The sequence below is a fragment of the Gilliamella sp. ESL0405 genome, from assembly GCF_019469205.1.
In the GTDB taxonomy this organism is placed as follows: domain Bacteria; phylum Pseudomonadota; class Gammaproteobacteria; order Enterobacterales; family Orbaceae; genus Gilliamella.
In genome coordinates this window covers 2,306,858-2,422,200 of the sequence record NZ_CP048265.1, presented here as the reverse complement: position 1 = coordinate 2,422,200, position 115,343 = coordinate 2,306,858, and the positions used below count along the sequence as shown (strand labels likewise).

General features: G+C 36.6%; 95 protein-coding genes, 1 tRNA gene and 1 pseudogene (2 of these 97 running past the window's edge). 71 read left to right on the top strand and 26 right to left on the bottom strand.

Annotation, left to right across the window (positions count from 1 at the left end):
* Window positions 1-843 carry the 5' portion of an AbgT family transporter gene (locus tag GYM74_RS10515; protein ID WP_220218168.1) on the bottom strand. Its footprint begins 717 nt before the window's first position, so only the first 843 of its 1,560 coding nucleotides appear in the window; it begins with the start codon at window positions 841-843; its stop codon lies off the left edge, out of view.
* Between the two features lie 410 nt (window positions 844-1,253).
* On the opposite strand from GYM74_RS10515, the gene GYM74_RS10510 reads away from it, so the two are divergent.
* The 5 genes from GYM74_RS10510 (at window position 1,254) to GYM74_RS10490 (ending at window position 10,091) form a co-directional block, all read left to right on the top strand.
* Window positions 1,254-3,524, top strand: coding sequence for an aconitate hydratase (locus tag GYM74_RS10510; RefSeq protein ID WP_220218167.1), 2,271 nt, complete (start codon window positions 1,254-1,256; stop codon window positions 3,522-3,524).
* A gap of 20 nt (window positions 3,525-3,544) precedes the next feature.
* Window positions 3,545-4,807, top strand: coding sequence for an NADP-dependent isocitrate dehydrogenase (icd, locus tag GYM74_RS10505; protein WP_220218166.1), 1,263 nt, complete (start codon window positions 3,545-3,547; stop codon window positions 4,805-4,807).
* Between the two features lie 19 nt (window positions 4,808-4,826).
* A complete protein-coding gene (locus tag GYM74_RS10500; protein ID WP_220218165.1) occupies window positions 4,827-6,182 on the top strand; it encodes a citrate/2-methylcitrate synthase in 1,356 nt (451 codons plus the stop codon).
* Between the two features lie 139 nt (window positions 6,183-6,321).
* Window positions 6,322-7,860: a murein biosynthesis integral membrane protein MurJ gene (gene murJ / locus GYM74_RS10495; RefSeq protein ID WP_220218164.1), complete on the top strand. Its 1,539-nt coding sequence runs from the start codon at window positions 6,322-6,324 to the stop codon at window positions 7,858-7,860.
* A 2,093-nt stretch (window positions 7,861-9,953) separates the two neighbouring features.
* Window positions 9,954-10,091, top strand: a complete 138-nt coding sequence (locus GYM74_RS10490) for a hypothetical protein (RefSeq protein ID WP_220218163.1) — start codon at window positions 9,954-9,956, stop codon at window positions 10,089-10,091.
* Between the two features lie 1,316 nt (window positions 10,092-11,407).
* Here the strand turns inward: GYM74_RS10490 and ulaG are convergent.
* Both ulaG and ulaR read right to left on the bottom strand, forming a co-directional pair.
* The gene (ulaG, locus tag GYM74_RS10485) at window positions 11,408-12,475 is read right to left on the bottom strand and encodes an L-ascorbate 6-phosphate lactonase (RefSeq protein ID WP_220218162.1); all 1,068 of its coding nucleotides are present in this window, start codon (window positions 12,473-12,475) and stop codon (window positions 11,408-11,410) included.
* A 25-nt stretch (window positions 12,476-12,500) separates the two neighbouring features.
* The gene (gene ulaR, locus GYM74_RS10480) at window positions 12,501-13,262 is read right to left on the bottom strand and encodes an HTH-type transcriptional regulator UlaR (protein WP_220218161.1); all 762 of its coding nucleotides are present in this window, start codon (window positions 13,260-13,262) and stop codon (window positions 12,501-12,503) included.
* A 448-nt stretch (window positions 13,263-13,710) separates the two neighbouring features.
* Here ulaR and GYM74_RS10475 point away from each other — a divergent pair, with 448 nt between their 5' ends.
* The 6 genes from GYM74_RS10475 (at window position 13,711) to GYM74_RS10450 (ending at window position 19,607) form a co-directional block, all read left to right on the top strand.
* Window positions 13,711-15,477 carry a PTS ascorbate-specific subunit IIBC gene (locus GYM74_RS10475; RefSeq protein ID WP_220218160.1) on the top strand — a complete coding sequence of 589 codons (1,767 nt, stop codon included), beginning with the start codon at window positions 13,711-13,713 and terminating at the stop codon, window positions 15,475-15,477.
* A 21-nt stretch (window positions 15,478-15,498) separates the two neighbouring features.
* The gene (locus tag GYM74_RS10470) at window positions 15,499-15,972 is read left to right on the top strand and encodes a PTS sugar transporter subunit IIA (protein ID WP_220218159.1); all 474 of its coding nucleotides are present in this window, start codon (window positions 15,499-15,501) and stop codon (window positions 15,970-15,972) included.
* Between the two features lie 3 nt (window positions 15,973-15,975).
* Window positions 15,976-16,668: an L-ribulose-5-phosphate 4-epimerase gene (locus tag GYM74_RS10465; RefSeq protein WP_220218158.1), complete on the top strand. Its 693-nt coding sequence runs from the start codon at window positions 15,976-15,978 to the stop codon at window positions 16,666-16,668.
* Window positions 16,669-16,687: 19 nt separating this feature from the next.
* Window positions 16,688-17,332 (top strand): 3-keto-L-gulonate-6-phosphate decarboxylase UlaD, encoded by a 645-nt coding sequence (locus GYM74_RS10460; protein WP_220218157.1) that lies wholly within the window; start codon window positions 16,688-16,690, stop codon window positions 17,330-17,332.
* Between the two features lie 68 nt (window positions 17,333-17,400).
* Window positions 17,401-18,291 carry an L-ribulose-5-phosphate 3-epimerase gene (locus GYM74_RS10455; protein WP_220218156.1) on the top strand — a complete coding sequence of 297 codons (891 nt, stop codon included), beginning with the start codon at window positions 17,401-17,403 and terminating at the stop codon, window positions 18,289-18,291.
* A gap of 320 nt (window positions 18,292-18,611) precedes the next feature.
* Window positions 18,612-19,607, top strand: a complete 996-nt coding sequence (locus GYM74_RS10450; RefSeq protein ID WP_220218155.1) for a hypothetical protein — start codon at window positions 18,612-18,614, stop codon at window positions 19,605-19,607.
* Window positions 19,608-19,610: 3 nt separating this feature from the next.
* Here GYM74_RS10450 and dusC read toward each other — a convergent pair whose 3' ends face one another.
* The 6 genes from dusC to GYM74_RS10420 all read right to left on the bottom strand — a co-directional run bounded on the left by dusC (window position 19,611) and on the right by GYM74_RS10420 (window position 24,594).
* Window positions 19,611-20,558, bottom strand: coding sequence for a tRNA dihydrouridine(16) synthase DusC (gene dusC / locus GYM74_RS10445; RefSeq protein WP_220218154.1), 948 nt, complete (start codon window positions 20,556-20,558; stop codon window positions 19,611-19,613).
* Window positions 20,555-21,328 (bottom strand): molybdopterin-synthase adenylyltransferase MoeB, encoded by a 774-nt coding sequence (locus GYM74_RS10440; protein ID WP_220218153.1) that lies wholly within the window; start codon window positions 21,326-21,328, stop codon window positions 20,555-20,557. Before GYM74_RS10440 ends, dusC begins: the two co-directional genes overlap by 4 nt.
* Window positions 21,329-21,404: 76 nt before the next feature.
* Window positions 21,405-22,724, bottom strand: coding sequence for an amidohydrolase (locus tag GYM74_RS10435; protein WP_220218152.1), 1,320 nt, complete (start codon window positions 22,722-22,724; stop codon window positions 21,405-21,407).
* A 20-nt stretch (window positions 22,725-22,744) separates the two neighbouring features.
* Window positions 22,745-23,194, bottom strand: a complete 450-nt coding sequence (locus GYM74_RS10430) for a hypothetical protein (protein WP_220218151.1) — start codon at window positions 23,192-23,194, stop codon at window positions 22,745-22,747.
* Between the two features lie 2 nt (window positions 23,195-23,196).
* Window positions 23,197-23,982 (bottom strand): DUF3100 domain-containing protein, encoded by a 786-nt coding sequence (locus tag GYM74_RS10425; protein ID WP_220218150.1) that lies wholly within the window; start codon window positions 23,980-23,982, stop codon window positions 23,197-23,199.
* Between the two features lie 66 nt (window positions 23,983-24,048).
* Window positions 24,049-24,594, bottom strand: a complete 546-nt coding sequence (locus GYM74_RS10420) for a cysteine hydrolase family protein (RefSeq protein ID WP_220218149.1) — start codon at window positions 24,592-24,594, stop codon at window positions 24,049-24,051.
* Between the two features lie 286 nt (window positions 24,595-24,880).
* On the opposite strand from GYM74_RS10420, the gene aspS reads away from it, so the two are divergent.
* The 5 genes from aspS (at window position 24,881) to GYM74_RS10395 (ending at window position 30,361) form a co-directional block, all read left to right on the top strand.
* Complete coding sequence (gene aspS, locus GYM74_RS10415) at window positions 24,881-26,638, top strand: aspartate--tRNA ligase (RefSeq protein ID WP_255556144.1); 1,758 nt, start codon at window positions 24,881-24,883, stop codon at window positions 26,636-26,638.
* A gap of 16 nt (window positions 26,639-26,654) precedes the next feature.
* Entirely contained in the window at window positions 26,655-27,125 is a 471-nt protein-coding gene (gene nudB, locus GYM74_RS10410; RefSeq protein ID WP_220218148.1) for a dihydroneopterin triphosphate diphosphatase, read from the top strand.
* Window positions 27,112-27,531 carry a hypothetical protein gene (locus tag GYM74_RS10405; protein ID WP_220218147.1) on the top strand — a complete coding sequence of 140 codons (420 nt, stop codon included), beginning with the start codon at window positions 27,112-27,114 and terminating at the stop codon, window positions 27,529-27,531. The genes nudB and GYM74_RS10405 overlap by 14 nt, the downstream gene beginning before the upstream one ends.
* 77 nt (window positions 27,532-27,608) lie before the next feature.
* Complete coding sequence (gene ubiD, locus GYM74_RS10400) at window positions 27,609-29,072, top strand: 4-hydroxy-3-polyprenylbenzoate decarboxylase (RefSeq protein ID WP_220218146.1); 1,464 nt, start codon at window positions 27,609-27,611, stop codon at window positions 29,070-29,072.
* 227 nt (window positions 29,073-29,299) lie between these two features.
* Window positions 29,300-30,361 carry a tetratricopeptide repeat protein gene (locus GYM74_RS10395; protein WP_220218145.1) on the top strand — a complete coding sequence of 354 codons (1,062 nt, stop codon included), beginning with the start codon at window positions 29,300-29,302 and terminating at the stop codon, window positions 30,359-30,361.
* Window positions 30,362-30,397: 36 nt separating this feature from the next.
* On the opposite strand, the gene ppc is transcribed toward GYM74_RS10395, so the two are convergent.
* A complete protein-coding gene (gene ppc / locus GYM74_RS10390; protein WP_220218144.1) occupies window positions 30,398-33,040 on the bottom strand; it encodes a phosphoenolpyruvate carboxylase in 2,643 nt (880 codons plus the stop codon).
* A gap of 349 nt (window positions 33,041-33,389) precedes the next feature.
* On the opposite strand from ppc, the gene GYM74_RS10385 reads away from it, so the two are divergent.
* From GYM74_RS10385 to GYM74_RS10310, 17 genes and pseudogenes are all read left to right on the top strand, one after another.
* A complete protein-coding gene (locus GYM74_RS10385) occupies window positions 33,390-33,881 on the top strand; it encodes an NADH-quinone oxidoreductase subunit J (protein ID WP_220218143.1) in 492 nt (163 codons plus the stop codon).
* Between the two features lies 1 nt (window position 33,882).
* Window positions 33,883-34,185 carry an NADH-quinone oxidoreductase subunit NuoK gene (gene nuoK / locus GYM74_RS10380; RefSeq protein WP_220218142.1) on the top strand — a complete coding sequence of 101 codons (303 nt, stop codon included), beginning with the start codon at window positions 33,883-33,885 and terminating at the stop codon, window positions 34,183-34,185.
* Complete coding sequence (locus GYM74_RS10375) at window positions 34,182-36,029, top strand: NADH-quinone oxidoreductase subunit L (RefSeq protein ID WP_220218141.1); 1,848 nt, start codon at window positions 34,182-34,184, stop codon at window positions 36,027-36,029. Before nuoK ends, GYM74_RS10375 begins: the two co-directional genes overlap by 4 nt.
* 17 nt (window positions 36,030-36,046) lie before the next feature.
* A complete protein-coding gene (locus GYM74_RS10370) occupies window positions 36,047-37,591 on the top strand; it encodes a NuoM family protein (RefSeq protein WP_220218140.1) in 1,545 nt (514 codons plus the stop codon).
* Window positions 37,592-37,597: 6 nt separating this feature from the next.
* Window positions 37,598-39,505 (top strand): NADH-quinone oxidoreductase subunit N, encoded by a 1,908-nt coding sequence (gene nuoN, locus GYM74_RS10365; protein WP_220218139.1) that lies wholly within the window; start codon window positions 37,598-37,600, stop codon window positions 39,503-39,505.
* A 190-nt stretch (window positions 39,506-39,695) separates the two neighbouring features.
* Window positions 39,696-40,028 carry a preprotein translocase subunit YajC gene (yajC, locus tag GYM74_RS10360; protein WP_220218138.1) on the top strand — a complete coding sequence of 111 codons (333 nt, stop codon included), beginning with the start codon at window positions 39,696-39,698 and terminating at the stop codon, window positions 40,026-40,028.
* Window positions 40,029-40,088: 60 nt separating this feature from the next.
* The gene (gene secD / locus GYM74_RS10355; protein ID WP_255556139.1) at window positions 40,089-41,945 is read left to right on the top strand and encodes a protein translocase subunit SecD; all 1,857 of its coding nucleotides are present in this window, start codon (window positions 40,089-40,091) and stop codon (window positions 41,943-41,945) included.
* Between the two features lie 9 nt (window positions 41,946-41,954).
* On the top strand, window positions 41,955-42,953 hold the full coding sequence (gene secF, locus GYM74_RS10350; protein ID WP_220218136.1) for a protein translocase subunit SecF: 999 nt from the start codon (window positions 41,955-41,957) through the stop codon (window positions 42,951-42,953).
* A gap of 125 nt (window positions 42,954-43,078) precedes the next feature.
* Window positions 43,079-43,154: transfer RNA gene (locus tag GYM74_RS10345), tRNA-Ala, on the top strand.
* Window positions 43,155-43,341: 187 nt separating this feature from the next.
* Window positions 43,342-43,644, top strand: coding sequence for an integrase arm-type DNA-binding domain-containing protein (locus GYM74_RS10340; protein ID WP_220218135.1), 303 nt, complete (start codon window positions 43,342-43,344; stop codon window positions 43,642-43,644).
* Window positions 43,614-43,781, top strand: a pseudogene (locus GYM74_RS12425) (integrase); the annotation flags it as partial. The gene GYM74_RS10340 and the pseudogene GYM74_RS12425, both read left to right, overlap by 31 nt.
* 967 nt (window positions 43,782-44,748) lie before the next feature.
* A complete protein-coding gene (locus tag GYM74_RS10335; RefSeq protein WP_220218134.1) occupies window positions 44,749-44,931 on the top strand; it encodes a hypothetical protein in 183 nt (60 codons plus the stop codon).
* Window positions 44,918-45,472 carry a hypothetical protein gene (locus GYM74_RS10330; RefSeq protein WP_220218133.1) on the top strand — a complete coding sequence of 185 codons (555 nt, stop codon included), beginning with the start codon at window positions 44,918-44,920 and terminating at the stop codon, window positions 45,470-45,472. Before GYM74_RS10335 ends, GYM74_RS10330 begins: the two co-directional genes overlap by 14 nt.
* 163 nt (window positions 45,473-45,635) lie before the next feature.
* Window positions 45,636-47,228, top strand: a complete 1,593-nt coding sequence (locus GYM74_RS10325) for a hypothetical protein (RefSeq protein WP_220218132.1) — start codon at window positions 45,636-45,638, stop codon at window positions 47,226-47,228.
* Between the two features lie 157 nt (window positions 47,229-47,385).
* Window positions 47,386-47,583: a hypothetical protein gene (locus tag GYM74_RS10320; protein ID WP_220218131.1), complete on the top strand. Its 198-nt coding sequence runs from the start codon at window positions 47,386-47,388 to the stop codon at window positions 47,581-47,583.
* A 217-nt stretch (window positions 47,584-47,800) separates the two neighbouring features.
* Window positions 47,801-48,571 (top strand): antA/AntB antirepressor family protein, encoded by a 771-nt coding sequence (locus tag GYM74_RS10315; RefSeq protein ID WP_220218130.1) that lies wholly within the window; start codon window positions 47,801-47,803, stop codon window positions 48,569-48,571.
* 899 nt (window positions 48,572-49,470) lie between these two features.
* Complete coding sequence (locus GYM74_RS10310; RefSeq protein WP_220218129.1) at window positions 49,471-50,241, top strand: hypothetical protein; 771 nt, start codon at window positions 49,471-49,473, stop codon at window positions 50,239-50,241.
* A gap of 356 nt (window positions 50,242-50,597) precedes the next feature.
* Here GYM74_RS10310 and GYM74_RS10305 read toward each other — a convergent pair whose 3' ends face one another.
* The 7 genes from GYM74_RS10305 to GYM74_RS10275 are packed head-to-tail and all read right to left on the bottom strand — an operon-like array spanning window position 50,598 to window position 60,693.
* Window positions 50,598-51,482, bottom strand: coding sequence for a putative type VI secretion system effector (locus GYM74_RS10305; protein ID WP_220218128.1), 885 nt, complete (start codon window positions 51,480-51,482; stop codon window positions 50,598-50,600).
* A gap of 58 nt (window positions 51,483-51,540) precedes the next feature.
* A complete protein-coding gene (locus GYM74_RS10300) occupies window positions 51,541-52,038 on the bottom strand; it encodes a DUF6708 domain-containing protein (RefSeq protein WP_370634069.1) in 498 nt (165 codons plus the stop codon).
* A complete protein-coding gene (locus tag GYM74_RS10295; protein ID WP_220218126.1) occupies window positions 51,933-52,388 on the bottom strand; it encodes a hypothetical protein in 456 nt (151 codons plus the stop codon). The genes GYM74_RS10300 and GYM74_RS10295 overlap by 106 nt, the downstream gene beginning before the upstream one ends.
* Window positions 52,389-52,436: 48 nt before the next feature.
* Window positions 52,437-53,261, bottom strand: a complete 825-nt coding sequence (locus tag GYM74_RS10290; protein ID WP_220218125.1) for a DUF6708 domain-containing protein — start codon at window positions 53,259-53,261, stop codon at window positions 52,437-52,439.
* A gap of 27 nt (window positions 53,262-53,288) precedes the next feature.
* Entirely contained in the window at window positions 53,289-57,305 is a 4,017-nt protein-coding gene (locus GYM74_RS10285) for a toxin VasX (RefSeq protein WP_370633992.1), read from the bottom strand.
* A 50-nt stretch (window positions 57,306-57,355) separates the two neighbouring features.
* Window positions 57,356-58,264 carry a hypothetical protein gene (locus tag GYM74_RS10280; protein ID WP_220218123.1) on the bottom strand — a complete coding sequence of 303 codons (909 nt, stop codon included), beginning with the start codon at window positions 58,262-58,264 and terminating at the stop codon, window positions 57,356-57,358.
* 2 nt (window positions 58,265-58,266) lie between these two features.
* Complete coding sequence (locus GYM74_RS10275) at window positions 58,267-60,693, bottom strand: type VI secretion system Vgr family protein (protein WP_220218122.1); 2,427 nt, start codon at window positions 60,691-60,693, stop codon at window positions 58,267-58,269.
* Window positions 60,694-61,623: 930 nt separating this feature from the next.
* Here GYM74_RS10275 and GYM74_RS10270 point away from each other — a divergent pair.
* From GYM74_RS10270 to GYM74_RS10250, 5 genes are all read left to right on the top strand, one after another.
* Window positions 61,624-63,576 (top strand): extracellular solute-binding protein, encoded by a 1,953-nt coding sequence (locus GYM74_RS10270; protein ID WP_220218121.1) that lies wholly within the window; start codon window positions 61,624-61,626, stop codon window positions 63,574-63,576.
* Window position 63,577: 1 nt separating this feature from the next.
* A complete protein-coding gene (locus tag GYM74_RS10265; RefSeq protein ID WP_220218120.1) occupies window positions 63,578-64,666 on the top strand; it encodes a microcin C ABC transporter permease YejB in 1,089 nt (362 codons plus the stop codon).
* On the top strand, window positions 64,666-65,694 hold the full coding sequence (locus GYM74_RS10260; RefSeq protein ID WP_220218119.1) for an ABC transporter permease: 1,029 nt from the start codon (window positions 64,666-64,668) through the stop codon (window positions 65,692-65,694). The genes GYM74_RS10265 and GYM74_RS10260 overlap by 1 nt, the downstream gene beginning before the upstream one ends.
* On the top strand, window positions 65,694-67,418 hold the full coding sequence (yejF, locus tag GYM74_RS10255; RefSeq protein WP_220218118.1) for a microcin C ABC transporter ATP-binding protein YejF: 1,725 nt from the start codon (window positions 65,694-65,696) through the stop codon (window positions 67,416-67,418). Before GYM74_RS10260 ends, yejF begins: the two co-directional genes overlap by 1 nt.
* Before the next feature lie 64 nt (window positions 67,419-67,482).
* Complete coding sequence (locus tag GYM74_RS10250; RefSeq protein WP_220218117.1) at window positions 67,483-68,322, top strand: hypothetical protein; 840 nt, start codon at window positions 67,483-67,485, stop codon at window positions 68,320-68,322.
* A gap of 67 nt (window positions 68,323-68,389) precedes the next feature.
* Here GYM74_RS10250 and frdD read toward each other — a convergent pair whose 3' ends face one another.
* Window positions 68,390-68,746 (bottom strand): fumarate reductase subunit FrdD, encoded by a 357-nt coding sequence (gene frdD / locus GYM74_RS10245; protein ID WP_220218116.1) that lies wholly within the window; start codon window positions 68,744-68,746, stop codon window positions 68,390-68,392.
* A 15-nt stretch (window positions 68,747-68,761) separates the two neighbouring features.
* Window positions 68,762-69,184, bottom strand: coding sequence for a hypothetical protein (locus tag GYM74_RS10240; protein WP_220218115.1), 423 nt, complete (start codon window positions 69,182-69,184; stop codon window positions 68,762-68,764).
* Window positions 69,185-69,527: 343 nt separating this feature from the next.
* Here GYM74_RS10240 and tmk point away from each other — a divergent pair, with 343 nt between their 5' ends.
* The 7 genes from tmk to yciH are packed head-to-tail and all read left to right on the top strand — an operon-like array spanning window position 69,528 to window position 76,286.
* Window positions 69,528-70,169, top strand: coding sequence for a dTMP kinase (gene tmk, locus GYM74_RS10235; protein ID WP_220218114.1), 642 nt, complete (start codon window positions 69,528-69,530; stop codon window positions 70,167-70,169).
* On the top strand, window positions 70,166-71,164 hold the full coding sequence (holB, locus tag GYM74_RS10230; protein ID WP_220218113.1) for a DNA polymerase III subunit delta': 999 nt from the start codon (window positions 70,166-70,168) through the stop codon (window positions 71,162-71,164). Before tmk ends, holB begins: the two co-directional genes overlap by 4 nt.
* Window positions 71,165-71,216: 52 nt before the next feature.
* Window positions 71,217-72,617 (top strand): MBOAT family protein, encoded by a 1,401-nt coding sequence (locus GYM74_RS10225; protein WP_220218112.1) that lies wholly within the window; start codon window positions 71,217-71,219, stop codon window positions 72,615-72,617.
* An 18-nt stretch (window positions 72,618-72,635) separates the two neighbouring features.
* On the top strand, window positions 72,636-74,057 hold the full coding sequence (locus tag GYM74_RS10220; RefSeq protein ID WP_220218111.1) for a DUF459 domain-containing protein: 1,422 nt from the start codon (window positions 72,636-72,638) through the stop codon (window positions 74,055-74,057).
* Window positions 74,050-75,225 carry an SGNH/GDSL hydrolase family protein gene (locus GYM74_RS10215; RefSeq protein WP_220218110.1) on the top strand — a complete coding sequence of 392 codons (1,176 nt, stop codon included), beginning with the start codon at window positions 74,050-74,052 and terminating at the stop codon, window positions 75,223-75,225. Before GYM74_RS10220 ends, GYM74_RS10215 begins: the two co-directional genes overlap by 8 nt.
* 28 nt (window positions 75,226-75,253) lie before the next feature.
* Window positions 75,254-75,958 carry an orotidine-5'-phosphate decarboxylase gene (gene pyrF / locus GYM74_RS10210; protein WP_220218109.1) on the top strand — a complete coding sequence of 235 codons (705 nt, stop codon included), beginning with the start codon at window positions 75,254-75,256 and terminating at the stop codon, window positions 75,956-75,958.
* 7 nt (window positions 75,959-75,965) lie between these two features.
* A complete protein-coding gene (gene yciH, locus GYM74_RS10205; RefSeq protein WP_220218108.1) occupies window positions 75,966-76,286 on the top strand; it encodes a stress response translation initiation inhibitor YciH in 321 nt (106 codons plus the stop codon).
* A gap of 61 nt (window positions 76,287-76,347) precedes the next feature.
* On the opposite strand, the gene tmaR is transcribed toward yciH, so the two are convergent.
* On the bottom strand, window positions 76,348-76,668 hold the full coding sequence (gene tmaR, locus GYM74_RS10200; protein ID WP_220218107.1) for a PTS system regulator TmaR: 321 nt from the start codon (window positions 76,666-76,668) through the stop codon (window positions 76,348-76,350).
* Between the two features lie 292 nt (window positions 76,669-76,960).
* Here tmaR and accD point away from each other — a divergent pair, with 292 nt between their 5' ends.
* The 21 genes from accD (at window position 76,961) to GYM74_RS10095 (ending at window position 102,747) form a co-directional block, all read left to right on the top strand.
* Complete coding sequence (gene accD, locus GYM74_RS10195; RefSeq protein ID WP_220218106.1) at window positions 76,961-77,851, top strand: acetyl-CoA carboxylase, carboxyltransferase subunit beta; 891 nt, start codon at window positions 76,961-76,963, stop codon at window positions 77,849-77,851.
* 6 nt (window positions 77,852-77,857) lie between these two features.
* Window positions 77,858-79,132 carry a bifunctional tetrahydrofolate synthase/dihydrofolate synthase gene (folC, locus tag GYM74_RS10190; RefSeq protein ID WP_220218105.1) on the top strand — a complete coding sequence of 425 codons (1,275 nt, stop codon included), beginning with the start codon at window positions 77,858-77,860 and terminating at the stop codon, window positions 79,130-79,132.
* Window positions 79,133-79,144: 12 nt separating this feature from the next.
* Window positions 79,145-79,720 (top strand): SPOR domain-containing protein, encoded by a 576-nt coding sequence (locus tag GYM74_RS10185; protein WP_220218104.1) that lies wholly within the window; start codon window positions 79,145-79,147, stop codon window positions 79,718-79,720.
* A gap of 76 nt (window positions 79,721-79,796) precedes the next feature.
* On the top strand, window positions 79,797-80,282 hold the full coding sequence (locus GYM74_RS10180) for a CvpA family protein (protein WP_366518669.1): 486 nt from the start codon (window positions 79,797-79,799) through the stop codon (window positions 80,280-80,282).
* A 17-nt stretch (window positions 80,283-80,299) separates the two neighbouring features.
* Entirely contained in the window at window positions 80,300-81,817 is a 1,518-nt protein-coding gene (gene purF / locus GYM74_RS10175; RefSeq protein ID WP_220218102.1) for an amidophosphoribosyltransferase, read from the top strand.
* A gap of 461 nt (window positions 81,818-82,278) precedes the next feature.
* On the top strand, window positions 82,279-84,969 hold the full coding sequence (locus tag GYM74_RS10170) for an inverse autotransporter beta domain-containing protein (protein WP_220218101.1): 2,691 nt from the start codon (window positions 82,279-82,281) through the stop codon (window positions 84,967-84,969).
* Window positions 84,970-85,087: 118 nt separating this feature from the next.
* The gene (locus GYM74_RS10165; RefSeq protein ID WP_220218100.1) at window positions 85,088-86,125 is read left to right on the top strand and encodes a hypothetical protein; all 1,038 of its coding nucleotides are present in this window, start codon (window positions 85,088-85,090) and stop codon (window positions 86,123-86,125) included.
* A 258-nt stretch (window positions 86,126-86,383) separates the two neighbouring features.
* Window positions 86,384-86,590 (top strand): YheU family protein, encoded by a 207-nt coding sequence (locus GYM74_RS10160; RefSeq protein WP_220219657.1) that lies wholly within the window; start codon window positions 86,384-86,386, stop codon window positions 86,588-86,590.
* 87 nt (window positions 86,591-86,677) lie between these two features.
* Window positions 86,678-87,310 carry a cAMP-activated global transcriptional regulator CRP gene (gene crp / locus GYM74_RS10155; protein ID WP_220219656.1) on the top strand — a complete coding sequence of 211 codons (633 nt, stop codon included), beginning with the start codon at window positions 86,678-86,680 and terminating at the stop codon, window positions 87,308-87,310.
* 59 nt (window positions 87,311-87,369) lie between these two features.
* Window positions 87,370-88,101 (top strand): isoprenyl transferase, encoded by a 732-nt coding sequence (locus GYM74_RS10150; protein ID WP_220218099.1) that lies wholly within the window; start codon window positions 87,370-87,372, stop codon window positions 88,099-88,101.
* Window positions 88,095-88,937: a phosphatidate cytidylyltransferase gene (locus GYM74_RS10145; RefSeq protein WP_220218098.1), complete on the top strand. Its 843-nt coding sequence runs from the start codon at window positions 88,095-88,097 to the stop codon at window positions 88,935-88,937. The genes GYM74_RS10150 and GYM74_RS10145 overlap by 7 nt, the downstream gene beginning before the upstream one ends.
* Before the next feature lie 13 nt (window positions 88,938-88,950).
* On the top strand, window positions 88,951-90,273 hold the full coding sequence (gene rseP / locus GYM74_RS10140) for an RIP metalloprotease RseP (protein WP_220218097.1): 1,323 nt from the start codon (window positions 88,951-88,953) through the stop codon (window positions 90,271-90,273).
* A gap of 25 nt (window positions 90,274-90,298) precedes the next feature.
* Complete coding sequence (gene bamA / locus GYM74_RS10135; RefSeq protein ID WP_220218096.1) at window positions 90,299-92,719, top strand: outer membrane protein assembly factor BamA; 2,421 nt, start codon at window positions 90,299-90,301, stop codon at window positions 92,717-92,719.
* 41 nt (window positions 92,720-92,760) lie between these two features.
* Complete coding sequence (locus GYM74_RS10130; RefSeq protein WP_220218095.1) at window positions 92,761-93,249, top strand: OmpH family outer membrane protein; 489 nt, start codon at window positions 92,761-92,763, stop codon at window positions 93,247-93,249.
* Window positions 93,249-94,277: a UDP-3-O-(3-hydroxymyristoyl)glucosamine N-acyltransferase gene (lpxD, locus tag GYM74_RS10125; RefSeq protein WP_220218094.1), complete on the top strand. Its 1,029-nt coding sequence runs from the start codon at window positions 93,249-93,251 to the stop codon at window positions 94,275-94,277. Before GYM74_RS10130 ends, lpxD begins: the two co-directional genes overlap by 1 nt.
* Before the next feature lie 108 nt (window positions 94,278-94,385).
* Window positions 94,386-95,687: a trigger factor gene (gene tig / locus GYM74_RS10120; protein WP_220218093.1), complete on the top strand. Its 1,302-nt coding sequence runs from the start codon at window positions 94,386-94,388 to the stop codon at window positions 95,685-95,687.
* A 92-nt stretch (window positions 95,688-95,779) separates the two neighbouring features.
* Window positions 95,780-96,382 (top strand): ATP-dependent Clp endopeptidase proteolytic subunit ClpP, encoded by a 603-nt coding sequence (clpP, locus tag GYM74_RS10115; protein WP_305054780.1) that lies wholly within the window; start codon window positions 95,780-95,782, stop codon window positions 96,380-96,382.
* 10 nt (window positions 96,383-96,392) lie between these two features.
* Window positions 96,393-97,667 carry an ATP-dependent protease ATP-binding subunit ClpX gene (clpX, locus tag GYM74_RS10110; protein ID WP_220218092.1) on the top strand — a complete coding sequence of 425 codons (1,275 nt, stop codon included), beginning with the start codon at window positions 96,393-96,395 and terminating at the stop codon, window positions 97,665-97,667.
* 186 nt (window positions 97,668-97,853) lie between these two features.
* Window positions 97,854-100,289, top strand: a complete 2,436-nt coding sequence (gene lon / locus GYM74_RS10105) for an endopeptidase La (protein WP_220218091.1) — start codon at window positions 97,854-97,856, stop codon at window positions 100,287-100,289.
* 136 nt (window positions 100,290-100,425) lie between these two features.
* Window positions 100,426-102,279, top strand: a complete 1,854-nt coding sequence (locus GYM74_RS10100; RefSeq protein WP_220218090.1) for a SurA N-terminal domain-containing protein — start codon at window positions 100,426-100,428, stop codon at window positions 102,277-102,279.
* 162 nt (window positions 102,280-102,441) lie between these two features.
* Window positions 102,442-102,747: a helix-hairpin-helix domain-containing protein gene (locus tag GYM74_RS10095; protein WP_220218089.1), complete on the top strand. Its 306-nt coding sequence runs from the start codon at window positions 102,442-102,444 to the stop codon at window positions 102,745-102,747.
* A gap of 43 nt (window positions 102,748-102,790) precedes the next feature.
* Here GYM74_RS10095 and priA read toward each other — a convergent pair whose 3' ends face one another.
* Complete coding sequence (gene priA / locus GYM74_RS10090) at window positions 102,791-104,959, bottom strand: primosomal protein N' (RefSeq protein ID WP_220218088.1); 2,169 nt, start codon at window positions 104,957-104,959, stop codon at window positions 102,791-102,793.
* Between the two features lie 244 nt (window positions 104,960-105,203).
* Here priA and moaC point away from each other — a divergent pair, with 244 nt between their 5' ends.
* The 5 genes from moaC (at window position 105,204) to GYM74_RS10065 (ending at window position 109,188) form a co-directional block, all read left to right on the top strand.
* The gene (gene moaC, locus GYM74_RS10085; protein WP_220218087.1) at window positions 105,204-105,683 is read left to right on the top strand and encodes a cyclic pyranopterin monophosphate synthase MoaC; all 480 of its coding nucleotides are present in this window, start codon (window positions 105,204-105,206) and stop codon (window positions 105,681-105,683) included.
* Window positions 105,684-105,700: 17 nt separating this feature from the next.
* Entirely contained in the window at window positions 105,701-105,946 is a 246-nt protein-coding gene (moaD, locus tag GYM74_RS10080) for a molybdopterin synthase sulfur carrier subunit (RefSeq protein WP_220218086.1), read from the top strand.
* A 4-nt stretch (window positions 105,947-105,950) separates the two neighbouring features.
* Complete coding sequence (moaE, locus tag GYM74_RS10075) at window positions 105,951-106,394, top strand: molybdopterin synthase catalytic subunit MoaE (RefSeq protein WP_220218085.1); 444 nt, start codon at window positions 105,951-105,953, stop codon at window positions 106,392-106,394.
* Window positions 106,395-106,450: 56 nt separating this feature from the next.
* Complete coding sequence (locus GYM74_RS10070) at window positions 106,451-107,179, top strand: Bax inhibitor-1/YccA family protein (protein WP_220218084.1); 729 nt, start codon at window positions 106,451-106,453, stop codon at window positions 107,177-107,179.
* 179 nt (window positions 107,180-107,358) lie between these two features.
* Complete coding sequence (locus tag GYM74_RS10065) at window positions 107,359-109,188, top strand: sulfatase-like hydrolase/transferase (protein WP_220218083.1); 1,830 nt, start codon at window positions 107,359-107,361, stop codon at window positions 109,186-109,188.
* Window positions 109,189-109,227: 39 nt separating this feature from the next.
* Here GYM74_RS10065 and sppA read toward each other — a convergent pair whose 3' ends face one another.
* The 5 genes from sppA to lptD all read right to left on the bottom strand — a co-directional run.
* Entirely contained in the window at window positions 109,228-111,045 is a 1,818-nt protein-coding gene (sppA, locus tag GYM74_RS10060) for a signal peptide peptidase SppA (protein WP_220218082.1), read from the bottom strand.
* Between the two features lie 29 nt (window positions 111,046-111,074).
* Window positions 111,075-111,893 (bottom strand): bis(5'-nucleosyl)-tetraphosphatase (symmetrical) ApaH, encoded by an 819-nt coding sequence (gene apaH / locus GYM74_RS10055; RefSeq protein WP_220218081.1) that lies wholly within the window; start codon window positions 111,891-111,893, stop codon window positions 111,075-111,077.
* A 4-nt stretch (window positions 111,894-111,897) separates the two neighbouring features.
* Window positions 111,898-112,695 (bottom strand): 16S rRNA (adenine(1518)-N(6)/adenine(1519)-N(6))-dimethyltransferase RsmA, encoded by a 798-nt coding sequence (rsmA, locus tag GYM74_RS10050; protein ID WP_220218080.1) that lies wholly within the window; start codon window positions 112,693-112,695, stop codon window positions 111,898-111,900.
* Window positions 112,688-114,001: a peptidylprolyl isomerase SurA gene (surA, locus tag GYM74_RS10045; RefSeq protein WP_220218079.1), complete on the bottom strand. Its 1,314-nt coding sequence runs from the start codon at window positions 113,999-114,001 to the stop codon at window positions 112,688-112,690. Before surA ends, rsmA begins: the two co-directional genes overlap by 8 nt.
* An 88-nt stretch (window positions 114,002-114,089) precedes the next feature.
* Window positions 114,090-115,343, bottom strand: the 3' portion of a protein-coding gene (lptD, locus tag GYM74_RS10040) for an LPS assembly protein LptD (RefSeq protein WP_220218078.1). It continues 1,095 nt past the right edge of the window; the window shows 1,254 of its 2,349 coding nt (coding positions 1,096-2,349); its start codon lies off the right edge, out of view; its stop codon occupies window positions 114,090-114,092.

The window sequence follows — 115,343 nt, the reverse complement described above, 5'->3', positions numbered from 1 at the left end:
AATGGCGATAATTAAAAAAACCACAGAAGCGACTTTAAAAGCACGATTTTCAATTGGCGTGATTGCCGGTGAATCAGCAATATTATCTAACTGTAGATCTTTATTTAATGGCATGGTTGCTTGCAAACGTGGCTCAACAATTTTATCGGTGACAAACCAACAAGCAATTAAGACAAAAAACGTCCCACCAAAACTCAAAAAGTAGTTACAAAGCACATTGACTTGATAACTAGGATCAATAATTTCCGCCGCACTTTGGGTAAAGCCTTGCATAATGGGATCGATAATTGACGGCGTATAGCTCGAACTAAAACCGCCGGCTAATCCGGCAAATGCAGCGGCAATACCGGCAAGTGGATGACGACCGGTTGCATAAAACATCATTGCTGATACCGGCATTAAAATCACATAAGCCGAATCCGATGCAATATGGCATACCATACTGACAAAAATAACCGACGGGGTCACTAATTTTTTGGGTGTGACCGCTAACAACTTTTTAAGTAGCACATGAATATAGCCACTACTTTCGGCAATACCAATCCCTAAAGTGGCAACGATAGTGATACCGAGTGGCGGAAAGGAGACAAAATTGTTCACCATTTTGGTTAAAAACACCACCAGATGATCCGGCGATAGCATATTAACGACTGCTACTTTTTGCTGGGTAACCGGATTGATGTAGTCAAAGCTCACAAAAGACAGGAGGCAAGAAGCCACAAAACAGATAACTAAAGCGTAGAAAAACAGCGTTGTGACATCCGGAATTTTATTACCAATTCGTTCAATAGTATTTAAAAAACCGCCACTAGGTATTGGCGATTGATTTTTTGTTTGATTCATAAAAAAAGTACGTTTGAATAGTGTTCGGAAAGACAATTTAGCATAGATTAATTATACAGGCAAACAAGGCTTTGAGCGGCTTTTTTATACTCAAACGTAGGTAATTTCTGAAACTTTTTTACATTATTATTACTTATGAAAAAGCCTATTTTTATATTTTCTTTGATGAGCTTAATCCTCAATAATTCGATAGTATATTTCTCAAGGCGGTGTAAATGCTGGTATTGGCTCAATTTCAGCGATTAAACCGTTGCTCGTCAATAATAATAAATTTTCATTGAGTCCGATTGCATTAAAAAAATTTGGTGCTATAGTGTGTGAATATTTAGTCACAAAAATGGCATAAATATGCAGTTTGAAAATAAATGATATTTCACGAAGTATGATATATAAGCAGTGAGGTTTTTATTATGGTTTTCGATCTCGATTTAATTAAACGCATCTATCAGCACTATCCACAAAAACTTGACCACATCCGCCAAACTATCGGAAACCCCTTAACCCTAACCGAAAAAATCCTCTATACCCACCTTGCCGAAGGCGAGAAACTCAAAGCTTATCAGCGAGGTGAGGATTATGTAAATTTTTCCCCCGACCGTGTGGCAATGCAAGATGCCACAGCACAAATGGCGCTTTTACAATTGATGAATTCCGGGCGTAACAAAGTTGCTGTGCCTTCTACCGTTCACTGTGATCACCTGATTCAAGCTTACAAAAATGCTTATGATGATCTGATTGTTGCGCAAAGCAATAATCAAGAGGTTTATCAATTTTTACGGGATGTATCAAACAAATACGGCATCGGTTTTTGGAAACCCGATGCCGGCATTATTCATCAAGTTGTTCTTGAAAATTACGCCTTTCCCGGCGGAATGATGATAGGTACTGATTCACATACCCCAAATGCCGGTGGACTATCTATGATAGCTATTGGTGTTGGCGGGGCGGATGCTGTTGATGTTATGGCGGGCATGCCGTGGGAACTAAAAATGCCAAAAATCATTGGCGTAAGGCTAACCGGTAAATTATCCGGCTGGGCTTCACCTAAAGATGTGATTTTAAAACTGGCTGGGATCTTAACGGTAAAAGGGGGCACCAACTCAATTATCGAGTATTTTGGCGAAGGTGCATCATCGTTATCGGCAACTGGCAAAGCGACTATTTGTAACATGGGCGCCGAAGTGGGCGCCACCACCTCAATTTTTCCTTATAGCCAAAAATCAGCCGACTATTTAGCGATGACAGGGCGTCAAGAGGTGGTGGATTTAGCTCAAGATTTAATGGACTGCTTTAATGCCGATCCGGCCGTGTTAGCGCAACCGGCAAACTACTATGATCAGGTCATCGATATCAACCTGTCCGAACTCGAGCCTTATGTTAATGGTCCATTTACCCCCGATCTGGCCTATCCAATCTCAACCTTAGCCGCTGCTGTGGCTGAGCACAATTATCCCGATAACATGGAAGTTGGCTTGATTGGCTCATGTACTAACTCATCGTATGAAGATATGATGCGGGCGGCATCAGTGCTTGATAGTGCTAATCAATTAGGGCTTAAAGTGCAAGCGAAATTGATCATCAATCCCGGTTCAGAGCAAGTAAAATATACCTCACAACGAGACGGCATTTTACAGCGTTTTGAGCAAGCCGGGGCGGCAGTTATGGCAAATGCTTGTGGTCCTTGTATCGGTCAGTGGCGACGTGATGATGTGGCAGATGAACATAAAAATGCCATTGTTACGTCATTCAATCGTAATTTTGCCAAACGTAATGACGGTAGCCCAAATACCTATGCTTTTGTCTGTTCACCGGAAATTGTGGTGGCATTATCCATTGCCGGCAAGTTAAGCTTCAATCCACTCACTGACAGCCTTGTTAATCAACAAGGACAACAAGTAAAACTGCCGGAGCCTTTTGGGGATGAACTACCCAAACAGGGATTTGCCGTTGATGATGCCGGCTATATTGAGCCGCTAGCTGACGGTAGTCACATTACCATTCATATCGCCCCAAATTCAGAGCGGTTACAACAATTAGCGCCTTTTTTACCCTGGGACGGACAAGATATTGTATCGCAACCGCTGTTAATTAAAGTCGCCGGCAAATGCACAACAGATCATATTTCAATGGCTGGTCAATGGCTTAAATTCCGAGGGCACTTAGATAACATTGCTAACAATATGCTAATTGGCGCCGTTAATGCCTTTAATCAAAAAACCAATTGTGTATTAGATGCACAAACCGGCGAGTATATGCCTGTTCCGGCCTTAGCCCGAAAATTGAAAGCCCAAGGTTTAGGCTCGATTGTTGTTGCCGAAGAAAACTACGGCGAAGGATCCTCACGTGAGCACGCTGCTATGGAGCCTCGTTTTTTAAATGTAAAAGCCATTGTGGTTAAATCATTTGCTCGCATTCATGAAACCAACCTTAAAAAGCAAGGCATGTTAGCGTTGACCTTTGTTGATAAAAATGACTACGACAAAATTCGGCAAGATGACCAAATCAGTATTACCGGCTTAATTGATTTTGCGCCGGGCAAAAATCTAACCTTAACGCTTCACCACCAAGACGGCACCACTGACAGTTTTGCCGTTGCGCATACCTATAATCAAGCACAAATTGAGTGGTATAAAGCAGGCAGTGCCCTAAATAAGCTAAAAGCCCAAATTAACCACAATTAAACATAACAGGGAGAAACCCGATGAAACAGCAAGTTTTAATTGAAAATGGACAGTTAATCGTACCAAATCATCCGACCATTCCTTTTATTGAGGGTGACGGCGTGGGCAAAGAGATATGGGCAGCGGCCAAAACGATATTTGATACTGCCGTTAAAAAAGCTTATCACGGCGAGAAAAGCGTACAATGGTGCGAAGTGCTGGCGGGCGAAAAAGCTTACAACCTCACCGGTAGCTGGCTTCCGCAAGAGACTATTAATGCCTTTAAACACTATCTTATCGGGATCAAAGGTCCATTAATGACACCGGTTGGTGAAGGAATTCGTTCACTTAATGTGGCATTACGGCAAGAATTAGATCTGTATGTCTGTTTACGACCTGTGCGCTGGTTTAAAGGGGTAGAATCACCGATTAAACATCCGGAAAAGGTCAATATGACCATTTTTCGGGAAAACACCGAAGATATTTATGCGGGCATCGAATGGCAACAAGGCACCCCCGAAGCCGAAAAATTCTATCAATTTTTATCGACGCAAATGGGCGTTAACAAAGTGCGATTTCCGAAAACCTCATCATTTGGGGTTAAACCAGTATCGATTGAGGGATCGCAGCGATTAATTCGTGCAGCGATAAAATACGCCTTACAACATCAATTACCGTCAGTCACATTAGTGCATAAAGGCAACATTATGAAATTTACCGAAGGTGGATTTAAACAATGGGGATATGCCTTAGCCGAAAGCGAGTTTGCCAATGAGGTATTTACCATGAATCAATATGCCAAAATGGCCAAAGCTAATGGTCAAGCTCTTGCCGATGAAGCCTTACAAGCGGCCAAATCATCCGGCAAACTGATTATAAAAGATGTGATTTGTGATGCCTTTTTACAAAATACGCTGCTTAAGCCACAAGATTACAGCGTTGTGGCTACCTTAAATCTTAATGGTGATTACATCTCCGATCAACTTGCCGCTCAAGTTGGTGGCATTGGCATTGCACCGGGGGCAAACATTAACTATCTGACCGGACATGCGATTTTCGAAGCAACGCACGGCACAGCACCGGATATTGCCGGGCAAAATCAAGCCAATCCATCCTCGCTGTTATTATCGGGCGTGATGATGTTTGATTATCTAGGTTGGTATGAAGTAGGGCAACTGATTACTCAAGCTATGGAAAAACTATTTCAACAAGGAAAAGCCACAACAGACTTAGCCCGCTTTATGCAAAATGGGCAACCCTTATCCACAAGTCAATTTACCCAAGCGGTAATTGATAACTTATAAAACAAGGGCGGTAAACAAAATGAAAGAGAAGTTTTTGGTTTATAAATTATCTGAAACCATTAAAAACACCAGCAAAATTGAGTCCCAGCTATTCGAAAAATTCAATGTCAAACGTGGTTTACGTAATGCTGATCACACAGGTGTACTGGTTGGATTAACTAAAATCGGCGACGTGCTAGGCTATGAGCGGTTAGATAATGGTGTATTAAAACCGATTGACGGAAAATTATTGTATCGTGGGATTAATATTGACGATCTGGTACATAATGCTCAAAAAGAGCAGCGAACAGGCTTCGAAGAGACCATTTATCTGCTTTTATCCGGCTATTTACCGGATGCGGAAGAACTGCGTGACTTTTCCCGATTACTTTGTGAATCAATGGCGCTGGAAAAACAGACCAAAATTGCCATTATGCAGCTCGAAGGTCACGATGTGATGAACATCTTAGCAAGAACCGTGCTGGAAATGTACACCCATGACCCACAGGCAGATGACACTTCTCGAGACAATTTAATGCGCCAATCAATTGACTTAATTGCCAAATTTCCGGCGATCATTGCTTATGCCTATAACATGTTAAGCCATAGCGCCAAAGGCAAATCATTACATATTCGCCACCCGCATGAAGATTTTTCTATCGCTGAAAATTTTTTATATATGATGAAAGGCTCCGGAGGTTATACGCAACTTGATGTGAAAGTATTAGATCTCGCCTTGATTATTCATGCCGAACATGGTGGCGGGAATAACTCAACCTTTACCGTACGGGTGACCAGTTCAACCGGCACCGATACTTATTCCTCAATTGCTGCCGGTATCGGCTCGTTAAAAGGACCCTTGCATGGTGGGGCAAATTTGCAAGTCGGTAAAATGCTCAAACACCTCGCACAACAGATCCAAGATTGGACTGATGTTACCGAAATTGATAACTACTTAAAACGCATCTTAAATAAAGAAGTGTTCGACCAAAAAGGGCTGATTTATGGCATTGGACATGCGGTTTACACCGTATCCGATCCTCGAGCCATGTTACTTAAAGAAATGGCGTACGAACTGGCTAAAGAGAAGGGACGAGTAAAAGAGTATGATTTTTTAAACTTGCTTGAACAACGTGCCATTAATGCCATTGTTAATCGAAAAAACGCCCGAACCAAAAAACAGGTCTGCGCTAATGTCGACTTTTATTCCGGATTTGTCTATGACATGATTGGCTTACCGAAAGAGGTCTACACCCCGTTATTTGCCATGTCCCGAATTGTCGGTTGGTGTGCACATCGAATTGAAGAGCTCAATTTTGATGACCGCCGAATTATTCGACCTGCCTATAAAAACATCGGTCAGCTTAAACCATTTATTCCTCTTGAAGATCGTTAATGTTATCCGCCGTCAGCACACTGCTGACGGTAAAATCGAAATCAGAGCTTATAAAAAAAGCATGGTGCTTTAAAGCAATAGTTTGTAGACTATGTATCATTATCTGTTCCAACCCTTTAAGATTGTATAAAAATCATCTATGAATCTTTTAAAATCTTTAGCAACAGTCAGTTCAATGACAATGGTATCACGAGTATTAGGCTTTGTGCGTGATGCAATTATCGCCCGCTTTTTTGGCGCCGGCATGGCAACTGATGCTTTTTTTGTTGCTTTTAAACTGCCTAATTTATTAAGACGTATTTTTGCTGAAGGCGCTTTTTCGCAAGCATTTGTTCCAATCTTAGCGGAATATAAAAATCAGCAAGGCATCGACGCTACCCGCACCTTTGTCGCTTATGTATCAGGCTTATTAACACTGGTACTGGCGCTGGTCACCTTAATTGGTGTGCTCACCGCCCCTTTTATCATTATGTTAACTGCGCCGGGATTTTTGGAAGATTCGACCGAAAAATTTGAACTTGCCACCACCTTATTACGGCTCACCTTTCCTTATATCTTTTTTATATCGCTAGCATCGCTGGTTGGGGCAATTCTTAACACCTGGAATCGATTTTCAGTTCCGGCCTTTGTGCCCACGCTGCTTAATATCAGCATGATAATTTTCACGCTCTTCCTCACCCCTTATTTCGATCCGCCAGTATTGGCATTGGCGGTATCTGTTGGAGTTGGAGGCATATTACAACTCCTTTATCAGCTCCCTTATTTGAAAAAAATAGGCATGTTAGTCTTGCCACGCATCAGCTTTAAAGACAGCGGCGTATGGCGAGTTTTAAAACAAATGGGACCAGCGATTTTAGGCGTTTCAGTGGGGCAAATCTCACTGATTATCAACACCATTTTCGCCTCGTTTTTAGTATCGGGATCAGTTTCGTGGATGTATTATGCCGACCGATTAATGGAGTTCCCCGCAGGCGTACTCGGCGTAGCGTTAGGCACAATACTATTACCGTCATTAGCAAAAAGCTTCACAAACGGCGATCAAAAGCAATATAGCGAGCTACTAGATTGGGGATTACGCTTATGCTTCTTACTCGCTCTACCTAGTACTGTTGCTCTAGGGGTCATATCAGGCCCATTAATCTCAACCCTATTTGAGTACGGACACTTCACCTTAACTGACACCTTAATGACACAACGGGCATTAGTTGCCTACTCAATAGGCTTGCTTGGACTGATATTAATCAAAGTACTGGCGCCGGCTTTCTATTCCCGACAAGATATCAAAACACCGGTAAAAATCGCCATAATAACCCTTATCTTAACCCAACTGATGAACTTGATTTTTATTGGACCACTACAGCATGCCGGACTCTCCTTATCAATCGGACTGGCTGCATGTTTTAATGCCGGATTACTCTTCTGGCAATTACGCAAAAAGCAACTCTACCAGCCGCAACCGGGTTGGTATCTATTCTTAACCCGAGTGATCATCGCAGTCATACTCATGTCAGCCGTATTATGGTTTGGCGCCCAACTCCTACCAAATTGGTCAACCGGAACAATGCTAATGCGTGTAGGGCGATTACTATTATTGGTAATCGCCGGCATAATCATCTATTTTGCCGCATTAATGGCAATGGGATTTAAAATAAAACATTTTATAAAACGGATTGATTAGGGGTAAGAAGTTGTAGGTTTTTATCTGTGGGGGGGTGATCTGTAGGTTTCGGACGCTGGAAATTAGTTGATATTTTCATTTCGGTGTCTGCGTCCGAATTAGGGGGATTTTATGCGAAATCCCCCTAATAACCCCCTCGCAGCACCACACAAAGCGGTCTGGCGACTGCCCTCCGCCTTCGTTCGGTCTTAACGCACCGGCGCTGATTTGTTCCGGACAAAGCAGCGCCTCGCCAAACATCCTTGTTTGGCGTGCTAACCTCACTCAGTTGTCGGCGCTTTGTGAAGGTGCGGTCTGGTGCATTTGTTTGCTTTTGGGAAAAGAAGCGGTAGGGGATTTAGGATATTTTTTAAGTGCAAAAATTTTTTTACTTAAACACCTATGTTTTCTGAAAGTTTTTGACAAGACTTTGTGGGTTTTTGCAAGTTATAAGTTTTTGATCTGCAAGTTTCGGACGCTGTGAATTAGTCGATATTTTCATTTCGACGTCGGCGTCCGAATTAGGGGGATTTGGTGCGAAATCCCCCTAATAACCCCCTCGCAGCACCACCCAAAGCGGTCTGGCGACTGCCCTCCGCCTTCGTTCGGTCTTAACGCACCGGCGCTGATTTGTTCCGGACAAAGCAGCGCCTCGCCAAACATCCTTGTTTGGCATGCTAACCTCACTCAGTTGTCGGCGCTTTGTGAAGGTGCGGTCTGGTGCACTTGTTTGCTTTTGGGAAAAGAAGCGGTAGGGGATTTAGGGATATTTTTAAATGCTAAAATTTTTTACTTAAACGTATATAATTTCTGAAAGTTCTTGTCAAAAATTTTTATGTTTATTGGAAAATCGCTTAGTGCAATGTTGTACGGAGAGGGGGCGGATTATGCACAGAGTCCTTCTATTCGGACGCTAACATCATTAGGAAAAAATCAATCAAATTCCCAGCGTCCGAAACCTAAAGATCAAAAAACTATGACTTTCATCACCCATAAAATCCTGTCAAAAAGTTTCAGAAAATATAGGTGTTTAAGCAAAAAACACGAAATCTTGACAAAAACTTTCAGAAAACACCCACGTTTTAGTATAAAAACAAAATTTTTAAGATATTTTCAAAATACCCAAAACCTAAACGGTAACTTTTCACCAAATCATAAAAGTGCACCAGATTGCACCTTCACAAAGCGCCGACAACTGAGTGAGGTTAGCACGCCAAACAGGGATGTTTGGCGAGGCGCTGCTTTGTCCGGAACAAATCAGCGCCGGTGCGTTAAGACCGAACGAAGGCGGAGGGCAGTCGAAGACCGCTTTGGGTGGTGCTGCGAGGGGGTATAGGGGGATTTCGCATAAAATCCCCCTAATTCGGACGCAGACACCGAAATGAAAATATCAACCAATCAACAACGTCCGAAACCTGCAAACCAAAAAACCGCAACTTTTAACGAAATAAAAACCTTGTCAAAAAGTTTCAGAAAACATAGGCGTTTAAGCAAAAAATACAACCCCTTGACAAGAACTTTCAGAAAACACACACGTTTTAGTATAAAAACAAAATTTTTAAGATATTTTCAAAATACCCCAAAACCCATACAGTTATCTTCCACAAAAGCAAACAAATGCACCAACCCGCACCTTCACAAAGCGCCGACAACTGAGAGAGGTTAGCACGCCAAACAAGGATGTTTGGCGAGGCGCTGCTTTGTCCGGAACAAATCAGCGCCGGTGCGTTAAGACCGAACGAAGGCGGAGGGCAGTCGAAGACCGCGTTGGGTGGTGCTGCGAGGGGGTATAGGGGGATTTCGCATAAAATCCCCCTATTCGGACGCAGACACCGAAATGAAAATATCAACTAATTCACAGCGTCCGAAACCTGCAGACAAAAAACCTACAACTTTCAAAGAAAGTAAAAAACTTGTCAAGAAGTTTCAGAAAATATAGGCGTTTAAGCAAAAAAACACAAACCACTGACAAGAACTTTCAGAAAACACCCACGTTTTAGTATAAAAACAAAATTTTTAAGATATTTTCAAAATACCCCGAGACCCATACCGTTATCTTCCACAAAAGCAAACAAGTGCACCAGATTGCACCTTCACAAAGCGCCGACAACTGAGTGAGGTTAGCACGCCAAACAGGGATGTTTGGCGAGGCGCTGCTTTGTCGGGAACAAATCAGCGCCGGTGCGTTAAGACCGAACGAAGGCGGAGGGCAGTCGCTAGACCGCTTTGGGTGGTGCTGCGAGGGGGTATAGGGGGATTTCGCATAAAATCCCCCTATTCGGACGCAGACACCGAAATGAAAATATCAACTAATTCACAGCGTCCGAAACCTGCAGACAAAAAACCTACAACTTTCAAAGAAAGTAAAAAACTTGTCAAGAAGTTTCAGAAAATATAGGCGTTTAAGCAAAAAAACACAAACCACTGACAAGAACTTTCAGAAAACACACACGTTTTAGTATAAAAACAAAATTTTTAAGATATTTTCAAAATATCCCAAAACCTAAACGGTAACTTTTCACCAAATCATAAAAGTGCACCAGATTGCACCTTCACAAAGCGCCGACAACTGAGTGAGGTTAGCACGCCAAACAGGGATGTTTGGCGAGGCGCTGCTTTGTCCGGAACAAATCAGCGCCGGTGCGTTAAGACCGAACGAAGGCGGAGGGCAGTCGAAGACCGCTTTGGGTGGTGCTGCGAGGGGGTATAGGGGGATTTCGCATAAAATCCCCCTAATTCGGACGCAGACACCGAAATGAAAATATCAACCAATCAACAACGTCCGAAACCTGCAAACCAAAAAACCGCAACTTTTAACGAAATAAAAACCTTGTCAAAAAGTTTCAGAAAACATAGGCGTTTAAGCAAAAAATACAACCCCTTGACAAGAACTTTCAGAAAACACACACGTTTTAGTATAAAAACAAAATTTTTAAGATATTTTCAAAATACCCCGAGACCCATACCGTTATCTTCCACAAAAGCAAACAAATGCACCAACCCGCACCTTCACAAAGCGCCGACAACTGAGAGAGGTTAGCACGCCAAACAAGGATGTTTGGCGAGGCGCTGCTTTGTCCGGAACAAATCAGCGCCGGTGCGTTAAGACCGAACGAAGGCGGAGGGCAGTCGAAGACCGCGTTGGGTGGTGCTGCGAGGGGGTATAGGGGGATTTCGCATAAAATCCCCCTATTCGGACGCAGACACCGAAATGAAAATATCAACTAATTCACAGCGTCCGAAACCTGCAGACAAAAAACCTACAACTTTCAAAGAAAGTAAAAAACTTGTCAAAAAGTTTCAGAAAATATAGGCGTTTAAGCAAAAAAACACAAACCACTGACAAGAACTTTCAGAAAACACCCACGTTTAAGTATAAAATCTAAATAACCTCAACCAAAACCCAAAACACTAAATAATCCAGCGAACGCTTAAATAGAAAGGATATTAACAAAAAGGGGCCGTTAAACTAACCGACCCAAAGGACTAAATAAAAGCTTATTTAATCAAATGACATTAACCAAAATTTGACAAACTGGCCTGTCAAACTGACAGGCCACTACATCGACTATAAAAACGAACGGTAAGGTAATTCCGGTTCGTCAGTAAAGATATCTCTAAAGCCACGATAGTGTTGATAATGCATTTTACCTTTATCAGTTGGATAAGTATAACGCCCACCGACTTGCCAGAAGAATGGCGTAAATTGGTAATCAAGGCGATCTTTTTTCATTTCCCATAACACTTCAATTTCACGAGGATCACTTTGGAAGTTTGCCCAGATATCGTGGTGGAATGGAATCACGACTTTAGTATTAAGTGATTCGGCTGCACGTAAAATGTCTGATGAGGTCATTTTATCGGTTACACCACGAGGGTTTTCACCGTAAGAGAGCAACGCCACGTCAATCTTATAATCGTTACCATGTTTCGCATAGTAGTTAGAATAGTGAGAATCGCCAGAGTGATAAAGTGATCCGCCGGATGTTTCAAACAGATAGTTAACCGCTCTATCATCCATACCGTCTAAAATCGATTTATCGGTTGAAGAGACGCCTTTAGGTAGCGTTACTAAAGAAGTTCGGTCAAATGAGTCAAGCACACGAATGGTGATATCACCCACTTCAATAGTGTCGCCCACTTTGGCAACAATGCAGCGATCTTCCGGCACGCCCCAGCTTTTCCATAATTCGACACAAGCTTTAGGACCAATGAATTTGACTTTCGGTGAACAATTTTGGATTACCGCCGCTGCCACATTAACGTCAATGTGATCAGCATGATCGTGGGTTGCCATTACTGCGTCGATCTCTTTTATCGCAAAAGGGTCAAGCACAAAAGGGCTGGTTCTTAAATTGGGTTGTAACTCACGCACGCCGCCCATACGCATCATTTGATGTTGTTTGTTCATGAAAGGGTTGGCATGAGTTTTTTTACCTGTTCCACACCAAAAATCCACCGAGATATTTGTATTACCAGCCGATTTTAACCAAATCCCGGTACAAGCAAGCCACCACATGGTAAACGTATTGGGTTTAACCTCGGTTGTTTCAATCTCTTCATTAAGCCAAGTTCCCCACTCAGGAAACGTATTTAATATCCACGATTCACGGGTAATTTCGTTCACTTTACTCATACTATGTTCCTTTTAACAATAATAATTAGACTAAAATCACTTCTACACCTTGTTTTTTGATGCTCTCAATTACTTCCTTGTTTGCTTGCTTACCGGTAATTAAGATATCAATTTTACTTACTGGGCAAAAAAGCATGCCTGAATTTGCTTTGGTATCGATTTTTGAACTATCGACCACCACTACCAATTTTTCCGCTTTTTCTAATATTTGCTGTTCAGCTACAGCGCTTAATATTTCATTTTTATAAAGGCCTGTTGGCGTAAGGGTTTTGCCACTGGTAAACATCCATTTACCGGCATAGGAATCTGTGATACTGGCAATTGGGTTGAGGATGATATTTTGTGTTTTGTTATATAAACCACCCATAATGATGACATTTTCATGATCATGCTCAATTAAATAACAAGCCAGTGGAAAGTAGTTGGTGATAATCGAAACCTGCTTGCCACACAATTCACGTCCTAATAAAAAAGCGGTTGATCCACAATTAATCACCACATTTTCATCGTTACTGCATAGCTTTGCCGCTCGTATCGCAATGCGTGCTTTTTCGTGATAGTTTTCGGTGTTGTTGATGTCAATTGGCACCCAAATCGCTTTTTGTTCTTCTAATCGCATAATGCCATTACGAACTTTTTTTACTCGCCCTTCTTGATCTAATTTTGTGATATCACGACGGGCTGTAGCCGGTGAGATCGAAAAAAGTTCGATCAATTCTGTCACTTTGAGCATCCCTTTTTCGCTCACTAAAGCAACAATTTCATTATGTCGAGTTATTTCGTTCATTTATCGCCTCAAGTTGTCCATTTTTTGATTAAATTTGATTGTTTGTGATAATAGTTTTCATTCACAATATTGTCAATTATTTTAAAAATCCTATTCCAGTGATATTTCTTTAATATATTGTAAAAAAATAACTTTTGCATTTGTTTGGATCGGTTTTTTTAACAAAAGTGTGATCACAATCACAGATATTAAGTCGAATGAATTAGAAAGGTGATCTTGGTCAAATTAATCATAAATAATCATTGAGTGATTAATTGTGATTGTGAAAAGATGATGTCGGTTAATTGAGTCATTTGCGATTGATTAACCCATGAAGTTTAAATTTATCTCAAAATTAACTTCATCATTAACAACCATATAAGAGACATTTTGATGATTTATTCATCTATCTGTTGTCAGTTCTTCGAATAATTGAAGCAGTAGTGTCCATTACCATTGAGAGGGGTCTATGGAAGTAATCTATAACATATTTTATATTTTTTATAGCCAAGTGATGACAAAGGCGCCTTTGTTACTTGGGTTAGTGACAATGTTAGGCTATTGCCTTTTAAGAAAAGATATCACCACTATTTTAAAAGGAACAATTAAAACTATCGTCGGTTTCATGTTATTGCAAGTTGGTTCGGGCGTTTTGGTTTCGACCTTTAAACCGGTTATCGCCAAACTTTCTGAATATCATGGTATCAAAGGATCAATTATCGATACTTATGCCTCAATGGTGGCGGTTGAGACAGGCATGGGTGAGTATTATTCATGGGTAGGCTATGCGGTACTATTAGCGCTTGCGATTAATATTTTATTGGTTATTTTCCGCCGTATAACCGGAATTCGGACAATTATGCTTACCGGACATATCATGTTCCAACAAGTGGGCTTAATTGCACTATTTTATTTCCTATTTGGTTTTAGCATGTGGGAAACAATCATCTACTCAGCCGTTATTACGGCGCTCTATTGGGGAATTTTTTCCAATATGATGTTTAAACCAACTGAGGCCGTCACCGGTGGAGCTGGGTTTTCAATTGGTCATCAGCAACAATTAGGCTCGTGGATTGCGGTTAAATTAGCGCCGAAATTAGGTGATAAAAATGATTCAGTGGATAATCTAAAACTTCCGAAATGGTTGCATATTTTCCATGATAGCATTGCGGCAACCGCAATTGTCATGACCATCTTTTTTGGCATTATTCTACTTTCTTTCGGTTTAGATAATTTACAAACAATGGCCGGTTCAACCCATTGGACAATCTATATTTTAGAGACTGGGCTTAAATTTGCGGTGGCAATTCAAGTTATTGTTGGCGGCGTGAGAATGTTTGTTGCCGAATTATCTGAAGCCTTTAAAGGTATTTCTGAAAAATTAATTCCTAATGCGGTACTCGCCATTGACTGTGCGGCGATTTATGCGTTTTCACCTAATGCAATGGTGTTTGGTTTTATCTGGGGTGCATTAGGGCAATTTTTAGCTATTGCTTTATTACTGGTCTTTAAATCGCCGATTATGATCATTCCGGGCTTTATCCCGATGTTCTTCTCTAATGCGACCATTGGCGTATTTTCTAACCATTTTGGTGGCTGGAAAGCGGTGATGAAGATCTGTTTTGTTATGGGCATGATTGAAGTATTTGGCTCTGCCTGGGTGATTCATATCTTTGCGCAAAATGGTACACCAATCGATTCTTGGATGGGTATGGCTGACTGGGCTATCTTGTTCCCGCCTATTTTACAAGGATTATCTTTCTCTTACTTATTCATCTATGTACTTATCGCTTTAGCTTTAGTCTATATGTTCTTTGCGGCTAAACAGTTACGTCAAGAAGAAGCAGAACAAAAAAATAGACCGCTGGTCGATGATCCAACTGAAGATGTTAACGAAGCGGTCGTTGAAAAAATGGAAGAAGTGGCAATTAGTGAAGGTAAACCGGTGCGCATTTTAGCGGTATGCGGCAGTGGTCAAGGCTCTTCAATGATGATGAAAATGAAAATTGCCAATTATTTAGATAAGAAAGGCATAGCCAATGTTATGGATTCATGTGCAGTTACCGATTACAAATCCCGTTTACCTAATGTCGATATCATCGTTGCCTCTAAGCATCTGATCCACGAGATTGAAGTCAACGAAGGACAACATGCTTTAGGTGTACAAAATATGCTAAATCCAAACACATTTGGTGATGAACTTATTGAACTGATTAAAAAAGTTCTTGCCCAGTAAATTATATAAAAGGAGCGCAACATGGCTTTGAAAGAATCATTGATTGAAAACAACTCTATTTTACTTAAAGCTGATGCAGCCACTTGGCAGGAAGCTATCAAGTTAGGAACGGATATGCTTGTTGCATCTCAAGCGATTAAACCCTCTTATTATGAGGCGATTATTCATTGTGTGAAAACCATGGGACCTTACATTATTATCGCCCCTAATTTTGCCATGCCACACGCCAGACCCGAAGACGGCGTGAATCGAACAGCATTTGCTTTAGTCACACTCAATAAACCGGTCTACTTTGACGGCGAACCGGAACCGGTTGATGTGCTTATCACGTTAGCGGGCAGTACTTCTGATGAGCATATGCAAGGGTTAATGGAAGTGACACAAGTACTCGATGATGAAAACAGTGAAACTGGTGTTGATCTCGATAAGTTAAGAGCTTGTAAAACCAAAGAAGATGTTTATGCCGTCATCGATAAGGCATTAATGGGAGGTTGATTTATGTATCAGGCTTTAAAAGAGAAAGTATTACAAGCTAATTTAACCCTGCCCAAACATCACTTAGTGACCTTTACTTGGGGTAACGTTTCGCAAATTGATCGTACTAAAGGGGTGATTGCGATTAAACCCTCCGGCGTTGAGTATGAAAATATGAAGGTCGAAGACATTGTTGTCTTGTCACTAGAAGGTGAGATAGTCGAAGGACGATTAAACCCGTCAAGCGATACCGCAACGCATCTTGAGCTTTACAAAGCGTTTAGCAACATTGGTGGCATTGTGCATACTCATTCACCTTTTGCCACCATTTGGGCGCAAGCAGAATTAGATGTACCGGCATTAGGCACAACGCATGCGGATTATTTTTATGGCGACGTACCTTGTACAAGGCGATTGACTGAAAATGAAATTGCGTCAGATTATGAAAAAAACACCGGATTAGTGATTATTGAGGAGTTCAAGCGTCGTGGTCTTGATCCGGTTGCTATGCCTGGCGCATTAATTTCAGGACATGCGCCATTTTGTTGGGGAAAAGATGCCATTGATGCAGTACATAACGCAGTGGTACTCGAAGAGGTGGCTAAAATGGCGCTGTCAACTCGTCAGCTTAATCCAACCATTCATATTCAACAAGCTTTATCAGATAAACACTATTTCCGTAAGCATGGTGCCAATGCTTATTATGGTCAAAAATAGAATTTAAAGGGGAAGTAAAATGACAAAACCTATGTTACAAATAGCCTTAGATCAAACAGAATTAAAGCCGGCTTTAGAGGTAGCAGAGAATGTTGCCGGATTTGTCGATATTATCGAAGTAGGAACGATTCTGGCATTTGGTGCCGGCATTATTGGTGTGAAAACCTTAAGAGAAAAGCACCCTAATCATATTTTAGTGTGTGATTTAAAAACCACCGATGGCGGTGCTATTTTGGCGAAAATGGCGTTTTCTGCTGGCGCAAATTGGCTCACGGTTTCAGCAGCGGCGCATATTGCAACCATTGAAGCTTGTAAAAAAGTGGCTGATGAGTATAACGGTGAAATTCAAATTGAGCTGTATGGTCATTGGACGCTTGAAGATGCCAAAGCGTGGCGTAAATTAGGCATCAAACAAGCGATCTATCATCGCTCACGAGATGCCGAATTGGCAGGGGTTGGTTGGGGCGAAGAAGATCTGGTTAAAATGCGCCAACTTTCTGATCTGGGGTTAGAGTTATCCATTACCGGTGGCATTGTGCCGGAAGATATACATCTGTTCAAAGGAATTAAAACCAAAGCATTTATCGCTGGTCGAGCACTAGCCAATGAAAACGGTCAACAAACGGCGCAAGCGTTGAGAGATCAAATTGCTAAATATTGGTAAGCGGATTGATGCAGCCACTTAATTGGTGACTGCATCAAGCTTTATTTAATCACTATTAGGTTTAAACTATGACAGAAAGTTCAATCAATATCATCAAATCATCGCCTTTGATCGGTCTTTATGAAAAAGCACTTCCTAATACGCTTTCATGGCAAGAAAAATTTAACCAAGCGAAATCATTAGGATTCGACTTTATCGAACTGTCGATTGACGAAACTGATGAACGACAAGCAAGGCTCGATTGGTCAGATGAAGAGATTTTCAGCTTAAAGCGATTATGTGAACAAACCGGCATCTATTTTCATTCCATTTGTTTAAGCGCTCACCGTAAATACCCATTTGGCTCAGCGCAGGAGAGTATTCGACAACAAGCTAAAATCATTATGAATAAAGCCATTTTGCTTGCTTATAAGTTAGGCGTGAGAGTGATTCAGTTAGCGGGCTATGATGTTTATTACGAACCGGCTAATTTAGAGACTCATCAGCGTTTTATTGAAGGAATGCAATGGAGCGCCAAACAAGCTGAGCGAAGGGGCGTGATGTTAGCAGTTGAGATAATGGATACCAACTATCTCAACTCGCTCAGTAAATTTGAGATTTTACGAAAATCAGTCAACTCCCCTTATTTTATGGCTTATCCGGATGTGGGTAATATTACCGGTTGGAACTATGATGTGTGCACCGAGCTATTACTCAGCAGTGAACATATTGTGCAAATACACCTAAAAGATACTTACAAAGTTAAACCCAATTACGCCGGACAGTTTCGTGATTTAGTGATCGGTGAAGGTGAAGTCGATTTTGCTGCGATCTTCAAAACGCTCAAACAGATGAATTATACCGCACCACTGGTAATTGAAATGTGGGCACAAGATCAAAACTGGAAACAAAATATCGTGACGGCTAAACAGCGCTTAACGGATATTGCTCAGCAAGCCGATTTTCCACTATTTAGTTAATCGGGTTTAGGTTAATTGTTCCACTCATTTTTTACATTGCTTCACCCCCTTCAAGCTGGTGAAGCGTGTTTACACGCTTATTATTATCACTAAGGTTAAACAGCTAACGATTATTTTTAACCAATTGATTCATAAAATGTTTTTCACTATTTAAGCCTTAATAAACAAGGCAGATATTAAAAATATTATTGGTGATTGTTTGCGCTTGTGGTATTTTATTTATCGGTTTTGGTTATGCTGTCTAATCTATATTATATGTTTCAAGGTCGTGTTTTAACCAGATTTTAAATTTCCAAATTGAAATAAAAATAAGGTATTAAATGACTTTAAGCATTGTTTCAAAAAAATTATCTTTTTTTACATTACCTCTTACTTTTGTTGCACTGTTTTTTATTTTCAGTGTGCTTATTATTCTATGGTTATTTTTGTATCCATTTATTGGGGTAATTGACCATTTTTATCTATTATGGTCAATTATTAGCGATTATATTTTCTACTTGCATAATGAATTTTATAATTTAATTCCGGTTGCTTTATTAAGTTTTATTGTTTCGGCTTTCGCTTTAAATCGATGTAATATTCATATTTTCACGCTGAAAAATCTCCTTTTGTTAGAAATCAATGTCGTGATTGTCAAAATATTTGACTTAATATTTGATCACATTTTTGTTAACAGTGACTTATTGGCAAGGTTTATCGCTCCTAATTCAAGTGGCGGGATTGTGACGGCGGCTATCAGCTATAATGTGCTTAAGCTGACCTTAATCGGTCTGATTATCTATTTTTATATTAAACTGATGAGTCCATGGTTTGATAAAAGTAAACAGGTTTTTGAGCTTAACCAACAAAATAGCACTCGTATTCACTTTGTGTTGTTTATTGCGCTATATATGTTCTTGTTTGTTGTGTTTACCGCTTTATTATTGTTCACCACCCTAACCATTTCTAACTATTATCATGCAAGTGAGTTAAATGAGATCTTCCCACTTATGGTTTTTTTGATTAATTTATTGCTGGTTATATTAATTAGTCGAAAACAGTTCAAACAAACTTTTGTAGTGCTACAGACCGATAGAATTATTAAAAGTGCGCTGTTAATTAATCTATTTACGGTGATTTTCAATTTGCTTTGTCTGGCGTTATTGTTTAATAATACTAGATTAATTTATTGGGCAAATAACTTGCGATCGCATTTTAGCTATATTCTACCTTTAATAACGTTATTGATATCGATGATTTGCCCGTGCTTTATTGTCTCTTCAATTACCCGTTATTACTTTGCCGGTTCAACTAAAGCGCATATGTTATTTAAGTAATGATTATTGTTGTTCTCGCTCTAAAAAATCAATGATCTCTTGTTGTGATTTAAGTGTTCGAATATTGCGCAATAATGAAGCTGCCGGTTGATAATGTTGTCGTAGATATGCCAGCCATTGTTTGATTCGAGCAGAATGGTAAAACGGTTTGGCATCGGCTACATGACTGCTTGCGTAGCGACTTAATATTTGTAAAACGTCTTGCCAGCTTAACGGTGCTTGTTTAAAGCGTATCATATTGGCTAAATTAGGAATGGTTAATATTCCCCGACCCAGCATAATATCGCCGGTTTGGCTCTGATTGACACAATTTTGGGCATCTTTAATAGCAAAGATTTCACCATTGGCTATGACCGGAATGGTCACTTTTTGTTTTATGTGGCCTATGGTCTGCCAATCGATTTTGTCCGCTTGATAACCGTCCTGTTTTGTTCGACCATGAACCACCAATTCAGTAGCTCCGGCACTGGCAATGGCTTGCGCAATCTCATAGCAAAGGGATTTATCATGCCAACCGAGACGAATTTTAACCGATAATATTTGCTCGTTGCCAATCGCTTGTCGGACGTGTTGAACAATATCGAAGATCTGCTGTGGATATTGTAATAGATAGGCGCCGCCATGACTGCCAACCACGGTTTTAGCCGGGCATCCAAAATTAATATCCACGCCATAGGAGCCTAATTCGATCGCTTTGAGCGCATTTTCTGCCATCCATTGCGGTGATTGTCCCAGTATTTGGACACGAACAGGTGTGCCCGATGTGGTTTTTCCGCTATGGTTAAGCTCCGGGCAAAGCCGATAAAAGGTTCGATTGGATAATTTATGATGCATGACGCGTACAAATTCCGTCACGCAATAATCAAATTGATTTATTTCAGTTAAGATTTGTCGGACATGATAATCCAATACACCTTCCATTGGTGCTAATATAATTCGATTAATATTCATTGTGTTACCCGATTTTTATCGCTTTCACCACAGATCGGACAATCGGGCTGCTTTGAAAGTCCAACCTGATTAAATTGCATACTCATGGTATCAATCATCAGCACCCGACCCACTAATGGCTTGCCGTAATCGGTCAAAACTTTAATGGCTTCGAGGGCTTGCATCGACCCAAACATGCCGACTAATGGCGCCATGACACCGGCTTCAACGCAACTTAGTTGATCTTGCCCAAACAGTCGGCTTAAACAGTGGTAACATGGTGTATTAGCTTGATAAGTAAAGGTTGTTAATAACCCTTCCATTCGTATAGCCGCAGCAGAAACTAGCGGTTTTTTAAGCTGATAACAGTTGCCATTAATCTGTTCCCGGGTGGATAAGTTATCGGTGCAGTCGATGACAATGTCGTGTTGTTGAATTAATGCCATTAACTTCTCATCTTCAATTTTATCATTGATTGCAGTTATTTCGATATCCGCATTGATGTTAAGTAATGCTTGTTTGGCTTCATCCACTTTAAATTTGTTGATTGACTGTGCAGTATATAAAATTTGCCGGTTTAAGTTAGATGCGGACACGGTATCAAAATCGACTAAAGTTAATTTACCGATCCCGGCACTGGCTAAATAGAGTGAAGCGGCACAACCTAATCCGCCCAGACCAATTATTAACACAGCGCTATTTTTTAAGATCTGCTGTTTATCAATATCAAAACCACGTAAAGTGATTTGTCTGTCATAACGATAGAGTTCTTGATCGGTTAGCGCTTGCATAGGAAGTTGTGTTGGTTGTTAAAAAATCGCTATTATAGCAGAAACTTGGCACAAACATTGTGCCAAGTGAAAAACATTATTTATCGAATTTCGACAAGAAGCTTAAATACTCTTCTTTACTCATCAGTGGTTTATAGTTGGATAATAATGTTTGTGCCGTTTTGGCGTCATCATAAAGCAGATCGATAATGGTACATGCCATCATTTGAGCGGGGCGGATGTAGGCCATATCTTCATCAAATACCGTGTAGTCTTTACCGTGCAGTACGCCTCTGACTGAGCCAATCCATGGATGACTAACCGGCATGATATGTGATAAATCGCCGGTGTCAGTGCTACCCGTCATATGCGGCGCAACAGATACATTTTCTTCGCCAATTAATGCTTCAGCATTGGCTTTTAAAAGCGTATTTAATGTTGGGTTATTATGCAAAGGTAGATAACCGGGTAGATCTTTAATTTCACACGTTGCTCCTACCGCCATTGCGCCGGCTTTTAAGGCTTGATTAATTCGCTCATTGGCATCAATCATCGCCGGAACGTTACCAGCCCTTACATAGCTTTCCATACGCACATCACTGGGTACCACATTGACCAAATCGCCGCCTTGAGTAATGATTGGGTGAAAACGAATATAGTCTTTTTCCTGAAATGTTTCACGAATCGCATGAACGCCCATCATGCCCATCATGGCGGCATTTAATGCATTGACGCCGGCATGTGGTGCGGCTGCCGCATGAGCTGCTTCCCCTTTGTAGCGGATCAATTTACCAATAAAACCATTACTGGTTGTTGAGATTTCGATAAATCCGTCTTGTTGTTCGGTCGGTACACTGGTTAAATGGATTTGTAATGCCATATCAACATCATCAAATTCACCTCGTGAAATCAGTTCCGGTTTACCGCCGATATATTTAATTTTGCCTTCTTCAATAAGGCGATTTCGGTAAGTAATTTCAACATACTCTTCGGCCGGTACAGCAAATGGCACCACATCGCCGGCTAAAAACTGCATGGCGCCGGCGTCAATTAATCCCATAGTGACCGCCATCATGTTGGCAATTTGGGCATTATGACCACAACAATGCGCAGCACCGGATGTTTCATCTGCGGACGGGTGGTCAGCGCAAATAATTGCATCAAGTTCGCCAATGACTGCAACGCTGTATTGGCTACCTTTACCCCCTTTTAAGCGGCCTTTAACGCCAGTTACCGCCAGTTTATTTTTATACGGTACGCCGAGCGCATCAAACGCTTGTTCAACTTTTTTGGCGGTTTTATGCTCTTTATAGCCCAGCTCCGGTTCAGCCCAAATCGCTTCAGCAAGGGTTTTTATATCTGCTTTGCGGTTGGCAATCGCTTGGCAAACCTGTTTTTTAAGTTCTTCTTTTGTCATCAATATCATCCTTATCTAAATTAGATAACGCCTTCCCATTGTAATGTGATTTGAGCAATAATTGCCGCAAAAATAAAGGTGCCCGAAAATACCGCTAGCGATACCGGAATGATTCGCCACGATATACTTTTAAATAAAGCAAGATCTTTACCGATTGCTAATCCTGCATAGGCAAGCACCGGTGTACAAACCGCTAGCAAAGAGACCTCATTGGTTATCGATACCACTTGCTCATTAAATGGAAAGATCGGAGAGGACGCCACCGCAGCGGCAACTGATACCCATAAAATAACCGGTAGTTTATTGAGCACCGGAATTTTGCTGATAAAAAAGCCGACAATGGATATCGCGACTAAAATAGCCATGGCTTGTAGTGAAAGCATAAAATCAATGTGATAACCGACTGAGTTGCCAGCGGCCATGATAATTGCAACTAAAATAAGTAAAAAGAGTGTTTCTAAAATCTTCATGATTATGCGCCCTCTTTATTGCGTCGAAAACGGGCAAGTGTGTTATACAAAAATGATGCAAATGGTAGAGAAAATAAAGTATAAATATAGATGCCAACAATGCTCGACATTAAATTAGCGGTTGTGGCATAAGCTTTAATTTCGTTCGCCATGTGCGGGTAAAGATCGCTGATTGGTGCAAGGGAGGCGGCCATCATGCTGCCACTTCCAACCCCAGCGCCCATGGCTAAAGCATAAGGATGCAAAATATTAAATTTAGCCATTAAAGTGGCAAGAATACTCATCCATATTGCGCCATAAAGTGTGCCACAAACATACATTGCCATCACACCACGTCCTTCCGGCGATTCAAGGCCATATTTGTCGGCAATAATCGCAATATTGGGTTCACGCGCAACCGAGTAAGTGGCGCCAACCGCTTCTCGTTTCATCCCTAGCATCATTGCCAACGGTAAGCCTAATAAAATGGTACCGGCAAAATGTCCCAGCTCTTGAAAAATCAAAGCGAGTTTTGCGTCGTGTAAAATCATATCAATTTTGGGACCCACTGATACTCCAAGTTTGGCAACCAGTAGCATTAAGGTAATAATCATCACGGTGCTGGCATGATTCATATTTTTAATTTTCAGTATCTTCAATTTCGGTAAACTAATAATGCCGCCAATTATCATGGCAAACAGCATTGGGTAAACCACAATTGTCCAAATTGATTGCTTACCGATAAACTCACATAATAAAACAACAAGCAGTGCAAGAAAATGCACTCTATAGTCTTTTAAAACCTCCATCCTAACTCCTTATTTTTATTGCTATTAGTCTAATTTTTTTAAACTATCTATCTTAAACTATCTATCTTAAACTATTGTTGCTCCCAACGTATTTTTAAAATGATTCAAAGCCCATTGATGACCAACGGGATCGAAGCTAGCTACCGCATTTTGATGAATCACGATGTTATAACCTAAATTGTAGGCATCGACGGCGGTATGTAATATGCAAATATCAGTACAAACGCCGGTTAAGTGGATTTCACTAATGTGTCTTTCACGTAAGCGTAAATCGAGATCTGTGCCACAAAAGGCAGAGTAGTGACGTTTATTGATCCAATAAAGGTGATCACTATTTTTATGTTTTTGATATAGCGAATCTAAACGGCCAAATAATTGTTGCCCACTAGTGCCAATAAGATTATGTGGTGGAAAGAGTTTATTTTCCGGATGATAGCTATCTGAAGGATCATGTGCATCAATGGCGAAAACGACAAAATGGTTATCTTTAATAAATGATTGCGTTACTTTTACTATTTCAGACTCAATATGTTGACCAACTGACCCGGTCGTTAAAGCACCATTGTCTGCAACGAAATCGTTAGTGTAATCAATTGAAATTAAAGCTTTCATATAAAGTAAACAAATTAGCTAAGAAAGTTAAAGCTTATTAATAAATATATGATATGACAAGTGATTTTCATTAACCGTTTTGATGAGATTTGTCAGTACTATAAAGGAATAATTGGTATCTTTTTGAATTTCATTTACTTTATATAACTTATTTATAAAGTAAATTTATTATCAAAAACTGAGTATAAGTAAATTAAATGATGATTATTTTTATCATAGTCTTTATACCCGGATAAATTGCTCTATAATAACTAGCATTTTTGGCAATAGTACACAGGATATTTTAATGAGAACAATTTATTGCGGGCAACTCAATGCAAATTATATTAATCAAGAAGTCACTTTATGCGGTTGGGTTAATAAACGTCGAGACTTAGGTGGTATGATTTTTATTGATATGCGTGATCGTGAAGGGATTGTGCAAGTCTTTTTTGATCCCGATTATCAACAAGCATATCAACTTGCTGGCGAACTTCGTAATGAATTTTGTATTCAAATTAAAGGTAAAGTGCGAGCCAGACCGGAAGGACAAATCAATAAAGATATGGCTACCGGTGAAGTTGAGGTATTGGCGACAGAATTGACAATATTTAATCGCAGCGATGTTTTACCACTCGATTTTAATCAAAATAACAGTGAAGAGCAGCGCTTGAAATATCGCTATATCGATCTGCGTCGCCCGGAAATGTCTACCATTTTTAAAACTCGAGCGAAAATCACGGCTTTTGTGCGCGCTTTTATGAATGAGCACGGCTTTTTAGATATCGAAACACCGATGTTAACCAAAGCAACGCCGGAAGGTGCTCGTGACTATTTAGTACCTAGTCGTATTCATCATGGTGAGTTTTATGCGCTGCCACAATCGCCACAACTGTTTAAACAACTGTTAATGATGTCAGGTTTTGATCGTTATTATCAAATTGTTAAATGTTTTCGTGATGAGGATCTTCGTGCTGACCGCCAGCCAGAATTTACGCAAATTGACGTTGAAACATCGTTTATGACTGCTGAACAAGTTCGTGAAATCATGGAACAGATGATCCGCGAACTTTGGCGACATGTCAAAAATGTCGATCTGGGTAAATTCCCGGTAATGACTTATGCTGAAGCAATGCGCCGTTACGGCAGTGATAAGCCGGATTTACGTAATCCGCTGGAAATTATTGATGTGGCAGATTTGGTTAAAGATGTCGATTTTAAAGTATTTTCTGCGCCAGCCAATGATGCCAAAGGTCGGGTTGCTTTGCTGTGTGTACCTAATGGTGCGCAGTTAACACGTAAACAGTTAGATGATTATACGCAATTTATTTCAGTTTACGGCGCTAAAGGTATGGCTTGGATCAAAGTTAATGAGCGTAGCAAAGGTTTAGACGGGGTACAAAGCCCGATTGCGAAATTCTTCAATCAATCGCAAATGGAAGCGTTACTTGATCGTGCTAATGCCAAAGACGGTGATATCTTATTATTTGGTGCTGATAGCTATAAAGTGGTCAGTGATGCACTTGGCGCTTTACGTTTAAAAATTGGTAAAGATTTAGCTTTAACCGACGAAAGTAAATGGGCGGTGCTTTGGGTGGTTGATTTTCCGATGTTTGAAGAGACGGATGACGGACTTAGTGCAATGCATCATCCATTTACCTCACCGAAAGATTTTACACCGGAGCAACTTATCAATAATCCACAAGCGGCGGTGGCAAATGCGTATGATATGGTGATTAATGGTTATGAAGTCGGTGGTGGATCGGTGCGTATTTATCGTAGTGAAATGCAGCAAGCCGTATTCTCTATTTTGGGGATTGATGAACATGATCAACGTGAAAAGTTTGGCTTCTTACTTGATGCATTAAAATATGGTACTCCACCACACGCAGGCTTAGCATTTGGGTTAGATAGATTAACTATGCTGTTATCGGGCACTGATAATATTCGTGATGTTATTGCCTTCCCTAAAACTACAGCGGCAACCTGTTTATTAACTGATGCACCAAGCCCGGCTAATCCTGCCGCATTGGTCGAACTTGGCATTGAAGTCAGTAAAAAATAGCGATAATTTGATGCGAATGTTTAAAAAACCGGAATCTGTCTTAGTTGTTATTTTTTGTCAAACAACCAAACGCTGTTTGATGTTGCAACGCAAAGACGATCCGAATTTTTGGCAGTCGGTCACAGGTAGTATGGAAGATGACGAATTGCCGCAAGATACGGCAATTCGTGAAGTTATGGAAGAAACAGGTATCGATATAATCGGTCAAAAGCTAAAGTTAATTGACGCTAATTATAGTGTTGAATTTGAGATTTTCCCGCAATTTATACATAGATATGCTCCAAATGTTAAAATAAATAAAGAACATTGGTTTTATCTGCCAATTTCCTCTGAGGTAACCCCAATATTATCTGAACATTTATCTTATCAATGGATGACAATAAAAAACGCTGCAAATCTTACTTTATCGCCAAACAATGCTGAGGCGATCGGTAAAATTGATAGCATCATGAAACATAATGAAGAGGTCAACAATGAAATTAAGTAAGTTCGCTATTGTTTTAAGCAGTTTGTTCTTTTTTAGTTTTAATAGCCATGCCGATACCATCATCATTAAAGAGTGTAGGACAAATCCGCATGATTATTTAGTGTTTAATGAGTCCGATCATGCCATTTCTGAAAAAATTGTTGATCACCAATTCGCCAACAATCCGGATCTGAAAGATGACACGATTGTGGAAATCTATACTAACGATTATTATGAAGATCGTGATGATTGGGTAGCTTCATTTACATTTGAAGATAAACATAAAAGCTATCTATTGTATCAAGTTGATAAAGATCAGTTTACTGAGCTTGACCAAAATCAATATCAATTTCTTTTAGCCAAAATAGTTAAGTGTAATGCTGATAAACAACAGCCTATTTACAGTTTGAATTTCGATGTTGATTAATCAATAGTCAAAATTGGATTATTCACATCAACTTTGAATATAATTAAAAAAAGTGTCGGGACTAATCGGGAGTAATCATGCATTTTTCTACTTTTCGTGAATTTTTAACTTATCTTGAGCAGCAAGGTGAGTTAAAAAGAATAACTTACCCTATTAATCCTTATCTTGAAATGACGGAAATTGCTGATCGGGTATTACGTCAGCAAGGTCCGGCGCTATTATTTGAAAACCCTATCGGTTACGATATGCCGGTACTTTGTAATTTATTTGGTACTGCCAAACGTGTTGCTATGGGAATGGGGCGGGAAGATACCACCGCACTGCGTGAAATTGGCGAACTATTAGCTTTTTTACGTGAGCCGGATCCGCCTAAAGGCATTCGTCAATTTTTCAATGTATTACCTAAATATAAACAAGTGTTAAATATGCCGGTTAAACGCCGATCATCTGCACCTTGTCAGGAAGTGATTTTTAAAGATGACGAAGTGGATCTAAATCGTTTACCTATTATGCATTGCTGGCCGGAAGATGTGGCGCCACTGCTTTCCTGGGGACTGACGATTACCAAAGGCCCCTATAAAGATCGGCAAAACTTAGGGATATATCGTTTACAGTTATTAGGAAAAAATAAGTTAATTATGCGTTGGTTGTCACATCGTGGTGGCGCCCTTGATTTTGCCGAATGGCAACAAGCATACCCTAATGAAAAGTTTCCGGTTAGTGTCGCAATTGGTGCCGATCCGGCAACGATATTAGGGGCGGTAACCCCGGTACCTGATACCTTATCAGAATACGCTTTTGCTGGATTACTACGAGGCGGGCGAACGGAAGTTGTCAAATCTTTATCCAACGAACTGGATGTCCCTGCCAGCGCTGAAATTATTTTAGAAGGGTATATTGATCCAAATGAAATGGCGCCGGAAGGTCCGTTTGGTGATCATACCGGTTATTATAACGAAGTTGAGCAATTTGCTGTATTTACCGTTACCCATATGACTCGTCGTCAAGATGCGATATATCACTCCACTTACACCGGCAGACCACCGGATGAACCTGCGGTTATGGGATTGGCATTAAATGAAGTGTTTATTCCCATATTACAAAAACAGTTTCCCGAAATTGTTGATTTTTACTTACCGCCAGAAGGGTGCTCTTATCGTATTGCTATCGTTACGATTAAAAAGCAGTATCCCGGTCATGCCAAACGAATTATGATGGGGGTTTGGTCTTATCTCCGTCAATTTATGTATACTAAGTTTGTTATTGTGTGTGATGATGATATTAATGCCCGGGACTGGAAAGATGTGATGTGGGCAATTTCTACCCGTATGGATCCGCATCGTGATACTACATTTATTGATAATACACCGATTGATTATCTCGATTTTGCCTCGCCTGTTTCGGGATTAGGCTCTAAAATGGGGTTAGATGCGACCAATAAATGGGTGGGTGAAAGCCATCGTGAATGGGGAAAAATAATTAAAAAAGATCCTAAAATAATTGCGCATATTGACGATATTTGGGATGAACTTGGTCTTTAGTCTGTTTTATCAATACTGTTTTTAGTTATTACCTCAATGCTATTTGGTTTAGTTAAAAAAGTGTTGCTAGAGAGTTAAAGATAGCTTTAAGTTGTATACACAATGATACGGGTTTTTATCCAGTTAATTGATATAACTGAGTTATCTTTATTGTTTTATAAACAAAAACTATTGCCTTGTGACGCAATTATGTATAATCACTGCCATGTTATGGTAAATAGAAAATTATGAGAAAAATACAAACTTTATTAGCTTTGCTATTATCGATAACTTTTACGGTAACAGCAAATGAAGCCAAAGTGCAGACCGATACCGAAATAAAGGTAAGCGATCCTAATGCATTAATTCCTTCTTTACAACTTTCTGCGGAAAAAGGTAATGCCGAATCGCAATACTCACTTGCCACTATTTATAAACAAGCTTCCGGTGATCAAAGTAGTGATTTAAAAGCGCTGTTTTGGTATGGAAAAGCGGCTGAACAAGGGTTAGCTAAAGCGCAAAATAATTTAGCTTATATGTATCTCAATGGCTTAGGTACCAAACGCAACTTACCTCAAGCAATTAAGTATTTTAAAATGGCTGCTGATCAAAATTATGCTTTAGCAAAGTATAATTTAGCGATGATGTATAAAAATGGTGAAGGGGTCGAAAAAAACATCCAAACGGCTATCGACTATCTGACCCAAGCCGGTGATGGCGGAGTGTATGATGCCTATCTTAATTTAGGTATCATGTACTATTTTGGTGACGGGGTAGAGGAAAATCGGATAACGGCTGCTGACTGGTTTAGTCAAGCCGCTAAAGATAACAACGCTGAAGCACAATATTATCTGGGGTTAATGTCTCAAAAAGGTGATGGGTTAACGAAAGACGATGTGGCTGCCACTTACTTTTTTACTCAAGCAGCTCAGCATGGCCACGTATTAGCGATGTTTAATTTAGGGATTATCTATGCAACCGGTAGCGGTACTCGCCCTGATAATGAACAAGCTGCTTATTGGTTTACTCAAGCTGCCGAAGCGGGTAATGCCGAAGCGCAGTATAATATCGCTGTGATGTATGACGTCGGTAGTGGCGTTGAAAAAGACGAGAAAAAAGCGGTTGAGTGGTATTTCAAAGCTGCCGAGCAAGGTAGTGTCGATGCACAATATAATTTAGCCGTTAAATATTTACAGGGTCAAGGTTTAGAGAAAGATAAAAAGAAAGCTATATACTGGTTCACTAAAGCAAGTGAACAAGGTGATCCGGATGCAAAAAATTATTTAGAAGAGCTTACTGTAGAAAAATAAAAAAAGGGCGCAACGCCCTTTTTTTATTTATGTGATTTATCCGGAATTACGCATACCTGCGGCAATACCCGATATCGTTATCATCAACCCTTGCTCTACAACACTATTTTCATCACTATGTTTGCGTGAACGATTCAATAGCTCCGCTTGTAATAAATTCAGCGGCTCAATATAGATATTGCGTAAAGCGACTGATTCGGCAATCCATGGCAAATCTGCCATTAAACTAATATCATCAGTAATAGTTAATACGGTGTTGATATCTTCGGTTAATAAAGTCCGTAATTCTTCGCCTAACGGCCATAAGATAGGGTCGACAAGCCTTTGTTCATAATATTCATGAATATTTGGTGCGGCTTTGGCGTATACCATTTCCAGCATCCCTAATCGGGCATTAAAAAATGGCCAGTTGTGATACATATCTTGTAGCAGATCTTTTTTACCGGCATTAATCACTAATCTTAACGCACTACCCGCACCGAGCCATGAAGGTACCATTAGGCGGTTTTGTGTCCATGCGAAAATCCAAGGAATGGCGCGCAAGCTTTCAATACCACCGCCAGTTCGCCGTTTTTGTGGCCTTGAACCTAATGGTAATCTGCCTAATTCTGCTTCAGGCGTGACCGCGCGAAAGTAGTCAACAAATTCAGCACGTTCACGAACGTAGCTTCGGTAACATTGGCAGGAAACGTCGGACATTTCATCCATAATATCTCGCCATGCTTGTTTTGGCTGAGGTGGTGGCAATAAGTTGGCTTGTAATATTGCTGAAGCGTAGAGCATTAAGCTACTTAACGCCACTTCCGGTAAACCAAGTTTAAAACGGATCATCTCGCCTTGTTCTGTAACTCGAAGTCCACCTTTTAACGATCCCGGTGGTTGAGAAAGTAAGGCGGCGTGCGCTGGTGCGCCACCTCGACCAATTGAACCACCTCGCCCGTGAAATAGTACTAAGTTGACATGGTATTTTTCAAACAAATTGACCAGCTCTTCTTGTGAGCGATATTGTGCCCAGGAGGCAGCCAGTGAGCCGGCATCTTTGGCGGAATCAGAATAGCCGATCATGACCATTTGTTTACCTTTGATCTGTTGGCGATACCAAGGAATATCTAACAGCTTTTGCATGACAGATTTGGCATTGTTTAGATCTTCAAGGGTTTCAAATAGCGGGGCAACAGGGATATTTTTTTGGCAGTCAACTATCTTTAATAACAGGTAGACCGCTAAAATATCTGAAGGTGCTTTGGCCATTGAGATGACGTAAGATGCAATCGATTCTTCGCCTGCTTTTTTAATTACCCGACAAGTATCTAATACTTCTTGCACCATTTCATCAGGTTGCCAGTTGTATGGAAGTAGTGGGCGATTGGATTGCAATTCGGTTAATAAAAATGCCTGCTTTTCATCTTCCGACCACTGCGCATAGCTGCCTAAATTCAGCTCTTTGGTTAATGCATCGAGTGCTTCTGTGTGCACTGAGCTATCTTGACGAATATCTAATCTTACCAATTGAAGACCAAAACTTTTAATACGGCGTAGCGTATCAAGCAGTGGACCATGCGCAATGGTTGACATTCCGTTTTCAATCAATGACTGATAACAGGTATAAAGCGGTGTCCATAGTTGTTCATTTTTAAGCAAGATATCATGGGGAGCTAAGACTTGTTCATTATTTAATAATGAAACAATATAACTATGGGTTTTTACTAAGCGTGAACGTAGTTGCTTCATCACCATGCGATAAGGTTCTGAGGCTGATTTATTCGGTTCATCTAATAGATCAATCACCGATTGGCTACATTCAGTCATGGATAATTCACGCACTAGTATTTGGATATCAGCTAAAAATAGTTCGATCGCCTTTAATCTGGCTTGTAACATGACTCTTTCGGTCACATTAGCCGTAACATTCGGGTTACCGTCCCGGTCGCCCCCCATCCATGACGTAAATTTGATAGGTACATGTTCAACCGATAATTCTTGATTAAAGGCATCAACCAGCTGGTCATTAAATTCCCGTAAAAACAGTGGCACACCTTCCCATAAACTGTCTTCGATAACGGAAAATCCCCATTTTGCTTCATCTAGCGGCGTTGGGCGTTTTTTGCGAATTTCATCGGTATACCATGCTTGGCAAACTAACTGTTTTAATCGACGCATAATGCGTTCAACTTCATAATCGGCTAAATCATTATGATCCAGTTGTGATAAACAGCTGTTAATCGCCGTGTAAGTATTAATCATAGTGCGGCGATTAATTTCAGTTGGATGAGCGGTTAATACCAATTCAATAGACAGATCGTTAATTGCTTGCGTTATGGTTTCATTGGAAAAATTTAAGTTTTTGAGCGAATTAAACAACTCTGTCATTTTTTTAGGACTGCTCGATGCTTCCCCATGCGGTGAAATGCCATAATATTCGGCAGCAGTATTAACCAAATTTAAGAACTGATTGAATGCCCGTGCAACATGCAGTAAATCATGATCATTAAGATTCTCAATTAATTTAAGCAATTCGCTATGCGCTTGCTTATTTCCTTGTTGAGCTGATTTAGATAGTTGTCTTATTTGTTCAACTAAATCAAATGTCTGATTACCGGTGGCACGTTTAATTGCATCACCCAATAATGTGCCTAACATGTTGACGTTGCTTCGCATTGATGAGTATTTACTATTCATTCTATTCTCGTTTTTATGTATATTTTGCCTAAGCGCCTTTAAGCTGTATGACCAAAATGACAATTTAAAGAATTAGGTTTAAATATGAGTTAATATGCTCAGGTTATATACTTTATAACAATGTTTCGTTGAATTTAAATAATAAAATTTTATGGACTTTATTAATTTTACTGTTTTTATTATAGTTGATACCCATGTTAAGCTAATCAAACCCTGCTAATAATTTCGTTTTTTTTACCTTTTTGTTCATTTTATGTCTGTTTTTCCATGAACAGATTGTCAGTAAACTGTATCTTATAAGCATTTGGGTATATACTAAGGGAATTGTGAATGTATATTGGGTTATTAAATGAACGCTATTTTTTATATTGCGTCAATTATTGCTGTTATTGCCAGTATGAAAGTGATTATTTGCTTACGTGTTGATAAAGCTATTTTGTACCTAGCTATTTCACTTTTTGCTACAGCATCGATATTTATTCTGCTTAAAATCTATCTTTCGGCTATTTTATATATGATCTTTTTTATTGGTGGTGCAATCGTGCTGTTTATGTCGGTTGCAAGTCTCCTTAAAATTAAGGTTGATAATGTCGAAAATGGTCAGCGTGGTATTAGCCCTAAAATTTGGTTAGGTCCACTCATTTTAGCGTTTATTTTACTGGTTATACTCATTTATGGTGTTGTAAGCACTGACTATTCTCAACTTCGAGAATCGCACGAATTGATGCATGAAATGTCAGTATATGCTTACATTTTAATGGTCGAATTAGCTATTTTTCTGTTATTAGGTGCCGGTATAATTGCTTATCATTTTATGCATCGACTTTTGTTGGAGAAATAATATGATACCACTTATGCATTGTCTTATTCTTGCGTCTATTTTATTTGTGATCGGACTGTTAGGCGTGATGATTCGACGTAATTTATATTTTTTATTACTCAGCCTGATGATTATGAATAATGGCGTAATCGTTGCCTTATTTGCTGCAAGTAGTTCATGGCAACAATCAGACGGGCGAGTGCTCGCTTTATTAGCTGTAATAACTGTTATTGCTCAAGCTTGCGTTGGTCTTGCTCTACTTATGAAATTAATTTACCGTCGCAAAATCTCTAATATTGACTCACTGAGTGAAATGAAAGGATGAATTTACTTTATTTAGCAATCATTATTCCCTTAATATCTTTCTTAATTCTGGTTTTTATGGGAAGGCATATTCGTTCAATTGATGTTATTATTTTTGGTAACAGTACCATGTTGCTTATAGCATTAATTACCGTTTTTTCATGTATTGATTTTAATTCCAATACAGTGCCGGATATGACCTTAGTCTATACCCGATCTTTATGGACGTGGTTTTCGGTCGGTGATTTTGTTGTGCCTCTCTCATTAACTTTAGATGGGTTATCGTTAATCTTTTTAGTTTTAACCTCTTTTTTTGGCATATTAATCTACTTTTTTGCCGCTTGTTATCTAAAATCAAGACAAGATATCTATACCTTCTATGCCTACAGTAACTTATTAATTGCAAGTATTTTAACTGTGGTACTGGTGGATAATCTATTTGTTATGTTACTCGGTTGGGAAGGGGTGAGCATAAGTACTTACTTGCTAATTGGGATCTATTACCAACAAGCTCGAAACGGTTATGCGGCGGTTAAAGCATTTGTGATGATGCATTTAACGGATATCTTTTTGATCATTGGTATCTTTTTACTTTATCAGACTGTCGAAACTTTAAATATTCATGATATTTTAACCCAAGCGCACGAAAATTTAGCTATTGATTCTGATATCATTTTTTGGATAACCTTTATGCTATTTTTGGGTGCGATGAGTAAATCAGCCCTTTTCCCTATGCATTCATGGTTTGCCCAAACCACACTTGCACCAATGCCGGCAATTGCTTTAATGCAATGTTCTACCGTTATTTTTGCTGGCGTTTATCTGGTTTTAAGATTAAGTAACTTGTTTATGATGTCATCTGATACGCTTTCTATCATGATGTTGATATCTTCCCTCACGGTGTTATTTGCCAGCTCAATAGCGTTGGTACAAAATGATATCAAACGAATCGTGACTTATATTAATCTGGCTCAGATAAGTTACCTGTTCTATGCATTTTCAACCAAAAGCTGGGACTTATCACTTAACTGCTTAATCAACTATGCTGTTACCAGCACGCTGTTAATACTTGCCTCAGCAATTTTAATTCGAAATTGTCAAGGTGAGCGTGATATCACTAAATTAGGTGGTCTACACAAGACTAACCCAACCTTATTTGTTGTATTTTTGTTAATTATGCTGTCGTTAAGTGCCATGCCATGGGTGTCAGCGTCATTTTATATCAAAGGGGATATTATTTGGGGACTTATGGCGCAAGATAGCCTAATGTCCGGTACGATTGGTCTGATTGGTATCTTATTGTCTAGTCTTTGTATTTGGCGCTTAATTTTTATGGTGTTTTACCATAAATCTAAACATCGCAAGTTAACCAAAACTAGCTGGATATATTATTTGCCTATTTTTATCTTACTGATATTTCCTACAGCGCTATTTATCTATTTTCCATTTCCGATTCAAGGCATTATTCCTATTGCCGATATTGACACAAAAGGTCGAATAACATTCCAGTTGTTACTCGCCGCTGTAACGTTATTGAGTTTTGTGATCGCTTACTTCTTTTATGCGCATCCTAATAGTGAAGTGCAGGAAGTGCTTAATACGCCAATGGTTAAATTCTTTGGCAGATTATGTAAAAGCGATTGGCACTTTGACTATTTATTACACACGCTATTTGTTAAACCTTATATCTATTTAGCTAACTTGTTAAAACTTGATCCATTAGCCATATGGGACAATTGGATCATGTTGGGAATTAAAAAAATAAATGCATATATTGTCAGCTTAGAAAATGGGCATATTAGATGGTATATGGTGTCAATTGTCATAGGTAGCATTATGATTTTAATGTTACTGATTTTTATTTGATAAAGGTGTGAACTTTCATGTTGTTATGGCTTGTTTTTTTACCGGTATTAGGCGGATTTGTTGGCTGGTTATGCCATATGTTTTTGCAAAGAACTGTCAACACTAACCAGCTACAAGTACGTTGGCAAAAATTGCCTATGATGGTTGCTTTCACTACCATATTAATAACTTTAATATTGGCAATTACTTTATGGTCACATGCGATAAATACTATTGAGCAAGGCGCTAGTTGGGCTGAGGAAGTCAATCTTGAATGGATCCCATTATTGGGCATTCATTTCCATTTAGTGTTAGACGGTTTATCGATGATTGTTATTACCTCCTCGCTATTCATCGTTTTGCTCACTATTGTTTATTCTTGTAAAGAAAACCTGACTAACAGTGGTTTATTTTATCTATGCCTGTTATTTATGGCGTCAGCGGTTATGATGTTGTTTGTCATTACCGATCTGTTTTTAATGTTCTTTTTCTGGGAAGCGGTTGCCATTCCGATTTACTTTATCATCTCTTTATGGGGTCGACGGGATTCAAGTTCACAATTACGCTTTAATGGTGCCAGTAAATTTTTAATTTATACCCAAGTAAGTAGTTTAATGATGTTAATCTCGATTGTGTCATTAGCTTTAATTAACTGGAATTTGACCGGGCATTGGACTTTTGATTATCAAATACTGACTAAAACACCCATTTCGAGCCATACCGAATTTTTAATTATGCTAGGTTTTTTAGCGGCCTTTATCGTACGAATCCCATTTGTGCCATTCCATAGCTGGCTTATTGATGCGCATATTGAATCATCAACCACCGGTTCGATGATGATTAGCGGTTTACTACTTAATACCGCAACATTTGGATTATTACGCTTTGTGGTGCCACTGTTCCCAAATGCAACGCTGGTCATTATGCCATTTATATTGGCTTTAGCGCTCTTTACTGTTGTTTATGCCGCTTTACTCGCCTTTAATCAAACAGATATTAAAAAACTCATTGCTTATATTCATATTGCCTTAATGAGTTTTGTTACCGCAATTATTTACAGTGGCTCGGTCGTTGCTTATCAAGGTGTGGTGATTCAAATGATAGCCATTAATCTTGCTATCGTAGGCATGTTTATGGTCAGTGGTTTATTAGCTGAATGTTATTCGACAAGAAACATCAATCAGTTCACCGGTTTAAAAGAACAGGTGCAATATCTATCATCATTTACGCTATTTTTTATTTTGGCGGTGTTAGGCATCCCCGGTACTGCCAATTTTATTGGTAATTATATGATGTTATTAGGCAGTTCTTCATCATTTTCTTACTATACTATTATGTTAGTGATTGGCTTATTATTACTGTCTATTTCGTTTATTATCCGTATGCAACCGATATTTTATGGCGTTGTGGATAAAGCTGGGGTAACTAAACATCTGCTCAGTAAAATTGATATTTTATTGTTATCGAGTGTGTTGTTAGTGCTTATTTTTATTGGTTTATATCCGCAAGTGGTGTTAGATATGTCTTATTCTATTGTCAATCAAACCCAGCAGTATATAACATCAGAACGAGTAGGAGAGTAATAACTTATGATAGCTTTATCGCCAATATTTGTATTAAGCTTTGCCATCATTGTTTTGCTCATTGCTCTCTTTTATTTCAAGATTGGCACCAAATTATGTACAATTTTAACGGTGTTAGCGCTTAGCTGTGCGCTGCTTTGTTCGTCAATCATCGGCTATAAAATTTCGTTCAATACTCAAGCCATTACTGATATTAGTAATGATAACATGCAATTATCGGTTGCACCGCCTGCACCAGCTCAAGATCAGCAACCGTCAAGCGAAGAGACAATTGCCGTTGATGCTGACTCTACTGAGGACGCCAACCAACCGTCAGATAATGGTGAAAATAGCAGTACTGAGGAAAGTGATGCTAACCAAACGAATACCAATGAAACAAATACTAATGAAACCAATACTAATGAAAATAGTGATGTAAACGGTAACGGAAATAGCAACCAAAATGCTAATGACGTTGCTAATCAAAATAACAATCAAGACAATACTCAAGAGAGTACTCAAAATAATACCCAAGAAAGCACTCAAGAAAATATTCAAGATAGCAACAATCCGGCACAAGCCACATCAACGCAGGAGCAATCGGCGGCAGATGATTCAGATGACGGATGGAAAGCCCGCCAAATTACTGCACTTTTTACCAGTGACGGATATGGATTGCTATATAGTAGCTTGATTTTAATTGTTGCTATTGTGGTTGCTTGCTTAGCTTATCGCTGGTTTATTCATGAGAAAATTCATCATGGGGTATTTTATGTCATTTTACTTTTCATGGCATTAGGCGGAGTGACATTAGTCTACGCCAGTCATTTAATCGCCTTTTTTATTGGTATTGAACTGCTTTCAATACCGTTTGTTGGTTTAATCGGTTATCAATATTCTCAGACGCACTCGTTAGAAGCGGCGGTTAAATATATGATTTTATCATCGATAGCCAGTGCATTTTTAATCATGGGGATTGCTTTTTATTATGCTACAACCGGTGAGCTAACTTTTAGTGGTTTAAGTTATCAACTCTCAACAATGTCTTATCCAAGTACATTATTACTCATGGGCGTGTGTTTGATGTTGGTCGGTATTGGATTTAAACTCTCTTTAGTTCCTTTTCAACTATGGTTACCTGATGTTTACCAAGGTGCGCCAACCGTAGTTGCGTTGCTATTATCAACCGTTGGAAAAGTGGCAGTATTTTGTGCCATTGCCAGACTATTTTTGTTGGCGCCGATTGTGAATAATGAAACGATCCGTATTATCTTAGTTTGTATGGCATTTTGCTCAATCTTATGGGGTAACTTATTTGCCTTAATGCAAACTAGCTTAAAACGCTTATTGGCTTACTCATCGATTGCCCATTTTGGTTATTTACTCGTTGCATTAATTGCAGTGCAATATCAAGTGTTGGCATTAGAAACCATTGGCGTTTATTTAATTGGATATATTTTAGCTAACATTTGTGTATTGGGTGTGATTAGTTTGGAATCACATTCTGATGAACTCCAAGATCACGAAAACGAAATAGATCTTTCCGGCTTATTCTGGCGCCGCCCAATTCTTGCACTTGCTATGGGCGTGGGGTTATTGTCTTTAGCTGGCGTGCCGCTTACCGCAGGGTTTATTGGTCGTTTTCTACTATTAATGTTAGGTGTGACCGCAGAATTATGGTGGTTAAATGCCGCTATTGTTCTTGGTAGTACATTAGGCTTATATTTTTATGCCCGACTTATTATCAACTTATATATCAGACCAGTAGGACGTGATGATCTCAATAGCAGTCAAAACGTTAGCAAATCAACATGGCGTGATATTAAATTTAGTGAGTTATTTATTGTTTTATCAGCACTGCTAACCATAATTTGTGGCGTATATCCTAAATGGATGTTTAACTTAGTTAGCATGGCTCAATATTTAACCACATAACCACCATTTTCCGCCTTCATCATTTGATAGGCGGAATATTTTGCACCTAGATCTTTATTAAGTGGTGTATGTTTTTTGCTCAAACGTAGGTAATTTCTGAAAGATCTTGACAAGAAATAGTTAATAACAGATTTATTTATTGTGTTATAATTCTGACCTTTAATATTTTATTTATATCAAGAGGACAAATATGGACTTTTTTATTTCTAATGCGTATGCCGTTGAAGGGGCAGCAGGCGAAAACAATCCTTATTTCTTACCTATAATGCTTGTTGTGTTTGGGTTATTTTTCTATTTTATGATTATGCGCCCACAACAAAAACGTGCTAAAGCGCATCGTGAGTTAATGGCATCAATTTCTAAAGGTGATGAAGTATTAACCAATGGTGGACTTATTGGTCGTGTATCAAAAGTGAATGACAATGGTTATATTGCGTTAGAGTTAAACGATACAACTGAAGTTGTTATCAAACGTGACTTTATCACATCTGTTTTACCCAAAGGAACAATGAAATCATTATAATAGTGTGTTAGCTATTATAGTTCATTGTGTTTATTACCTAAACCCACAAGAGAATATGTCGTGTTAAACCGCTATCCTTTGTGGAAGTACATTATGTTGGTCGTCGTTATTTGCGCCGGCCTACTTTATGCGCTTCCAAATATTTATGGTGAAGACCCCGCTATACAGATTTCAGCGTCTAATGGTGCTGAAATTAATGTTACCACACAAGATAATATCAAAAAGCTTTTAAGTGATAATCATATCGAACCCAAATCATTGGTGTTTGAAAATAAATCTATCTTAATTCGTGTTGGTGATAATGATACTCAACTTAAAGCTAAAGAATTAATTTCTCAAGCCTTAGGTGATAATTATGTCGTCGCTTTAAACTTAGCACCTGCAACACCTGCTTGGCTAAGGGTATTAGGTGCCGAACCAATGAAACTCGGCTTAGATTTACGAGGCGGTGTTCACTTTTTAATGGAAGTGGATATGACAACTGCATTAAGTAAACTCACTGAGCAATCGGTTGAAAATATAAGAACTGAGTTTAAAAATAGCAATTTAAAGTACAAATCTCTTAATAAAAATAACAATCAACAAATTGTTATGCAATTTGATAATACTGACGATCGCAATAAAGCGATTACAAAGCTTAACGTATTACCGGATTTTAAATTAACTTCCCAAACTGATGACAGTATCGTAATCAATGTCAGCGACCAGCGTTTACAACAAGCAAAAAATGATGCTGTTCAGCAAAATACCACTATTTTACGTAACCGTGTTAACCAATTGGGCGTTGCTGAACCAATAGTGCAACGTCAAGGTGCAGATCGTATTGTGGTCGAGTTACCGGGAATTCAAGATACGGCATTAGCAAAACGCATTTTAGGTGCCACAGCTACATTAGAATTTAGACAAGTTAATGAAGAAGGATCAAAAAACCTTGCCGCTATTATCAATGGTGATATGCGTGTGCCATATGGATCGGAATTGAAATATATGGAAGACGGTTACCCGGTGCTTCTGTTTAAACGAATTGTATTAACCGGTGATCATATTACTGACTCTTCATCCAGAGTTAGTGAATATGGCCGACCAGAGGTGAGTATCAATTTAGACAGTGCGGGCGGCAAAACGATGCTTGATTTCACCCAAAAGAATTTGGGAAAAGCAATGGCAACGCTATTTGTTGAATATAAAGATACCGGCAAACGCGATGAAAATGATAAACCAGTTCTTGAAAAACAAGAGCGAGTTATTAATGTTGCAACTATTCAAGGTATATTCAGCGATCGTTTTCAGGTGACGAATATTAAAAGTATTGATGAAGCAAAAAATTTGTCGCTATTACTACGAGCTGGTGCACTCATTGCGCCAATTCAAATTATTGAAGAGCGCACTGTTGGGCCGTCAATGGGGCAAGAAAATATCACTCAAGGTTTAGAATCGTGTATATGGGGATTACTCATTTCCGTTATCTTCATGTTAGTGGTCTATCGCCTATTTGGTGTGTTTGCAAGTTTAGCGTTAGTGGCTAACTTAATTCTTATTGTTGGGGCGATGTCCTTATTGCCGGGAGCAACGTTAAGTATGCCAGGTATAGCCGGTATCGTTTTAACGGTAGGCATGGCGGTTGATGCCAACGTGCTGATTAATGAGCGGATAAAAGAAGAGCTCAGTAACGGGCGAGGAGTACAGCATGCTATTAATGAAGGATATGCTGGCGCTTGGAGTAGTATTTTTGATGCCAACATCACCACATTAATTACTGCTATTATTCTTTATGCCGTTGGTACAGGATCGATTAAAGGCTTTGCCATTACATTAGGAATCGGTATTTTAACATCGATGTTTACATCCATTGTCGGAACTCGAGCATTAGCCAATCTTGTTTATGGCGGACGCCGTGTTGATAAGTTATCAATTTAGAGGTTTATTGTGAGTGTTGATAAAAAAGAAAATCATGATGTTAGAGAGCTCAATCATGGCCGCAGAGTCCTCGACTTTTTAAAATACGGCTTTATTGCTTTTGTCATTTCAATGCTATTGGTTGTTGCCTCTATTGTTGTTATCTTTGTCAAAGGCTTTAATCTTGGGCAAGATTTTACTGGTGGAACAACCATTGAGCTGACGGTAACTAAATCGGTTAACCTTGATGATCTGCGTAATAGTTTGCGTCAAGCTGGTTATCATGAACCAGTGGTGCAATATTATGGCAGTAGTAAAGACATCATTATTCGTTTAGCTACTGCTAAACAAGAAGATGGCGCTTCAGCGGCGATTGATAATGCGTTAGGTTCACAAATCTCTAATTTGATACATAAAAGCATCGATGAAAATGCTCAAATCAAACGCATTGAATTTGTTGGACCAACCGTCGGGGCTGAGCTTGCACAAGACGGTATTTTAGCCATTTGCGCCGCTTTAGTCTGTATCCTAATCTATATTGCATTTCGTTTTGAATGGCGATTTGGTACCGGTGCTGTTGTGGCTTTAGCGCACGATGTTATTATCACAGCCGGTTATCTTTCATTATTTGAACGTGAGTTAGATTTAACCATTATTGCGGCGATGTTATCGATAATTGGTTACTCGCTAAATGATACTATCGTGGTATTTGACCGAATTCGTGAAAACTTCAGAAAAATTCGTCGTGCATCACCTTACGATGTGATTAACATCTCGTTAACTCAAACATTACATCGTACTTTAATGACTTCAGGTACAACACTTGCGGTTGTTATCATTCTGTATATTTTTGGCGGATCGATGTTAAAAGGATTCTCAGAAACGTTAGGGGTTGGTATTGTTCTTGGTACAATCTCTTCAATTTATGTGGCGGCTTATATGTCACTTAAATTAGGCGTTAAACGTGAACACTTTATGCCACCAAAAGTAGAAGTAGAAGGTGCAGATCAACCAGCTATTCTGCGTTAATATCTGAACGCTACCGTTTATCGGTAGCGTTTAATTCGGTTGTTTTTCAAACAAACAACATCAAACCGATTGACACCTACCATTTAGTTGCATATTATTAGCCGCAGTTTTATTCATTTCATTTTGGGGCCATAGCTCAGCTGGGAGAGCGCAACGCTGGCAGCGTTGAGGTCAGGGGTTCGATCCCCCTTGGCTCCACCAATTTAAGATTCCGTAAGATTCTTTTAACCCCCTAACGCACACCAAATATAATAACACTAAGCTTTGAAGCCTATTTCATTAACCTGTAAGCATCAGTAAGAAACATTTACATTCATATTTTTGGGGACTGTATTAAGGACTTCACGGACATAGCCCTATAAATCCGTAGTCACCAAAAGGTGAAAGTATGCCTAAAAAAATAGCTCCAATGACTGATACACAAATTAAGAATGCCAAGTCACAAAGTGAAGATTATTCTCATTATGATGGAAATGGTTTGCTTTTCCAGTCAACAGGGACAAAAAAATGGCAATTTAGACATTATCGCCCTATAACAAATAATAGAACTATAGTCAGTTTTGGTAGTTATCCGGAAGTTTCACCACAGCAAGCGCGAAAACAACGCTATGAAATGCGTGAATTAATTAAGGGAGGTATAGACCCTAATATTATTGAAGCAGCACTGCTCACGTCGATACTAATAGTGTAAGGCGAGCCTATAACCACGCTACTTACCTAGAACAACGAAGAATCATGCTTAACTGGTGGGGTGACTTTGTCGAGCAAGCCAGTAACGGGAATGTCTCTTTATCAGGTAACCATAATTTAAAGCTAGTTAAACATTAAATGTATTACGCTATAATTATCCTACCTCATATTTGAGTTACTCTTTTAATTATTAATAAGATCCACTCCTCAAATGTGAGGTGAGCTTTTTCAAATATCATCCTTAACATATACCAGTTATTAAACTGGTTTTTTTATACTTACCCCACATTATTCTAAACTTTTCATTAAAAGTGTTCGCTGGTATTGACTCTTTAAAATTAATTATATATATCAATATATTATATGCTTATTATATATGTTTTTTTTGTGTTCACTACTATTCACATATAAATATAATCATGATCCTATAATTAAGTAATTGAAATATAGGGTAATTCCATACACCTTCTTTTTCACTAAAATAAATATTAATTATAATATTAAGAATAAGTGATTTTAAGGTTGATCCATGGTTACTACTAGAGGAAAAGATTAAATGCTCTATGGTGATTTCCACCATACAGGTATTAAAATTGCAATCTTCTAAAAAGTCAGCACATTCATTGATAGTAAAAAAATTATTTCAATTCGCGATTTTGCACAAAAATGAGGCTGGGCGGTGTAAAAAGATTAGCGTTGTAGAAATTTACTATCCCTCCCTACTTGGCTTGAAGAATTTAAGGACACGTTAGAAGCAATGTAATTATTTTGATTGCATGGGTTTAAATTTCAAAGCTTATTAAGGGCTATTCATTACCTTGCTGATAAGCGCGCTTTATGTTTTGAAACAGCCCGATGGCTTATATATTTATTATTGCCTTTTATAACTTCTCTTATTTAATTATCCTTATATATCATTTTAATCCTGCAATTTTTTCATAGTAGATATATTTATTTATCAAGATTGGGAAATTTTATATAACTCTAATATTCATTAATATTAATTTATATTCAGTTATATTTTGTTAAATACATCTTGATATAACAAAATAGGACTATATAATACTTCACAACTTGTGTAATTGTACTTATATGGAGGCATAATATGGCGACATCTTCATTTAGCAAAAACTTTGTTTTAGCTGAGCCTCGCGATCTTAATGTATTTTTCGAATTAGAGAAAGCACAAAGTACGATAAAAACTCGCGAGAGAGACGAGAAAACCGAATCTAAAAAAGCAATAAAATTATTTTCTAAAGTTTTAACCAAAAAAAATGCTCACGGTTAATTTAGATGAACTTATTAATGAATATGACGAGGAGGAAATAAAAAGCCTCCTTTGTTGTTTCTCATGTGATAAAAATAAAGATTTAGAGAATTTTTTATGTAATTTAGCAATAAAATTTAGCAAAAGAAACGTATCAAAAACCTATCTTATTATCAACGAAGATTCTCCTGATATTCTCGCCTATTTTTCTTTAGCATTTACATCAATACAATCAAGTGAGTTTGAATTATCTAATACATTAGTTTCTAAAATGGATGGCTTTAATAAGCACGCCAAAGAAATAAAAGTTCATTTGATTGGTCAAATTGGTAAAAATTTCGCAGTTGAAAATAACCCTATAAATCTTGGGTTAATATTACAAGAAACTTTTACAATAATTAAACAAATCCGTGCTATGGCTGGCGGTAGATTTGCTATATTAGAATGTAATAATCATCCCTCATTGATAGAGTTATACGAAAAACAAGGATTTAGAGTATTGCCCACAAAAAAAGACGATGACGATCATCTTATTACTATGTGTATAAAAATTCCCGATTAGTAACCTCAATAATTTCATATCTAAAATAATTTAATGTATATAAACACGTTGCTATAATGTATATAACTGTATGTTAAAGTGTTATTTGCGTCTAGGCTGATCCTCGAACATTCGAAATCCTAGCGAACTGACGCAAATATCTATTAGCGAATGTGAGCAACGTATGGATTATTTAAAACTTACTCGATTAACTATTGATGAAGCTGCATTTATATTGATGAATTTGGAGCCAACAAACAAAAAAAATTTTTTTGATAAATTTCCTGAAAAAATTGAAGAGTTGGATAATAATATTAATCAGATATGTTATGCAATAAGAATCAAAGAAATTATTCCTTTATACTATTACATGATTAAACGTGATAGTAATGGTAACCTTATTGATCAAGGGGAATATAACGAAACAACTAAAGACTGGCCTATAGCTTCAGACCAAACAATTATTTTTAAAAAAGATTTATTTGAGTGGGCAAGTAAATCAGGTTTTATATTGAAAAATAATAAATATTTCAAGTTTTGTGAAACTAATAGTGATAAAGATGTTTTTTTAGATGCCATTGATAAACATGAATTTCAATTTATTTCTATTGTAGAATTGTTTCATCACCTCTCTTATGCCTATCCTGATGTCCAAACTGATAGATTAGCAAAAGCATTGAAATTAAAACTTATGCAAAAAAACATCCCTATGCTAAAACTATACAATAAAAAAATTACGGGTGAAATTGTAGAAGCAGAATTTTTGAATCTAAATGATATTCTTTTAGAAATTATTGTTAATAATAGCATTCCCCAAGTAGATAATAAACTAGATAAGATTAATGGATATAATTACTCTAATATTGGTTTTTTGAGAAATGATATCAAAAATCTTTTATCTGATTTAAATATTAATTTTTATACATCAGCTTCCTTTGGAACATTAACAAATAATATTAATTTTTCAAATAATAAAACTCAATATGAACAAATTATTTCTGAAAATGCAAGCTTAAAAGATGAAATTGTTTCATTAAAGCAGAAAATTGAGAAATTTGAGAAGATCAGCAATATTAATTGTGATAATTCTTCCCTTACTGATAATGATTTTATCTCACTAAAAGCGTTAATAAACATAATTACTCAGCAGTATCAAACTGATATTTCGGAAACTGGAAAAAAATTATTACTTATAATAAGAAAGTATAACATTTTAATGTACGAGTATACCTTAATATCTGGGATTGAGCCTTATTCAGTAGAATTTAACTCGAAAGCCAGAGAACTTTTAAATTTATTTGCTGAAGGAATTTGTATTGCAACTAAAATTAATAATGAAAATTATCGTTTGCCCATTAATGAATGGGATAGTAATACTCATCGTTTTCCTTTATATGACAAAGTTACTATAGATAAGCTTATTATTCAAAAGTATCTTAACAAAGAAATGATTAGAAAAAGTGATAATATCATTTTACCTAAGAAGCAGACGTCGCATAATGATTTACAAAAAGATTTAGAACAAGCTAAGAAAGAAATTGAGAAACTAAAAAAACTAGTACCTATTTTACTCGGCACATATAGAAAAGATGACCCATTATTAATAGCAATCAAAATTAGGAATAAAGAATGGTCTAATTATAATGAGCAAGATAGAAGAACTAGACCTACACAAGATGCTATTTGTGAAGATTTAAAAACCAATTACAATGTTCAAACAGACCAACTAGCCAAAGCAATAGAATTAGTTTCATGCCCAATTAATAGAAGTAAGTAACTTTTACTATTATAGTAATAAAACCAGTAATACCAATGATTAAGTAACTGACACAGTTCCTTTTTTACTATTACTGTAACCCCTAATAGGGTTGCTATGATAGTACTTTAATGTGATTTAATCATTCCAGTTCAATAAAAAACGGAGTGATACACATATGAACAAAATATTAATTACAATTATCAAATTTTTAGCTTATGCAGAATTTAGAATTAAAAGATTCTACTATAATTTAATCAAAACTGACCTATTAGCATCCAAGCCTATTTTTGTAGGCATTCCAAAGTTATGCTTTTTTGATGAGATTTATTCTTGGCTTGAATCTCGCAAAGTAGAACGTCGCGAGGTGGCATAATGGAAATAAAGCAAAACCCTTTATATAACGAAATAGTAAAGGGCTTAGATTGGAACTTAGACTACTCCAATCATAGTCAATCTTGCTATAAATGCCCACATAAAAAGATAACCATTTAGTTAATTATTTAAGAACAAAGCGCATTTTTGCGCTGACGGTATCCCCTTGCCTAAATTTAGCTAAATGGGGAATAAATAGCCATATTTGGAGATAAAAAATGACAGATTTTAATAATTTAGTACCAGTAATCGAAACGCAATTAAACGGCAAATTACAGCAAACAGTTAGCGCAAAAGATTTGCATAATTACTTAAAAGTAGGAAATGATTTTTCAACATGGATAAAGGGAAGAATAAAAGAATACGGGCTTATTAAAAATGATGATTTTTTAATGTTTGATTTGTCAGAATTCAGGAGTCAAAGTACAAATAACAATCAACAAATAAAATGGACAACTAAGCGATATGGAGATTGTAAAAGTACAGATTATATACTGACAATTGGAACAGCTAAAGAATTAGCAATGATTGAAAACAACGAGAAAGGTAGAGCGATTAGAAAGTACTTTATCCGTTGTGAACAGCACTTTAAAGAAATTACACCAGTAATCGAGAAGAAAGAGCTTAAGCGGTTAAAAGCACGCATTGAGGTGGCAGATTATACCCGTCCTATGCGTGATGCATTAACTTTACAAAGGCTATCACACGGTAAAGAGACTAAACCATATCACTACACCAATGAATTTAATATGATTAATGGTATTGTGCTTGGTATGTCTGCAAAGGATTTTAGAAAAGCACATAATATCACTGGTGATATTCGCGATTATCTTAATGAACAACAGCTTAATCACCTAGCCTACCTAGAAAAATCAAATATTACTTTAATTGATATGGGTTGGAATTACAAAAAACGAAAACTAGAGCTTATCAAGCTATCAAAAAGCTATATGATTCGGTTATTGGGCGATGAAGCATTATGTCCCTAAAAGCTAATTTAAACTATTTGAAAGCCCTAGCAATAGGGCTATGGCTATCTATATCCCATAAATAATTGCTTAGTAGATCATTATGGCACGATTCGCGCTATCTAAAAGGTGAAACTTTTCTTCTTAGTTGGCAATTAAGATTTTCCTACTATCAATAGCCAATCAGATAGCTATTTTTTGGGAATAATTTAATTTTTCGATGTTTTTGGCAAGCAAACTTTAGTTTTCAACGCGTTGACTTGTTAAATCAATATTATGGTAATAAACTTGCGATTAATCTACTTACAGATGAATTTACCACTATAAAGATAATGCATGGCAACCAATCAGCGATAAAGTGTTAAAGCGGACATTAGTCGAGTTATTTACCCAATCAGGCAAACCATTTAGCCCCTTAAGGATAAGCTCAGTACTTGAATCGCTCAGGCTAAAAATACCTATAATAGGAGTACCTCAAAAAGATTTAATCTGCTAAAGAAAGATTACACAAGCAACTACAATCAGAGGAAGCGACCGCGATTAAACGCGAATCTGACCATCTTTTAGTTTTTTATCTTAATGGGATGTTTATAAGCAGTTTGAGAATTCCCTCCTTCAATCCAAGAAGATATTTGTATCATGCTTATATTAATATATACACAATATAGACTTAAACAGCCCTTTAGCTTAGACAATAATTTGGCTAATCCCTTGGTTATTAAATAAAAAAGTACATCCATAAAAGAGCAAAAGAACCGTCAAAAAAATAGTAATGAAGATTGACTTTCCAAAGCTGAAAAAATAAGTTAGTGACTCAAATTTTATTGTTAAATATAAAATAGTAACGGGTTTTATTGTTAATTTGCATCTTAATATTCAATCTTATATGCTATTTTCTTATTGTTTATGAGGAGGGCCAAGTGAAAAATTATTGTTATTTTTTATTATTTTTATTTCTTACGGGTTGCGATTCATCTCATCAGCCTTTCGATCGATTTAAAGCATTTGAATCATCTCCCCCTATGTTTGCTCCTGTTTCACATTATATGAAACAACAAACAATAAAAACCGAAGTCGATGGAAAATTAGATAGCATACAAGTGTTTAAGTATACTAAGTCAGGAGATATCCTATCAGCTAATGGTAATTATATAAACAGTGATGTATTTGGAATTTCTTTTGAATACGATTATGAGAAAAACAAATTTAAACTTTACAATCATTTATTTAGAGTAAACATAACTGATGGGAATTTTATAAGAAATCATAACAACCAAATTATAGAATATACAGGCGATAATGATCATCAAATTTTTAAAAATGACTCAAAATATAAAACAATAAATAATTATCAAGATAAAAAATTGATTCAATCTCTTACAAAAGTTGGAAAGATAATAAATAAAGTAAGTATGTACTGGGAAAATGATTTACCTATAAAGAGTGAATCCCTACTCTATAACTCCAATGAATTGAGGATAATCAATATAACAGACTATTTGTACAATGAAAAAAAACAGATAGAAAAGATGATACTAACAATAGTAATGGGTAATAAAAAAATAGTTGGCTCAGAAACATATTTTTATGATTATAATGAATATGGAGACTGGATTAAATCCACCACAATTAGAAAAAATCAAGGCTCAAATAAAAAGGTAACCACAGTAAGAGACATAGAATACTGGTAAATAATAATTATCTCTGTACAGCTATTTTTTATTTAGTGAACGCTTTTTATAAAATTTTATTTTATGGGGGTAACGTAAAAGTCTGCAACTTTTCAAATGGACACCGCCCTCCACTCAAATTTTTACAACGTTAAAATTTCAAAATCAATTTTTAGCTTTTCAACTTGGCAAGATAAAAATGCTTAATTTATGAGTCATATTTTGTTTTAGGTATACAATTATGTTTTATGGTTTTTTGTTGTTATATTTTAAAGGATTTTATTGATATAGTTAAGTTTCCCTTGCCTCATCAATTTAAGATTTAATCATCTTTTAAATTCTACTTAGTCAAAAGTTCTCAGCGCGCAAAACTTATTTTACCTCCATTCTGTGGTATTACCTATTGCAGGTGTGGGTTTATTTTTTTCTATTTCGGTATGGATCACGGTGATATAATCGGGAATTGTTGGCGCTTCACGGTAGAAGGCAACCCATTTTACTCCGGCAGGATCTTTTCGGTTAAATTCGTCGGTGGTAACATCGATATAAAAGTCGGGTTCGTTCATTGATTTATTATTAAAGAACATCTCCATATATTCTTCTTCCATATCCACGTTTTTTGGTTCTGGATAGCCAAGGGTAGCAAAGATTTTATCAGCTTCTTTAGAGCCACCACCTAGTATGTTTTTATACAACCAAAATAAAAAAAGAAAAATTAACCCATGGAATATTAAAGAAGTCCCAATAAAAATAGCAATAATCCATAATATCTGTGTTAAACATAAATAGAGAATCAAACTACCAATAAACATACATAATGTAAAAATTCCAGCTCCTTTAAAAGCTTTTTTACTACTAGCTTTAGTCCCTTTCATAGCCCATGGATATAACCATAGGCGATGATCAATCGGTCGACGTAAGGCGTAGGCATAATAGCTACCGTCTTCTAGCGGTTCTACCACCACTTCAACTTGATCTCCATTGCGAAAAAAAGCCCGACAAAAAATACCTTGCACCGTTAAATGACCAATTTTACAGCGAAAGTATTGCACGCTATTAAGATAGTCAACGGCTTCTTCTTGACCTGTAGCCATACCGATCTGGCTGGTGGCTTCGGTGGTGTTACCGAATGCTAATTGTCCTAGTATTGGCAAATTGGCAAGCGTGCCTTTGCCAAACAGGTTTAAATTGGTGTCGATAACTTCCAATTCGGTTATTTTGCCGATGATAATTTGATAATAGTTGCTAGTTTCTTTGTTCATACTTTGGCTTACTGTCTTGCTGTTCTGTATTATTGAATGATGATATGTAATTTTGTAATTATTCATGAATATTATATTTTCGTTTGATTTCGGCTAACTCATCTAGCGTTGTAGCATTGAATGCTTCAACCATCCATTCAGGCCAACCTTGTCCTTTAATAATCTCTTTTTTGAATTGGGTTTCTTGTTCCCATTTATATTTGCCGTCATTAAAGCTGATTAAATCGTTCGCACACATAAAATTATTGACCCAACCCCAGACCTGATAACTACCAATGCCATTGCGTATCGGATCTAACATAATATGGTCAATGGTTTTATGGGTATTAGGTTTGCAAACCATTAAAATGGTGGAGTTGAGGGAATATCGGGAAAAGTTATGCACAACCACCCCGTGTAAATCCGCCCAATCGTATTCTTTAATACGCTTTTTATTGGGGTGTAAAAAAGTTAATGGATTGCGTAATACCTTAAAATTGAAAAAATAACTTTCATTGACATACACTTTACCGGTTTTACGGTTGAAAATAATGGGGCTTCCTTTGTGAGTAAATATCGTTTGGTATAATAATGGAATAACGATATACAGTGCAAACCAAGTTGCAAAAAAATAAATATTCCTAAATTCAATATGTTTTGTTCTGTATCTGTATCTGTATCTGTATCTGTATCTGAATTGAAATGAATAATCAAGTCTAAACATAGGATTATTATTACAATTCCCAAAATTACTGCTATTGTATAGATAAATATATAAAAAATTTTATCAGACAATACCTGTCTTCTAAAAGCACAGTAGTTATCATTGGCATACAATAAACGTTGATCGGCTCCTGTTAAATAATTACCGCCTTTATCTAAATCGCCTATCCAGCCAAGGATTTGGGGTTGGTATTTTGATGGCATGTTAACTTCTGATTCCTTCTTTTATTTGTTTTATATCCTAGCTTGTTATCACGCATTAACATGGTGCTTTTGTTTGATTTCGGCCAACTCATCTAGCGTTGTAGCATTAAACGCTTCAATCATCCATTCAGGCCAACCTTGTCCTTTAATAATATCTTTTTTGAATTGGGTTTCTTGTTCCCATTTGTATTTACCGTCGTTTAAGCTGATTAAATCGTTCGCACACATAAAATTATTGACCCAACCCCAGACCAGATAACTACCAATGCCATTGCGTAGCGGATCTAACATAATATGATCAATGGTTTTATTGGTATTGGGTTTGCATACCATTAAAATGGTGCTATTGCGTGAATATCGGGAAAAGTTATGCACCACTACCCCGTGTAAATTCGCCCAATCATATTCTTTAATACGTTTTTTATTTGGGTGTATATAGGTAAGTGGGTTTTTTAAAAATTTAAGATTAAAAAAATAACTTTCATTAATATATACTTTATTTGTTTTACGGTTAAAAATGATTGGTGCACCACGACGAGTAAATAAGTTTTGGTATAATTCAGGTAAAACAGCATAGAACCCCAAGCAACAACACAAAAAACAAAATATGCCCAAAATTTCAATTTTCAAATCATGTGAAATATTGAATACAAAGACTAAAAATATCGATAAAACAATTGTTGGAATCAAACAAATAGTTGCTAATAAAAAAACGAATATATAAACAATCTGTTCTGATTTCGGTTTCCTAATAAAAGCACAATAATTATCATTAGCATAAAGAAGTCGATTATCGGCCCCCGTTATGTAAGTGGGACCTTTATTTAAATCGCCAATACAACCGGGTATTTGTGGGCGATATTTTGAAGCCATTATATTCTCCTTGCTTTAATGGTTTTCTCAAAATTTCCCTTTTTTAGTAATAATTAAGGGTATTTCTTCACGATTATTGTATTGAATAATTATTTGGTATTTATGAATGCTATACCCAGACTTACTTCCTGCTGACCATATGTCAATGGTTAGTCCATCCATGTCTAGATCGCTTGGTTTTTCGTAAGCAATATGTTTTATATCAGTGTTTGTGATTTTAGTTAGCACATTTTTGGTGCCATCAGGTAATGTTTTAATAAATACAAATTCATATGGTTCTGAGATATACATTTGACCTTGTGAATAACTTCTGCGCTTATTTTCTAATGCAGAATTAGCATATAGTTCAAAAAATTGTTTTTTATCTAATATTATTTTGTTTCCATTTACACCTAAAGGGTCATTCACATTATTTAATTTAACCCCATTATCTAAGCTAGCTTGATATTTTACATCTATATAATCAGTTTGTTTACCAAAATTATTGATAAAAAACCTAATATAAACAGTTAAGTTTTCCTTTTCGTTAAAGCTTGCAAATTGAGGAATATTTAAATAAAAATAGATATGATTTTGATTTATATTAGTAGAAGTTTGACCTTGTTCGATTGGTGCATTAATATTCAATATTTTGTTATGTAAAAAGGTTTGAATATTATAAGTTGCTATCGCATAATCATTTAATGCTAATCCAAAACCTCCGTGGTCACTATAATCGTCTTCTTTATAAGCGTTATAGCCCAAAAAATCAAACTCCTTTTGGTTGCCAAAACAGCAGCGGTTTAACCAGTGTTGAATAGGGGTTAAATTATCGTATTTTTTACTAAACATAATCATAATTGCCCCTGCAATCACCATAATGACACCAACAAGTATAAGTATCCACCCCCCTGCAAATAAAAGTATTAAAGAACCAACTCCTGACATAAGCGAACCCATAACACGAAGAGCCATGTAACTTTTATCTTCCATATTCATCATCTCTAATGCACTAATCAACTCTCCACTAGCCTCGATTACAGATATTACCCCAAATACTTTATTGACCGTGTTAGATATCATACTATTTAGGTTGATTTTTGCATTAAGCAGATTCACATTTTTACCTACATTAAGCGCATCTTTTAGTTGCATATTCAGTTTCACATTTTTATATTGGCTGGTGATATCAACAGTAATCAGTCCTAACGATAACAATTCCATTGATAGTTTTCTTTTGGTTATTTGGTCACCATCACCTTCTTTAACTTTATTCCAGTCTTTAATGATATCGTTAATATTCATTAAATTAATACATCCTAATACCCCTGCAACATTAAGATTAGCATTAAAGGTAATTTTCCCTTTTTTAATTTGATTTTCAGCAGGATCTATCTTAATTTGTTGATCAATCTTTGTTTTCAAATTCTCATTGAGCACTACAATATCATGCATTTTTCCAATTTTTTCATCGATTTTATTTCTGGCTAGATTTGTGTTTTTGTCACTGGTTTCGTTCAATATTTGAGTAGTAGTTGCTTTGCCTCGATTGGCATGTTCTAAGCTCTCAAGATGTATTTTTTTCTGATATATTAATTTGAAATAATCTTTATAGGCTTGTTCCATAAATTTTTTTAAATTATAAGGACTCAATTTGCCGTTGATACTATTTATAAAGTTAACAAACAAAATTTTAGTTTGTACGTCAGGAAAACATAAAGTAAATTTGACCTTTTGTACTTTGCCCGACCCGTTTTTGACTGGCTTTTCATCGATATCAAAATTTTCAAGAAAGGCAAGTTCGTGTGGGTGATAAATTCCCCTGTTAAAAAAAGACCGATGCATTTGTGTAAATAAATTTTGAATTTTAGTAATATTTTTGGGTTTAACCTCGACATTAATTTCAACCGCTATTGCCCCAAGTTTGGCAAGTTGATCAAATGCGTTTAATCGCATCCACTTAGTTTTAATTGGGAAACGTAAGGTATCTTTTGCCAGAATTGCCTGTTTTTTAAGTGCTGTACTCGCTAGCGGTTTGCTTTCAAGTGAAGCTGCCGCATCAGAGGTTTGGGTAATGTTAGATAATTGTTGTTCAATGGCTTTAAGTTCTTTATTTAGTTGCTGAATTTGGATTTTATAACCTTGTTTTTGTTTTCTAAGCCGTTCACGTGTTATAGAATCGCTGTCTGGAATGTTTTGCTTTTGCTTTTCCAGATCGGCTATTTTTTGTTGGTTTTGCTTGATTTCAACCTCTGCTTGCTGCTTATTTTCATGTAATACTTTTATTTTATTTTCTAAATTGTTATCAAGCTTTCCTTCAATAACATTATTAATAACCGAAACAATTTTAGTCAGATGTTGAATAAGTTCACGAGGTTTTAACAGGCTATTATCCGTCAGATCAACATAAATTTCTTTATCATGATCGATTCCTTTAGGGTTATCGTATTCACTGATATAGTAAATACTTTCGGGGTTACTGAGTAATTCGTCCCATAATGCGCTATCTTCATCCAATTTTATTTCAGAATGGGTGGTATCGAGTAACATATTTGTTACTTGCGATAAATAAACTAGTTGCGTTTCTTGAGTGCTAAAATCAAATTCACGTTGCCAAAAATGGTTGGTGTTGAGGCTGCGCGGTTGTTTTTTACTAAATTTTGAGGTAAAGCCGTCCTTGCCGAATAACCAACGTGCATACGTAAAGTAGTCTATCGACCACTCTTTGTGGTAATTCACTACTTCTGTATACGCTACTTCTAATTCATCTTTGAAGTCGTCAATTTCTTTTTGATTGATGAAATCATCAAAATCCTTAAGCTTTTCTTTCTTTTCTGAACTCAAATGACCTATTTTATAATGCATTCTTGTCGATTGTGGAATTCCATTATAACCTTCTTTGTCATCACCCGAATTTTTTAAATTTTCAATGCTTTCCAATGCTCTTGCTATTTCTTGATCATAAACGGATACGATAGAAGATCGATATTGTTCTATTAATTGCAATATCATGCGTTTTTTTAACATCACCGGTTTATAATAGTTAAATTTTCGCTGTAACTCAGGATTAATGGTTTTGAACATGTTTTTCGCACGTTGTTCATAAATTTTATTCAGCCTATCAACATCTTCAAAACCGTTTATTGTTTCTTCTGCTAAATTGATTTCATTGTCAGTCAGTGGTTGTTCATTAAATATATTCAGATGAACAATTCGCTGCGTGTTAAGTTCTTCGGCAATGCCAAACGTGTCTTCTAAAACGACTCCACACGATATTGGCTTCGATCCTTTATATAACTGGCTAGTATGCCTTGCAAATTGCTGTTTTTGCTGTTTAAAACTATTAAAGGGATGAGCCGATTCAAAAAAAGGTAATTTATTATCATCAAAGCGAAATTCTAATACTTTGCTGGGCGTTTCGGTATTATTTACCTGCCCAAAAATATCTGTAAACGGGACGGCGCGGTTACCAGTTGCTTCTGACGGTGAGTGCGCTAGGTTAGTTATATCAATTCGTGTAAAACGGGATAATACTTGATTATCTTGCTCTTTTAAATAATTTTCAATCACGGTTTTACTCCACGGTTGCGAACAGTACGCCACCCATGCTTGAGTATAGTGTTGTTGTAGATTGATAAATGCTGCCGGAATAGTGTGACAGGCGTTTTTACAGGCCTTTGATATCGGTCTTGGCTCGGTATGAGCAAGTTCATGGTTGTTTTTTAATCTTAACGCCCCTTCAATACATTCATAAGTATGCATTATTCGACTATTTATATCTTCACCTTGTTGTTGCATAACATAGATGTAACCGTTTCGTAAAGTCCGTAAAATATAACCATAATCTTGCAATTCTTCATTTGGCATACGGGATTTAAAATTTAATTTTTTTGCATAATTCGCCAAATCTTGATAATCAACATTCGCCTTGAGCGTTTTATGCTCTTTCATTTTTATTACTGCTTGACGCAGCAAAAATACCGGTATTCCTGTACGACCACACGCAAGGCAATTACCACTGGCTTCATTTTTATTTTCTATAGCGATGTTTTCTGTTCTTTTCATCTTATACTCTTTAATTCTTTCTTTTTCCATTATTCTGTTAATGGGTGGATTTAGATTTCAAGGTTAATATTGGCGTCAATGACATGTTTAGACAATGTACCGGGTGACTGTTGTGCTTTAGGGATTTGTTCAAGAACTTGTGGATGTGTTGTAAATACATGCTGGTAGCGTAATCCATTCAACCCCCAAAACAGAATATCGGCAACATCGGTTAAGCCTAATTTGTCAGCTTGCTCAATCAGTTGTGTTGCTTGTATGATTACCTGCTTTTCAAGTGGCACATTTTTTTGTTCTTCAAATTGTGTGCGGTTATTTGCCCATGCATTAACAAGGGTGCGAATGACCCTTATTTTTTTTAAACGCTCACAGTATTGAGTGTTCCATTCTTTTTCTATTATTGGTTTGTCGTCGTTTGTATAGCGAATAAATTCGCCGTTGTGAATTGAAGGATAGTAATAGTTTTCAATTTGTGAAAATTGGGCTTTTAGCCATGCGTTATCTTGATCTGAACCGGATTCATGTAAAAATTGCATTCGAAAAGGCTCAAAGAAGGGATAATAACGTTGTCGCAATATTTTAGCGATGTTATTACCAATATTAATAATCTGTTTTGCCAGTATTGATGGTTTAAGGTCAGTGACGATAAATGCACAGATATAACGTTTAGACCAAAAACATTCGACTGTAGCTTGCATCGTAATTTTGTCAATTATTGCCTGTTCTAAAAATTGATAAGGTTCAGCAAGCATAACCAGTGTCGGACATACACTTGGATCATAATCTAAATCCGTGCGCAAAACCGTTGTAAGTTTTCTTTCGCCAAATGATTTTTCTTCACCGTATAAACTCTGCAACCCTTTATGTGATAATGGACTGACCGAATTTAGAACGACTAAATTATCAACTAAAAGATAGCGATATTTGTTGAAACTGGCTCTTTTATTTAATTCTGTAAGCATATTTAATCCATTTCGGAACAGCGTTTAACATCTAAATCACTTGATTTTAATTGAATTGTTTTGGTTTCAGTCGCTGGTGACATTTTTTGCATCGCATTACATTTAAGATAGATATTATCTTGGGTGCCTAACTCAATACCTGCTTCACTTATTTTGATATACGAACCACCGCAAATAAGCTTGATCTCTTTTGCTGCAGAAATATCGACATGACTGTTAACACTATCAATTTGAATATCTTGTTTTGCCGCTATCGCTATTTGGTCGGTTTGGGCTTGTACATCTATATCACCTTGATTAGCAAATACTTTCATCCCCGATTTTTGTGCCAAAAGGCTAATAGCTTCAGGGGTGGAAAGGGTTATATTTTTTAAAGCAGTAATATCAGTTTGATTTGCCGATGTGGTGGTTAGGCTATGGGCAGTAGTGAGTTGAATATTTTCTGGGCTGGTTAAAGCAATACCTTCCTGTGCATAAGCTAACATGCCACTTAGACTTAGTTGTGTTAGATTGGCATTGAGCTGCGTTTGGCTGGCGATGTCGGCTGTGTGTGCTTGTGAACTAGCTGCTACGTTCTGTAGTGCTTTAGCAATCGATAAAGCATTTTCTAATTCGGTAATTGCCCCTTGCATATCAAGCTGTTTACCTTGCGCTTTGGGTTCGGTTTGTGTAGTGAGATACAATCCTCGATTGGCAGCAATTGCTCCCCATTCATCAGTTCGAAGTTCAAAGCCTTCTCCTCGCTGTTGTTTTTGCTGATCCACTAAATGCCCCAAATTGAGTTGGGTCTTGCCATATTCGGTGGCAAGTTTGATATGTTCTTGCCCCCGTTTGTCATCCATGCGTAATTTATTATTGGTTGGGGTGCGAATGACATTGCGATGTTTATTGATTGTAGTCACATGGTCATGATGAGTACTGTTATGCATGACGTTTGCGATATATGGTCTATCCGGATCGCTGTTCATAAAGGCAATGGCCACTTCTGTACCGTCAATAAGTGGAAAGTGGAAACCATAAGTGTTTCCCGCATAAGGTTTTGCCAGTCTAACCCATAAACTTTCTTTACCATTTCGCCATTTTTTAAGGTCAAAATTGAATTTTACTCGGTAACGCCCTTGGGTATCGATATATCCATAAGTATCGTTATCCGGGCTGGTTACCCGCGCCGGTAGCGTTCCGGCGACTTGTGGCCAATCAAGTGGTGTTGGGCGATAAGGTTTAGAAATATTATATGGAATAGCTGTAAAGCTTTGTTCATAGGCATCACTGCGAGAGCCGCTACCTGTCACGCTGGTAATTAAGATACCTTCATCAATGTTTGTTAGCGGATTATTGTTAATACAAATCAGTTGCCCGGGTACTAAGTGATAACAGTTTGTTTTTCCGTGGATAATAATTTGTTGACTGATTGCATGTTGGTGGCGAATACTTGCATACCAGTTACCACTTTCAGTTTTGTCATCCTCACTGATTTCTTCACCATCATCTAATTGATTTGTATTGAGATCGTTATAATGCTCACCATAGCGATAATCTGTCCCATAAGTGGTCGTGTCTTTCAGTTGGGTATTACTTTCACCTTGTAAATTGTTTTTAGCTTTACGGTAGTTGTAATCTTGCACATTCACCGAAGATTCAACAATTTTACTGTGCATGCTTATATCCCATACGCTTTCTTGCATGCTATCTTGAGTTCCACTTGGTCGTTGGTATTCAATATCGGCTACTTTTTCATAGCCTTGTTCATCATCGCTAATGATTAGTACATCACAGTCGTGTTCGGCATGCGTTTCAAAACGAAACCAAATACCTACATCAGCCATTAGCCTTTGGATAAATTCAAGATCACTTTCTTGCCATTGGGTAATAAACTCCCTTACTGGGTATTGTTCTTTAAGTTCTAACCGGTAATCTATGCCTCGTAACCCATGATTTCTAAGAACTTCCTCGACAACACTAACAATACTTTGATTTTGGAATATTGCGTAATTGTGATTTAAGGCTAGTTTGGCTAATCTTGGTGATAATACAACTTGATAGTGAGCTTCATCTTTATTGAACGATAATTGGTTAAACTCGGTGATAATGCCAAAAATTTTGCGTTGGTTGCTATCGTTACCGTAGGTTAAATCGATCAGAGATTGAATTGTCGAATTAATCGTATTGTTAGTCGCAGGATTAAATGAGAATGAGGCATTCTTGTTCAAAAAAGTTTCATTCGATAGTGTTTTATCAGCACTGGTAAATGTAATCGTATAGCGCCATGGTTGATTTAATTGTTCTTCGCTTTTTACCTTTAATATAGAGATCGGTGAATTAAGTTCTTCTATGGTGAGAGTATAGCGATTTTGTGTAACCGCATCCGATAGTCCATTAATTAAGTGCTCACCAACTTGATTGATGATCTTATTTAAACCACTAGCCATGTGTTCTCCTACAAATTCCTTTTTTTAACTCAAGTTACTATGAGTTATGAATTATTATCGATTATTCCTTTAGCGTGTTGTTAACTAGATAGCTAATAAAATTGAGGTGATTTGGAGGCATTGATATAATATTAGTGGTATCAATGGTTAAACCTAATCATGGCAGGAAATAATAACGCTTATTTTTATTAATCTTATCGATAGGCAATTACATCATGTGGGTAATTGCCATTCGGTGGTTTCTATTTCCTTACTCTTACGAGTAACTAAAATTTTTTAATTTTATTAAATTCTTTCCAACACTTTTTAATCAGTAGTGATTATCTAAGTAGTATATAAAAAAGACCATTTTTAATCAAATTTTCAATTTCTATACACTAATTTAACAAATGCGATGAAAATAAATAAATAAAAGTAATGGGGTATGTTAAATTCAGACATTGACTGTTTAAGATGAGTTTTATAGTCTAAAAGTTCGCTTTGATAGCGAAAAGTCATTTTTAAGCTCATAAGCCTTTAGTCAATTGATCTGATTTAGTCATAAATTTTTATCAAAGGTATAAAAATAATGATGAGTCAATAAATAAAACGTTGTTTTATGGCGTTTTGAATCGATGTTATTAGTAATATGGCGATCTGTTTTATACTAAAACGTATATATTTTCTGAAAGTTCTTGGCAAGATTTTATTGACGAAATGAGATTGTTTAATTGAAAATGATTAAAGACCAAATCAATAACGATATGATTAGTGTTATAATAATTTTTACTTTCGTGGTGATTAATTAGGTTTTGCTCATTGGTTTGAAGTTTGGCAAAATAGTGAGCTTAACAAACAAGTATTATGCTCTTATTAAGTGGTTGGGGTAGTTTGATAACCCGTTAATGAGATACACAATCTTTTGTTAATTCAAGTAGGAACTAAATTAGGATGATTGGGCAAATTAAACAAAATATAAAAACAACACTTATCTCATGTTGCCTGAGTGGATTAGTCATATGTTCTGTGCCAATTTATGCAGACACTAAACCCGATACGATTTCAAATGAAACACAAACGGAAGTTGATTCAGTGGAGCCATTAACACAAGATGATCAGATTGATGCGACTGATATAAGCCAACCCAGTGAAATAATTTATCACAAAACGATTTTTTCACTTTCTGGTGAGCCTAAATACCCTGATAATTTTGAACACCTAGATTATGTTAATCCTAATGCGCCCAAAGGTGGAGTAATTAAGTTTGCTGAAATAGGTTCATTTGATAATCTTAACCGCTTTGCAAGCCGTGGAGCGCCTGAGCGAAATTCGGGAGCGCTATACGATACGCTTTTTACTAACTCTTCAGATGATATTCAAAGTTTTTATCCTTTAATTGCCACCTCTATTACCTATTCAGATAGTTACCGCTGGGCTGAAGTGACAATTAACCCTAACGCTCGCTTTCAAGACGGTCGGCCAATAACTGCGCGAGATGTTGAATTCACCTTTCATAAATTTATGACTGAAGGTGTGCCGTCCTATCGGGTTTTTTATGAAGGGGTAACTGTGCAAGCAATTGACACTTATCTTGTGCGCATTGAATTACCGGAAAAAGACCGTACTAAATTGTTGTCGTTCGCCGGTTCGATGAAAGTTATTCCTAAACACTTTTGGCAAGATCATGACTTTTCTGAGCCATTGAGTACTCCGCCATTAGCCAGTGGTCCATACTATATAAGTGATTATAAACTCGGGCAATATGTTGTTTATAAACTTAATCCTGATTATTGGGCAAAAGATTTGCCAATTAATAAAGGGTTAAATAATTTTGATGAAAAACGTATTGAATACTATATGGATAATAGTATTGCCTTAGAAGCTTTTAAAGCTGGTGAATATGATATACGTGAAGAGTCAGAGCCTAAAAATTGGTTTACTCAATATCAAGGGCAACACTTTGATGCTAAAAATATTATCAAGCAAGAACGCCCGGTTACCACGGCTACCAATACCAAATGGCTGGCATTTAACTTGCAAAAAGATCTGTTTAAAGATATTAGAGTTCGGCAGGCAATAACATTAGCTTTTGATTTTGAATGGCTAAATCATGCTTTTTATTATGACAGCTATAAACGCCCTTATAGTTTTTTTGAAAACACCATTTATGCCGCAATTGGTAAACCAACAGAGCAAGAATTGACATGGTTAATGCCGTATAAAGATATCATTCCGGAGCAAGCTTTTGATGATGCCTATTTTGTTGCAAAAAGTGATGGACAAGGTTTTAACCGTGATAATTTGTTAAAAGCAGCGGAGCTACTAAAACAGGCCGGCTGGGTAATAAAAGAAGGCAAACTAATTAATGAAAAGAACAACCAGCCATTTGAATTTGAACTCACCGCTTATGTGGGTGATGATGTTAAATATGCAATTCCTTTTCAGCAAAATTTAGCCCGTTTAGGGATTACCATGAAAATTAGTTTGTTAGATTCGTCACAGCATTTACGCCGTTTGCGTAAGCGTGATTATGATATGATGCCGCAAGTTTATTATGCAATGAATTATCCTAACTCTAATTTATCAGTTTATTGGGGTAGCCAATATCTCAATTCATCCTGGAATGGTTCGGGGTTACATAATCAAGCAATTGATAACCTTATTGATGCAATTAACGAAAACATCGATGATGAGAAAACATTAATTCCTTTGGGCAGAGCGCTCGATCGTATTTTAACCCAAGAATATCCTATGATCCCAATGTGGTATAACAGTAAAACTTATTATGCATATTGGAACAAATTTGGGAAACCAGCGATTGAGCCTACATATGCGATAGGGATTGATAGTTGGTGGTATGATGCAGATAAAGCAGCCAGCCTGCCAAAAAATCGGGAACATTGATATGCTAAATTATTTAATCCGAAGATTATTACTGATTATTCCAACACTGTTTGTTATTTTAACAATTAACTTTTTTATTGTACAAATTGCGCCGGGTGGGCCGGTTGATCAAGCTTTAGCTTTAATCGAAATGGGACCACAGTCCGGACAAGGGTTACTATCTTCCGGAAATAGTGCGTCGATTCAATCACAGCAACCTAAAAACGAATCGAATTATCGCGGTGCTCGTGGGCTTGATCCGCAAGTGATTGCGATGATTGAAAAGCAATATGGCTTTGATAAACCGATATTAGAACGCTATATTGAGACGTTGAAAAAATATATCTTATTCGATTTTGGTGATAGTTTTTTTAAAAGTGAATCTGTGGTTGGTTTGATTATTAAAAGCTTACCTGTTTCTATTTCACTTGGGCTTTGGAGTACGATAATTGTTTATATTATTTCAATTCCTTTAGGTATTCGTAAAGCGGTAAAAGATGGCTCGGCGTTTGATTTTTGGTCTAGCACATTAATTATTATTGGTTATGCTATTCCCTCTTTTTTATTAGCGATTTTATTGATTGTGCTTTTTGCCGGTGGCAGTTATTGGGATATATTCCCACTAAGAGGGCTGATTTCAAACAATTTTGATCAACTTGATTTTTGGGGCAAAGTGAAAGATTACGCATGGCATATCTGTTTACCGACGGTTGCCATGGTTGTCGGAGGATTTGCTTCTTTGACCATGTTGACCAAAAATTCATTCTTAGATGAAATACGCAAACAGTATGTTCTTACTGCTCGGGCAAAAGGATTAACTGAAAGGAAAATTTTATACCGTCATGTTTTTCGTAATGCAACTTTACTGATTGTTTCGAGTTTTCCGGCTACTTTTGTTGGAATTTTATTTACCGGTTCGTTATTAATTGAGATTATTTTCTCGCTTAATGGGCTTGGGTTATTAGGTTATGAAGCCATTTTACAGCGTGATTATCCGGTGATCTTTGGTTCACTCTATATTTTTACCTTAATTGGACTTCTTACTAAATTAATATCTGATTTATCTTATATGATTATTGATCCCCGTATTGACTTTGAGGCACGCAACTAATGACCAACAACTATTCTATTAATCGACAACGTTGGCAACGATTTAAACAAAATCGTCGTGGTTATTACTCATTTTTGTTATTTGCCTTGTTATTTTTAATCAGTCTATTTTCAGATTTTATTGTGAATGATCGGCCGATTTTTATTAAATATCAAAATAACTATTATTCGCCAATTTTTCATTTTTATCCCGAAACCACATTCGGGGGGCAATTTGAGACACAAACTAATTACTTAGATCCGACTGTCCAAAAACGAATTGAGGATAACGGTTGGATTTTGTGGCCGCCTTTTCGTTTTAGCTACAATACCTTAATTTATGATACACAAAGGACATTCCCAACACCGCCTTCCAGCGCTCATTTACTGGGAACGACAGATGCCGGTTTTGATGTGTTTGCTAATATGTTATACGGTTTTCGCCTCTCAATGCTGTTTGCCATTTTTTTAACGGCGATAACCTCAATTATTGCAATTGTGATTGGCGCCATTCAAGGTTATTACGGGGGTAAGATTGATTTACTCGGACAAAGATTTATTGAGATCTGGAGTGGATTGCCACAAATGTTTATGATTATTTTATTGGCCAGTATTTTACCCCTTAATTTCTGGTGGTTATTAGGCATAACCGTTTTATTTGGTTGGATGTCATTATCGGGCGTGGTGCGTACTGAATTTTTACGGACGCGTAATTTTGATTATGTCCGTGCGGCTAAAGCATTGGGCGTAAGCGATAGAAAAATTATGTTTCGCCATATTTTACCTAATGCTATGGTGGCAACATTAACGTATTTACCGTTTATTTTATGTGGGGCGATTACGACGTTAACTTCGCTCGATTTTTTAGGCTTTGGTTTACCTATCGATTCACCGTCACTAGGGCGATTACTGTTACAAGGCAAAAATAACCTACAAGCTCCGTGGCTAGGTATCAGTTCTTTTTTAATTATTGCAACTTTGCTTTCACTATTAATCTTTATTGGTGAAGCAGTAAGAGATGCGTTCGATCCAAACAAAGGAGTGTGCTAATGAGTTCTCCTTTATTATCCGTCCATGATTTAAGCATTGCCTTCAAACGTGGTTCACGCATTGAATCTGAAGTTGTCAAAAAGGTCAGTTTTGATATTCATGAGCAAGAAACATTAGCATTAGTTGGCGAGTCCGGCTCCGGTAAAAGTGTTACCGCATTGTCGATATTACGTTTATTGCGTAAAGAGCAGGTGACTTATCCAACCGGCGATATCAGATTTGAAGCGCAATCATTATTGAACGCGCCAGAAAAACAGCTACGTAAAATTCGTGGTAATCAAATCAGTATGATTTTTCAGGAGCCTATGGTCTCACTTAATCCATTACATACTGTTGAGAAGCAGCTTTATGAGGTACTGGCGTTACATCGTGGAATGAGTCGAAATGTCGCTCGTTCGGAAATATTACAATATCTTGACAGGGTAGGTATTAAAGATGCTAAAAGTAAACTTTCATCTTATCCTCATCAGCTATCCGGTGGCGAAAGACAACGTGTCATGATTGCAATGGCAATATTAACTCATCCTAAATTGTTAATTGCCGATGAGCCAACAACCGCATTAGATGTTTCAGTACAGGCACAAATTATTCAGCTACTTAAAGATCTAAAAAATGAACTCAACATGAGCATGTTGTTTATTTCACATAATCTAGGCATTGTTAAAAAATTAGCTGATAAAGTTGCTGTGATGCAACATGGTGAAATTGTTGAATATAACAATAAGCATCGTATCTTTTTACGACCTAAACATGAATATACTCAAACATTGCTAAATTCTCAGCCAAGTGGTGACCCCGTTCCGTTGCCTGAAACGCCGGGTATCTTGCTTAATGTCAACCATTTGGATGTTGAAGTTGTTACCAAAAAACAGTTATTTACCAGTCAAAAAAAGAAAATTGTCAACAACATCGGTTTTGCGGTACATCAAGGCGAAACAGTTGGAATTGTCGGTGAGTCTGGCTCCGGAAAAACCACGACAGCTTTGGCCGTGTTGCGACTGATTAAATCTCAAGGTGATATTTTATTTGATAGTTACCCTATCCATAATTTGACCGGTAAAAAATTACTGCCTTTTCGCAGTCGTATTCAAGTTGTTTTTCAAGACCCGTTCTCGTCTCTCAATCCTCGGTTTAATGTTGAGCAAATAATTAGCGAAGGGTTAACGGCTCATAAGAAATTAACTAAAAGTGAAATTGAACAAGCCGTGATTGATATTATGCAAGAAGTTGGGCTAGATCCGCAGATGCGTTTTCGTTACCCAACGGAGTTCTCAGGAGGGCAGCGGCAACGTATTGCTATTGCCAGAGCACTGATTTTACAACCGGAATTATTAATTTTAGATGAACCAACGTCATCATTAGATCATTCTATACAAAAGCAAATTATTAATTTGCTCAAATCATTGCAAGAAAAGTACCAGCTAAGCTACTTGTTTATTAGTCATGATTTAGCCTTAGTTTACTCAATATGTCATCAAGTGGTGGTGATGAAAGATGGCGAAATTATTGAACAAGGATCGCGTGAGCAGATCTTCTCTTCGCCAGAATCTGACTATACCAAGATGCTGCTTTCATTTTTGGACAAGCCGCCACGAAAAGTGAGTAAAACCCTAATTCATGGGGATAAGATTGAAAATGATGATCAATCAGATGATAACAAAACAGAATCAACGAAAGTCTCAGCCATTAACTGGGCCGATGCACTGTTAATGAGAAAGCAGTAATGTTAAATAATGATAAAGGGTTAGTTCTATAAAGTTAATATAACGATCAACTAAGTAGGTTAGTATGCAAAAAAAAATAAAATCTATTTTATTCGCAACATGTTTATCTATAACATCAATGGATGTTTTGGCGTTGATGTGTACTGATAATCCTTCACAAAATGTGGTTCTAGCAAACAACTATATTTTAAAAGTCGATGATTTTATCGATACTCCAGCTAAAGGCATTAAGCAAGAGACTCGAACTTTGCAATATAATAATGGATTAATGGCTAAACAAATCATTGATTATGATGAAAAGGGTTTATTCACTCAAAGCCAATATGACCTCTATTTAAAAAACAATCAGCTTGATTATACTGAAAGTTTACAAAATAAGGATTTTGGTTGGCAAACTATTATCGAAAACCAATCTGATAAGACACATACGATTATCAATTTTAAAGTTGATGCACAAGGTAAAATTATTGAGTCTGAACAAATTAAAAAATCGGATGATTTTGTTTTTAGCCAAAATGATAGTTACCAATTTGATAATAATAACTGCTTAGTGAGAAAACAAATAACATGGAAAATTGAAGACGTTGAAATAAAACATAACAATAACGTGGACAGCCCAAAAGGCGATTCTACTTATACTTTTACTTATGAAAACCAACATCTAAGAGACGTTTCCTATAACAGTACCGGTAGAACAAGCCGTATGGATCACTATTCATATCTCTTTGATCATCTTCAGCGGTTAAAAGAAATAAAATTAAATACATCATCAGCTGACGCCAAATACGGTACTGTAATAACTGAATTTTCAGGGCTTAATGATAAAAATGATTGGCTCCACGCAACGGTAAGTCTTCAAAATGTAAACCAACTCACTACTGTCAGAACAATTACTTATTATTAATCATGTTTTAAAACAAGCGTTAACATAAAGTTAACGCTTTTGTCTTTATTATGCTTAAATGTGCGAACTATAATCGCACAAACAAAACGTAAATAGCATGTATTGTCCATGCTAAGGCTAAGAGGTAAGTTAATCCTTTTTCTCGTTTAGGGTAGATATTATATTGATGTAATAGCGTTAAAATCTGTTGTAATGCAAACCAAATTGGTAATGAAATGGTTAGAAATAGAAATATTTTACCCGCTTGAGTATTTGCCAATTTAAGAATATAGGAGCGTGTAATTGCATCACCAAATGGAATGATAAAGGCTAAAATGACCAGTACAATTGGTGAAAAAATCGCTGCCCAAGTACTACCTACAATATATAACCCTTTGATTACTTTACCCGTTTTTTGTTTTGAATGTTCTTTTTTTGTTGTCATTGATTTAATACCACTTTATTTTAAAACTAACCATAATAGGCAGGCCGATATCGCAATCATTATTAACCATAAACCCAATGTTATTAGATAGATTTTAGCTTTATTATGATGACTTGGCGAAAAAATAGCATTGGGTAACAAGTTAAACCAGCTTAAACAATGAAAGAGCATAACGAAAAGAGCAAGGCAATTTATTATAACGGCTAATGGGCTACGTAAAAAAAAGATAAAACGGTAAAACTCGTCTTGTCCAAGGCCATTGGTATACATACAAATTACCCCATACATTAACACCATACTTACCCAAATCATTGAAAACGGCCTAAGTTTTATTAGAATCGAAATTAACAATGGTGGTTTTGTGTTTGATTGCAGTTCACCAAAATAAGTATCGCTACTTTGATTATTTAAATTTTGATTATTATTGGTTTGATTCATAAATTTCTCAATTGGTATTGGTTATGGCAATAGTTTTGCTTATTGAATTTATTTTAAATCTAATTATAGAGGTAAAGCATGTTTTTGTCGCTAATCTAAAGCAGTACATGATAGGGGTTTTAGTGATCTAAGGATTGGCATAATGTGCGTCAAGCGTTAATCATGACATGGATGAGTATAATCAAATAATGTTAAGGCTGGTATGTGCTTTTTTGCTTTTTAATTGATGTTATCTTTTGCTGGATAAAAGTAATTACATTACTGGCTAAAATAATAGGGAAAAATAGCGTACAATATTGCGATATTCAACGTAGATTCATCATCAACAGTTTAGGAAATAAGTATGACAGGAAAATTTATTGTCATCGAAGGTCTTGAAGGTGCAGGTAAAACAACCGCAATTAGGACGGTAGCAACTATTTTAAATCAAAATAATATTTGTGATTTGCAGTTCACACGCGAGCCTGGCGGAACGCCAATTGCTGAAGCGCTGCGCAATATTATCAAAAATGGTTTAGATCATGAGCCATTAACGGATAAGGCTGAATTACTCATGTTATATGCTGCTCGAATCCAATTGATTGATAATGTAATTAAACCTGCACTGAAAGCCGGGCGGTGGGTGATTGGTGATCGGCACGATTTATCAACTCAAGCTTATCAAGGTGGTGGTCGTCAGTTAGATAAGGTATTTATTGAAACGTTAAAAACACAAGTGCTAGGTGATTTCAAACCTGATCTTACTTTATATTTAGATGTGGAGCCGCAAATTGGTTTAATGCGGGCAAGATCACGAGGTGAACTTGATCGTATTGAACAGCAATCTTTGCCATTTTTTGAGCGAATACGAGATCGCTACTTAGCGCTTGCACAGCAAGATAGTACCATTGCTGTTATCGATGCCACTAAATCGATTGATGATGTCACTATGCAAATTCAAACTATTTTAACTTCATGGTTAGCAACGCAGGTTATTACGCAATGATTTTCAATGATTATCCATGGTTAATATCGCCTTATCAGCAATTGGCTCAAGCGATTTTACATAACCGTGCCCACCATGCTTTACTCATCAATTATATTCAAGGAAGTGGCGAAGATGAACTTGTACAAATGTTGGCTAACCGTTTGTTGTGTCAAGCTTCATCGCAACTTGAACCCTGTTTAAAATGCCATAGTTGCCAACTGTTTTTATCGCATCATCACCCGGATTATTATGTTTTGACTAATGAGCAAGGTAAACAGTCAATTGGCATTGATCAAGTTCGTAGTATCACATCCAAAGTTTACGAAAAATCACAGCAAGGTGGTAATAAAGTGATTTGGGTTAAACACGCTGCTTTGATGACAGAAGCGGCGGCTAATGCTTTACTCAAAACATTAGAAGAGCCACCGCAAAACACTTATTTTATCTTGAGTGATGATCATAACAGTCACTTGTTACCGACCATATATAGTCGTTGTTTTTCCTACTTTTTACCGGTACCGGAATTAGATGATTCAGTTAAATGGTTAAAAAAGCAGCATTGTCAACATTATAGCGATAATGAGCTTGCCTCTGCGCTTTTATTGAGCGAAAATGCGCCGTTAACAGCCTTAGCTTTACTCGATCAAGAGAAGTGGCTACAACGGAAAGCGTTTTGTGAAAATTTATCAGCAGTCATTGCACAAAACGATTTTTGGCAATTAGCAAAAACTATTGATAACGAAGCTTTTTTAGAGAGAATTATCTGGTTTTGTGCCTTATTAAGTGATGCATTAAAAGCTAAACAAAAAGTAGGACGGTTTATTGTTAATCGTGATCAAGTTCCACTCGTCAGATTGTTAGCAACCAAAAGTCATCAAGAGATATCTGCACTTTATCAAATTTGGTTACAAGCAAGAAACCAGTTGTTGACAATAACCGGGCTAAATAAAGAATTAATAATCTACAATGTGTTGGCACAATCTGAACTTATTTGCAGTGGTGATAACAAATAATGCTGTGAAAAAGTTTCAGAAATAGACTATGTTTAAGTAAAAAGGAATAGCGGTGAGTTATTTATCTATTGAATTCGGGATATTGTTTGTCGCTTTTTTTGCCTTTTATTGGGCTTGCAGCTTATTACCTAAAGTACAAAATATGCTGCTATTGGTCTTTAGTTACGTTATTGTTGCTAGTTATAGTTGGCAATTTGCACTGATTTTATTTAGTTATACTTGTGTTATCTATCTATTCGCTTTGCTGATAAACGCCTCAAAACGCCATGCCAAATTTTGGTTAATATTGGGATTATGCGTATCGATTATTAATCTGGCGTTATTTAAATATTTTGATTTCTTTCGCTATGAACTACAAGCACTGTTAAATTTTCTTGATTTAACCGTATTATTACCGGTTATAACTGTCGTAATCCCTATCGGTATCTCGTTTTATACTTTTCATTCAATAAGCTATTTGGTATCAGTAAAACGTAAAGAGATTCCGATCGCTAAATTCTGGGATTTTGCCTTATTTTTATCTTTTTTCCCTAGTGTGATTGCCGGTCCGATTAATCGAGCTAAAGACTTTTTGCCGCAAATTGCGATTACTCATCCTCGTGAAATATTAGAGCCTTATCGAGCATTTACGTTGATCATGCTAGCGGTACTAAAAGTTTATTGTTTAGGTGGTTTAATAAGTGAACATTGGGTCAATCCTATATTTGCCAATCCGTTAGAATTTAGCTTCATTGATTTGTTAGTCGGGCTTTATGCTTATGCCGTGCAAATCTATCTCAATTTTTCGGGCTATACGGATCTAGTGACGGGCATTGCGTTGTTATTGGGCTTTCGCTTACCCATTAATTTTAATTTTCCTTATCTGGCGCTAAATTTGAGGGATTTTTGGGATCGCTGGCATATTAGTTTATCTCATTGGATTCGGGATTATATTTATATTCCACTAGGTGGCAGTCGTCGAGGTTTTAGTCGTACTCAAATTAATGTCATGTTAGCTATGTTATTATCAGGTTTATGGCATGGTGCCGGGATTAATTTTATCATTTGGGGTGGATGCCATGGGCTGGGTATTGTGGCGCTTAATATTGGGGACCGTTTATTTGGAAGAAATTGGTTATCGCAGCGCTTACCGATAATAGCAAGGCTATTTACCTTTCATTATGTATGCTTCGCTTGGATATTTTTTAATTGTGAAAGTCTGCTTGATGCATCAGATTATTTGACAGCATTATCTCAAAATTTTTTGATTGAATCACATTATGTGGAACCATTTTTATGCTTCTGTATATTATTTTTAATCTATCCGATAGTTAAAGATATTCCCAATTGGTTTGCATGGAACATTAGCAATATCAATAAGTACTTTTTGCCTTTCGTGATTATTTATGTATTGTGGCTAATTATTTATTTTGCACCTTCTGGTGTACCAAACTTCATTTATGCTAACTTTTGAGTATGACGTTTAATTAATATGAAATGTAAAAAATTAATTTCAAAAAATGACCCGGAAGATGAGTTAAATATTTTACAGCAATGTCATGATTCGTTGGCAGACGACGTTTTTGTTCAAAATAAAAACACAAGCCAACTCGATTATGCTACTGCATATACCCAAAGAACATTGTCCGCTTGGTATGTTTTTGTATTGCTATTGGTGACTGCTATAGCATTAATAATCATTTATTATAAATCAGTGCTTATTTATTGGCAGCAAACATATCATTTTGATTTAGTCAATTCACAAAGCCTTGTTCAGGAAATCGATCCGGAAGAACTAAAACCGGAACAAGAATTACTGGGACAAGAGTTACGGGAACAGGAATTACGGCAACAAGCAGCACATAGACGAGAAAAATCAGAACAAATGATACAAAATGGGATATCAGAAAAATCGAATATTCAAGGGGTTAACCAAAGTGACGGTAATCTACCAGTCATCCAGCAACCTGATGTCGATATCGGAACGGCTAAATCGTCTAAAATTGATTTATCGTCGCTCAATAAATCTCAATCTAATGCAAAATTGGGCAATACCCCTTTACAAGCCGTGAAAGTTGAAGAGGTCAATCAACCTAAAGATGAGTCATCATCAGGCTCGTCATTAAAGAATCAGAATTCTAATAAATTAGACCCGTTAGAGCAATTTTTTACTTTAGATGAGATTAAGCAACTCGATTCACCAAAAGTGCCGGTAACTCATTTGCACACTAGTGCTTTAAATAATGAGCCGTTACCCATTGTATTGACTGAAAATGATAAAGTATTTTTTGCTGGTGATTCATTAATGCAAGGGGTTGCACCATATGTTAAAAAAATGCTTTTTAAAGAATATAAAATAGAAAGCATTAATTTGAGTAAACAAAGTACAGGACTTTCTTACCCTAAGGCCTTTGATTGGCCCGAAACAATCAAAATTAATTTAGCTAACGATCCTTCTATCAAATTACTTGTGGTTTTTTTAGGTGCCAATGATTCTTGGGACTTTCCGGTTAAAGGTTACAGTAAATATGCTAAATTCAAATCTGAATTATGGGAAGAGCAATATCGTTTACGTATTGCCAGCATTCTCAATAGTGCCAGAGAGCATGATGTTCAAGTGCTTTGGCTTGCAGCACCTTGTATGAGTAAATCAAAATTAAATGATGGTATGGTTTACCTTAATACGTTATATATATCTGAACTTAAAAAAGCACAGCAACATTTTTTAACTACTAATAATTTATTGGGTTGTACCTATACAAATTACAATAGTTTTATTGAGTCTGAAAATAAAAAAATTAAAGTCAGGACTGATGACGGAATTCATTTTACTCCGACAGGCCAAAAAATTCTGGCCAAGGCAATTATGGATAAAATCACTTTCAAATTATTAGAGGATAACCATAGTGATTAGATTTTTTAAATTTATTATTACAGTTATTGCTGTCACTATCGCCGTTGGTTGTAGTGTGGCAGAAAGCAAGACTAGTACTGTATCGAGCGTTGTTGATTTTGGTGATCCTAATGCGAAAAAATTGTCGATGCGATTAAATTCATTAATAAAAAATAAGAAAAGCAATCAGGTCGTTAACATCACCCAAATCGGCGATTCACATACTGCTGCTGACTTTTTTACCGGTGAATTTAGAACGTTGATGCAAAAAAAATATGGAAATGCCGGTATTGGTTGGATACCGCCTGTTGCTATAAAAGGTCAAAATCATGTCGCAGTCAGTTGGAATACTAAAAATTGGGAAGTTTTAAATAGCCGTACTATGAGTAACCCTGATTTTCCAATCGGCGGTTTTATTGCCGTACCAACAAAAGATTCCGCAACGATTAAAATTACCCCAAAAACGGCAACCAATTCAGATTGGCAGGTTAAATTAACATTTAAAAAGACCAAAAATACGGACAATACGCTAAGTGTTTATGATGTGAATGATAAGAAAATCAATTTGACTGATTCACCAAAAATCAATGTGTGGCAAACTTCGTCAATAATTTCTAAACTGCCAATAGTCATTAAAGGCCAACATAATGTAGAATTGGCTGGAATATGGTTAACTCGCAATAAACAATCCGGCGTTGTTGTTTCGGCGATCGCCTCGAATGGTGCCAAACAGACAATTTGGCAAAAATGGGGAGCAAGTTGGTTAAAACAATTAGCCTCTTCTAATAGTGATTTAGTCATCATTGAGTACGGCACTAATGAGAGTTTTGATGAAACATTAGATGCCGATGCTTATCGCCAAAACTTGATAAGCAGTATTCGCCAAATTCGCAAATCGCTTCCAGGCGCTGCAATCTTATTAATGTCTCCTCCGGACACCATGGTGAATGATAATGATTATCCAAAATCGTTTAAAACGGTCATGGATATTCAAAAACAGGTTGCTAAATCGGAAAAGACACTATTTTGGAATTGGCAACTCGCTATGGGCGGTGAAAATGCTGTTAAGAAGTGGCGCCAGCAGGGGCTTGCTCGTCCAGATTTAGTTCATCAAACCTTAAAAGGGTATAAAAAGAGCGCCCAGATTTTTTATACTGATTTAAATGAATTTGTTAGAAAGAATAAGTAATTTAAGCTTAAGAAGGAAAATATAGGTTATGTCATCTCCAATTATCGTTGCGGTAGATTTTTCAGATGTTAAATCGGCATGGAATTTTATTAATCAAGTTGATCCAAAAGATTGTCGTCTTAAAATCGGTAAAGAGCTGTTTACTCATGCAGGTCCCGATTTTATCAAACAGATTAAACATAAAGGTTTTGATATTTTCTTAGATCTCAAATTTCATGATATTCCAAATACTGTTGCAAAAGCAGTTGCAGCAGCGGCTGATTTAGGCGTTTGGATGACTAATGTTCATGCTAGCGGTGGTTCAAGAATGATGACGGCAGCAAAAGATGCGCTTAATTCCTATGGTAAAGATGCGCCATTGTTAATCGCTGTAACGGTATTAACCAGTATGGAATCTGCCGATCTTCAAGAGATAGGGATTAATGTATCTCCATTAGAGCAAGCGACAAGATTGGCGTCTCTGGCTAAAAATTGTGGGCTCGATGGCGTTGTATGTTCAGCTAAAGAAGTGCAAAGTTTTAGGACTCGCTTGGGCAGTGATTTCAAACTCGTCACACCCGGTATCAGACCAGCAGGCTCTAATCCCGATGATCAACGCCGAATCATGACGCCACAGCGTGCGCAAGCTGCCGGTTCTGATTATTTAGTGATTGGACGCCCTATCACTCAAGCCGAAGATCCAACTAAAGCATTACATGCTATTTTATCAACACTTGATTTAAGTAAGAGTTAAGTTAATTATGTCTGAAAATCCAATTGTTTATTCAACCGAGCAAGGTAGAGTTACCCCCAGTAAAGCAGCTCCGACTCGACCAAAAGGCGATGGTGTTATTCGAATTCAACGCCAAACCTCTGGTCGAAAAGGTAAAGGTGTGTGTGTCATATCAGGCTTTGATTTAGACGATAGCCAATTAATGCAATTGGCTGCTGAACTCAAAAAGCGTTGCGGATGCGGTGGATCGGTAAAGGAAGGCTCGATAGAAATTCAAGGCGATAAACGGGAATTATTAAAGACACTACTTGAAGATAAAGGATTTAAAGTGAAGTTAGCCGGGGGCTGATAAGATTTTATATTAAAAACTCCCACTATTTAATTTGAAAGTGGGAGTTAACTTGATCAAATTAGTTTGATCGGTAACTGCGCATTTTTTTGCTGATATCGCGGCGTTCTTTAGAAATTTCAGCATTTTTGATAATATAATCATCAACACGATCATCATAATCGCTTTTCATATTGGCAATAATCGCTTGAAGTTCGTCGTAAGTCATATCAGGTTTAATATAATCACTTAAGTTTTCAAGTAATAACACTCGTTTTTGGTTGTCACGTATTTTTTTCTCGTTATCGGAAATTTCACGTTTTAATTTATTTAAACGACGTGATAAACGAATGTATTCAAGTACATCTTGAAACGTAGGTGCGGCTGATTTTTCCTTGTCCATCTATAACCCCTTATTTCTAAAAAAATGGAAAAAATAATTTAAACTAATTATATACCAATAATTTTTTAAGGTCATATTAATTATATTTTATTATTTACCAAAGTGGGATTTTAAATTATTTATAAATCCTTATTATTTTAGTAAATTTAAAATATTTTTTTGCTTAAACGTATACTATTTCTGAAAGTTTTTGACAAAATGGGATAAAAACAAAAACAACTATTAAGAATTAGTACAAATTATTATACAATACGCTGATATTTATAAAGCGTACCAGAATGAGAGAATCATAATGAGCTGGATTGAAAAAATTCTAAGTAAAAATAACATATCGTCAGATCATAAAAAGGCGAATATTCCAGGTGGTGTTTGGACTAAATGTAGTAATTGTGAACAAATTATTTATCAAGCGGAATTAGACCGTAATTTAGAAGTATGCCCTAAATGTGATCACCATATGCATATACCTGCCCGTGTGCGGTTGTATCGATTTTTAGATGAAGGGTCTGATGTTGAAATCGGTTCTGAACTTTCACCAAAAGATATCTTAAAATTTAAAGATACTAAAAAATATAAAGATCGCTTAACTGCCGCTCAAAAAGAGACACACGAAAAAGAAGCGATGGTCGTAATGAAAGGTACATTACACGGTATTCCGGTTGTTGTTGCCTGTTTTGAATTTGCTTTTATTGGTGGTTCAATGTCATCTGTTGTGGGGGCATTATTTACTCGAGCGGCTGAGCAAGCAATTGAAGATAAATGTCCGTTAATTTGTTTTTCCACCAGTGGTGGGGCAAGAATGCAAGAAGCGCTATTTTCTTTAATGCAAATGGCAAAAACCAGTGCTATTTTGGCCAAAATGCAAGATGAAGGGTTACCTTATATTTCAGTAATGACTGACCCTACCATGGGTGGGGTTTCAGCAAGCCTTGCTATGCTTGGTGATATCAATATTGCCGAGCCTAAAGCGTTAATCGGTTTTGCTGGTCCTCGAGTTATTCAACAAACTGTTCGTGAAACGTTACCAGAAGGCTTTCAACGCAGTGAGTTTTTGCTTGAAAAAGGCGCAATTGATATGATTATTCATCGCAAAGATATGCGACCGAAAATTGCTAGCTTACTGGCAAAATTAATGAAATTGCCTAATCCTTTTAACGATGTCAGCAATTACGAGACAGATTAATTGAGCATGCAACAACATAAAAAACCAGATGCCATGTCAGATCTTAAGACATGGCTTTGTTATTTAGAGCAATTGCATCCGGCAACAATTGAACTTGGACTTGAACGGGTTAAAACTGTCGCAAAGCGGCTTGAATTGTTGCAACCTGCTCCTTATGTATTTACCGTTGCCGGCACCAATGGCAAAGGTACGACCTGTCGCACGCTTGAAATGATGCTGCTAAACGCTAATTTAAAAGTTGGTGTTTATAGCTCACCGCATTTGTTGCGTTTTACTGAACGAGTTCGGATAAATAATCACGAGTCAAAAGATCAAGATACCATTAATGCATTTATTGAAATTGAAAAAGCACGTGGGGATATTTCGTTAACTTACTTTGAATATGGTACGTTAGCGGCACTTTATCAGTTTAAACAAGCTAAACTCGATGTTGCCATTTTAGAAGTTGGCCTTGGTGGTCGGCTTGATGCAACCAACATTGTCGATGCGAATGTGGCTGTTATCACCTCAATCGATATTGATCACACCGATTATTTAGGTGACAATCGTGAAAGTATTGGGCGTGAGAAAGCAGGGATCTTTAAATCAAATAGCATTGCTATTATTGGCGAGCCGGACATACCGGCATCAATTTTAGATGTTGCAAAATCAGTAAACTGTCCATATTATCGAGTAAATCAAGAGTGGCGTTACAAGCAGATCGATAAAAACTTGTGGCAATTTGACTCCCCAGTCAAACAATATCAACATCTCCCTATGCCCAACGTTCCTTTAGCAAACGCTGCAACAGCGGTGGCGGCATTAACTTATTCCTCTATTAACATTACTCAAGAAGCAATATCACAAGGTCTTGCTGATGCTAGTTTAACGGGGCGATTTCAGATTATCCAAAATTCGCCACTTGTGATTGTAGATGTCGCCCACAATCCACATGCCGCAAGTTACTTAGCTAAACAGCTAGCGAATCTGAAAAAAGAGCGAGCAATAGCAGGTAAAGTACGGTTTGTTATTGGTATGCTTAAAGATAAAGATATCAAAAGTACTTTAGCGGTATTAAATGGCGATAATTGGTATTGTGCATCACTTTATGGTGAGCGAGGTTGTAAGGCTGAAGTATTGAAACACTATTTATTAAACAATCATGAGCACAATATTTTGACGTTTGATACCGTCATTGATGCTTATCAAAAGGCGGTGCAAGATGCACAAGAAGATGATATTATTGTTGTTTGTGGTTCATTCTATACTGTATCAGATGTTTTAGCTGAATTTGACTGTTAAGTGACTTTTATTATGACTAAAAATCAAAAAAACAATAACAGCAATCAAAATAAAATTAGAAATCAGCTTGTGGGTTTTGCAACATTACTGCTTATAATTGCAGCGGTTGCGCCGTTAATTATTACAGATAAATCGAATCAACACACTTCAACTATCCCAATATTACAGCCCGAAGTTGTCAATCAGCAGAATCAAGAAGTGACATTTACCGATAATAATGTGACTAATAATTATGATGTGTCATACACGCCGGATTCAGACCAAAATCTCAACTCAATACCGCCGTCTGATATTACCGATGATAATACCGATTCTTCTACAGCAACATCGACTACAACTTCGACTGAGCAAGAAGTTAAACCGTACATGATACAACTAACTGCGCTTAAAAATAGACAAAAAATTGAAGAGTTAGTTGCTTTATTAAGACTTAATAATTATAACGTAATAGTAATACCTAAAAATCCCGAACCAAATCAGTTGATTAAACTACAAGTGGGGCCTTATGCTAAAAAAGAACAAGCAGAGCAAGTCATTAGTAGCTTAAATAATTTAACAAAGTTAAAAGGTATTATTGTCCCTAATTAAAATTTTCTGATACCCATTATGGGTATTGACTGTAATTAAAATAAAAATTATTTAAATAAAATTGTGAGTTATTATGATGAATTGGGTTGATTTTACGATTATCGGTGTGATTGTTTTTTCCGCTTTGATTAGTATAGTGCGGGGCTTTGTTCGTGAAGCATTATCATTAATCAGTTGGGTTTTAGCGTTTTTTATTGCTAGCCGTTTTTATGTCTATATTACTGGCTATCTCACCTTTTTTGAAAGCGATATTATCCGTATTGCGGTGGCAATTGCTATTCTCTTTGTTGCGACATTAATTGTATGTGGGATTGTTTCTTATATCATCGCTCAATTAGTTCAAAAAACCGGACTGTCGGGAACTGATCGTGTGTTAGGTATCTGTTTTGGGGTTTTGCGTGGCATTTTAGTGGTAGCGGCAGTACTCTTTTTTGTCGATACCTTTACGCCTTTATCCCAATCACCATATTGGACTCAATCACAATTAATTCCACACTTCCATTTTATTATTCGGTGGTTTTTTGATTTTATCCAACAATCGTCTTCATTTTTAGTACAGTAAGTCTTAGGGAGCATCGTATGTGTGGTGTGGTAGGTATTGTAGGATGTAGCACTGTTAATCAATCAATTTATGATGCCCTGACGGTTTTACAACATCGGGGGCAAGATGCGGCCGGTATTGTGACTATCGATGAGCAAAATCGTTTTCGCCTGCGCAAAGCAAATGGTTTAGTTAAAGATGTGTTTCAAGAACATCATATGCAGCGTTTACAAGGCAAATTAGGTATTGGGCATATTCGTTATCCGACTGCTGGTAGCTCCAGTCCCTCTGAAGCCCAGCCATTTTATGTCAACTCCCCTTACGGCATTGCGCTGGCTCACAATGGTAATTTAACTAATACTGATCAACTGCGTGATAAAGTATTCGAACTTGCCAGACGTCATATCAATACCAATTCAGATTCAGAAGTTTTACTTAATGTTTTTGCCAGCGAGCTAGATAAGTTTCCCACTTATCCACTCAGTGCAGATAATATTTTCACAGCAATACATAATTTGCATAATATTATAAAAGGTGCTTATGCATGTGTTGCAATGATTATTGGACATGGTTTAGTCGCATTTCGTGATCCTTATGGCATCCGTCCATTAGTGATTGGTAAAAGGGTGGTTGAAAATCAAAAGGTTGAATATATGGTTGCATCGGAAAGTGTTGCACTCGATATTCTTGACTTTGAGTTTATGCGAGATGTCGAGCCCGGTGAGGCGATTTACATTACTCAAGATGGCCAACTTTACGCTCAACAATGTGCTGATAATCCTCAATACTATCCATGTATATTTGAATATGTCTATTTTGCCAGACCTGATTCATTAATGAATGGGGTATCGGTTTACCAATCTCGCATTTCAATGGGGCAAAAGCTGGGACAAAAAATTGCCAGAGAGTGGAAAGATATTGATATCGATGTTGTTATTCCTATTCCCGAAACTTCCTGTGATGCAGCTTTAGAAATCGCAAGAATATTAAATAAACCTTATCGGCAAGGATTTGTTAAAAATCGTTATATTGGTCGAACATTTATTATGCCGGGTCAAAGCGCCCGCAAACTATCGGTTAGAAGAAAACTCAATGCTAATCGTATTGAGTTTGAAGGTAAAAATGTTCTGTTAGTCGATGATTCCATTGTGCGGGGAACTACTTCGGAAAAAATTTTAGAAATGGTGCGTTCAGTGGGTGCCAAAAAAGTTTATTTAGCTTCCGCTGCGCCGGAAATCAGACATCCAAATGTTTATGGTATTGATATGCCAATAGCAAGTGAACTTATTGCCTATAATCGAACAGTTGATGAAATCGCTCATGACATTGGTGCTGATAAACTTATTTTTCAAGATCTCACTGATTTAATTGATGCAATTAGACAAGAAAACCCGAAAATTGAACATTTTGAGTGTTCAGTATTTGATGGTAAATATATTACGGAAGGAATTGATAGCCGTTATTTTTCTTCTTTAGAACAGCAAAGAAGTACAATCAAAAATTCGCCTACCTTTAAAGAGTCTGAAAATCTGGAAATTTATAACGAAGAACAATGACTTTAATTGTCTTGATATCGAACAGCAAACATGGAAAAAAACTTGAAGTATCAATTTCAAGTTTTTTTTTACCTAAATGACAATTAACATGACATTTTTTTCAATTTTTTCTCTTTTGATGTTATTGTTAATGTCATTATTTTCAATAAATTACTCAAAACTGTTACTTTTTTTGTTTTTTTCTGTTTTATAACATATTGATAATTAAAGATAAAAAATATCTTTACAAAAATGTTAAAAAAAACTAATAAAATATTTTGCTAAATGACTTTTTTGTAATAAAATTTCCGTAACTTTAATTACTTTTGTAAAGAAATTTAAAGAACAAAAAATAGTAATATTAAAAACAATAAACTATTTTGGTAATATTTTTAAAAATCACAACTAATAACGACGATGCGGTATCAGAATTAAAAGTTTTGTTTCATACGCTTGTCAGTGGAATATAAGGAATAATTAAGATGAGAAAGAATCTTAATTTTACAGTAATATCAGCACTTGTTATTGCCGCGTTGGGTTGGCAATCAGTTGCTAATGCAGTGGATACCAAAGTGTCGTCAAATACTGTTGATAGTAATAAAGTGTTTGAATTGAAAAACGGCGTAAAAGCTCGTGAGATGATCAATAATGAACAACGTAGCTTATATCAAATCGCACTTATAAGTGGCATTTCTGTTTCTGAGTTGCGAGAAATGAATGCTGGTCGATTTGATAAAAAAGATGTTGTTGAAGTTGGTGAACTTTTAGTTCTACCTGAAAACTCACAAGTTTTACCTGCACTTACTACAAACAGTAATAAAATAGATAAGTATGAAAATCTACCTAGTCTAGGTTCTGATGATAACTATGATCCTAAGCAAAATAAAGATGCGCTTGCAACTCAAATCGCTTCAACGTTACAAACGTTAGCATCACAAGATTGGAAATCAATTACTTCTGCAGAAAATGGTGGTTTATCAGGCCATTTAAGAAATAAAGGTAAACAATACGCCGAAGATTACATTCGTAATGGCGTTAAAAATCAAGTTGTCGATCCGGTACGCAATACTGTACAAGACTTCTTAGGTCGTTTTGGTAAAGCTCAATTACAATTTAACTTAAGTGATAAAGGCAGCTTCGATAACGTTAATCTTAAATTGTTTAGTCCTTGGTATGATACTGACAGTACATTAATCTTTACTCAGTTGTCATTTCAGGAATATGAACACAATCGACGTATAGGTAACTTTGGTATCGGTCAACGTTGGGATGTGGCAGATAATAAATGGTTACTTGGCTATAACGTATTTTTAGATCATGATTTCCAACGTTCGCACAATCGTTTAGGTATTGGTGCCGAAGCTTGGAGTGATTACATGAAGTTAGCGGTGAACTATTATCATCCACTATCTGATTGGAAAGATTCCAAAGATTTTGATGATTACTTAGAAAGAGCAGCGAAAGGTTATGATGTCCGTTTCCAAGGCTATTTACCTCAGTATCCACATTTAGGTGGTTCACTTATGTATGAAAAATACTTTGGTGATAAAGTTGCGCTATTTGGTAAAGATAATCTACAAAAAAATCCGAGTGCTTTAACTTTTGGTGTTGATTATACGCCAGTTCCTCTTTTTACAATTAAAGCGGAACACAAGCATGGTCAAGATAGTAAAAAAGCTACTAATGCGCAGTTAACACTTGATTATCGTATTGGCGTGCCACTGAAAGACCAACTTGATCCTGATATGGTTCAACTTGCACGCTCCTTAAAAGGTAGCCGTTATGATTTAGTCGATCGTAATAACTACATTGTTCTTGAATATAAAGACAAGAAAATGACAGTTGATTTAGGGCTTGAAGCAGTTCAATTGATTGAAGGACATAGCTATGGTGTCACAATTGGTGCTCATAATGTTAAAGGCTTATCTAAATTAACATGGTCAGGCGATATGTTAGACATTGATGCCGGAGGCGGTTTCTTATGTTCTAATGTAGGAATTTGTACAACTTCTACATGGGCAAATCCACCGGCTGAACTTGATAACTGGAAAATTACTGCGCCTAACTATTTAGATGATAATGGTGACCGTCATCCGGTTAGAACTAATGGTAAATATTCATTATCGGTAACGGTAACGGATAGCCGTGGTAAAACAGCAACATCTAATTCAGTTTCGTTTGAGGTATTACCTAACCCTGAGCTTCGTAAAGTTGGTGTATGGGCGATAGATCAAACAGGTAATCCAACTTCACTAATTAATCAGGATGCTGATGGACATAATAGCGTAACGTTATTAGCTAGTTTAGTAAAACCTAAATCCGGTGCGACAAGAAGTTGGAGCTTAGCAGATGATTTTGACGGTTTCAGTGATGCTTTATTGATGCAAAAAATTGGTAAAACATTCCAGTCATCAGTTTTAAATTTATGGACAGCTACAAGTAACGGTAAGAAAGTAAACTTGATTGATGGTACTTCAGGCAATGTAAATTCTTGTCCGTCAAAAGAGCCTTGTATTATTGTTAAATCATTTGAACAAGTTAAGAAGGGCGGTAAGATTTCTGATAAAGCTTCGACTGCCGCAGGTGCTGAAGCATTAGGTGATACTTACACCATTGACGTTGCATCCAATTTTGTTGGCGTCGTAGATTTTACAGTTGCATTGGATCAATATGGTACATCATTTAATAAAGCGTCTGTAGACTTTGCTGGTGGCCAAGCTGGTTTAATTAAAGTTTATCGTAGTGACGGCGTATTAGTTGCGAGCACCGTTGGTAATACCCTTCAATTTGAACCAAGTGGTCCAAATGAATGGAAAGTTGGCAATGAATACTATGTCAAAGCTTATAGTGTAGATGGTACAACTGAAATCACTGATCCTTTTGTAGTGTGGTCTTTGGTTGATGATAATAGTTCTGCTTGTCCGGGGAATGCAACAACAGCTGCACTACCAAACGCAATTGATAATCCTACCGGTCCATGGTTTAACGTAGGTATGGGGATAAATGCTCACTATACAATTAGAAGCCTTAACATGAATAGTTATGCTTCATCCGGAACAAGTATTAGTGCAGTTAATGGGGCACCATCATACATAGATTGGACTCCAATTAATACCTCGCTACCGGCATGTGCTGGCGACCAAGGGTTTAAATTGCAAGTTAGCGTTAATTAATAATAAGTTTCGGTTACCTGGTACATCAAATACTTAGGTAACCTAATAGGGAACACCCGAAAATGGTGTATTTATATAAATACAACATGTTAATTTAAAGAAAAATAGGAAGTTAAACATGAAAAATCTAACAATTAAAAAAGTGGCATTAGGCTTATTTATCGCTGGTTTTACAGCAAGTAGTGCTTATGCCGTAGAAGGTACTGCATCAAGCTCTATCCAAGGTAATAAGCCTGTAATGTATTCTAAGGGTACTCAAAATGATCATACCATGACCCTTCGTGTAACTACTGACCAAGCTGGCGCTAACCCTGTTGGTTCTACTAATGGCAATAAAAATAAAGTTAAAGTGGGCGACTGGGTTCATGTTAAATATGATTTACATGATGTCGATGGTGATGAAGATACCTCTGAAGCAGTAAAAGCGACACTTGAAGTTTATATCAAAAAAGATAGAACTAGCGCTACTTGGGATAAAGTTAATAACGTAACTTTTTCTACAAATAATTCTGGTGAAGCAGGTGAGATTTCTTTCCAAATTACTAGTGAGTTTGCCGGTGCTGAAGTAGTTGGTTACCGTCTTCAAGAAAAAACTACCTATGGTTTACCAGATGCAAACGAATGGTTATATGTAAACGATATTTGGGCCAATACAGCTCCTGATCATCAAGATAATAAAGTAGAGTTAGACACTGTTACCGGTGGTCCATTCGGTCCGGGTGATACTGACGATGCTAACAACGGTACAGGTCCTATCGAAGGCAATGATACTAAGTTAGGTATCTTTAAAACCGATGCTAGTGGTAATATAGATAGAAGTGTTAACTATACCGTTGCTGGCGCTCCAGCACCTAAATACGGCGAAAGATTTGCTGCTGTAGTATGGAACGATGATAATGGTGATGAATTACCAAATAATGGTGAATCAGAAAAAACAGCTAACTATACTATAACATGGACATTAAGCGGTACTTATGCTGGTGTAACTGCATCTAATGACGCATTAACTGCAACTCAAGGTGTATCAGGAGCTAATGGCGATACAATCTTATTAGGTGATCCTGCTGGTGGTAAGAACAACACCATTTATGCAACATCAACTAATGGTTATCAAGCTGGTGCGCAAGGATTCAATCTTAAAGCTACTGGTTTATAATTTTAAATCATGTTGTGAAATTAAAAACCACTCGAAAGAGTGGTTTTTTTACGATTATATTATTTTTAATAAGAATTAGTGTTAAGGTATCTTGTTTAACATAAATAATAAACGTTTTATCATTTTAACCCTTAAACCTATGTTTGATCATAAATTTTACATTTGTTATTTCAGCCTGATTATTCAACGTAAACTCACCCTTTTTATTGCTCATCTTATGTTATAAAATAGTGAAAATTTAACTTAATTCAATCAATGATGAAAATTTCTTGGCAGGATCTTGAACCTGAAACTCTAAATAATCTTATACAATACTTTGTGTTACGTGAAGGGACTGATTATGGGTTAGAAGAAAAATCCCTACAAGATAAAGTTAATGATGTTAAGCAACAGTTGGTAGATGGCAGAGCGGCAATTTTTTGGTCTGAACTTCATCAAACAATTGATATCAAACTTGTCAGATAACGACTTAAAATGATTGTATATTATTATATAATTTATTGTGTAACTTTGTTATAGTGTGCAAGAAGTCAGTAAAATGGAGAGGATGGCATAATGATTGGTAAACAGCAAACGGATACGACATTAGAATGGTTTTTATCTCATTGCCATATTCATAAATATCCTGCTAAAAGCACCCTCATTCATCAAGGAGAAAAAGCCGAAACTCTCTATTATATTTTAAAAGGATCTGTTGCTGTATTAATTAAAGATGATGACGGCAATGAAATGATTTTGTCTTATTTAAACCAAAATCAATTTCTTGGTGAACTTGGTCTCTTTGAAGAAGGAACTGAGCGAACAGCTTGGGTGAAAGCAAAAACCAGCTGTGAGGTTGCCGAAATTTCATACAAAAAGTTTAAACAACTTGTTCAAGTCAATCCCGATATCCTGATGCGTTTAGCCAGCCAAATGGCCAGCCGATTGCAGGTGACCTCTGAAAAAGTAAGTAACTTAGCTTTTTTAGATGTTGCTGGACGCATAGCACAGACTTTATTAAACTTAGCTAAGCAACCGGATGCAATGACTCATCCCGATGGAATGCAGATTAAAATCACCCGTCAGGAAATTGGGCAAATTGTTGGTTGTTCCCGTGAAACCGTTGGGCGAATATTGAAAATGCTGGAAGATCAGCACTTAATATCTGCCCATGGCAAAACAATTGTCGTTTATGGTACCCGTTAGTCGAATCGACATTAATAAAACATAATTTGAACAATGAATGATATATTACGAGATATTACATGACAAAAGAACGATGTATTCCAAGTCATGTGGCTATAATTATGGATGGTAATGGTCGCTGGGCTCAACAACGTAATCAATTACGAACTATTGGTCATCGAGCAGGCTTAAAAGCGGTGCGAAAAATTGTTATGTATGCGGCAAGTATCAATATAAAAGTACTGACTTTGTATGCTTTTAGCAGTGAAAATTGGAAACGCCCGGAAAAAGAAGTTTCGGCGTTACTTGCGCTTTTTATCTATGCTTTAAATCGAGAAATCAAAAAACTCAACAGTCATAATGTGCGGTTGAATATCATTGGTGATATCTCACGTTTTAATGATGAGCTACAAAATATGATTATTAAAGCTCAGCAGTTAACCAAAGATAACTCCGGTTTGGTACTTAATATCGCAGCTAACTATGGCGGCCGGTGGGATATACTGCAATCAGCTAAAAAAATGGCAACGCAAGTGGTAGAAGGTAAAATCAGTGTAGATGATATTACAGAAGATCATTTTAATTCTGCTATGAGCATGAGTGAGTTTCCTGATGTCGATTTAGTTATACGTACCGGTGGCGAATATCGAATAAGTAATTTCTTATTATGGCAGATTGCTTATTCTGAATTCTATTTTACAGATGTATTATGGCCTGACTTTACTCAGACCTTATTTGATGAGGCGATCAACAAATTTAACAATAGAGAACGGCGTTTTGGTGGCGTTCGTAATGAGGATCATACATGCTAATTCACCGTATTTTAGCGGCACTTGTGCTTATCCCACTTGTAATCATTATTTTATTTTTTGCACCACTATCGGTATTTTCCTGCATAATCATTTTGGTTTGTGGGCTTGCAGCATGGGAGTGGACTCAATTTCTACATATTGATCAAAAACAATCAAAGTTAATCTTTACGTTATTTGCTATTGTTTTGCTCAGTGTACTTTATTTTATGCCTGACTCATTAACATTTAAAGCGAGTCTATATAAAGTGATATTGTATTTATCGATTATTTGGTGGCTAGTTGCATTATGCTTGGTTGCTACATATCCTAAAAGTACCCAATATTGGTCTGATTGTAATGTCATAAAGTTATTATTTGCGTTTTTCACTTTAGTTCCGTTTTTTATAGGCATGATTCAATTACGATCGATTAATTATGTTTTTAACTCTTATCATGGGGCTATTTGGTTGCTGTATGTATTTGTGCTAGTATGGGCAACTGATACTGGTGCTTATTTTGCAGGTCGTACTTTTGGTAAACGACAATTAGCGGCAAAAGTATCACCCGGAAAAACTATCGAAGGCTTCATTGGTGGCGTAGTTTTGTCCACAATAATTTGTGTTATAGCTTACTTTTCATTTTTCTTTAAAATTTCATTCAGTTTATTTTTGATTAGTTCTTTATGCGCCATTCTAGTCTCCGTTTTGGGTGACTTAACTGAAAGCATGTTTAAAAGAGAAGCGGGAATAAAAGATAGTGGGCACCTTATACCCGGCCATGGTGGAATTTTAGACCGTATAGATAGTTTAACCGCTGCCGTTCCTGTATTTGCTACTTTATCTTTGTATCTGTTATAAAGGGTTATTGATTTTGCTTTGGTCATTGTTGTTATTTATTGTAACTATCAGTATATTGGTGACCATACATGAATATGGGCATTTTCTGGTTGCCCGTATGTGTGGTGTTCAAGTAGAGTGTTTTTCCATTGGTTTTGGCAAAAAACTATGGTCACATAAATTTTCAAGTGGAACAGAATTGGTAATTGCTATGATTCCGCTTGGTGGTTATGTTAGAATGCTCGACGGAAGAACAGCTCAATTATCAGAAAATAGTGAAAAATTTGCTTTTGATAAAAAAAAGATTTGGCAACGAGCAGCAATTGTATTTGCCGGGCCTTTCGCTAATTTTATATTAGCGCTGATAATTTATTGGATTATATTTTTAATGGGCGTAGCAACTTATCCTGTTAAAATAAGAGATATAATACCTTCTACTCCTGTGGCGACAGTTGGCGTACCCGCCGGAGCAGAGTTAAAAACAGTTAATAATGTGAAGGTTGAAAGCTGGAATGATGTTAACTTAGCGTTGATTTCAGCTATGGGAAAATCTCAGGTTGATTTTTCTTATATTGATAATGCAGTTAATGATGATAATCATCAGGAAGTGCATAAAATGGTTAACATTAGCAATTGGCATTTTGATATTGAAAAAGATTCAGCCATAACAGCTTTTGGGTTTATACCTAAAACATTGGAAATTTATCCAATTGTGAGTAAAATTATACCTGGTTCCGCTGCTGAACAAGCCGGCTTAAAAGTAGGCGATATGATTATCAGCTATAATCAGCATCCATGTACAAATTGGGTTGATTTTACAAATACAATAAAAAAAGCGGGTACTATTGATTTAAAAATAAATCGAAATAATGAAGATATTTATCTAAAGCTTGTACCAAAAGTTCAAAAAAATGGTGAAGGTGTTGCAGGGTTTTATCCAACATCTGATGCAGTTATAACGCAGTATGGTTTTTTAGAAGGATTTGATAAAGCATTAGGACAAACAGCATTAACAACTCAGTTAACTGTACGTTCACTTTATCAATTAGTAACAGGTGTTATTGGTTTAAAACATCTATCCGGACCAATAACAATAGCAAAAAGCGCAGGGCAAACAGCAAGTTATGGATTTACTCCTTACTTATATTTTCTAGCATTTATTAGTATAAGCTTGGGAGTTATCAATCTTGTTCCATTACCTATGTTAGATGGTGGGCATCTTATGTTTCTGTTTATCGAAAAGATAAGAGGAAAAGCCCTATCAGATAAAGCACAAGAGCGTTTTCTTCGTGCTGGTTTGGTTTTATTAATGGTAATAATGGGAATTGCACTATTTAATGATTTTTTACGATTGTGATGGGATGAGGTTATAAACATTTACGATGAAAATAAATAAATTACTTATAGCATCTTTGCTGTTTAGTACAACAGCTGTGTATAGTTCCAATGCATTTTGTATGGATGATTTTGTTGTAAAAGATATTAAATTTGAAGGATTACAGCGTGTTACTGTAGGCGCTGCAATGCTTGAAATGCCAATCCAAATTGGTGACTATGTTAACGAATCCGATTTAGGGCATATTATCAAGTCACTTTACTCAAGTGGTAACTTCGACAATATTACTGTATCTCGTGATGGAGATAGATTAATTATTACTGTTGAAGAGCGTCCAACAATTTCAAGTATAACATTCGTGGGTAACAAATCTGTTAAAGATGACATGCTCAAGAAAAATCTTGATAGCACAGGAATTCGGGAAGGGGATGCATTAGATCGTACAATGCTATCAGCTATCGAAAAAGGGCTAGAAGATTTTTATTACAGTGTGGGTAAATATAATGCCCGAATTAAAGCTGTTGTCACACCGTTATCTCGTAATCGCGTTGATTTAAAGCTAGAGATTGCTGAAGGCAAATCAGCTTTGATTGATCAAATTAATATTGTTGGCGCCAAAGCTTTCTCATCTGAAGAGTTAATTTCACGTTTCTCTTTAAGAGATGAAGTACCTTGGTGGAACATGCTTGGTGATCGCAAATATCAAAAACAAAAATTAGCATCTGATTTAGATGAATTACAAAGTTTTTATTTAAATCGTGGTTATGCACGTTTTAATATTGAATCGACTCAAGTCAGTTTAACGCCGGATAAAAAAGGCATTTACGTTACCATAAATATTCATGAAGGTGAACAATATAAACTATCCGAATTGGATTTTAAGGGTAATTTTGCCGGTCACAAAGATGCGATTGCCAAAATAGCGCAAGATAAGGTATCAATCGGTGAACTGTATAATGGTAAAAAAATCACTGAAATTGAAGATAGTATAAAACGCTTACTTGCTAACTTTGGTTACGCTTATCCTCATGTTTCTATTCAACCGGAAATAAATGATGAGAACCATACTGTTAATTTAATCGTTATGGTTGATGTTGGTCAACGTTATTATGTGCGTAATATTAAAATTAGCGGAAACAACATATCGAGCGAAACGGTAATTCGGCGAGAACTGCGCCAAATGGAAGGTTCTTGGTTAAGTAATGGTTTAGTTGAACTGGGTAAAGATCGGTTAAATCGTTTAGGCTTTTTCGATAGTGTTGAAGCAAGTACTGAACGTGTACCAGGCATCGATGATCAAGTAGATGTCATTTATAAAGTCTCGGAGCGTAATACCGGTAGTATCAAATTAGGTGTCGGTATTGGTTCAGACAGTGGTATTAGTTTTAATGCCGGGATCACTCAAGACAACTGGTTAGGAACAGGTAATAGCGTTTCATTCGATATAAATACCACCAGTAGTGATAAAACAGCATCATTATCTATTGTTGATCCATTCTTTACTATCGATGGCGTTAGCTTAGGTGGAAGTGTTTATTATAACACTTATAAAGCCGATGATGATGATGATGAATCTGAATATTCAAGTAAAACCTGGGGCGCTTCAGCAAACTTAGGTTTTCCAATCAGTGAAAATAATTTCCTTCGCTTTGGTACAGAATATGCTAACCATAAATTATCTGATATGAGACCTCAGTATGGTATGTGGCGTTATTTCGATAAAATGGGCGAAAAAACCAAAGATAAAAATTCATTATCTTTTGATACCAACGATTTATTATTAAATGCTTATTGGACATATAATTCATTAGATCGTGGCTTTTTCCCTACGGAAGGTTTGAAAATGACGGCAAGTGCTAAAGTGACTGTGCCAGTTTTCGACAACCGATTCTATAAATTCATAAGTGATGCATCTTACTATTATCCACTTGATAATGATCATAATTGGATATTTTTAACTCGTGGTCGATTAGGTTATGGTGGTGGATTCGGTGGTAAAGAGTTACCATTCTACGAAAACTTCTATGCTGGTGGTTCAACCGTTTTACGTGGATTTAAGTCCAATACAGTTGGTCCTAAAGCTGTTTACTTGAATCGCAATGGTTGTCGTAATTTAGGTGATACCAAAGGGTGTGAAAGCTCAAAAGATGCCGTAGGCGGTAATGCGATTGCATTTTTAAGTACGGAATTAATTGTGCCGACACCATTTGCAGGCGAGAAGTATTCGGATAGTTTAAGAACATCAGTTTTCTTTGATGCCGGCACTGTGTGGGATACTCAATGGGACTTGAAAGGACGTAATCTCCCTGACTATAGTTCTCCTTCTGATATTAGAATGTCAGCAGGTGTTGCTGTTCAGTGGATGTCTCCATTAGGGCCATTGGTGTTCTCATATGCTCAACCATTGAAGAAATATAATGGTGATTCAGCACAACAATTTCAATTTAATATAGGTTCAACATGGTAATTCCATGTTATAAGTAAATAAAATACACATAGGTGAAAAAAGTGAAAAAAATTATTAGTATTTTGGGGATTAGTTTTGCATTACTCTTTACTGGTATGGCAAATGCTGAAATTAAAATTGGCGTAATTGATGTAATGACTGTCTTGCAAAAAATGCCACAACGTGAACAAGTTAGCAATGATCTGAACAAGAAATTTGAATCAAGAGCCAAGGCATTAGCGGAAGAAGAAAAGAAAGCTAATGATGCATTAGCACGTCTTAAAAAAGACGGTTTAACATTGTCAGCTTCTGAAAAAACAAAACTAAACAAAGTTGTTTCTGATTTTGAAAATAAAGCTAAAGCATTTACTGAAGAGTATCGTAAAGTTGAAGCTGAAGAAGCTAACAAATTGTTGAAAAAAATTCAAGATGCCGTCAAAGAGATTGTTGAAACAGAAAAATACGATCTTGTATTAAAAGCTGAAGCGACATTATCTGCTTCAGATGCTGTTGATATTACAGATAAAGTATTGGAAAAGGTTAAAAAATAATGTTTGCTTTTCGTTTAGAGCAACTAGCTAAGCAACTTGATGCAACGTTACATGGTGATGGTAATTTAACCATCACTGGTATTGCATCAATGAAAAGTGCCGCACCCGGACAAATTACTTTTTTGTCTGATAAAAAATTACAAAATCAATTATCACAATGTAACGCTTCTGCTGTTGTCATGACTGAAGACAGTCTTAACCATTGGCACGGCGCTGCACTGGTTGTAAAAAATCCTTATCTTACTTATGCAAAATTAGCTCAACTTCTTGATACCACGCCCAAGCCGGCTGAAGATATAGCTGTATCGGCTGTTATTGATTCTACGGCTAAGTTAGGTCGCAATGTTTCTATTGGTGCAAATGCAGTTATCGAAAGCGGTGTGGTGCTAGGCGATAATTGTATTATTGGTGCGGGTTGTTTTATTGGTAAAAATACTGTAATTGGTGCCAATACAAAATTATGGGCTAATGTCACCGTTTATCATAACTGTGTAATAGGTGATAACTGCCTGATTCAATCCTCTACAGTAATTGGTGCTGATGGATTTGGCTATGCTAATGATAAAGGTAAATGGATTAAAATACCTCAATTAGGTCGAGTTGTGATTGGCAACGATGTTGAAATTGGTGCATCGACAACTATCGATCGCGGGGCATTAGATGACACCATTATCGGTAATGGGGTTATTATCGATAATCAATGTCAAATTGCTCACAACGATATCATTGGTGACCATACAGCAGTTGCTGGTGGTGTTATTATGGCCGGTAGTCTAACCATTGGCCGCCATTGCTTAATCGGTGGAGCGAGTGTGATTAACGGGCATATGGAAATATGTGATCAAGTTACTGTGACCGGTATGGGAATGGTAATGCGACCGATAACAGAGCCGGGTGTTTACTCTTCAGGTATTCCACTGCAAGAAAATAAAGTATGGCGAAAAACGGCTTCGTTAGTATTACATATTGATCAAATGAATAAACGCTTGAAGGCGCTTGAGAAGAAACTATTAAATGTCTCGACGTAGGCGTTAACGGTGAGTATAATGCTTGCCTATTTTATAAATTTTTTTAGCTCAATTATCATTCTAAAATAATTACGAGCAGATATTATTCAATAATTTCGAGGTATAAAGATGCAAGTTTCGGTTGAAACAACACAAGGTTTAGGTCGTCGTTTATCAATTACAATTAAATCAGAAGACATTACAAAAGCGGTTGATAAAGAGCTTATTAATACCGCCAAAAAAGTGCGTATTGATGGTTTCCGTAAAGGAAAAGTACCTTTAAAAATTGTTGAACAACGTTATGGCGCTTCTATTTTACAAGATGCATTAAGTGATTTAATGCAACGAAATTTCGTTGAAGCAATTATTCAAGAAAAATTAAACCCGGCAGGTGCACCTGTTTATACTCCAAAAGAATATAAAAATGGAGAAGATTACACTTTTACTGTTGAGTTTGAAGTTTATCCTGAATTAAAAGTTAAAGATTTAGATAAAATCGAAGTTGAGAAACCAGTTGCTGAAGTTGTTGATGCCGATGTTGATACTATGATTGAAACATTACGTAAACAACAAGGCACTTGGAAAGAAGTTAATGAACCAGCTAAAGAACAATATCGAGTAACATTGGATTTTGTTGGTAAAGTAGATGGCGAAGAATTCGAAGGCGGCAAAGCTAACGATTTTGTTTTAGTGTTAGGTCAAGGTCGAATGATTCCTGGTTTTGAAGATGCTATTATCGGGCACAAAGCTTCAGATCAGTTTGATATTAACGTTACCTTCCCGGAAGATTACCATGCTGAGAATTTAAAAGGTAAACCAGCAGTATTTGCAGCAACGTTGAAAAAAGTAGAAGAGTTAGAACTTCCGGAATTGACTGAAGAAGTCATTAAAAGATTTGGTATTGCAGACGGTACAATTGACAGCTTACGTAACGAAGTTCGTAAAAATATGGCTCGTGAACTTAAAGCAACTATTCGTAATAAAATTAAAGCGCAAGTTATCGACGGTCTAATTAAAAACAACGAAATCGATATTCCTTCAACGTTAGTTGACCGTGAAGTTGATGTATTACGTCAGCAAGCCGTGTCACGCTTTGGCGGTAATGTGAAGCAATCTATGGATCTTCCTAAAGAGTTATTTGAAGCAGAAGCTAAACGTCGGGTATCAGTTGGTTTATTATTTAGTGAAATCATTGAAAGCAATAAACTTAAAGCCGATGATGCACGTGTTCAATCATTAATTGATGACATTGCAACTGCATACGAAGACCCGAATGAAGTTTCTGAATATTATCGTAACGATAAAAAAGCAATGGATAATATTCGGTCTGTTGCGTTAGAAGATCAAGTTGTCGATCTTTTATTAGAGAGTGCTAAAGTAACAGATAAAAACTATTCGTTTTCTGAATTAATGAACCAGCAAGCATCTTAGTTCACTCGCTGTTTTAATTAATCAAAATATTGTTATTAAAGCCCAAATAAGGATTAATTGTTTGGGCTGTTTTATTTAATTAGGAGTTGAAAATGCCTTTAGAACCATACATGGGTGTTATTCCAATGGTTGTTGAGCAGAGTTCTCGTGGCGAACGAGCTTACGATATTTACTCTCGACTATTAAAAGAGCGTGTTATATTTTTGACCGGTCAGGTTGAAGATAATATGGCTAATCTTATTATTGCTCAAATGTTATTTCTAGAAGCTGAAAATCCCGAAAAAGACATTTATTTATATATTAATTCTCCTGGTGGTGTGGTAACGGCCGGTATGGCAATTTATGACACAATGCAATTTATTAAACCGGATGTAAGTACAATCTGCTTAGGACAAGCCTGTTCTATGGGATCTTTGCTTTTAACCGCTGGAGCAAAAGGCAAGCGTTATTGTTTACCTAATGCTAGAGTTATGATTCATCAGCCTTTAGGTGGTTTCCAAGGGCAAGCTTCTGATATCCAAATTCATGCTCAAGAAATTTTACAAGTTAAAAGTCGATTAAATAATATTTTGGCATTCCATACTGGGCAAGATATTAGTGTAATTGAAAAAGATACAGATCGTGATAATTTTATGTCAGCAAAAAGAGCGGTTGAATATGGATTAGTTGATGCCATATATGATAAACGATCTTAAATTTAGGTAGGTGATAAAAGTGAATAATGAAAATTCAGAAAAATTACACTATTGTACTTTTTGTGGTAAAAGTGAGCGTGAAGTTCATAAACTCATTGCGGGACCGTCATCTAGTTATATCTGCAACGAATGCATTGGATTATGTAATGATATTTTGAAAGAAGAGTCAAAAAACTTCCTTTCTCATGAAGAGTTTATGGGAAAACCATTACCAACCCCACATGAAATTCGACAACACCTTGATGAATATGTAATAGGTCAAGATCGAGCAAAAAAAGTATTATCTGTTGCAGTATATAATCACTATAAACGCTTACGCAATTATGCCAGTCGTAATAATGTTGAGTTAGGTAAGAGTAATATTTTATTAATTGGCCCTACAGGAAGTGGTAAAACATTATTAGCCGAAACTTTGGCTAGATTCTTAGATGTACCTTTTGCAATGGCTGATGCCACAACCTTAACTGAAGCGGGCTATGTTGGCGAAGATGTAGAAAACATCATTCTAAAATTATTGCAAAATTGTGATTACGATGTTGAAAAAGCTCAACGTGGTATCATCTATGTTGATGAAATCGATAAAATTTCACGAAAATCGGACAATCCTTCTATAACTCGAGATGTTTCGGGAGAGGGAGTGCAGCAAGCTTTATTAAAAATTATTGAAGGCACAATTGCTTCAGTTCCACCAAAAGGTGGACGAAAACTGCCACAACAAGAGTTTTTACAGGTTGATACCTCTAAAATCCTTTTCATCTGTGGTGGTGCATTTAGTGGTCTGAATAAAGTGATTGAAAACCGTATTTCAACTAATACAGGAATTGGTTTTGGTGCTAATGTAAAAAGCGCTAAAAATAAAGCCACAGAATCTGAATTATTGGCGCAAATTGAAGCTGAGGATTTAGTTAAATTTGGTTTAATACCTGAATTTATCGGTCGATTACCAGTAATTGGTACGTTATCTGAACTTGATAAAGATGCTTTAATTAATATCTTAACTGAACCGAAAAATGCATTAACTAAACAATTCGAAGCATTGTTTGAACTTGATGGCGTTCAATTAGAGTTTGACAAACAAGCGCTTGAAGCTATAGCGATAAAAGCGATGCAGCGTAAAACCGGTGCCAGAGGATTACGCTCAATTGTTGAAAATATACTATTAGACACAATGTATGATTTACCATCAATGGATAATGTTGAAAAAGTTATTGTTCGAAAAAATACTGTTGATGAAAATCAAGCACCGAAGTTAATTCATCGGCAAAATGCGGAACTTTCTGCTTGATAAATTACCTTGCCATCTGTAGTAAGATGGCAAATTGCACTGCCCCATATTAATATAAAAATAAAAGCTCTCATAAATATTGTCATGTTTTAGTAATAGTGCATGTTTAACTGAAAAAATAGGCTTGAATATCTAAAAATGACCCTCATATTTATTTAATGGGTTTGTACTAGTAGAGAGAATAAAATGAAAACAAAACAAACTAACCAATTAATTATGCCTATTTTGCCATTACGTGATGTTGTTGTCTTTCCGCACATGGTAATTCCTCTCTTCGTAGGTCGAAATAAATCGATTCGTTGCCTTGAAAGCGCAATGGAAATGGATAAGCAAGTTTTTCTTGTTACGCAAAAAAATCCTTCTCAAGATGAACCAGATGTGAATGATTTATATAAAGTGGGTACGATTGCGAACATTTTACAACTGCTTCAATTGCCTGACGGAACGGTAAAAGTGCTGGTTGAAGGCGTAGATAGAGCAAAAATTGTCGATATTGTTGAACGTAAAGAAGATGATTTTTTAATTGCAAATATTGCACCGTCAAAGGAATCGAAAAGAAACAATGACGTTAGTCAAGCAATGATTCGAGTTGTTTTATCTAATTTTGATGAGTATGCAAAGCTGAATAAAAAAGTCACACAAGAAGTTGTCGATTCAATTCACTTAATTAAAGAACCATCACAATTAGCCGATTCGATAGCAGCAACGCTATTTTTAAAAGTTGATCAAAAGCAGGAAATTTTGTTTACAACGAATCTGGAAAAGCGTTTTGAACTGCTTATTTCGTTAATGGAAGCAGAAATTGATTTACTGCAAGTTGAAAAAAATATTCGACAACGTGTTAAACAGCAAATGGAAAAAGCTCAAAAAGAGTATTACCTTAATGAGCAGATTAAAGCCATTCATAAAGAATTAGGTGATATCGATAATAAACCTGATGAGTATGAAGAGTTAAAAGAAAAAATTACTAAAGCTAAAATGCCTCAAGAGGCTACCGAAAAAGCATTAGCTGAACTTAATAAATTAAAAATGATGCCAGCAATGTCGGCGGAAGCAACGGTAGTTCGTGGTTACATTGATTGGATGTTACAGGTACCTTGGCATAAGCGCAGTAAAGTTAAAAAAGATATTGGTGCAGCGCAAAAGATTTTGGATAAAGACCATTATGGGCTTGAGCGAGTAAAAGACCGTATTTTAGAATATCTCGCCGTACAAGGTCGAGTTAATAAAGTTAAAGGGCCTATTTTATGTTTGGTTGGACCACCGGGTGTTGGTAAAACATCACTAGGTCAGTCTATTGCCAAAGCAACCGGTCGCCAATATGTGCGTATGGCACTTGGTGGCGTGCGTGACGAGGCTGAAATTCGTGGCCATAGACGGACTTATATTGGATCAATGCCGGGTAAATTAATCCAACGTATGGTAAAAGTTGGCGTTAAAAATCCATTATTTTTATTAGATGAAATTGACAAAATGGCATCTGATATGCGTGGCGACCCTGCATCAGCATTATTAGAAGTGCTTGATCCGGAACAAAATAATGCATTTAGTGATCATTATTTAGAAGTTGATTATGATTTATCGGATGTTATGTTTGTTGCTACAGCAAATTCGATGAATATACCTGCGCCATTATTAGACAGAATGGAAGTGATTCGGCTTTCTGGCTATACCGAAGATGAAAAATTGAATATAGCGAAGCAACATTTAATCACTAAGCAGATCGAAAATAACGGCTTAAAAGCGAAAGAAATAAGCATTGATGATTCTGCAATCATCGGAATTATCCGTTACTACACCCGTGAAGCAGGTGTTCGTAGTTTAGAGCGAGAAATTGCCAAAATTTGCCGTAAAGTTGTCAAACAATTGGCATTAGATCCTAAATTGAAAAAAGTGACTGTTAATCAAGATAATCTAAAAGATTATTTAGGTATACAACGTTTTGACTATGGTAAAACAGATAATGAAAACCGCATAGGGCAAGTTATCGGTTTGGCTTGGACAGAAGTTGGTGGTGATTTACTTACAATTGAGTCGGTAAGTGTACCGGGTAAAGGTAAATTGACTTATACTGGCTCACTTGGTGATGTCATGCAAGAATCTATCCAAACAGCTTTAACAGTCGTACGCTCTCGTGCGGAAAAGCTAGGTATTAATAGTGATTTTTATGAAAAACGAGATATTCATGTGCATGTTCCGGACGGTGCCACACCAAAAGATGGTCCTAGTGCCGGCATTGCAATGTGTACCTCTTTAATATCGACATTAACCGGGAATGCTGTACGTTCTGATGTCGCAATGACAGGTGAAATCACATTACGAGGCGAAGTCCTACCAATTGGTGGTTTAAAAGAAAAACTGTTAGCCGCTCATAGAGGTGGAATTAAAACGGTAATAATTCCGAAAGATAATGTGAAGGATCTGGAAGAAATTCCGGATAATGTAAAAGCTGAACTGGACATTCGGCCGGTCAAATGGATTGATGAAGTGATTGCTATTGCTTTACAGAATAATCCGTTTGGTATGGAAGTTATTACCGGAGAAGTTGCTTTAAAACAACCTACCAAAAAAGCGCTAAAAAAAGTAAAAACAAGTGTTGAAATACCAACCAGCTTAAATTAAATTTCAATTTTATTTAAAAGATCAACATAACTATGTTGATCTTTTTTTTTATACGTCACACTCAGGCAATAGCGAATTTAGCTAAATATGCTATACTTGCGTGATTCAACATTAGGTATATGGAGAATCTTAAACAATGATGGAGACAATCCGAACAGCTGCAAACAATATTGTTGTTAAAATTATTTTTGCAATAATTATGGTAAGCTTCATTTTTACAGGCGTTGGTTTTTTAGGCTTTGGTAGTAATAGTGCGAGTGATGCGCAACTATACATTGCCAAAGTTGATGGTGAAGGTATTAGCCGAGAACAATTTGAAGCAGAAGCAAAAATGGCAACAGCGAATTCTTTAGGCGATAGTTCGTTTATTAAAACAGTACGTCGTAATGTCCTAACAAAACAGATTGATAATTACTTAGCTTATCAGTTTTCGCAAAAAATTAAATCAGCTGTTAGCAATTCACATATTAAAAAATATATCCAGCAACAAAAAGTATTTTTTACTAACGGTAAATTTGATAAAGAAAAATATTTAGCTTTACTTGCTGAAAATAAATTCACACCGGAAAGTTATGCAGAAGTCTTGAGATCGGCATTACAGCAAGAGCAAGTTATCGAGGCGTTAGTTAAAACCAGTTTTGTATTGCCTGTTGATTCTGATATATCCTCACTTAAAAATCAAACTCGTACGGTTTACGCAACATTAGTTGATTCATCTATAGATAATGTTGATGATATAAACATAACATCAGAAGATGAGCAAAAATATTATGATGAACACTCAAAAGAATTTTTCAAAAAAGAACGCGTAAAACTTAAGTTCATTCGTAATACTTTAGAGGCAGTTAGAAAAAGTGTTAAAGTGAGTGATGATGAAGTTAAACAAGAATATGAAAAAGAGATCAAAACCTATACATATCCTGCTAAAAATGCCTATAGTGTAATTTACGTTACCGATAAGGAACAGGCAGATAAAATAGCGAGTGATCTTGCTTCTTCTGTCGATTTTGATACGATTGCCAAAAAGATGAATCAAGATAATAAAGTTTCGCCATATGGTAAAAATGGTTCTATTGGTTGGCTTGTTGAAGATGATTCACTACCAGAAGTGTTTAAAGAAGCTCATTTAACACAAATTGGTCAAGTTTCTTCGCCAATTGCAGCTGACGGCGGTTATGTTTTTATCAAACTTGATGGTATGAAGAAATCAGAAGTGATGGATTTTGACTTCGCTAAAGTTAAGATATATGAAAAACTTATAAATCAAAAAGTACAACAAGATTTTGAGGCTATTGAAGATAAAATCAAAACAGCTTTAAGTCATTCTCCTAAATCTATCGAAGAGATAGCACAGGAGACAGGTCTTGAGGTATTTACCACCGATTGGGCTTCCTATAATCAACCGTCCACAATTCTTTCTCATCCTGAAGTTAGGGATGTTGTTTTTAGTAATGAAATGATTGTTGATGATCATGCAACAAATAACATATCTGAGTTAATTCCGGTTGAACGAAATTATGGTACGTATGAATTTGTTGTTCAAGTGACTGATTATCGTCCGGAAGGTATAGCGCCATTTGAAGAAGTCAAAGATGATATTCATCAAAAAATGGTTAATGAAATTGTAGATAATCGCTTTAAATCAACAGTGGATAATGTATTAGATGATTTAAGAAAATCTGGTCGTTCAGATAAGGTCTCATTTGGCCAACGCTATACTGTAACACGAAATTCAACCGATTTTGAGCCGGCTGTCATTGATATGATTTTCTCATTAGAGCCGCCACAGAAAAATAAAAATGAATTTGGTGCTGAAATTTTCAAAAAAAATCAAGCTTATATTGTCTCGCTAATCAAAGTTGATACGCCGGAGCGCCAAGATATTTCATCGGAATTAACACCGTTATTTATTAACAATACTTATTATTATCTTACAGCTGATATTCGTTCCAAGGCGAAAATTGAAATCATGCCAGATTCTAATTTGTGATGAATTTCGAAAAATTACTGTAATTTAAGTAAAAATGAAAAGCCACTTAGGTGGCTTTTCGCATTTCTGTAAGTCATAAAACATTTTTAACTGATGAAGTGAGATAGTGATAGCGCAAACTTACTTGCCTATTTATTTTAAACAACTTTTGAGGTTAAATATATGAAATTATTATCAATTTTAAGTCTTTTATTATTAAGCTTTACCTTTTCCGGTTTTAGTTATGCTCAATCTGCTTCTCCCGCTACTGCACAGCAACAACAAAAGCAGCTAGATCAAGTCAATATTAACACTGCAACAGCAGAAGAGTTAACAAAAGCATTAAATGGAATTGGCGCAAATAAAGCGCAAAAAATTGTCGAATATCGGGAAAAATTTGGACCTTTTGTATCAATTGAACAATTGAAGGAAGTTTCTGGCATCGGGCAAGCAATACTAGATAAAAATGCAGGAAAAATAACCTTATAGTAAGTGTTATCCACCAATAAATATTGGTGGATATTACCTGCAACTAATTATCTATAGGATCAACATCTATGCTCCATCGGACTTTAGATGTCTCACTCCACTTGTCGATAGATATGATTAATTGGTCTAAAATTTGTTGTAATTGCTGGCGATGCGTATGTTGTAAAAGTAGTTGCCAGCGATAATACCCCGCTTTTTTGGGTTGATTGGATGGCATTGGGCCTAGTTGCCATAAGCGATGATCATCTAAACTTTTTAACCAATCATGGATTTGTTGTAAAAAATTTGGCGCATGGTGATTATTGCGATCTGCAGCCCTTATCATAACTTGATAACTGAAAGGTGGTAAATGTGTCTGCCTGCGCTCTTGAAGTGTAAATTTAGCAAATTCTTGGTAGCCTTTCGACAGTAAGACATTAAGCAAAGGATGATCGGGATGATAAGTTTGTAAAATCACCTCGCCGGTTTTCGCTTCCCGACCCGCTCTACCTGATACTTGTGTATAAATCTGAGCAAACCGCTCTGTCGCTCTAAAATCACTGGAAAATAATGCACCGTCAACATCGACAATACCGACTAATGTGACATCGGGAAAATGGTGACCTTTCGCTAAAATTTGTGTGCCAACTAGAATATGAGCGCCGCCTTGTTGTATTTCTTTTAAGTAATTATCCAATGCGCCTTTTTTACTCACAGTGTCACGGTCAATACGGCTAATTTTGATATTAGGAAACAGAATTTCAAGTTGCTTTTCAAGTTGTTCGGTACCAAACCCAATTGGAATCAAATGTGTCGACCCACATTTTGGGCATTGATGAGGCAGGGCTCTTGGTGTATCACAATAGTGACATATCAGTTTATTCTGTTTTTGGTGATAAGTATAAGGCATATCACAGCGAGGGCATTCGGCAATCCATCCACAATCATGACAAATGATAGACGGTGAAAAACCACGTCGATTTAAAAATAGCATGACCTGATTGTTGTTTGATAGATGTTTTTTTATCTGATCAATGAGTGGTTGAGATAGACCAGCACAAAGCACTAACCCACGAATATCTAAAATAGATTGTTGAGCAAGCGAAGCATCACCAGCTCTTTGGGTTAGCTGTAATAACTGATATTTTTGATTTTGTGCATTATTTAACGTTTCAAGTGATGGCGTTGCTGAACCTAATATAATGGGAATATTTTCAATTTTCGCCCGGATAATCGCTAGATCACGGGCATGGTAACGCCAGCCTTCTTGTTGCTTATAAGAATTATCATGCTCTTCATCAATAATAATCATGCCTAAATGTTTAAATGGCGTGAAAAGCGCAGAACGAGTGCCGACAACAATGGCGTTTTCTCCAGACCGGCTTCTAAGCCAGACTTCAAACCGTTGTTTATCGGTTAGCCCGGAATGCAAAATATCTATTGGCGCATTAAAACGCTGTTTAAAACGTTTGATTGTTTGGGGTGTTAAACCTATTTCCGGCACAAGTATCAATGCTTGTTTGCCAGCAGATAATATATCGGAAAGGATATTTAAATAGACTTCGGTTTTACCTGAACCGGTTATACCTTCTAGTAGAAATACGTTAAACTGTTGATTTTGTTGATTAACCGAAGCTATGGCTTTGGTTTGTTCTTCGTTTAGTCTAATTGATGTTGGATTGGTTGAAAAATGACTTTGCCATTCAACTGTATCAGGAGTGACACTGACTTGTTTTATTAATTGTTTCTTTTCTAATTGATGAAAAATATTGGCGCTGAAATCATTTTCAGAAAACGTATTGTTTTTCAATGAAGTTAACAGTAATTGTTGTTTATATGATCGAGACAATGATTTCAAATCACAATTCTTACCAAGCTCGGTTAATTGCCACTGTTTGATCTCAGCTTTGCTTGCTTGTTTTCCTTGTCTAAGTAATACAGGCATAGCGTGAAATATGACTTCACCAATTGGAAAATGATAATAACTTACAGCCCAATTAAGCAGCTGCCAAACAGCCGGTGTAAATAGTGGCTGATTATCAATGATTTCACTAATATCTTTTAGGCATTCAATTGGGACATCGGTTTGTTGATCAATACTAACAATAACGCCAATAGCATCACGTTTACCAAAAGGCACCTTTACCCGCATGCCTACTTCGGCAGGTTGTGTTAAACGGTAATCATAAAGTTGATAAAGTGGAACAGGTAAAGCGATATGAGCAATAAGCATTAAACGGTCACAATTGCAGTTAACATATTATCTCTATTGTACGCAGTTTTTTACTAACTCGCAAAATCTTACCTAATTATTGTGGTATTTTTAGATAGATTGAGCTTTGAAAATTGGTTTTGTTAAACTCAATCTTCAAGGTTAATTACATTGCATAACTTTATTGACTGGCGGTAGTATCCCAATGCAAAATTTGTTATCTTGAATATTGAAAATAAATTATCATTTTTCATAGGAACTTAAGATGTCAGATTCATTCACGCATATTAATCAACATGGTGATGCGCACATGGTAGATGTTTCAGATAAACAAATTACCACTCGTGAAGCAAGTGCTGAATCATTGGTATTAATGAATGCTCAAACACTTAACATGATTCTTGAAGGTAAACATCATAAGGGTGATGTGTTTGCAACAGCGAGAATTGCCGGCATTCAAGCCGCAAAAAAAACTTCGGAACTTATTCCCCTATGTCATCCACTACTTTTGAGTAAAATAGAGGTGGATATCACAGCAGACATTGATAACCATTGTGTAAGGGTTAAGTCCCTATGTCGGTTAAATGGGCAAACCGGTGTTGAAATGGAAGCCTTAGTTGCCGCATCGGTAGCGGCATTAACAATATATGATATGTGTAAAGCGGTTCAAAAAGATATGGTTATTACACAAGTAAGATTGCTGACCAAAGTCGGTGGTAAATCGGGTGATTATTCTGCTAAATAAATAATAGTTGTGACAAAATGAATAAAATTATGTTTTTTGCTCAAATTAGAGAGTTAATTGATACTGATTCCCTTCTTTTAGATGCTCAACAACTAACGGTTGCAGATCTTCTTGAACAACTAAGCAAACGGGGTGATAAATGGTCTTTAGCATTAAAAGAAAAAGTGGTGCTTTGTGCGGTTAACCAATCACTGGTTGATTTTAATTATCTTATTCAACCGGGTGATGAGGTGGCATTTTTTCCACCCGTGACAGGAGGTTAACTTGATGAACATTATTGAAGTTAGTCAAGATTCTATTGATGTCGAAAGATATATCGATTGGCTTAGTGAGCGCTCCCAAGACGGTGCGGTAGTGACATTTATGGGTAAAGTTCGTTGTTTAGAACAACCGACAATTGGGCTTTATTTAGAGCACTACGCTGGTATGACCGAAAAGGTATTAACCAATATTATTGCTCAAGCACGCAGTAAATGGCAACTTGGCAAGGTTGCCGTTATTCATCGGGTTGGCGATATCAAAACTAATGAAAAAATTGTATTTGTTGGTGTGAGTTGTTCGCATCGTTCAGATGCCTTTGCCGCGGCTGAATTCATCATGGATATATTAAAAAATCAAGCGCCTTTTTGGAAGAAAGAGCGAACGATTAATGGTGAAAAATGGGTTGAAGTTAAAAAATCTGATACAGAATTGTTGAAAAAATGGTATTAATAACTATTTACTATATAATAGTTACGAATTGTCTAATTTTTTGATGAGAGGTAAAAATGACAAGTTTTACGCCAAATGGCTCAATTATTGAAAAATCAAATAGCAAAATACAAACATATTTGAGTCATGTATATGGTTGGATGGCAGTAGGTATATTATTAACTGGTTTAGTTAGTTGGTATACAGCCAATTCATCTTTATTAAATCTACTATTTGATATTAATAGCCGAGGGCAAGTCTCTCTTTCATTTTTATCTATAGCGTTAATAGTTGCAGAATTGGCCATAGTATTTTGCTTATCACCTATGATTGATCGTTTTTCAGGAAAAACCGCCACGACCCTATTTATGCTATATTCAGTATTAAATGGTATAACATTAAGTTCGATTTTTATTTGTTATACACACTCTTCTATTGCAAGTGTATTTTTTATTACAGCAGGAATGTTTGCTGCTTTAGCTTTTTACGGTTATACCACTAAACGTGACTTAACGAGTTGGGGTAGTTTTTTATATATGGGGTTAATTGGAATTATTATTGCCTCTATTGTTAATTTCTTTATGGGTAACCAGGCATTAATGTGGGCAATTACCTATATTGGCGTATTTATTTTTGCTGGTTTAACTGCATATGACACCCAAAAGTTAAAAGAGTTTGGCGAACATCTATCACAGGATGATGCAAATGTATTTAGACGCTATGTTATTTTAGGTGCGTTATCGCTATATCTTGATTTTATCAATTTATTTATTTTGCTATTAAGAATCTTTGCTGATAGACGATAAATTGATTTATAAATGACTTGAAGGGCTCTTTTTATGAGCCCTTTTTATTAATTATTTAAGCATCATCACAATATAGTGTTATTTTGTTAAAAAGTTTCAGAAAAGCACTATGTTTCAATATAAAATATTATATCATTTTATGATATATCCATTGCCGCTCTCTCTATTAGAGAATAATAATGAAAAAACTCTATTGTTTTGTTTTAATAAATGTATTTATTTCATCGCTGATTTCCGTTCGGTTTTTTTTAGTGCCGGGAGCATCACTTTCCGTAATAAGTAGCGTTTTTTCAATATTTGCCGTATTTGGTCATTTTTTCTTAGCCTACCTGTTACTTTTCATTATTTGCCTGCCTTTAGTTAAGTTAAAGAAATTTTTTGCAAATATCCTACTTGCTATATTGTTTGGTCTGTTTCAGATAGGGTTATACATTGATACTATTGTCTTTGAGCAATACCGATTTCATGTCAATGAGTCGGTATTATCTATGGTGTTTTCTGGTCAGGTTGTCGATTTTTCATTAGTTACTTACTTGCTGATGTTTAGCTTGATCATTGTCTCTTTTAGTCTTGAATACTTTCTTCTTTACTTGCTTGATAAAAAAACAACACGCCAAAAAAGGCGATCGAAAGTCGTTTTGTTTTTTACTCTTTTCCTATCGAGTTCATTAATTATTAGCCATCTTGTTCATATGGTAGCTTTTTATTATGCTTATTCTCCAATTATGGTGGTAAAAGAGTATATTCCGTTGTATCGTCCATTTACTTCCAAAAAAATAATGGGCTTTTTTGATAAGCAAGGTCAGCGTAAAGTTATTTTCGAAATAGATAACAAACATGATAGCATCAGCTATCCCAAAAAGGCGCTGGTTATCAATCCTGAAAATCAAAAATTGAAGAACATTGTGTTTATTGTGCTTGATTCCTGGCGGTATGATACGTTCAATGAAACTATTTCTCCAAATAGTTATCGTTTTGCGTTAAAACATAAAGCTGTTATTTTTGATAATCATTACTCAACGGGTAATGCGACACGTACCGGTATTTTTGGCTTATTTTATGGTATAGCTGGTACGTATTGGGATGCATTTTTACGTAATAGTATACCGTCATTATTTGTCACAACATTGCAAAAAGAAAAATATAATATTGGCATTTTTACCTCAGCTAAAATTACTGCGCCTGAATTTGATAGAACGGCTTTTGTCACAATTAAAAACTTAAGAATTAGTAGTAAAGATGGGACAGCCGCAAGTCGTGACCAACAAATTACCGATGATTGGTTGGCTTGGTATAAAAATCGTGATGTATCTAAACCAAGCTTTTCATTCTTATTTTATGATGCGCCACATGCTTATGATTTTCCGGATGACTTCCCGGTTAAATTTAAACCAATAGGCGATCTAAATTATATGACGCTAAATAATGAGACCGATCCTTTACCTATTTTTAATCGTTATAAACAAAGTGTATATTATGTTGATTTCTTATTGCAAAACATCTATGAAGAATTAGAAAAGTCGGGAACTTTAGATGATACACTTATAATCATCACCGGTGACCATTCGCAGGAAATGAATGATAATAAACTGGGTTTTTGGGGGCATAACGGTAACTATACCGATGCTCAAACAAAGGTGCCGTTCATTATTATAGGTGCTAATGAACTGGAAAATCTTAAAAATAACGCCAATAAACTGACGAGTCATGAAGATGTGGTGCCAACATTAATGAAGCATTATCTGCATGTAAAAAATGATATCAGTGATTACTCAACTGGATATGATCTGTTTAGTCCTATACTCAATCGTGATTGGCTATTGATGTCAAACTACAGCTCTTATGCCGTTCGAACGTCCGATAATATCTATTTTGTCAACCGCATTGGTGTAAGCCATTATATGGATGTGCATAATAATGAGGTGGATCAAACACCTAATTATCATTATATTCAAGAAGCGATGAAAAGTATGCGTTATTTTTTCCGATCTTCCGAAAAGCGTGACTAATATATCCACCCAATAGGGGTGGATATATTCAAACAACCATTAGCGCACATCGGCACAATTTAAACAATAAATATAACGGTTTTGAGTATCGTGGAACTTATCCCATAAAGAAATTTGTTCTCGTAGCTGTTTAGCTTGTGGCAATTGTTCAAATACTACTTCTGCTGTCGATTTAGGTAACATTGCTATTAAGCCTGTATAGAAATCACTAAACCAGCTCCCTTCCGGTTTTTGCCAATCTATTTCATAATCGGTTAAATTCGCCAATGTAGCTGCCATTTCAACGGCATCATCAAAATCACCTAATTTATCAACTAGTCCATTTTTGCTGGCTTCAACACCTAACCAAACTTGTCCTTGAGCAATTTTATCGACTTGTTCGGTTGTCATATTTCGTGCTTTAGCAACCAAAGAAATAAATGAGTTATAGCCATTATCGATATTGAGTTGCATAAGTTGATTTAATTCATCAGGAAGATTTTGAGCCATATTTTGGTTAGCTAAAGGTGATGTTGATACCCCGTCGCTGTAAACACCAATATGTGATAACGAGTTTTCAAATGTTGGGATAATACCAAAAATACCAATAGAGCCGGTAATCGTATTTGGGCTTGCGACAATGTAATTCGACGCTGTAGAGATCCAATACCCTCCGGAAGCAGCCATGCCACCCATTGAAACAACGATAGGAATTTCATAATCCTGTAATGCTTCGAGTTCACTACGAATCGCTTCTGACGCATCGACACTACCGCCCGGACTATTTACTCGTAAAATGACAGCTTGTATGTTGTTTTTATTCAAATCTTGACGAATATATCTGAGTTGTTCAACAATATCTTGACTACCTGCAACACCACTACTATTGCCACTATCAGTAATCGTACCATTAACAAATACAACGGCTATTCGTGGTTTTTTAGCTGTCTGTTGTTGATTGTTTTTAAGTTTATAATCATAAATGCTTACTGTGTCTTGGCTATCGACTTCACCCTCAAACTCGTAATAACTTGCAATGTTATCGATTAAGCCATTAGATAAAGCATAATTAGTCATACTGCCACCAGCTGCTTTTATTTGCGACAACATAACATCAGGCTCAGGCACTAATTGTGAAGCCGCTTTTTTTCTTAATGTTGAGATATCAGCTAGGTAGTTATCCCACATTAAATTAAGCCAACGGCTGGTATTGCTTTTTGCTTCATCCGACATATCATTACGAATAAATGGTTCTATTGCTGATTTATAGGTACCAACACGGAAAACATGAGTGTTAACCTTTAAATTATCCAGTAACGTTTTATAGTATAAATTGTTAGCGGATAAACCATATACATTCACCGCCCCTAGAGGGGTTAAATAGATTTTGTCAGCATAACTTGCTAAATAATATTGACTCTGATTAAAGTTAGAACCAATAGCGTAGATAGGTTTGTTAGCTGCTTTAAATTTGGATAAATATTTTCCAATATATTGAAGCGAACTCATGTCAGTCCCCACAAAATTATCCAGTTTAAGAATTATACTGTCAATGTTGGGGTCAGTTGTTGCTTGTGCTATTTTTTCGGTTAATTCAAATAAACTATTTTCGCGAGACGTATTCACCTTTTTGCCATAAATTTTGTTTTGTAAGGCGTAAATTTCATCGCTATAGAATGTATTATCAACAATTACCCCTTCAAGATCGACAAGTAAAGCGCCTTGTTGCGGAGTAATCTCTTCAGTTTGTGCTTCTTTAATTAATGCAATGACGCTGAAAATTAAAATAATAATGATTAAGAATATTAGATTGAGAAATATTTCTCTTATCAGATTAATGATTTTCCAAATTGATTTTATAACGTTAAGTACAGACATAATAAATAGTCCTTATAAGTTTTGATTTTCTAATTTTTAGCCGCATTATTTCGTTTTTTAAAATATTTTTTGTCTTCAAATCTTAAGCATGTCAACTTTCCTCCCCAGCAACATCCTGTATCAAGGGCATAAATATTTTCCGGGGTACCTTTTCCATTTAACGCTGCCCAATGACCAAAAGCGACACTATATTCTGCCGGGATCTTACTTGGTAGTAAAAACCAAGGTTTAAGTTTTGTAGGGACTTGATCGGGTGGTTTTTTATAATAAAAATCCAGCCTGCCGTCTTCATAGCAAAAACGCATACGAGTTAATGCATTGGCGATATAACGTAAACGGTCTAAACCTTGTAATTGGGGTGACCATTCATCAGGGAAATTACCATACATTTTATCAAGAAAGAGCGGGTAAGAATCACTGGCCAGCATCACATGTAAGTCATGCGCACATTTTTTTAGGGTTGGCAAGTCCCATTGTGGGGAGATCCCCGCATGGGTCATAATCAATTTTAATTCATCATCTATTTGAACAAGAGGTTGCTTACGCAGCCAATTCATCAATTCATCATAATCCGGTGCTTGAATAATTTCTTCAAGATTATCTTTCTTTTTGGGCGGCGTAACACGGGCATAAATCGAGAGCAAATGAAGGTCGTGATTGCCTAATACTAATCTGATTTGATTGATATTTTCTTTTACAAATCTAAGCACTTGTAATGATTTTGGACCCCTGGCGACAAGATCGCCAGTAAGCCACAATGTATCAGATGATGAGAATTTAGCTTTTTCAAGTAAGCGCATAAACTCATCATAGCAACCATGAATATCTCCGATAAGTAGGTTTGCCATAACACTATTTCCATGCGTTTGCCAGTTGGCAGTACTGCTCGACTGTTAAGTTTTCAGCACGTAAATTAGGATCGATATTTAATTGAACTAATTGTTCAGCAGTAAACATATTGCTTAAGCTGTTTCGAATTGTTTTACGGCGTTGATTAAATGCTTCTGTGGTAACACGTGAAAGTATTTTTACATCATTAACAGGATAAGGCTTTTGTTGGTATGGTATAAGTTTAACAACAGCTGAATCTACTTTAGGAGCTGGTTTAAATGATGTCGGTGGCACTTCAAGCACAGGAATAATCTGACAATAGTATTGAGCCATGACACTAAGCCTGCCGTAATCTTTACTATTTGGAGCGGCCACTAATCGAGTGACAACTTCTTTTTGTAACATAAAATGCATATCTGTAATGGTATTGGCAAATTCAAACAGATGAAACATTAACGGGGTTGATATGTTATAAGGTAAATTACCAAAAACCCGTAACGGTTTTCCTAATTGCTCAGAAAGTTGATTGAAATCAAATGTTAAAGCATCTTGTTCAATGACAGTGACTTTATCTTTCAAAAATGGGTTTTCAATTAATCGACTCGCTAAATCGCGGTCAATCTCAACGACGGTAAGATGATCAACATGTTTACTTACCGGAATGGTTAAGGCTGCAAGGCCGGGGCCTATCTCAACAAGCGCTTGGTCTGGTTTAGGCTGAATTGCTGCAACAATACTTTCGATAATGTAGTCATCATGTAAAAAATTTTGCCCGAAACGTTTACGGGCAAAATGTCCTTGGTGAACACGGTTATTCATTTTTGTTTTCACCTGTAATTTTAATATATGCATCGCCTTTTATTTCTTGAATCCACACTTGCGCTTCTTCAGCAAATTTACGATTAAAAATAAGTCGGTATGCTTGATCTTTTTGAACTAATTCCGTGCCGTCAGTTTGTCTTGAATCGATTAGCTGAATTAAATGCCAGCCATAAGACGATTTCACTGGTTGGCTGATTTCACCTTTTTTCAGTTGCATTAAGCCATTTCTAAATCCTGGGTCGTACATTTCGGGTCTGCTCCAACCTAATTCTCCACCTTTATCTTTTGAACCGGGATCGTCTGAGTTTGCTTTAGCAGCGGCTGCAAATGTTGTGGCTTTGCTGGTAATCGCTTTTCGAATATCAGTTAATTTTTGTTTTGCAACTTGGTCAGTCACTAATACATTTGTTTTGATTAGAATGTGGCGAGCATTAACTTCTTGGAGTGTAATTTTTTTCGGTGCTTCAGTTCGGGAATCATCAACTTTTATGATATGTAAGCCAACACCTGAACGAATTGGTCCAATAACACTTCCTTTAGGTGCACGCAAAAGTCGCTCTTCAAAAATAGTTGGTAACTCACTCAGTTTATTCCAGCCCATGGAGCCACCTTTTAAAGCGAGATCATCATTTGAAAAAGAAGTTGCAAGTTTAGCAAAATTTTCCCCTTTTTTCGCACGGTTAATAATATCTCTGGCTTTGCTAGTTGCATTATCAACTTGTTGTTTAGTTGCTTTTTCCGGGATTGAAATCAAAATATGGCTGATTTTGACATCAATATTATTGGTTGGTTGTTTTGCAATTGTCTTAGTTAAATTTTCAACTTCTTTTTCAGATACTTTGATTCTTGGTCTCACTTCATTCATGCGAGCTTGTTCAATCAACATATCTTTATGAATACGTTCACGGTAGTTAGCATAACTAATCCCCATTGTTGATAGTCTACTTCTTAGCTCATCAATGGTCATACCGTTTTCGGCAGCGATTCTACCAATAGCGTTAGTTACATCTTCATCACTAATTGTGATTTTAGCTTTTGCCGCTTTTTGCAAAATTAAATTTTCAGTAATTAATCGATCGATAATTTGTTGTCTAAGCACTTTATCATTAGGTAGATTACTGGGATCGGTGCTTGCTTTAATCGTTTTGAGCATGTCATTAACGTCACTTTCTAAAATAACGTTATTATTAACAACTGCCGCAACTTGTTCGACAACTCTAGGCGCCGCAGTCGCTGATAAAGGTGTAATAAGTCCTATACTTACACTTAAGTTTAAAGCAATAAAAAGTTTTAATAATTTCATATTTGATCAACTCATTGTGTTATTACAGCATCAAACTGGCTGTATTAAATGTACATTAAATGTAATAGAAAGTTATTATTATTATATTTTATTCAAAAATGGTGTTATAGGGTAATTTACCAAAATTGAGCATTTTTGCTTGGGCATCACGATTCGATCCTAAGCCCCGTAATTCAAAATTGATTGAAAGTTTATTTTTAAATTTACTTTCATTTGAAATAGTATTCCAATCGGTTAATTTTCTACCATATTGCACAGACACACCCCAACAACAATCACTGTAATGCAAGCCAACTGAACTATCAGCCATTTGCCCTAATTTGACGTCGTGATAATAGGTACCTACTGCACTAAGCGTATCAGAAATAGGCCAAGCAACAGTAATTCCCGCTTGTGAAATATCTTGTTTATAGCGTTTGTCTAATGGTCGATAATCAACGGTGTTAATATATTTATGATTAGCATAGCGATAGGACAATTGTAATAATTTGTTGCCAGTCGGGCGATATTCTAATGCGGTATTAGCTAAAGAAACGGTATTAATCCGAGTATCGTATTGGATACCACTTCGGAAGATAATGTCATCAGATATACGCCAAAAATTATCAGCAGCCCAAGTAATGCTACCTGTATCTGAATTTTTATCTAATTCGGAGTTATTCGCCGTTGATTTTGATTTAGAGAAATAGTTGATTTGCCCGATTGACAAATTGAATTTCTCGACTTTATTGCTATCGTATAGGCGAGTTGTAATACCAGCGGCTATTTTATTCGTTGAAGCAATGCGATCTAAACCACTATACGGTAGATCTCTAAACAGCCCAATATAATCTGATTGTAGCAATGTAGAATCATAGATTTCTATATTCGATTGATCCCGGTAAGGGATGTAAATATATTTCACCCTAGGTTCTAATGTCTGAGTGTAGCCATTGATGTGGGTATCACGTTCGAAAACCACTTTACCGTCAATACTAAATTTAGGTAAAAATCGGTTTACCGTTTTATCTAATTCATGGAATTTTTTGATATTATCCTGATTATAGTGCGTAGCCATAAAACCGGCTTCCGTCGATAAGGTTGTCCAGGAATTTGTATAAGTATAATTTAAGGTTGGTTCCAAATGTACCCGCCAAGCTTTTGGAAGGCCTTTTTCTGAACTGATAAAATGCGAAATTTGAGAAAAAGTTTTAAATTTAAATGGTCCAAAATCATAATTATAGTAATTGATATCTAACTGAGGCTCAGTTTGATACAGCATGGCGCCAGTATAAAATGATTGGAAGTGTCGATAACCTAAGGCGATATCCCAATTTTCATCATTGTAACCAACTTTATAAAA

Excerpts from the sequence above, each read along its gene's own strand:
- ulaR (WP_220218161.1), bottom strand. The coding sequence starts at position 13,262 with ATGAACGAAATAACTCGACATAATGAAATTGTTGCTTTAGTGAGCGAA.
- icd (WP_220218166.1), top strand. The coding sequence starts at position 3,545 with ATGAAACAGCAAGTTTTAATTGAAAATGGACAGTTAATCGTACCAAAT.
- bamA (WP_220218096.1), top strand. The coding sequence starts at position 90,299 with ATGAAAATAAATAAATTACTTATAGCATCTTTGCTGTTTAGTACAACA.
- GYM74_RS10285 (WP_370633992.1), bottom strand. The coding sequence starts at position 57,305 with ATGAAAAGAACAGAAAACATCGCTATAGAAAATAAAAATGAAGCCAGT.
- GYM74_RS10220 (WP_220218111.1), top strand. The coding sequence starts at position 72,636 with ATGAAATGTAAAAAATTAATTTCAAAAAATGACCCGGAAGATGAGTTA.
- GYM74_RS10405 (WP_220218147.1), top strand. The coding sequence starts at position 27,112 with ATGAAATTAAGTAAGTTCGCTATTGTTTTAAGCAGTTTGTTCTTTTTT.
- moaE (WP_220218085.1), top strand. The coding sequence starts at position 105,951 with ATGAACATTATTGAAGTTAGTCAAGATTCTATTGATGTCGAAAGATAT.
- ppc (WP_220218144.1), bottom strand. The coding sequence starts at position 33,040 with ATGAATAGTAAATACTCATCAATGCGAAGCAACGTCAACATGTTAGGC.
- ubiD (WP_220218146.1), top strand. The coding sequence starts at position 27,609 with ATGCATTTTTCTACTTTTCGTGAATTTTTAACTTATCTTGAGCAGCAA.
- nuoN (WP_220218139.1), top strand. The coding sequence starts at position 37,598 with ATGATAGCTTTATCGCCAATATTTGTATTAAGCTTTGCCATCATTGTT.
- GYM74_RS10335 (WP_220218134.1), top strand. The coding sequence starts at position 44,749 with ATGGCGACATCTTCATTTAGCAAAAACTTTGTTTTAGCTGAGCCTCGC.
- GYM74_RS10145 (WP_220218098.1), top strand. The coding sequence starts at position 88,095 with ATGCTAATTCACCGTATTTTAGCGGCACTTGTGCTTATCCCACTTGTA.
- nudB (WP_220218148.1), top strand. The coding sequence starts at position 26,655 with ATGTTTAAAAAACCGGAATCTGTCTTAGTTGTTATTTTTTGTCAAACA.
- clpP (WP_305054780.1), top strand. The coding sequence starts at position 95,780 with ATGCCTTTAGAACCATACATGGGTGTTATTCCAATGGTTGTTGAGCAG.
- ulaG (WP_220218162.1), bottom strand. The coding sequence starts at position 12,475 with ATGAGTAAAGTGAACGAAATTACCCGTGAATCGTGGATATTAAATACG.
- GYM74_RS10325 (WP_220218132.1), top strand. The coding sequence starts at position 45,636 with ATGGATTATTTAAAACTTACTCGATTAACTATTGATGAAGCTGCATTT.
- holB (WP_220218113.1), top strand. The coding sequence starts at position 70,166 with ATGATTTTCAATGATTATCCATGGTTAATATCGCCTTATCAGCAATTG.
- GYM74_RS10070 (WP_220218084.1), top strand. The coding sequence starts at position 106,451 with ATGACAAGTTTTACGCCAAATGGCTCAATTATTGAAAAATCAAATAGC.
- tmaR (WP_220218107.1), bottom strand. The coding sequence starts at position 76,668 with ATGGACAAGGAAAAATCAGCCGCACCTACGTTTCAAGATGTACTTGAA.
- GYM74_RS10250 (WP_220218117.1), top strand. The coding sequence starts at position 67,483 with ATGCAAAAAAAAATAAAATCTATTTTATTCGCAACATGTTTATCTATA.
- GYM74_RS10065 (WP_220218083.1), top strand. The coding sequence starts at position 107,359 with ATGAAAAAACTCTATTGTTTTGTTTTAATAAATGTATTTATTTCATCG.
- GYM74_RS10165 (WP_220218100.1), top strand. The coding sequence starts at position 85,088 with ATGAAAAATCTAACAATTAAAAAAGTGGCATTAGGCTTATTTATCGCT.
- yejF (WP_220218118.1), top strand. The coding sequence starts at position 65,694 with ATGAGTTCTCCTTTATTATCCGTCCATGATTTAAGCATTGCCTTCAAA.
- GYM74_RS10160 (WP_220219657.1), top strand. The coding sequence starts at position 86,384 with ATGAAAATTTCTTGGCAGGATCTTGAACCTGAAACTCTAAATAATCTT.
- pyrF (WP_220218109.1), top strand. The coding sequence starts at position 75,254 with ATGTCATCTCCAATTATCGTTGCGGTAGATTTTTCAGATGTTAAATCG.
- GYM74_RS10425 (WP_220218150.1), bottom strand. The coding sequence starts at position 23,982 with ATGGAGGTTTTAAAAGACTATAGAGTGCATTTTCTTGCACTGCTTGTT.
- GYM74_RS10280 (WP_220218123.1), bottom strand. The coding sequence starts at position 58,264 with ATGCTTACAGAATTAAATAAAAGAGCCAGTTTCAACAAATATCGCTAT.
- GYM74_RS10170 (WP_220218101.1), top strand. The coding sequence starts at position 82,279 with ATGAGAAAGAATCTTAATTTTACAGTAATATCAGCACTTGTTATTGCC.
- GYM74_RS10320 (WP_220218131.1), top strand. The coding sequence starts at position 47,386 with ATGAACAAAATATTAATTACAATTATCAAATTTTTAGCTTATGCAGAA.
- GYM74_RS10100 (WP_220218090.1), top strand. The coding sequence starts at position 100,426 with ATGATGGAGACAATCCGAACAGCTGCAAACAATATTGTTGTTAAAATT.
- GYM74_RS10260 (WP_220218119.1), top strand. The coding sequence starts at position 64,666 with ATGACCAACAACTATTCTATTAATCGACAACGTTGGCAACGATTTAAA.
- moaC (WP_220218087.1), top strand. The coding sequence starts at position 105,204 with ATGTCAGATTCATTCACGCATATTAATCAACATGGTGATGCGCACATG.
- yciH (WP_220218108.1), top strand. The coding sequence starts at position 75,966 with ATGTCTGAAAATCCAATTGTTTATTCAACCGAGCAAGGTAGAGTTACC.
- GYM74_RS10440 (WP_220218153.1), bottom strand. The coding sequence starts at position 21,328 with ATGCAAGCGCTAACCGATCAAGAACTCTATCGTTATGACAGACAAATC.
- GYM74_RS10240 (WP_220218115.1), bottom strand. The coding sequence starts at position 69,184 with ATGAATCAAACCAATAATAATCAAAATTTAAATAATCAAAGTAGCGAT.
- sppA (WP_220218082.1), bottom strand. The coding sequence starts at position 111,045 with ATGTCTGTACTTAACGTTATAAAATCAATTTGGAAAATCATTAATCTG.
- apaH (WP_220218081.1), bottom strand. The coding sequence starts at position 111,893 with ATGGCAAACCTACTTATCGGAGATATTCATGGTTGCTATGATGAGTTT.
- GYM74_RS10305 (WP_220218128.1), bottom strand. The coding sequence starts at position 51,482 with ATGAACAAAGAAACTAGCAACTATTATCAAATTATCATCGGCAAAATA.
- GYM74_RS10370 (WP_220218140.1), top strand. The coding sequence starts at position 36,047 with ATGTTGTTATGGCTTGTTTTTTTACCGGTATTAGGCGGATTTGTTGGC.
- GYM74_RS10385 (WP_220218143.1), top strand. The coding sequence starts at position 33,390 with ATGAACGCTATTTTTTATATTGCGTCAATTATTGCTGTTATTGCCAGT.
- GYM74_RS10510 (WP_220218167.1), top strand. The coding sequence starts at position 1,254 with ATGGTTTTCGATCTCGATTTAATTAAACGCATCTATCAGCACTATCCA.
- GYM74_RS10435 (WP_220218152.1), bottom strand. The coding sequence starts at position 22,724 with ATGACAAAAGAAGAACTTAAAAAACAGGTTTGCCAAGCGATTGCCAAC.
- GYM74_RS10095 (WP_220218089.1), top strand. The coding sequence starts at position 102,442 with ATGAAATTATTATCAATTTTAAGTCTTTTATTATTAAGCTTTACCTTT.
- GYM74_RS10375 (WP_220218141.1), top strand. The coding sequence starts at position 34,182 with ATGAATTTACTTTATTTAGCAATCATTATTCCCTTAATATCTTTCTTA.
- GYM74_RS10180 (WP_366518669.1), top strand. The coding sequence starts at position 79,797 with ATGAATTGGGTTGATTTTACGATTATCGGTGTGATTGTTTTTTCCGCT.
- GYM74_RS10340 (WP_220218135.1), top strand. The coding sequence starts at position 43,342 with ATGCCTAAAAAAATAGCTCCAATGACTGATACACAAATTAAGAATGCC.
- tig (WP_220218093.1), top strand. The coding sequence starts at position 94,386 with ATGCAAGTTTCGGTTGAAACAACACAAGGTTTAGGTCGTCGTTTATCA.
- GYM74_RS10420 (WP_220218149.1), bottom strand. The coding sequence starts at position 24,594 with ATGAAAGCTTTAATTTCAATTGATTACACTAACGATTTCGTTGCAGAC.
- rsmA (WP_220218080.1), bottom strand. The coding sequence starts at position 112,695 with ATGAATAACCGTGTTCACCAAGGACATTTTGCCCGTAAACGTTTCGGG.
- GYM74_RS10295 (WP_220218126.1), bottom strand. The coding sequence starts at position 52,388 with ATGCCATCAAAATACCAACCCCAAATCCTTGGCTGGATAGGCGATTTA.
- aspS (WP_255556144.1), top strand. The coding sequence starts at position 24,881 with ATGAGAACAATTTATTGCGGGCAACTCAATGCAAATTATATTAATCAA.
- GYM74_RS10455 (WP_220218156.1), top strand. The coding sequence starts at position 17,401 with ATGACAGAAAGTTCAATCAATATCATCAAATCATCGCCTTTGATCGGT.
- surA (WP_220218079.1), bottom strand. The coding sequence starts at position 114,001 with ATGAAATTATTAAAACTTTTTATTGCTTTAAACTTAAGTGTAAGTATA.
- GYM74_RS10265 (WP_220218120.1), top strand. The coding sequence starts at position 63,578 with ATGCTAAATTATTTAATCCGAAGATTATTACTGATTATTCCAACACTG.
- priA (WP_220218088.1), bottom strand. The coding sequence starts at position 104,959 with ATGCTTATTGCTCATATCGCTTTACCTGTTCCACTTTATCAACTTTAT.
- accD (WP_220218106.1), top strand. The coding sequence starts at position 76,961 with ATGAGCTGGATTGAAAAAATTCTAAGTAAAAATAACATATCGTCAGAT.
- nuoK (WP_220218142.1), top strand. The coding sequence starts at position 33,883 with ATGATACCACTTATGCATTGTCTTATTCTTGCGTCTATTTTATTTGTG.
- GYM74_RS10430 (WP_220218151.1), bottom strand. The coding sequence starts at position 23,194 with ATGAAGATTTTAGAAACACTCTTTTTACTTATTTTAGTTGCAATTATC.
- GYM74_RS10465 (WP_220218158.1), top strand. The coding sequence starts at position 15,976 with ATGTATCAGGCTTTAAAAGAGAAAGTATTACAAGCTAATTTAACCCTG.
- GYM74_RS10275 (WP_220218122.1), bottom strand. The coding sequence starts at position 60,693 with ATGGCTAGTGGTTTAAATAAGATCATCAATCAAGTTGGTGAGCACTTA.
- GYM74_RS10315 (WP_220218130.1), top strand. The coding sequence starts at position 47,801 with ATGACAGATTTTAATAATTTAGTACCAGTAATCGAAACGCAATTAAAC.
- GYM74_RS10290 (WP_220218125.1), bottom strand. The coding sequence starts at position 53,261 with ATGGCTTCAAAATATCGCCCACAAATACCCGGTTGTATTGGCGATTTA.
- GYM74_RS10500 (WP_220218165.1), top strand. The coding sequence starts at position 4,827 with ATGAAAGAGAAGTTTTTGGTTTATAAATTATCTGAAACCATTAAAAAC.
- tmk (WP_220218114.1), top strand. The coding sequence starts at position 69,528 with ATGACAGGAAAATTTATTGTCATCGAAGGTCTTGAAGGTGCAGGTAAA.
- GYM74_RS10460 (WP_220218157.1), top strand. The coding sequence starts at position 16,688 with ATGACAAAACCTATGTTACAAATAGCCTTAGATCAAACAGAATTAAAG.
- GYM74_RS10470 (WP_220218159.1), top strand. The coding sequence starts at position 15,499 with ATGGCTTTGAAAGAATCATTGATTGAAAACAACTCTATTTTACTTAAA.
- GYM74_RS10475 (WP_220218160.1), top strand. The coding sequence starts at position 13,711 with ATGGAAGTAATCTATAACATATTTTATATTTTTTATAGCCAAGTGATG.
- GYM74_RS10185 (WP_220218104.1), top strand. The coding sequence starts at position 79,145 with ATGACTAAAAATCAAAAAAACAATAACAGCAATCAAAATAAAATTAGA.
- frdD (WP_220218116.1), bottom strand. The coding sequence starts at position 68,746 with ATGACAACAAAAAAAGAACATTCAAAACAAAAAACGGGTAAAGTAATC.
- murJ (WP_220218164.1), top strand. The coding sequence starts at position 6,322 with ATGAATCTTTTAAAATCTTTAGCAACAGTCAGTTCAATGACAATGGTA.
- GYM74_RS10450 (WP_220218155.1), top strand. The coding sequence starts at position 18,612 with ATGACTTTAAGCATTGTTTCAAAAAAATTATCTTTTTTTACATTACCT.
- GYM74_RS10395 (WP_220218145.1), top strand. The coding sequence starts at position 29,300 with ATGAGAAAAATACAAACTTTATTAGCTTTGCTATTATCGATAACTTTT.
- moaD (WP_220218086.1), top strand. The coding sequence starts at position 105,701 with ATGAATAAAATTATGTTTTTTGCTCAAATTAGAGAGTTAATTGATACT.
- purF (WP_220218102.1), top strand. The coding sequence starts at position 80,300 with ATGTGTGGTGTGGTAGGTATTGTAGGATGTAGCACTGTTAATCAATCA.
- GYM74_RS10330 (WP_220218133.1), top strand. The coding sequence starts at position 44,918 with ATGCTCACGGTTAATTTAGATGAACTTATTAATGAATATGACGAGGAG.
- GYM74_RS10270 (WP_220218121.1), top strand. The coding sequence starts at position 61,624 with ATGATTGGGCAAATTAAACAAAATATAAAAACAACACTTATCTCATGT.
- GYM74_RS10150 (WP_220218099.1), top strand. The coding sequence starts at position 87,370 with ATGACAAAAGAACGATGTATTCCAAGTCATGTGGCTATAATTATGGAT.
- dusC (WP_220218154.1), bottom strand. The coding sequence starts at position 20,558 with ATGAATATTAATCGAATTATATTAGCACCAATGGAAGGTGTATTGGAT.
- yajC (WP_220218138.1), top strand. The coding sequence starts at position 39,696 with ATGGACTTTTTTATTTCTAATGCGTATGCCGTTGAAGGGGCAGCAGGC.
- lpxD (WP_220218094.1), top strand. The coding sequence starts at position 93,249 with ATGTTTGCTTTTCGTTTAGAGCAACTAGCTAAGCAACTTGATGCAACG.
- lon (WP_220218091.1), top strand. The coding sequence starts at position 97,854 with ATGAAAACAAAACAAACTAACCAATTAATTATGCCTATTTTGCCATTA.
- folC (WP_220218105.1), top strand. The coding sequence starts at position 77,858 with ATGCAACAACATAAAAAACCAGATGCCATGTCAGATCTTAAGACATGG.